This is a genomic window from Polaromonas sp. AET17H-212 (assembly GCF_002379085.1).
In the GTDB taxonomy this organism is placed as follows: Bacteria; Pseudomonadota; Gammaproteobacteria; order Burkholderiales; family Burkholderiaceae_C; genus Polaromonas.
Genome location: NZ_NBZW01000003.1, coordinates 113,849 through 227,496 on the forward strand (window position 1 = coordinate 113,849; position 113,648 = coordinate 227,496).

General features: G+C 64.3%; 104 protein-coding genes and 1 other RNA gene (2 of these 105 running past the window's edge). 69 read left to right on the forward strand and 36 right to left on the reverse strand.

The features are described 5' to 3' along the window. From B7G53_RS04565 to B7G53_RS04615, 11 genes are all read left to right on the forward strand, one after another. Nucleotides 1–1,380: the 3' portion of a hybrid sensor histidine kinase/response regulator gene (locus B7G53_RS04565; protein ID WP_096664188.1), read on the forward strand. Its footprint begins 996 nt before the window's first position; 1,380 of the gene's 2,376 nt are visible here — the last part of the coding sequence; the start codon falls outside the window, past its left edge; its stop codon occupies nt 1,378–1,380. A gap of 121 nt (nt 1,381–1,501) precedes the next feature. Then, nucleotides 1,502–2,257, forward strand: a complete 756-nt coding sequence (locus B7G53_RS04570; RefSeq protein ID WP_096664191.1) for a TetR/AcrR family transcriptional regulator — start codon at nt 1,502–1,504, stop codon at nt 2,255–2,257. 25 nt (nt 2,258–2,282) lie between these two features. Then, nucleotides 2,283–4,079 (forward strand): acyl-CoA dehydrogenase C-terminal domain-containing protein, encoded by a 1,797-nt coding sequence (locus B7G53_RS04575; RefSeq protein WP_096664194.1) that lies wholly within the window; start codon nt 2,283–2,285, stop codon nt 4,077–4,079. A 44-nt stretch (nt 4,080–4,123) separates the two neighbouring features. Beyond that, complete coding sequence (locus tag B7G53_RS04580; RefSeq protein ID WP_096664197.1) at nt 4,124–4,558, forward strand: DUF2147 domain-containing protein; 435 nt, start codon at nt 4,124–4,126, stop codon at nt 4,556–4,558. A gap of 167 nt (nt 4,559–4,725) precedes the next feature. Beyond that, nucleotides 4,726–7,134 (forward strand): 3-hydroxyacyl-CoA dehydrogenase/enoyl-CoA hydratase family protein, encoded by a 2,409-nt coding sequence (locus B7G53_RS04585; protein WP_096664200.1) that lies wholly within the window; start codon nt 4,726–4,728, stop codon nt 7,132–7,134. A 162-nt stretch (nt 7,135–7,296) separates the two neighbouring features. Continuing rightward, complete coding sequence (locus B7G53_RS04590) at nt 7,297–7,803, forward strand: DUF4442 domain-containing protein (protein ID WP_096664203.1); 507 nt, start codon at nt 7,297–7,299, stop codon at nt 7,801–7,803. 41 nt (nt 7,804–7,844) lie between these two features. Continuing rightward, entirely contained in the window at nt 7,845–9,044 is a 1,200-nt protein-coding gene (locus tag B7G53_RS04595) for an acetyl-CoA C-acyltransferase (protein ID WP_096664206.1), read from the forward strand. 154 nt (nt 9,045–9,198) lie between these two features. Continuing rightward, entirely contained in the window at nt 9,199–10,095 is an 897-nt protein-coding gene (locus tag B7G53_RS04600) for an alpha/beta hydrolase family protein (protein ID WP_096664209.1), read from the forward strand. 27 nt (nt 10,096–10,122) lie between these two features. Further along, nucleotides 10,123–10,932 carry an acyl-CoA thioesterase gene (locus B7G53_RS04605; RefSeq protein WP_096664212.1) on the forward strand — a complete coding sequence of 270 codons (810 nt, stop codon included), beginning with the start codon at nt 10,123–10,125 and terminating at the stop codon, nt 10,930–10,932. 171 nt (nt 10,933–11,103) lie between these two features. Then, the gene (locus tag B7G53_RS04610) at nt 11,104–11,871 is read left to right on the forward strand and encodes an enoyl-CoA hydratase (protein ID WP_096664215.1); all 768 of its coding nucleotides are present in this window, start codon (nt 11,104–11,106) and stop codon (nt 11,869–11,871) included. 72 nt (nt 11,872–11,943) lie between these two features. Continuing rightward, entirely contained in the window at nt 11,944–12,783 is an 840-nt protein-coding gene (locus tag B7G53_RS04615; RefSeq protein ID WP_096664218.1) for an SDR family oxidoreductase, read from the forward strand. 23 nt (nt 12,784–12,806) lie between these two features. Here B7G53_RS04615 and B7G53_RS04620 read toward each other — a convergent pair whose 3' ends face one another. Continuing rightward, nucleotides 12,807–13,160, reverse strand: coding sequence for a carboxymuconolactone decarboxylase family protein (locus tag B7G53_RS04620; RefSeq protein ID WP_096664221.1), 354 nt, complete (start codon nt 13,158–13,160; stop codon nt 12,807–12,809). A gap of 170 nt (nt 13,161–13,330) precedes the next feature. On the opposite strand from B7G53_RS04620, the gene B7G53_RS04625 reads away from it, so the two are divergent. Beyond that, nucleotides 13,331–13,591, forward strand: coding sequence for a YciI family protein (locus B7G53_RS04625; RefSeq protein ID WP_255249910.1), 261 nt, complete (start codon nt 13,331–13,333; stop codon nt 13,589–13,591). A gap of 61 nt (nt 13,592–13,652) precedes the next feature. On the opposite strand, the gene B7G53_RS04630 is transcribed toward B7G53_RS04625, so the two are convergent. Beyond that, entirely contained in the window at nt 13,653–14,258 is a 606-nt protein-coding gene (locus tag B7G53_RS04630; protein ID WP_096664224.1) for a hypothetical protein, read from the reverse strand. Nucleotides 14,259–14,390: 132 nt separating this feature from the next. Between B7G53_RS04630 and B7G53_RS04635 the strand changes: the two genes are divergently transcribed. From B7G53_RS04635 to B7G53_RS04670, 8 genes are read left to right on the forward strand one after another with little or no spacing between them, the layout of a single operon-like run. Beyond that, a complete protein-coding gene (locus tag B7G53_RS04635) occupies nt 14,391–15,116 on the forward strand; it encodes a TetR/AcrR family transcriptional regulator (protein ID WP_096664227.1) in 726 nt (241 codons plus the stop codon). Beyond that, nucleotides 15,113–15,997, forward strand: coding sequence for an SDR family oxidoreductase (locus B7G53_RS04640; RefSeq protein WP_096664230.1), 885 nt, complete (start codon nt 15,113–15,115; stop codon nt 15,995–15,997). Before B7G53_RS04635 ends, B7G53_RS04640 begins: the two co-directional genes overlap by 4 nt. Next, nucleotides 15,994–17,637, forward strand: a complete 1,644-nt coding sequence (locus B7G53_RS04645; protein WP_096664233.1) for an acyl-CoA carboxylase subunit beta — start codon at nt 15,994–15,996, stop codon at nt 17,635–17,637. The genes B7G53_RS04640 and B7G53_RS04645 overlap by 4 nt, the downstream gene beginning before the upstream one ends. A gap of 22 nt (nt 17,638–17,659) precedes the next feature. After that, nucleotides 17,660–18,841: an acyl-CoA dehydrogenase family protein gene (locus tag B7G53_RS04650; protein ID WP_096664236.1), complete on the forward strand. Its 1,182-nt coding sequence runs from the start codon at nt 17,660–17,662 to the stop codon at nt 18,839–18,841. A 14-nt stretch (nt 18,842–18,855) separates the two neighbouring features. Next, nucleotides 18,856–19,644 carry an enoyl-CoA hydratase/isomerase family protein gene (locus tag B7G53_RS04655; RefSeq protein ID WP_096664616.1) on the forward strand — a complete coding sequence of 263 codons (789 nt, stop codon included), beginning with the start codon at nt 18,856–18,858 and terminating at the stop codon, nt 19,642–19,644. Beyond that, nucleotides 19,641–21,596: an ATP-binding protein gene (locus B7G53_RS04660; RefSeq protein WP_217992588.1), complete on the forward strand. Its 1,956-nt coding sequence runs from the start codon at nt 19,641–19,643 to the stop codon at nt 21,594–21,596. The genes B7G53_RS04655 and B7G53_RS04660 overlap by 4 nt, the downstream gene beginning before the upstream one ends. Next, on the forward strand, nt 21,593–22,753 hold the full coding sequence (locus tag B7G53_RS04665; RefSeq protein ID WP_096664239.1) for an acyl-CoA dehydrogenase family protein: 1,161 nt from the start codon (nt 21,593–21,595) through the stop codon (nt 22,751–22,753). Before B7G53_RS04660 ends, B7G53_RS04665 begins: the two co-directional genes overlap by 4 nt. Then, nucleotides 22,750–23,241 (forward strand): thioesterase family protein, encoded by a 492-nt coding sequence (locus B7G53_RS04670; protein ID WP_096664242.1) that lies wholly within the window; start codon nt 22,750–22,752, stop codon nt 23,239–23,241. Before B7G53_RS04665 ends, B7G53_RS04670 begins: the two co-directional genes overlap by 4 nt. 44 nt (nt 23,242–23,285) lie before the next feature. On the opposite strand, the gene B7G53_RS04675 is transcribed toward B7G53_RS04670, so the two are convergent. From B7G53_RS04675 to B7G53_RS04705, 7 genes are all read right to left on the reverse strand, one after another. Further along, entirely contained in the window at nt 23,286–24,443 is a 1,158-nt protein-coding gene (locus tag B7G53_RS04675; protein WP_096664245.1) for an ABC transporter substrate-binding protein, read from the reverse strand. Nucleotides 24,444–24,535: 92 nt separating this feature from the next. Beyond that, nucleotides 24,536–25,696, reverse strand: coding sequence for an ABC transporter substrate-binding protein (locus B7G53_RS04680; protein WP_096664248.1), 1,161 nt, complete (start codon nt 25,694–25,696; stop codon nt 24,536–24,538). Nucleotides 25,697–25,860: 164 nt separating this feature from the next. Beyond that, nucleotides 25,861–27,717: an AMP-dependent synthetase/ligase gene (locus B7G53_RS04685; protein ID WP_096664251.1), complete on the reverse strand. Its 1,857-nt coding sequence runs from the start codon at nt 27,715–27,717 to the stop codon at nt 25,861–25,863. Nucleotides 27,718–27,856: 139 nt separating this feature from the next. Beyond that, a complete protein-coding gene (locus B7G53_RS04690) occupies nt 27,857–28,654 on the reverse strand; it encodes an ABC transporter ATP-binding protein (RefSeq protein WP_096664254.1) in 798 nt (265 codons plus the stop codon). After that, nucleotides 28,651–29,484 carry an ABC transporter ATP-binding protein gene (locus B7G53_RS04695; RefSeq protein ID WP_096664257.1) on the reverse strand — a complete coding sequence of 278 codons (834 nt, stop codon included), beginning with the start codon at nt 29,482–29,484 and terminating at the stop codon, nt 28,651–28,653. The genes B7G53_RS04690 and B7G53_RS04695 overlap by 4 nt, the downstream gene beginning before the upstream one ends. After that, on the reverse strand, nt 29,481–30,557 hold the full coding sequence (locus tag B7G53_RS04700) for a branched-chain amino acid ABC transporter permease (RefSeq protein WP_096664260.1): 1,077 nt from the start codon (nt 30,555–30,557) through the stop codon (nt 29,481–29,483). Before B7G53_RS04700 ends, B7G53_RS04695 begins: the two co-directional genes overlap by 4 nt. A 69-nt stretch (nt 30,558–30,626) precedes the next feature. Then, the gene (locus tag B7G53_RS04705) at nt 30,627–31,502 is read right to left on the reverse strand and encodes a branched-chain amino acid ABC transporter permease (RefSeq protein ID WP_096664264.1); all 876 of its coding nucleotides are present in this window, start codon (nt 31,500–31,502) and stop codon (nt 30,627–30,629) included. A gap of 126 nt (nt 31,503–31,628) precedes the next feature. Here B7G53_RS04705 and B7G53_RS04710 point away from each other — a divergent pair, with 126 nt between their 5' ends. From B7G53_RS04710 to B7G53_RS04720, 3 genes are read left to right on the forward strand one after another with little or no spacing between them, the layout of a single operon-like run. Next, complete coding sequence (locus tag B7G53_RS04710) at nt 31,629–33,023, forward strand: acyclic terpene utilization AtuA family protein (RefSeq protein WP_096664267.1); 1,395 nt, start codon at nt 31,629–31,631, stop codon at nt 33,021–33,023. Next, entirely contained in the window at nt 33,020–33,406 is a 387-nt protein-coding gene (locus B7G53_RS04715) for an AtuA-related protein (RefSeq protein WP_096664269.1), read from the forward strand. Before B7G53_RS04710 ends, B7G53_RS04715 begins: the two co-directional genes overlap by 4 nt. Continuing rightward, the gene (locus B7G53_RS04720) at nt 33,403–34,203 is read left to right on the forward strand and encodes a crotonase/enoyl-CoA hydratase family protein (protein ID WP_096664272.1); all 801 of its coding nucleotides are present in this window, start codon (nt 33,403–33,405) and stop codon (nt 34,201–34,203) included. The genes B7G53_RS04715 and B7G53_RS04720 overlap by 4 nt, the downstream gene beginning before the upstream one ends. 52 nt (nt 34,204–34,255) lie before the next feature. On the opposite strand, the gene B7G53_RS04725 is transcribed toward B7G53_RS04720, so the two are convergent. Continuing rightward, nucleotides 34,256–34,696 carry an acyl-CoA thioesterase gene (locus B7G53_RS04725; RefSeq protein ID WP_096664276.1) on the reverse strand — a complete coding sequence of 147 codons (441 nt, stop codon included), beginning with the start codon at nt 34,694–34,696 and terminating at the stop codon, nt 34,256–34,258. A 48-nt stretch (nt 34,697–34,744) separates the two neighbouring features. On the opposite strand from B7G53_RS04725, the gene B7G53_RS04730 reads away from it, so the two are divergent. The 6 genes from B7G53_RS04730 to B7G53_RS04760 all read left to right on the forward strand — a co-directional run bounded on the left by B7G53_RS04730 (nt 34,745) and on the right by B7G53_RS04760 (nt 41,573). Beyond that, complete coding sequence (locus B7G53_RS04730; RefSeq protein WP_096664280.1) at nt 34,745–36,568, forward strand: ABCB family ABC transporter ATP-binding protein/permease; 1,824 nt, start codon at nt 34,745–34,747, stop codon at nt 36,566–36,568. Nucleotides 36,569–36,989: 421 nt separating this feature from the next. Next, nucleotides 36,990–37,943 (forward strand): LysR substrate-binding domain-containing protein, encoded by a 954-nt coding sequence (locus tag B7G53_RS04740; protein WP_096664286.1) that lies wholly within the window; start codon nt 36,990–36,992, stop codon nt 37,941–37,943. Between the two features lie 414 nt (nt 37,944–38,357). Beyond that, on the forward strand, nt 38,358–39,257 hold the full coding sequence (locus B7G53_RS04745; RefSeq protein WP_096664289.1) for an amino acid ABC transporter substrate-binding protein: 900 nt from the start codon (nt 38,358–38,360) through the stop codon (nt 39,255–39,257). Nucleotides 39,258–39,391: 134 nt separating this feature from the next. Next, the gene (locus tag B7G53_RS04750) at nt 39,392–40,114 is read left to right on the forward strand and encodes an amino acid ABC transporter permease (RefSeq protein WP_096664292.1); all 723 of its coding nucleotides are present in this window, start codon (nt 39,392–39,394) and stop codon (nt 40,112–40,114) included. Nucleotide 40,115: 1 nt separating this feature from the next. After that, the gene (locus tag B7G53_RS04755) at nt 40,116–40,802 is read left to right on the forward strand and encodes an amino acid ABC transporter permease (RefSeq protein ID WP_096664294.1); all 687 of its coding nucleotides are present in this window, start codon (nt 40,116–40,118) and stop codon (nt 40,800–40,802) included. Nucleotides 40,803–40,835: 33 nt separating this feature from the next. After that, nucleotides 40,836–41,573 (forward strand): amino acid ABC transporter ATP-binding protein, encoded by a 738-nt coding sequence (locus B7G53_RS04760; RefSeq protein WP_096664296.1) that lies wholly within the window; start codon nt 40,836–40,838, stop codon nt 41,571–41,573. A gap of 88 nt (nt 41,574–41,661) precedes the next feature. Here B7G53_RS04760 and B7G53_RS04765 read toward each other — a convergent pair whose 3' ends face one another. The 4 genes from B7G53_RS04765 to B7G53_RS04780 all read right to left on the reverse strand — a co-directional run bounded on the left by B7G53_RS04765 (nt 41,662) and on the right by B7G53_RS04780 (nt 44,103). Further along, the gene (locus B7G53_RS04765; protein ID WP_096664299.1) at nt 41,662–42,489 is read right to left on the reverse strand and encodes a class I SAM-dependent methyltransferase; all 828 of its coding nucleotides are present in this window, start codon (nt 42,487–42,489) and stop codon (nt 41,662–41,664) included. 25 nt (nt 42,490–42,514) lie between these two features. Beyond that, nucleotides 42,515–42,988 (reverse strand): cupin domain-containing protein, encoded by a 474-nt coding sequence (locus tag B7G53_RS04770; protein WP_176491281.1) that lies wholly within the window; start codon nt 42,986–42,988, stop codon nt 42,515–42,517. A 196-nt stretch (nt 42,989–43,184) separates the two neighbouring features. Beyond that, nucleotides 43,185–43,517, reverse strand: a complete 333-nt coding sequence (locus tag B7G53_RS04775; protein ID WP_096664302.1) for a group I truncated hemoglobin — start codon at nt 43,515–43,517, stop codon at nt 43,185–43,187. 223 nt (nt 43,518–43,740) lie between these two features. Further along, on the reverse strand, nt 43,741–44,103 hold the full coding sequence (locus tag B7G53_RS04780) for a group I truncated hemoglobin (RefSeq protein ID WP_096664305.1): 363 nt from the start codon (nt 44,101–44,103) through the stop codon (nt 43,741–43,743). Nucleotides 44,104–44,310: 207 nt separating this feature from the next. Here B7G53_RS04780 and B7G53_RS04785 point away from each other — a divergent pair, with 207 nt between their 5' ends. The 5 genes from B7G53_RS04785 to htpX all read left to right on the forward strand — a co-directional run bounded on the left by B7G53_RS04785 (nt 44,311) and on the right by htpX (nt 50,966). Next, nucleotides 44,311–47,337: an AAA family ATPase gene (locus B7G53_RS04785; RefSeq protein WP_176491282.1), complete on the forward strand. Its 3,027-nt coding sequence runs from the start codon at nt 44,311–44,313 to the stop codon at nt 47,335–47,337. A 42-nt stretch (nt 47,338–47,379) separates the two neighbouring features. Continuing rightward, nucleotides 47,380–48,426, forward strand: coding sequence for a dihydroorotase (gene pyrC / locus B7G53_RS04790; protein ID WP_096664625.1), 1,047 nt, complete (start codon nt 47,380–47,382; stop codon nt 48,424–48,426). Next, complete coding sequence (locus tag B7G53_RS04795; protein WP_096664311.1) at nt 48,426–49,205, forward strand: NYN domain-containing protein; 780 nt, start codon at nt 48,426–48,428, stop codon at nt 49,203–49,205. The genes pyrC and B7G53_RS04795 overlap by 1 nt, the downstream gene beginning before the upstream one ends. Then, nucleotides 49,202–49,951, forward strand: a complete 750-nt coding sequence (locus B7G53_RS04800; protein ID WP_096664314.1) for a DUF3025 domain-containing protein — start codon at nt 49,202–49,204, stop codon at nt 49,949–49,951. Before B7G53_RS04795 ends, B7G53_RS04800 begins: the two co-directional genes overlap by 4 nt. 130 nt (nt 49,952–50,081) lie before the next feature. Next, nucleotides 50,082–50,966, forward strand: a complete 885-nt coding sequence (gene htpX / locus B7G53_RS04805) for a protease HtpX (protein WP_096664317.1) — start codon at nt 50,082–50,084, stop codon at nt 50,964–50,966. A 46-nt stretch (nt 50,967–51,012) separates the two neighbouring features. Here htpX and B7G53_RS04810 read toward each other — a convergent pair whose 3' ends face one another. Next, nucleotides 51,013–52,743 carry an NAD(P)/FAD-dependent oxidoreductase gene (locus B7G53_RS04810; RefSeq protein WP_096664320.1) on the reverse strand — a complete coding sequence of 577 codons (1,731 nt, stop codon included), beginning with the start codon at nt 52,741–52,743 and terminating at the stop codon, nt 51,013–51,015. A gap of 124 nt (nt 52,744–52,867) precedes the next feature. Here B7G53_RS04810 and rnpB point away from each other — a divergent pair. Further along, nucleotides 52,868–53,195: RNase P RNA component class A (gene rnpB, locus B7G53_RS04815), an RNA gene on the forward strand. A gap of 34 nt (nt 53,196–53,229) precedes the next feature. On the opposite strand, the gene B7G53_RS04820 is transcribed toward rnpB, so the two are convergent. After that, on the reverse strand, nt 53,230–53,982 hold the full coding sequence (locus tag B7G53_RS04820; protein WP_096664323.1) for a maleate cis-trans isomerase family protein: 753 nt from the start codon (nt 53,980–53,982) through the stop codon (nt 53,230–53,232). A 23-nt stretch (nt 53,983–54,005) separates the two neighbouring features. After that, nucleotides 54,006–54,968, reverse strand: a complete 963-nt coding sequence (locus B7G53_RS04825; protein WP_096664326.1) for a Bug family tripartite tricarboxylate transporter substrate binding protein — start codon at nt 54,966–54,968, stop codon at nt 54,006–54,008. Between the two features lie 116 nt (nt 54,969–55,084). Here B7G53_RS04825 and B7G53_RS04830 point away from each other — a divergent pair, with 116 nt between their 5' ends. Further along, on the forward strand, nt 55,085–55,957 hold the full coding sequence (locus tag B7G53_RS04830) for a LysR substrate-binding domain-containing protein (protein ID WP_096664329.1): 873 nt from the start codon (nt 55,085–55,087) through the stop codon (nt 55,955–55,957). Between the two features lie 32 nt (nt 55,958–55,989). Here the strand turns inward: B7G53_RS04830 and B7G53_RS04835 are convergent, their stop codons facing one another. Continuing rightward, nucleotides 55,990–57,642: an MBL fold metallo-hydrolase gene (locus B7G53_RS04835; RefSeq protein WP_096664333.1), complete on the reverse strand. Its 1,653-nt coding sequence runs from the start codon at nt 57,640–57,642 to the stop codon at nt 55,990–55,992. A gap of 153 nt (nt 57,643–57,795) precedes the next feature. On the opposite strand from B7G53_RS04835, the gene B7G53_RS04840 reads away from it, so the two are divergent. After that, entirely contained in the window at nt 57,796–58,773 is a 978-nt protein-coding gene (locus tag B7G53_RS04840; RefSeq protein ID WP_096664336.1) for a tripartite tricarboxylate transporter substrate binding protein, read from the forward strand. A gap of 81 nt (nt 58,774–58,854) precedes the next feature. On the opposite strand, the gene B7G53_RS04845 is transcribed toward B7G53_RS04840, so the two are convergent. Then, a complete protein-coding gene (locus B7G53_RS04845; protein ID WP_441338961.1) occupies nt 58,855–60,147 on the reverse strand; it encodes a lytic murein transglycosylase in 1,293 nt (430 codons plus the stop codon). Nucleotides 60,148–60,517: 370 nt separating this feature from the next. On the opposite strand from B7G53_RS04845, the gene B7G53_RS04850 reads away from it, so the two are divergent. Continuing rightward, complete coding sequence (locus B7G53_RS04850) at nt 60,518–61,345, forward strand: hypothetical protein (protein WP_141396293.1); 828 nt, start codon at nt 60,518–60,520, stop codon at nt 61,343–61,345. A 151-nt stretch (nt 61,346–61,496) separates the two neighbouring features. Here the strand turns inward: B7G53_RS04850 and B7G53_RS04855 are convergent, their stop codons facing one another. Further along, nucleotides 61,497–62,042 carry a carboxymuconolactone decarboxylase family protein gene (locus tag B7G53_RS04855; protein WP_096664345.1) on the reverse strand — a complete coding sequence of 182 codons (546 nt, stop codon included), beginning with the start codon at nt 62,040–62,042 and terminating at the stop codon, nt 61,497–61,499. A gap of 67 nt (nt 62,043–62,109) precedes the next feature. Here B7G53_RS04855 and dapF point away from each other — a divergent pair, with 67 nt between their 5' ends. Genes dapF through B7G53_RS04870 form a run of 3 tightly spaced genes read left to right on the forward strand, consistent with a single transcriptional unit; the run spans nt 62,110 to nt 64,759 of the window. Then, nucleotides 62,110–62,997, forward strand: coding sequence for a diaminopimelate epimerase (gene dapF / locus B7G53_RS04860; protein WP_096664348.1), 888 nt, complete (start codon nt 62,110–62,112; stop codon nt 62,995–62,997). A 35-nt stretch (nt 62,998–63,032) separates the two neighbouring features. Next, on the forward strand, nt 63,033–63,737 hold the full coding sequence (locus B7G53_RS04865; protein WP_096664351.1) for a DUF484 family protein: 705 nt from the start codon (nt 63,033–63,035) through the stop codon (nt 63,735–63,737). A 14-nt stretch (nt 63,738–63,751) separates the two neighbouring features. After that, nucleotides 63,752–64,759, forward strand: a complete 1,008-nt coding sequence (locus B7G53_RS04870; protein ID WP_096664354.1) for a tyrosine recombinase XerC — start codon at nt 63,752–63,754, stop codon at nt 64,757–64,759. 133 nt (nt 64,760–64,892) lie between these two features. Here B7G53_RS04870 and B7G53_RS04875 read toward each other — a convergent pair whose 3' ends face one another. After that, nucleotides 64,893–66,533, reverse strand: coding sequence for a sensor domain-containing diguanylate cyclase (locus B7G53_RS04875; RefSeq protein ID WP_255249911.1), 1,641 nt, complete (start codon nt 66,531–66,533; stop codon nt 64,893–64,895). 220 nt (nt 66,534–66,753) lie between these two features. On the opposite strand from B7G53_RS04875, the gene B7G53_RS04880 reads away from it, so the two are divergent. From B7G53_RS04880 to B7G53_RS22795, 21 genes are all read left to right on the forward strand, one after another. Beyond that, nucleotides 66,754–67,935: a class I SAM-dependent rRNA methyltransferase gene (locus tag B7G53_RS04880; protein ID WP_096664359.1), complete on the forward strand. Its 1,182-nt coding sequence runs from the start codon at nt 66,754–66,756 to the stop codon at nt 67,933–67,935. Nucleotides 67,936–68,181: 246 nt separating this feature from the next. Next, on the forward strand, nt 68,182–69,237 hold the full coding sequence (locus tag B7G53_RS04885; RefSeq protein WP_096664362.1) for a CobW family GTP-binding protein: 1,056 nt from the start codon (nt 68,182–68,184) through the stop codon (nt 69,235–69,237). A 42-nt stretch (nt 69,238–69,279) separates the two neighbouring features. Further along, nucleotides 69,280–70,647, forward strand: coding sequence for an RNA polymerase-binding protein DksA (dksA, locus tag B7G53_RS23410; protein ID WP_441338962.1), 1,368 nt, complete (start codon nt 69,280–69,282; stop codon nt 70,645–70,647). 36 nt (nt 70,648–70,683) lie between these two features. Continuing rightward, complete coding sequence (locus B7G53_RS04895) at nt 70,684–72,504, forward strand: STAS domain-containing protein (RefSeq protein ID WP_096664365.1); 1,821 nt, start codon at nt 70,684–70,686, stop codon at nt 72,502–72,504. Between the two features lie 397 nt (nt 72,505–72,901). Further along, nucleotides 72,902–73,330 carry a division/cell wall cluster transcriptional repressor MraZ gene (gene mraZ, locus B7G53_RS04900; RefSeq protein WP_096664631.1) on the forward strand — a complete coding sequence of 143 codons (429 nt, stop codon included), beginning with the start codon at nt 72,902–72,904 and terminating at the stop codon, nt 73,328–73,330. Nucleotides 73,331–73,339: 9 nt separating this feature from the next. Beyond that, nucleotides 73,340–74,293 carry a 16S rRNA (cytosine(1402)-N(4))-methyltransferase RsmH gene (gene rsmH, locus B7G53_RS04905; RefSeq protein WP_096664368.1) on the forward strand — a complete coding sequence of 318 codons (954 nt, stop codon included), beginning with the start codon at nt 73,340–73,342 and terminating at the stop codon, nt 74,291–74,293. Then, nucleotides 74,290–74,583, forward strand: coding sequence for a cell division protein FtsL (gene ftsL, locus B7G53_RS04910; protein ID WP_096664371.1), 294 nt, complete (start codon nt 74,290–74,292; stop codon nt 74,581–74,583). Before rsmH ends, ftsL begins: the two co-directional genes overlap by 4 nt. Next, a complete protein-coding gene (locus tag B7G53_RS04915) occupies nt 74,576–76,309 on the forward strand; it encodes a peptidoglycan D,D-transpeptidase FtsI family protein (protein WP_096664374.1) in 1,734 nt (577 codons plus the stop codon). Before ftsL ends, B7G53_RS04915 begins: the two co-directional genes overlap by 8 nt. Beyond that, nucleotides 76,309–77,805 (forward strand): UDP-N-acetylmuramoyl-L-alanyl-D-glutamate--2,6-diaminopimelate ligase, encoded by a 1,497-nt coding sequence (locus tag B7G53_RS04920; protein WP_096664377.1) that lies wholly within the window; start codon nt 76,309–76,311, stop codon nt 77,803–77,805. The genes B7G53_RS04915 and B7G53_RS04920 overlap by 1 nt, the downstream gene beginning before the upstream one ends. Continuing rightward, nucleotides 77,802–79,193: a UDP-N-acetylmuramoyl-tripeptide--D-alanyl-D-alanine ligase gene (locus B7G53_RS04925; protein ID WP_096664380.1), complete on the forward strand. Its 1,392-nt coding sequence runs from the start codon at nt 77,802–77,804 to the stop codon at nt 79,191–79,193. The genes B7G53_RS04920 and B7G53_RS04925 overlap by 4 nt, the downstream gene beginning before the upstream one ends. Beyond that, complete coding sequence (gene mraY, locus B7G53_RS04930; protein WP_096664382.1) at nt 79,183–80,361, forward strand: phospho-N-acetylmuramoyl-pentapeptide-transferase; 1,179 nt, start codon at nt 79,183–79,185, stop codon at nt 80,359–80,361. The genes B7G53_RS04925 and mraY overlap by 11 nt, the downstream gene beginning before the upstream one ends. Continuing rightward, nucleotides 80,358–82,280: a UDP-N-acetylmuramoyl-L-alanine--D-glutamate ligase gene (gene murD, locus B7G53_RS04935; protein ID WP_096664385.1), complete on the forward strand. Its 1,923-nt coding sequence runs from the start codon at nt 80,358–80,360 to the stop codon at nt 82,278–82,280. The genes mraY and murD overlap by 4 nt, the downstream gene beginning before the upstream one ends. Then, complete coding sequence (gene ftsW / locus B7G53_RS04940; RefSeq protein ID WP_096664388.1) at nt 82,277–83,530, forward strand: putative lipid II flippase FtsW; 1,254 nt, start codon at nt 82,277–82,279, stop codon at nt 83,528–83,530. The genes murD and ftsW overlap by 4 nt, the downstream gene beginning before the upstream one ends. A gap of 109 nt (nt 83,531–83,639) precedes the next feature. Next, nucleotides 83,640–84,725 carry an undecaprenyldiphospho-muramoylpentapeptide beta-N-acetylglucosaminyltransferase gene (gene murG, locus B7G53_RS04945; RefSeq protein WP_096664391.1) on the forward strand — a complete coding sequence of 362 codons (1,086 nt, stop codon included), beginning with the start codon at nt 83,640–83,642 and terminating at the stop codon, nt 84,723–84,725. Next, nucleotides 84,722–86,155, forward strand: coding sequence for a UDP-N-acetylmuramate--L-alanine ligase (gene murC, locus B7G53_RS04950; protein ID WP_096664395.1), 1,434 nt, complete (start codon nt 84,722–84,724; stop codon nt 86,153–86,155). The genes murG and murC overlap by 4 nt, the downstream gene beginning before the upstream one ends. Beyond that, complete coding sequence (locus B7G53_RS04955; protein ID WP_096664398.1) at nt 86,152–87,129, forward strand: D-alanine--D-alanine ligase; 978 nt, start codon at nt 86,152–86,154, stop codon at nt 87,127–87,129. The genes murC and B7G53_RS04955 overlap by 4 nt, the downstream gene beginning before the upstream one ends. After that, complete coding sequence (locus tag B7G53_RS04960) at nt 87,126–87,917, forward strand: cell division protein FtsQ/DivIB (protein WP_096664401.1); 792 nt, start codon at nt 87,126–87,128, stop codon at nt 87,915–87,917. The genes B7G53_RS04955 and B7G53_RS04960 overlap by 4 nt, the downstream gene beginning before the upstream one ends. A gap of 4 nt (nt 87,918–87,921) precedes the next feature. Further along, nucleotides 87,922–89,151, forward strand: coding sequence for a cell division protein FtsA (ftsA, locus tag B7G53_RS04965; protein ID WP_096664404.1), 1,230 nt, complete (start codon nt 87,922–87,924; stop codon nt 89,149–89,151). A 142-nt stretch (nt 89,152–89,293) separates the two neighbouring features. Further along, the gene (ftsZ, locus tag B7G53_RS04970; protein ID WP_096664407.1) at nt 89,294–90,526 is read left to right on the forward strand and encodes a cell division protein FtsZ; all 1,233 of its coding nucleotides are present in this window, start codon (nt 89,294–89,296) and stop codon (nt 90,524–90,526) included. Nucleotides 90,527–90,740: 214 nt separating this feature from the next. Beyond that, the gene (lpxC, locus tag B7G53_RS04975) at nt 90,741–91,664 is read left to right on the forward strand and encodes a UDP-3-O-acyl-N-acetylglucosamine deacetylase (RefSeq protein WP_096664410.1); all 924 of its coding nucleotides are present in this window, start codon (nt 90,741–90,743) and stop codon (nt 91,662–91,664) included. A gap of 26 nt (nt 91,665–91,690) precedes the next feature. Further along, nucleotides 91,691–91,867 carry a hypothetical protein gene (locus tag B7G53_RS22795; RefSeq protein WP_176491283.1) on the forward strand — a complete coding sequence of 59 codons (177 nt, stop codon included), beginning with the start codon at nt 91,691–91,693 and terminating at the stop codon, nt 91,865–91,867. 93 nt (nt 91,868–91,960) lie between these two features. Here B7G53_RS22795 and ruvC read toward each other — a convergent pair whose 3' ends face one another. The 8 genes from ruvC to B7G53_RS05015 all read right to left on the reverse strand — a co-directional run bounded on the left by ruvC (nt 91,961) and on the right by B7G53_RS05015 (nt 99,485). Further along, complete coding sequence (gene ruvC / locus B7G53_RS04980) at nt 91,961–92,509, reverse strand: crossover junction endodeoxyribonuclease RuvC (RefSeq protein WP_096664413.1); 549 nt, start codon at nt 92,507–92,509, stop codon at nt 91,961–91,963. Nucleotides 92,510–92,550: 41 nt separating this feature from the next. Beyond that, nucleotides 92,551–93,531, reverse strand: a complete 981-nt coding sequence (locus B7G53_RS04985; RefSeq protein ID WP_096664415.1) for a phosphatidate cytidylyltransferase — start codon at nt 93,529–93,531, stop codon at nt 92,551–92,553. Further along, nucleotides 93,531–94,142, reverse strand: a complete 612-nt coding sequence (locus B7G53_RS04990; RefSeq protein ID WP_096664418.1) for a lysophospholipid acyltransferase family protein — start codon at nt 94,140–94,142, stop codon at nt 93,531–93,533. The genes B7G53_RS04985 and B7G53_RS04990 overlap by 1 nt, the downstream gene beginning before the upstream one ends. A 161-nt stretch (nt 94,143–94,303) precedes the next feature. Further along, nucleotides 94,304–95,062, reverse strand: a complete 759-nt coding sequence (locus B7G53_RS04995; protein ID WP_096664421.1) for a transglycosylase domain-containing protein — start codon at nt 95,060–95,062, stop codon at nt 94,304–94,306. Continuing rightward, on the reverse strand, nt 95,059–95,919 hold the full coding sequence (gene aroE / locus B7G53_RS05000) for a shikimate dehydrogenase (protein ID WP_096664424.1): 861 nt from the start codon (nt 95,917–95,919) through the stop codon (nt 95,059–95,061). Before aroE ends, B7G53_RS04995 begins: the two co-directional genes overlap by 4 nt. Continuing rightward, the gene (locus B7G53_RS05005; RefSeq protein ID WP_096664427.1) at nt 95,916–96,764 is read right to left on the reverse strand and encodes an energy transducer TonB; all 849 of its coding nucleotides are present in this window, start codon (nt 96,762–96,764) and stop codon (nt 95,916–95,918) included. Before B7G53_RS05005 ends, aroE begins: the two co-directional genes overlap by 4 nt. Nucleotides 96,765–96,782: 18 nt before the next feature. Further along, complete coding sequence (locus B7G53_RS05010) at nt 96,783–98,846, reverse strand: ribonuclease catalytic domain-containing protein (protein ID WP_096664429.1); 2,064 nt, start codon at nt 98,844–98,846, stop codon at nt 96,783–96,785. A gap of 54 nt (nt 98,847–98,900) precedes the next feature. Then, entirely contained in the window at nt 98,901–99,485 is a 585-nt protein-coding gene (locus tag B7G53_RS05015; RefSeq protein WP_096664432.1) for a YqiA/YcfP family alpha/beta fold hydrolase, read from the reverse strand. Between the two features lie 625 nt (nt 99,486–100,110). Here B7G53_RS05015 and rodA point away from each other — a divergent pair. The 4 genes from rodA (at nt 100,111) to tldD (ending at nt 104,422) form a co-directional block, all read left to right on the forward strand. Next, complete coding sequence (rodA, locus tag B7G53_RS05020) at nt 100,111–101,265, forward strand: rod shape-determining protein RodA (RefSeq protein ID WP_096664435.1); 1,155 nt, start codon at nt 100,111–100,113, stop codon at nt 101,263–101,265. Between the two features lie 109 nt (nt 101,266–101,374). After that, nucleotides 101,375–102,253 carry an NAD(P)-dependent oxidoreductase gene (locus B7G53_RS05025; protein WP_096664438.1) on the forward strand — a complete coding sequence of 293 codons (879 nt, stop codon included), beginning with the start codon at nt 101,375–101,377 and terminating at the stop codon, nt 102,251–102,253. Between the two features lie 196 nt (nt 102,254–102,449). Beyond that, nucleotides 102,450–102,785, forward strand: a complete 336-nt coding sequence (locus tag B7G53_RS05030; protein ID WP_096664441.1) for a YegP family protein — start codon at nt 102,450–102,452, stop codon at nt 102,783–102,785. A 98-nt stretch (nt 102,786–102,883) separates the two neighbouring features. Beyond that, complete coding sequence (gene tldD, locus B7G53_RS05035) at nt 102,884–104,422, forward strand: metalloprotease TldD (protein ID WP_255249912.1); 1,539 nt, start codon at nt 102,884–102,886, stop codon at nt 104,420–104,422. A gap of 14 nt (nt 104,423–104,436) precedes the next feature. On the opposite strand, the gene B7G53_RS05040 is transcribed toward tldD, so the two are convergent. Genes B7G53_RS05040 through B7G53_RS05070 form a run of 7 tightly spaced genes read right to left on the reverse strand, consistent with a single transcriptional unit; the run spans nt 104,437 to nt 111,665 of the window. Beyond that, complete coding sequence (locus tag B7G53_RS05040) at nt 104,437–106,101, reverse strand: class I adenylate-forming enzyme family protein (protein WP_096664637.1); 1,665 nt, start codon at nt 106,099–106,101, stop codon at nt 104,437–104,439. 16 nt (nt 106,102–106,117) lie between these two features. After that, nucleotides 106,118–106,759, reverse strand: coding sequence for an ABC transporter ATP-binding protein (locus B7G53_RS05045; RefSeq protein ID WP_096664445.1), 642 nt, complete (start codon nt 106,757–106,759; stop codon nt 106,118–106,120). Next, entirely contained in the window at nt 106,756–107,547 is a 792-nt protein-coding gene (locus B7G53_RS05050; protein ID WP_176491284.1) for an ABC transporter ATP-binding protein, read from the reverse strand. The genes B7G53_RS05045 and B7G53_RS05050 overlap by 4 nt, the downstream gene beginning before the upstream one ends. Nucleotides 107,548–107,553: 6 nt before the next feature. Then, nucleotides 107,554–108,513, reverse strand: a complete 960-nt coding sequence (locus B7G53_RS05055; RefSeq protein WP_255249913.1) for a branched-chain amino acid ABC transporter permease — start codon at nt 108,511–108,513, stop codon at nt 107,554–107,556. 40 nt (nt 108,514–108,553) lie between these two features. Beyond that, nucleotides 108,554–109,450, reverse strand: a complete 897-nt coding sequence (locus B7G53_RS05060) for a branched-chain amino acid ABC transporter permease (RefSeq protein ID WP_096664448.1) — start codon at nt 109,448–109,450, stop codon at nt 108,554–108,556. A gap of 41 nt (nt 109,451–109,491) precedes the next feature. Further along, a complete protein-coding gene (locus B7G53_RS05065; RefSeq protein WP_096664451.1) occupies nt 109,492–110,814 on the reverse strand; it encodes an ABC transporter substrate-binding protein in 1,323 nt (440 codons plus the stop codon). A gap of 56 nt (nt 110,815–110,870) precedes the next feature. Beyond that, entirely contained in the window at nt 110,871–111,665 is a 795-nt protein-coding gene (locus tag B7G53_RS05070; protein WP_176491285.1) for a FadR/GntR family transcriptional regulator, read from the reverse strand. A 165-nt stretch (nt 111,666–111,830) separates the two neighbouring features. Here B7G53_RS05070 and B7G53_RS22800 point away from each other — a divergent pair, with 165 nt between their 5' ends. The 3 genes from B7G53_RS22800 to B7G53_RS05080 all read left to right on the forward strand — a co-directional run. Beyond that, nucleotides 111,831–111,968, forward strand: coding sequence for a hypothetical protein (locus B7G53_RS22800; RefSeq protein WP_176491286.1), 138 nt, complete (start codon nt 111,831–111,833; stop codon nt 111,966–111,968). Between the two features lie 196 nt (nt 111,969–112,164). Further along, nucleotides 112,165–112,740 (forward strand): hypothetical protein, encoded by a 576-nt coding sequence (locus tag B7G53_RS05075; protein WP_096664457.1) that lies wholly within the window; start codon nt 112,165–112,167, stop codon nt 112,738–112,740. 271 nt (nt 112,741–113,011) lie between these two features. Continuing rightward, nucleotides 113,012–113,648: the 5' portion of a 3-deoxy-7-phosphoheptulonate synthase gene (locus B7G53_RS05080; RefSeq protein ID WP_096664460.1), read on the forward strand. The gene runs 488 nt beyond the window's last position; the window shows 637 of its 1,125 coding nt (coding positions 1–637); its start codon is at nt 113,012–113,014; the stop codon falls past the right edge of the window.

Consider the following 113,648-nt stretch of genomic DNA (forward strand, 5'->3'; position numbering starts at 1 on the left):
GCGCTCGGCCAGGGCTGGACGGGCGCGCTCCACCCCGAGGACCGCGACGCGCCGGGACAGGCCTTTGCGGCGGCGCGTGATCAGGGCACCGAATGGCAGGTCGAGTACCGGTTGCGCCGCCATGACGGGGTCTACCGCTGGTTTCTGACCCGGGCGGTACCGCAGCTCGATGCCTCTGGCCGCGTGCTGCGCTGGTTCGGCACCACCACCGACATCGAGGACGCGAGAAAAAACCACCAGGCGCTGCGCGATGCGGACCGGCAGAAGGACGAGTTTCTGGCGACGCTGGCGCACGAACTGCGCAACCCGCTGGCGCCGATTCGCGCCGCTGTGCAGCTGCTCGGCTCGCCGGCTTCCCGGCCAGCGGCGCGGGAGCATGCCGTGGACGTGATTGGGCGCCAGGTGGGCCACATGGCCCGTTTGCTGGACGATCTGATCGATGTCGCCCGCATCACCCAGCGCCGGGTGGTCCTGAAAAAAGTGCCCCTGGCTGTTGATGAGTTGGTGGAGTCCGTCCTGGAAACGGTGCGTCCCCTGGCCGAGGCCAAGTGGCACACGCTGGTGGCCACGATCGGCGGCGACGGCCTGCAGCTGGTGGCCGATCCGCTCAGGCTGGCGCAGGTGTTGTCCAACCTGCTGAACAACGCTGTCAAATACACCGATGCGGGCGGGCGGATCGGTTTCGACGTGCAGGTCGAGGGCGACTGGCTGAGTTTCACGGTCTCGGACAGCGGGATTGGCCTGAGTCAGGCGGCCATTGAAAACATCTTCACCATGTTTGCGCAGGAACAGTCAGCGCTGGACCGCTCGGAAGGCGGTCTGGGCATCGGGCTGGCGCTGGCCAAGGGGCTGGTGGAGCTGCACGGCGGCACGGTGTCGGCCTTCAGCGAAGGCCCGGGCCGCGGCAGCCGCTTTGTCGTGAAGCTGCCGTATTCCGCTGACCGGCAAGCGGTTCTCGTCAGCCCGGCGGCGGCCCTGCCGGCCCTGCGCCAGCCGCAGGCCCGGACCGTGCTGCTCGCTGACGACAACCGCGACGCGGTCCATGTGCTGGCCGAATTGCTGCGCATGGACGGCTACCTCGTGCACACGGCCCACGACGGGCTGGAGGCGGCCGACCTGGCGAAGCGTTTGCGGCCCGATGTGCTGGTGCTCGATATCGGCATGCCCGGCCTCAATGGTTATGAAGTCGCGCGGCTGGTGCGCGCCCAGCCCTGGGGCGACCGACCGCTGCTGATTGCCGCGACCGGATGGGGCCAGGCGGATGACCAGCAGAAGGCCCTGACGGCAGGTTTCAACCGGCACCTGACCAAGCCCTTCGATCCGCAGCAGCTTTCTGACTGGATTGCGGAATCCCCGGTTTCGGAATCTGAGGCTGTCTAGGGTTTACCCTGAGTTGACCTAGGTCGTCGCCTCTATAAATCGGAGTTTCCGGGTCATCGCGCTTGACGGCATGGGTTTTGCGGCAAAATAGAACGGTCGTTCTTTTTTTTGTCTGGCTTTCATGTCTGTTACCGAACTTCCTGTCAAGACAGCCCGCCCGGGTCCCCGGGAAAGTGGTCGCGCGGCGCATGCCGGTATGCAAAAGGGTCAGCAGACCAAGGCGGCCATCGTCGATGCGGCGCTCGGACTGGCCACGCAGATCGGCCTGGAAGGCCTGAGCATTGGCGCCCTGGCCGAAGTCATGCACATGAGCAAGTCGGGCGTGTTTGCGCACTTTGGCTCCCGGGAAGAATTGCAGATCTCGGTCATCCGCGAATATTTCGCGCGGTTTGAAGAAGAGGTTTTTTACCCCGCGCTGAAAGAACCCAAAGGCCTGCCGCGGGTGCAGGCCCTGTTCGGCAACTGGATGAAACGGGTGGCGGTCGAGCTGCAGTCGGGCTGCATCTTCATCAGCGGCGCCGTCGAATTTGACGACCGGCCCGGCCCGGTGCGCGACGCGCTGGCCACCTCGGTGCAGACCTGGCTGGCGGCCATGTACCGCGCGGTGGTGCTGGCCAAGGAGGCCGGCCATCTGCGTGCGGACGCCGACGAGCGCCAGATCGCCTTCGAGATCCACGGCCTGATCCTGGCCCTGCATTACGAAGCCCGCTTCCTCAAGACACCCGGTTCCATTGACCGGACATTGCGTGCCTTCCAGAGCATCCTGGCGCGTTACGGCAGCGACGCCGCCGGCGCGCTGGCGTCCCCCATCACTTCCGCATCACTGACGGGTGGCGGCGACCGCCCGCTGCCTGATTCTTCCGCTTCTTCCGTTTAATCCCTTCCCACCAAAGGACCTTTCCATGCCTCAATACAACCCGCCACTGCGCGACATGCAGTTCGTCATGCACGAAGTGCTCAAGGTCACCGACGAGTTCAGGGCCCTGCCGAAACATGCCGATGTGGACGCGGACACCATCAATGCCGTGCTCGAGGAAGCCGGCAAGTTTGCCGTCGAGGTGACCTTCCCGCTGAACATCAGCGGCGACACGGAAGGCTGCAAGCTGGACCAGGCCACACACGAGGTGACGCCGCCCAAGGGCTTCAAGGAAGCCTATGCCAAGTACGTCGAAGGCGGCTGGGCGGCGCTGTCCTGCGACCCCGAATACGGCGGCCAGGGCCTGCCCTTTGTCGTGAACCAGTGCGTCTACGAAATGCTGAACTCCGCCAACCAGGCCTGGACCATGTACCCCGGCCTGTCGCACGGCGCCTACGAGGCGCTGCATGCGCACGGCACGGACGCGCAGAAAAAGCTCTACCTGCCAAAATTGGTCAGCGGCGAGTGGACCGGCACCATGTGCCTGACCGAGCCGCATTGCGGCACCGACCTGGGCCTGCTGCGCACGAAGGCCGAGCCACAGGCAGACGGCACCTACAAACTCACCGGCAACAAGATTTTCATCAGCGCCGGTGAACACGACATGACCGAAAACATCCTGCACCTGGTGCTGGCCCGCCTGCCCGATGCACCGCAGGGCAGCAAGGGCATCAGCCTGTTCCTTGTGCCGAAATTCAATGTCGCGGAAGACGGCGCCATCGGCTCGCGCAACGGCATTTACTGCGGCAGCCTGGAGCACAAGATGGGCATCCACGGCAACGCCACCGCGCAAATCGTGCTCGAGGGCGCCGTCGGCACCATGGTGGGCGCGCCCAACAAGGGCCTGGCCGCCATGTTCGTCATGATGAACGCCGCCCGCCTGGGCGTCGGCAACCAGTCGCTGGGCCTGACCGAAGTGGCCTACCAGAATGCGCTGGCCTACGCCAAGGACCGCATCCAGATGCGTTCGCTGTCGGGTGTGAAAGCCAAGGACAAACCGGCTGATCCGATCATCGTGCACCCGGATGTGCGCAAGATGCTGCTGACCGCCAAGGCCTATGCCGAGGGCGGCCGTGCGCTGGCGATCTACTGCACCATGCTGCTCGACAAGGAACTGCACCACCCCGACGAGAAGGTGCGCAAGGACTCCGGCGAAATCGTCGCGTTGCTCACGCCCATCGTGAAAGCCTTTCTGACCGACAACGGCCACATCTCCACCAACGCCTGCATGCAGGTTTTCGGCGGCCACGGCTTCATCAAGGAATGGGGCATGGAGCAGTTCGTGCGCGACAACCGCATCAACATGATTTACGAAGGCACCAACACCATCCAGTCGCTGGACCTGCTGGGCCGCAAGGTGCTCGGCAACAACGGCGCCACGCTGAAGAAATTCGGCAAGATCATCGGCGCGCTGATTGCCGAGGAAGGCGTCAACGAGAAGATGGCCGAGTTCATCAACCCGCTGGCCTACCTGGCCGACCAGATGACCAAGTTCACGACCGAGCTGGGTTTCAAGGGGTTCCAGAACCCCGACGAAGTGGGCGCTGCGGCGGTGGACTACCTGCGCGTCGCCGGCCACCTGGTGTTTGGCTACTTCTGGGCGCGCATGGCGCAAACCGCGCTGCGCGAAATCGCCGCCGGCAATGCCGACCCCTTCTATCTGGCCAAGGTGCAGACGGCGCGTTTTTACTTCGCGAAGCTGTTCCCCGAGACCGCGACGCTGATGCGCACCGCACGCAGCGGCAGCAAGGCGCTGATGGACACGGATGCCGCGCTGGCCTGACCGGTGGCCGCCTGTTTGACATGCTTTTTAGCCCTGGAGCCCTGATGTACCGTGCGCTGACAGCTATTGTTTTGGGAGCGATGGCCGTTCCGGCCCTGGCCCAAATGACGCCTGTCGGCCTGTGGCGCAATGTGGACGACAAGACCGGGGAGGCCAAGGCCGAGATCCGGATTGTCGAAAGCGCCGGTGTGCTCAGCGGCAAGATCGCCACGCGCCTGGGCAAGGACGTCCAGCCCGACGACGTCTGCGACCGCTGCAGCGATGACCGCAAGGACAAACCGATCCTCGGCCTGGAGATCATCCGCGGCGCCAAAAAGGCCGAAGGCAAAGAGGTGTGGGAGGGCGGCAGGATCCTGGACCCCGAAAACGGCCGCAACTACACGCTGCGCCTGACGCCCGTCGAAGGCGGCAAAAAACTTGAAGTCCGGGGCTCGTTTGGCCCCTTCGGCCGCACCCAGACCTGGGTGCGCATCAATTGATGGCACACCCCGCCTGCAGCTCACTGCGTGTAGCCGCATCCCCCCTTGCAGGGGCGACAGCTGTGGCCCGGCATAGCCGGTTCCACGCTGTCACTGGCCTGGGAGCTCAGCTGAATGGCCAGCATGCGCAACGAAACAAGATAAGCAATCCATAAGGAACAAAACAGATGTCCCGCTTCCAAGTCAAAAAAGTCGCCGTGCTCGGCGCCGGCGTGATGGGTGCGCAGATCGCCGCCCATCTGGTCAACCTCAAGGTGCCGGTGGTGCTGTTTGACCTGCCCGCCAAAGAGGGGCCGAAAAACGGCATCGTCAGCCGCGCGATCGAAGGCCTGAAAAAGCTCAAGCCCGCACCGCTGGGTGTGCCCGAAGACGCGGCCCTGATCCAGCAGGCCAACTACGAGGAACACATGGATGTTCTCAAGGAGTGCGACCTGATCATCGAGGCGATTGCCGAACGCATGGACTGGAAGACCGACCTGTACCACAAGATCGCGCCCTTCATCGCTGAAGGCGCCATCGTTGCGAGCAACACCTCGGGCCTGTCGATCACCAAACTCAGCGAGGCATTGCCGGAATCGATCAAGCCGCGTTTTTGCGGCATCCACTTCTTCAATCCGCCGCGTTACATGACGCTGGTCGAGCTGATCAACACCCCGACCACCGATCCGAAGGTGCTCGACGACCTCGAAGCCTTTGTGACCAGCGGCTTGGGCAAGGGGGTGATCCGCGCCCACGACACGCCCAACTTCGTGGCCAACCGCGTCGGCATTGCCGGCATGCTGGCAACGATGAAGGAGGTCGAGAACTTCGGTCTGACCTATGACGTGGTTGATGACCTCACCGGCAAGAAGCTGGGCCGCGCCAGCAGTGGCACCTTCCGCACCGCCGACGTGGTGGGCCTGGACACCATGGCCCATGTCATCAAGACCCTGCAGGACAACCTCGACGAAAAAAGCGACCCGTTCTACCCCAGCTTCGGCACGCCCGAGGTGCTGAAAAAACTGCTGGAACTGGGCAACCTGGGCCAGAAGTCCCAGGCCGGTTTCTACAAGAAGGTGGGGCGCGACGTGCTGCGCTTCGAGCTGGAGAGCGAAGAGTATGTGCCCGGCGGCCAGAAGGCCGACGAGGTGTACACCCGCATGCTCAAGCGGCCGGCCGCCGAACGCCTGCGCCTGCTGCGCAATGCCGAAGGGCCGCAGGGCCAGTTCCTCTGGGCCATCCTGCGCAACAGCTTTCACTACGCCGCCGTGCACCTTGCGACCATTGCCGACAACGCGCGCGATGTGGACCAGGCCATGCGCTGGGGCTTCGGCATGAAGCAGGGCCCGTTCGAGCTGTGGCAGGAAGCCGGCTGGCTGGCCGTGGCGACGATGATCCAGGAAGACATAGCCGCGGGCAAGGCGCTGTGCAAGGCGCCGCTGCCCGAGTGGGTATTCAAGGGCCCGGTGGCCGAAGCCGGCGGTGTGCATACACCTGAAGGTTCCTGGAGCGCTTCGGCGAAAAAGTTCATTGCGCGCCGCAAGTTGCCGGTTTACGAACGCCAGTTTTTCCCCGAGGATGTGCTGGGCGCCAAAGCGCCATCGTTCACCACGGCCGGTACCACCTTGCACGAAGACGATTCCATCCGTCTCTGGACGCTGGACGGTGAGCAGGGCGACGTGGTGATTGCCAGCATCAAGACCAAGATGCACGCCATCAGCCCCGACGTGGTCGAAGGCCTGGCGATGGGAGTGGACCTCGCCGAGAAAAGTTACAAGGGCCTGGTGATCTGGTCGAACGACGAGATGTTCTCGGCCGGTGCCGACCTGCAGGCCATGCTGCCCGCCTTCATGATGGCCGGTGTTTCGGCCGTGGAAGGCGCCGAGGCCGAGATGCAGCAGGTGATGCTCAAGCTGCGTTATGCGGCGGTTCCCGTGGTGTCGGCCGTGCGCGGCCTGGCACTGGGCGGCGGCTGTGAGCTGGCGGTGTATTCCAGCAAACGGGTGGCGGCGATGGAAAGCTACATCGGTCTGGTCGAAGTCGGTGTTGGCCTGGTGCCTGGTGCCGGCGGCCTGACCTATATTGCGCGCCGTGCTGCGGAGAATGCGGCAAGCTCCACCAGCAAGGACATGCTGCCTTTCCTGACCGAGGGCTTCACCGCCGCGGCCATGGCCAAGGTCGGCACCAGCGCCATTGAGAGCCGCAAGATCGGCTATCTGCTCGACAGCGATGTGATCGTTCCCCACAAGGACGAGCTGCTGTATGTGGCCTTGAACGAGGCCCGCGCGCTGTTCAACTCCGGCTACCGCGCACCGCACAAGCGGCCTTTCCCGGTGGTGGGCCGCAGCGGCCTGGCGACCATCAAGGGGCAACTGGTCAACATGCGCGACGGCGGCTTCATCAGCGCGCACGACTTCCACATTGCCAGCCTGATCGCCAACGTGGTCTGCGGCGGCGATGTCGATGCCGGCTCGCTGGTGACCGAAGAGTATCTGATGACGCTGGAGCGCAAGGCCTTCTGTTCGCTGCTGGAACACCCGAAAACGCAGGAGCGGATTATGGGCATGATGAGCACGGGCAAACCTGTGCGTAATTGATAAAGCTACTGCGGAGCCATCATGCGTCGTTGCAGCCCAAAGAAAATCCTCACGACCCCCAAGGTCGCTCCGGTTTTCTTCGGGCGCCCGCGCCTAGCCTGATGGCTTCCTCGCTACGCTTTCTCAATCACGCACGCTACTTCGCATAACCGATCAAAGCCCATGACCACTCATTCCCCCAACCGCCTTGAACGCCAGCTGGAGCGGCTGTCCGACGTGCCGGCTTTTGCGCGCACCTGGTTTCGCAGCGTGGTGATGCGCCGCGCCGTGCCGTTCACCGGTACGGCGGGGCTGGACTTTCTGGAGATGACCACCAGCAGGGTCGAGATCGGCATCAAGAATGAGAAGAAGGTGCAGAACCACATTGGCGGCATCCATGCGTCGGCGATGAACCTGCTGGCGGAAACCGCCACCGGCATGGTGGTCGGCATGAATGTGCGGGATGACTGCACGCCGCTGGCCAAGGAACTGAAGATGGCGTTCAAAAAGCGCGCCACTGGTGCACTGCGCGCCGTGGCCACCTTGAGCGACGAGCAGCGCGCCGCCATGCAGGCCAGCGACAAGGGTGAAGTGACGGTGTCCGTCACCGTGACCGACGAGGCCGGTGTGAACCCGGTCGAATGCGAATTTGTCTGGGCCTGGATTCCCTCCGGTCCGCGTAAAAGTTAAACAGCGCAATCTGCAGCTGAAGAATCAAAAAGGAAAACATCATGGCCAAACAAGTCCAGGAAGCCTACATCGTTGCCGCCACGCGCACGCCCATCGGGCGCTCGCACCGGGGTTTTTTTCGCAACACCCGCCCCGATGAGCTGCTGGTGCGGGCGCTGCACGCTGCGCTCGCGCAGGTGCCAACGCTGGACCCGAAAGCCATCGAAGACCTCATTTGCGGCTGTGCGATTCCCGAAGGCCCGCAGGGCCTGAACATTGCGCGTATTGGTGCGGTGCTGGCCGGCCTGCCGACCAGCGTGGGCGGCATCACCGTCAACCGTTTTTGCGCGTCCGGCCTCTCCGCCATCCAGATGGCGGCGGACCGCATCCGGGTCGGCGAGGCCGATGTGATGATTGCCGCCGGCACCGAAAGCATGAGCATGGTGCCGATGTCCGGCAACTCGCCCTCGCTGTCGCCGGCCATGTTTGCCAACGACGAGAACATCGGCATTGCCTACGGCATGGGCCTGACCGCTGAAAAAGTCGCGCAGCAGTGGAAGGTGTCGCGCGAGGCGCAGGACCAGTTTGCCGTCGAGTCGCACCAGAAGGCGATCAAGGCGCAGCAGGCCGGCGAGTTCACCGCCGAGATCACGCCGGTCGAGGTCACCGACCGTTCGCCGGACCTGGAGAGCGGCGAAGTCATCAGCAAAACCCGCACCGTGAGCCTGGACGAAGGCCCGCGCCCCGACACCTCGCTCGAAGGCCTGGCCAAACTCAAGACCGTGTTTGCCGCGCGCGGCTCGGTCACGGCCGGCAACAGCTCGCAAACCTCGGACGGCGCCGGTGCGCTGATCCTGGCCAGCGAAAAAGCGGTCAAGGAACATGGCCTCAAGCCGCTCGCGCGTTTTGTCAGCTACGCCGCCAAGGGCGTGCCACCGCACATCATGGGCATAGGCCCGATCGAGGCGATTCCGGCTGCCTTGCGTTATGCCGGCCTGCAGCAGGACGACATCGACTGGTACGAACTGAACGAAGCCTTTGCCGCGCAGTCGCTGGCAGTCATCAACACGCTGGGGCTGAACGCCGCGAAAGTGAACCCGATGGGCGGCGCGATTGCGCTGGGCCATCCGCTGGGCGCCACCGGCGCGATCCGTGCCGCCACGGTGATCCATGCGCTGCACCGGCACCAGCTGAAGTACGGCATGGTGACCATGTGCGTAGGCATGGGCCAAGGCGCCGCCGGCATCTTCGAACGGGTGTAACGGCGGGCTACTGCGCGGGCGATCTGCGGCGTTGGTCCGGTGCTCCCCATCCTCACGTACCTGAAGTACGTTCCGGTGGGTCCGCTCCGGCCGCCTTGCAGCTCATCCCGCTCGCTACGCCCTGGCGGCTACGTGGTTCTTTAAGGGGAACGTCATGCAACAGCAGCTTCTGGAATCGGGCACATCCCAACTCGCCTTGCGGATCTACGAGGCCGCCACGCCGGCGCGCGCCAGCGTGGTCATCGGCGGCGCGATGGGCGTGCGGCAGGACTACTACGCGCCGTTTGCCGAATGGTTGTCCGGCCAGGGCTTTCGCGTCACGACGTTTGACTACCGCGGTTCCGGCGAGTCGCTGCCCGGTACGCCGGATGGCTCGCTGCGTGGCTTCCAGGCCGATCTTTTCGACTGGGCCAGCGACTACGGCGCGGTGGTGGCCTCGGCCAAGGCTGCACTGCCGCAGGCGCCGCTTTACCTGCTGGGCCACAGCCTGGGCGCGCAACTGCCGGGTTTCCTGAAAAACCAGCACCAGGTCGACGGCCTGGTCAGCATTGCCGCCGGCAGCGGTTACTGGCGCGACAACGCGCCGCAGCTCAAGCGCGTGGTGCTGTATTTCTGGTACGTGCTGGTGCCGCTGGCCACCCGCCTGTGCGGCTATTTCCCGGGGCGCAGGCTCAGGAAGGTCGGCGACCTGCCGGCCGGCGTGGTGCTGCAGTGGCGCAAGTGGTGCCTGAACCCGCGCTACAGCGTGGGCGCCGAAGGTGAGGGCGCGCGCCTGGCCTATGCGCAGGCCCGGTTTCCGGTGCTGGCGCTGTCCATCACCGACGATGAACTGATGACCTGGCGCGGCACGCAGAACCTGATCAACCTGTACAGCGGTGCGCCGCGCAGTTTTGAGCGCATCACGCCGGGCGAGCTGGGTGTGCGGCGCGTTGGCCATTTCGGCTTCTTCCGCGACCAGTTCCGTCAGAACCTGTGGCCGCACACGGTGCAGATTCTCGAGCAGATGCGCCAGGCCCGACCGGCGGCTGGCGTCCCCGGCACGACTGCCTGAGACCGACGGCGGCGGCATACTCCGACCATGAGTTTTCATCCTTTTGATACCGCGGTGGCCTTGCAGGCGCAGGCCGACGGCACATGTCTCGGTCACACCAGCGCGGCCTATGCCAACATGGTCGGGCCCTTCGGCGGCGTCACGGCGGCGCAGGCCTTGAATGCCGTGCTGCAGCATCCGCAGCGCCTGGGCGATCCGATTTCGCTGACCGTCAACTTCGCCGCCGCGCTGGCGGACGGGCCGTTCAGCGTGAGCGCGCGCCCCGCACGCACCAACCGCTCGACCCAGCACTGGGTGATCGAGATGCAACAAAACGGCGAGACGGTGCTGACCGGCACCGCGTTTTTCGGCTTGCGACGCGAGACCTGGGGCGCCGACGAACACGCCATGCCGGACGTAGCGCCCCCGGCCGATGTCGCGCGGGCCGGCGGCCCGACCCGGGTCGAGTGGGTCAAACGTTATGAAATGCGTTTTGTGGAAGGCGCGATTCCTGTCGAATGGCACGGGGCCGACCAGGGCGCGAGCCGCACCCGGCTGTGGCTGCGCGACGATCCGCCGCGGCCGCTGGATTTCGCCTCGCTGACGGCGCTGTCGGACGTGTTTTATCCGCGCGTCTGGCGCCGCCGGCCGCTGCTGGTACCGATAGGCACGGTGTCGATGACGGTGTATTACCATGCCGATGCCGCCTTGCTGCAGGCCACCGGCAGCGCTTACCTGCTGGGGCAGACGCAGGCCCAGGCCTTTCGCAACGGCTATTTCGACCAGACTGCGCAGTTGTGGAACGAAGCCGGCCAATTGCTGGTGACCACACACCAGGTCGTTTATTACAAGGAGTAACGTGGCCCCCACGCTTTTTACTGCGTGTACCTTCGGCGGTGCGCTGCCCCTTGTACGAGAGACAGGGGCCGCTGCGCCTGCGGCCCGGCAAAGCTGGTTCCGCGGCCCGGGTTGGCCTGGAAGCGTCAGCGTCTGTATCTATTTCGTCAAACAAACACTGGAAAGCACTACATGAGCACAGACATCCTGGTCCACACCGACAACGCGGTGATGACCATCACCCTGAACCGGGTCGAGAAGAAAAACTCCATCACCTCGGCCATGTACGCCGCCATGGCCGACGCGCTGGACGCGGCCCATGCCGATGCGGCCGTGCGTGTGGTGGTGATCCAGGGCCACGAAAGCATTTTTTCAGCCGGCAACGACATCGGTGATTTCCTCAACGGCCCGCCTGCCACCCACGAGTCGCCGGTGTTCCGCTTTCTGCGCGGCATCAGCACCTTTCCCAAGCCGTTGGTGGCTGCCGTGTGTGGCCCCGCGGTCGGCATAGGCACCACCCTGCTGCTGCATTGCGACCTGGTCTATGCCGGCGACAACGCCGCCTTTTCCATGCCGTTTGTGAACCTGGGCCTGTGTCCGGAAGCGGCGTCTAGCCTTCTGGCGCCGCAGCTCATGGGTTACGCACGCGCGGCCGAGGCGCTGCTGCTCGGTGAACCCTTCATGGCCGAGTCGGCGCTCGAGATGGGCCTGATCAACCGCATCGTGCCACCCGCCGAAGCCAACGCCCTGGCGCAGCGCCAGGCGCAAAAACTCGCTGCCAAGCCGCTGAGCTCGCTGGTGGAAACCAAGCGGTTGATGAAAAAAGGCCAGGCCGGCATGGTGGCCGAGCGCATGGCCGAGGAAGGCGTGAGTTTTGGCCGCATGCTCAAGGAGCCCGCCGCCCGCGAAGCGTTCGGCGCCTTTATGGAGAAGCGGAAACCGGATTTTTCCAAGGTTTGAGGCCTAATTGGCCAGTCGCCCTTATTCGGTGGTCGCAAGTAGCTATCAATTGTGTAGCATTCAGGAGGCATCATGAGTACAGTTCCCGGTCTCAAAGGCAAAACCCTGTTCATCACTGGCGCCTCGCGCGGCATTGGCCTGGCGATCGCCACCCGTGCCGCGGCCGACGGCGCCAACATCGTGATCCTGGCGAAAACCACCGACCCCAACCCCAAGCTGCCAGGCACGATTTACAGCGCTGCCGAGGCGGTGAAAGCCGCCGGCGGGCAGGCGCTGCCGCTGGCGGTGGATATCCGTGATGAAGACGCGGTGACGGCGGCGGTGGCCAAAGCGGTGGAAGTTTTCGGCGGCATCGACATCCTCGTCAACAACGCCAGTGCCATCAGCCTGACCGACACCGAACACACGCCGATGAAGCGTTACGACCTGATGAACGGCATCAATGCGCGCGGCACCTACCTGTGCACCCAGGCTTGTCTGGCGGAGTTGAAGAAATCCGCGCAGGCCGGGCGCAAGCCGCAGGTGCTCACCATGTCGCCGCCGCTGAGCATGAAGCAGCACTGGTTCGAGAACCACACGGCCTACACCATGGCCAAGTACGGCATGAGCATGTGCACCCTGGGCCATTCGGGCGAATTCAGGAAATACGGCATTGCCGTCAACAGCCTGTGGCCGCGCACCGCGATTGCCACGGCGGCGCTGCAGATGATCCCCGGCGTGGACGTCAACATGTGCCGCAAGCCGGAAATTTTGTCGGACGCGGCGTATTTGATACTGACCAGCCTGAGTTCGAACACCGGCAATTTTTACCTTGACGATGAATTGCTGGCCGCGCACGGCGTGACCGATCTTGAGTCATATTCGGTGAAGCCGGGAACGAAGAACTTCATTCCGGATTTCTTTGTGGATTGAAGATAGGCGGACGGGTCAGGCTTTCAGCTGTGATCCGGCGCGATGGCATCCCAGGCCTTGGGGGCCTCGGCCGTGTACATCAGGGCCGGACCTCCGCCCATGTAGACGCACACCGCGAGCATTTCCTCCAGCTCGGCGCGGGTGCATCCAAGTTTGTGCAGGGCTTTCACATGAAAAGCGAGGCAGCCCGAACAGTGCTGAGTCACCCCGATCGCCAGGGCCATCAGTTCCTTGTGTTTGGCACTGATGGCGCCCTCCGACATCGCGGCCCGCGAGAGCTGCCCAAACCCCTGCATCGCCTCAGGTTGTGCCTTGCGAAACTGCGCCAGGCTTTCGTTGATGTCCTGCATCAGGCCCACATGGTCGAACGTGCTCATGATTCTCTTTCTGTCGGTATTTTCAGTCGTGTTTCAAGTATCGGTCGACAGGGCTGCGGGCCTGTTGACGCGGACCATGTCCTGGACAGGGGGCTGCCTCCGGGCCATGCCGGCGCTATGATTGTGGCGACTTGCGCCCAGCCCTGCCACCCACCCATGGAAGGATCACGATGCCCTACATGCTGCTGATGATCGAGCCCCCCGGCCAGCGGCTATCGCGCAGCCAGGCCGAAGGCCATGCGGTGTACGGGCGCATGCTGAAGTTCGCGGAGGAGCTGAAGTCAGAAGGCGTGTTGCTTGGCGTGGCGTCGCTGGGCTCGCAGGACAATGCCGCCCGCGTGCGCGTGAGCGCCGGCAAATCGCAGGTGCTGGACGGTCCGTTTGCTGAGGCCAAGGAAATGGTGGGCGGCTTCTTGGCTTCTTTCTGGTGAACTGCGCAGCTCGCGAGCAGGCCCTAGCCATCGCCGCCGTCCGCTCAACAACGCGGATGATTCAGGAGCCGACCAGCGCGAGGTAGGCCCGGCGCGTTTCTGGTGCGACCGATGCCAGCACCTGCTCATACGACGTCTTGTGGCGAACCAGCAGCCGGGCAGAGGCGACGGCCTTGGACTTGCAGAACCAGTGGCAGCTGTGCTGCATCAGGAACATCTCGGCAGACAGGGTGAAGGCCTTGGTTTTGGGCGATTGTTCGGGCTTGCTTTTCGCGGCGCGCGTGATGCCCTCGGCATGCACCAGCAGGACCTGGCGCAAGTCGAAGGTCGCCGCCGGAAAGAGCTTGTCGGCGTAAGGCAGGGGCAGGGGCAGCCTGCTCACGCGTGCCGCGGCACCTTCCACCCGGGAGAACCCGGCCACGAAGTTGTTGAACTGCTCGCACAGCTTGGCCTCGGTGCTCGTCAACAGGGCCCAGATGCTTGCACGGCGCTCCGGATCGTCCTCGCGAAGTGCGCGCATGTAGCCCTCTGTCAGGCTTTCCATGAGTTTTTCGATCTGGTACTGGCCGAGATGGCTGCCCAGCAGGGCGATGCGCTTGCGTTCGTAGCCGGATTTGAGCGTATAAGCGCCGGCGGCGACCATGAGCGCCAGAAAGAAGAGGTCCATCAATGCTTCGGTTTTGTTTTGGGAAGCCCCCAGTGTAGTCAGCTGGAGTTCCGGGTCCGTGCCGCAGTCCGGGCTTATTTTTACAAAGCAAGCGCTTGCTAAAAATAACGGCTTTTGTTATGGTCTGTTTCCATGGACAAAACACCTGCGCGCACCCGCCCTGCCGGCCGCGCCCTGGCCCCGCCTGTTGCTGTTGCCGCCGCCGCCGAAAAGCGGCCGCGCGGCCGGCCGCGCAAGACGCCCGGCGAACGCGACGACGGCAACCGGCGGGTGGAGCTGGTCAACACCGCCGCGCGGCTGTTTCGCCGCAAGGGTTTTGACGGCACCAGCACGCGCGATATCGCGGCAGCCGTTGGCATGCACAGCGGCTCGCCTTTCTACCATTTCAAAAGCAAGGGTGCGTTGCTGTATGCCGTGATGGAGGAGGGCATGCGTTCGGCCATGGCCCGGCAGGCGGCGGCGCTGGAGGCGGCGGCGCCGTCCGCACCCGACGCGGCGGCTTTGCTGCGCGTGTTGATCCGCAATCATTTCGACGTGCTGCTGGGCCCGGGCAGCGATTTCATTCCCGTGATGTTGTACGAGTCGCGTTCCATCACGGCCAGGCAGCGCGCGTCGCTGGCCAGGCTGCAGGGCGACTACGAATCGGTCTGGGAGCCGGTGCTCCAGGCCCTGAGCGACCAGGGCCGGCTGCAGGCCCCGGTGAAACTGGCGCGGCTGCTGATTTTTGGGGCGCTGAACTGGTCGGCGCAGTGGTTTGACGCCAAAAAAGGCGCCTCGCTCGATGAGCTGGCCGACGCGGCCATGGCGCTGTTCATCGGTGAAGACAGGACGCCCTCCACAAGGAAAACCCGACCATGACTTACCGATCCGTATTCAGCGCCGGCCTGTTTGCCGGCAAGGTGGTGGTCGTCACCGGCGGCGGCTCCGGCATCGGCCGCTGCACGGCACATGAGCTGGCAGCCCTGGGCGCGCATGTCGTGCTGATCGGCCGCAAGATCGACAAGCTGCACGAGGTGGCCGGCGAGATTGTGGCCGCCGGCGGCCGTGCCAGTTTCCACCCCTGCGACATCCGCCAGGAAGAGGCGGTGAAGGTCACGGTCGCGGCGATTGTGATCGCGCAGGGCCGCATCGACGCCCTGGTCAACAACGCGGGCGGGCAGTACATCGCGCCGCTGGAAAGCATCAGCGCGAAGGGCTGGGAAGCGGTCATCAACACCAACCTGACGGGCGGCTTCCTGATGGCACGCGAGTGTTACCTGCAGTCCATGGCGGAGCGCGGCGGCAGCATCGTCAATATCGTGGCCGACATCTGGGGCTCCATGCCCTCCATGGGCCACAGCGGTGCGGCGCGCGCCGGCATGGTCAGCTTCACCGAAACCGCGGCCGCCGAGTGGGCGCACAGCGGCGTGCGTATCAACGCGGTGGCACCGGGCTACATCGCCTCGAGCGGCATGGACCACTACCCGCCCGAGGCCGGGGACATGTTGCGCGAGATGCGCAACACCGTGCCGCTGGGCCGCTTCGGCACCGAGGCGGAAACGTCGGCCGCCATCGTGTTTTTGCTGAGCCCCGCGGCCAGTTTCATCAGCGGTACCGTGCTGCGTGTGGATGGCGCGCGGCCACAGGTGCGCATGGGCTGGCCCATGCGCCTGCCCGATGCCGAGGCGCAGCAGCGCGAGGCCGTCAAGCCCTTTGACGGTTTTCATCTGGCGACGACGCCCAAGGTGTTCCAGCCATGACGGTTTTCCAGTCGGCCTGGAACGCGCAGGGCGGGGTGGCCGTTCAGCGGCGCCAGGCCATGCTCGCGCGCCTGGCGGCTTTGCGCGCGCTGGAAGCCCGTGCCGCGCAGGCGTCAGCCAAATCCAGACCGGTGTTCGACAAGCGCGGCCAGTTGTTGCCGCGTGAACGGGTGGCCCTGCTGCTGGACCCGGGCGCGCCCTGGCTGCCTTTGTGTTCGCTGGCCGGGTTCATGCAGGACCACAAGGACCCGGTGTTGTCGGTGCCCGGTGGCGGCATCGTGGCCGGCATCGGGTTCATCGAGGGCGCGCGCTGCATGGTCGTGGCCAGCGACTCGGGCATCGAGGCCGGCGCCATTCAGGCCATGGGTCTGGAGAAAATCCTGCGGGTGCAGGAGATCGCGCTGCAGAACAAGCTGCCGTTCATTCACCTGGTGGAAAGCGCCGGCGCCAACCTGATGCGTTACCGCGTCGAGGGGTTTGTCCAGGGCGGCGCCCTGTTCCGCAACCTCGCGCGCCTGTCGGCGGCGGGCATTCCGGTCATCACGGTGCAGCACGGCTCCGGCACGGCGGGCGGCGCCTACATGCCGGGCCTCTCGGACGTGGTGATCATGGTGCGCAACCGCTCGCGCGCCTTTCTGGCCGGCCCGCCGCTGCTGATGGCGGCCACCGGCGAGGTGGCCACCGAGGAGGAGCTGGGCGGCGCCGAGATGCACACCAGCGTGTCGGGCCTCGGTGAACAGCTGGCCGAGGATGACCGCCAGGCGCTGGGCCTGGTGCGCCAGGCCGTCGCCCGGACTGCGTGGTCAAGTCGGCCTCCAGCGCATATGGTACGGGCGCAAGAAGCTATGGATTCAGGAGCAATCGAACCGCTGTACCCGGCCGATGAGCTGCTCGGCCTGATGGCCGGCGATCTGCGCCAGCCGGTGGACATGCACGAAGTGATTGCGCGGCTGGTCGACGGCTCGGACTTCCTGCCCTTCAAGGCCCTCTACGGCGCCGCCACGGTCTGTGTGCAGGCGGCGATCGACGGCCGCGCGGTCGGCATCATCAGCAACAACGGCCCCATCGACGTGGCAGGCGCCAACAAGGCCACCCATTTCATCCAGCTGATGTGCCAGCTCGGCCACCCCATCGTCTACCTGCAGAACACCACCGGCTACATGGTCGGCAAGGACGCCGAGCAGGGCGGCATGATCAAACACGGCTCCAAGATGATCCAGGCGGTGACCAACGCCACGGTGCCGCAAATCACCATCCAGTGCGGCGCCTCGTTTGGTGCCGGCAACTACGGCATGTGCGGCCGCGGGTATGCGCCGCGTTTCCTGTTCAGCTGGCCCAGTGCCAAAACGGCGGTCATGGGTGGCGAGCAGGCGGCGCGCACCATGCAGATCGTGACGGAGGCCGCGATGCTGCGCAAAGGCATCGCTGTGGATGCGGCGCAGTCGCAGGCCCAGTTCGACAAGATCGTTGCCGTGTTCGAGGCGCAGGCCGACGCTTTTTACACCTCCGGCCTGCTGCTCGATGACGGTGTGATCGATCCGCGCGATACCCGCGCCGTGCTGGCGCAGTGCCTGGCCATGTGTGCCGAGGCCGAAACCCGGCAATTGCGGCCCATGCAGTTTGGCGTGGCGCGCATGTGAACGCAATTTCAAGGAGACAACCATGCAATACACCCACGAACACCTCGAAATCCAGAAGACCCTCAAGCGTTTTATCGACGCCGAGATCAACCCGCATGTGGAGGAATGGGAAGCGGCTGAAATTTTTCCCGCCCATGAGGTCTTCAAAAAACTCGGCAATCTGGGCATGCTTGGTCTGACCAAGCCCGAGGAATACGGTGGCGCAGGGCTTGACTACTCCTACGGCGTCGCCATGGCCGAGGCGCTGGGCCACATCGACTGTGGCGGCATCCCGATGGCGATTGGTGTGCAGACCGACATGTGCACCCCGGCGCTGGCGCGTTTCGGCAGCGACGAGCTCAAGCGCGAGTTCCTCGCCCCGGCGATTGCCGGCGACACGGTCGGCTGCATAGGTGTCAGCGAGCCGGGCGCCGGCAGCGACGTGGCGTCCATCAAGAGCCATGCGCGCAAGGACGGCGGCGACTATGTGATCAGCGGCCAGAAGATGTGGATCACCAACAGCCTGCAGGCCGACTGGATGTGCATGCTGGTCAACACCGGCGACGGCCCGCAGCACAAGAACAAAAGCCTGGTGATGGTGCCCATGCGCGAGAAAGGCAAGCTGCGCCCCGGCATCGAGGTCGGCAAGAAGATCAAGAAGATAGGCATGAATGCCAGCGACACCGGCCTGATTTATTTCGACGAGGTGCGGGTGCCGCAACGCTACCTGATAGGCGCGGAAGGCTCGGGCTTCATGTACCAGATGATGCAGTTCCAGGAAGAGCGGCTCTGGTGTGCGGCCAGCTGCATCCAGTCGCTTTCCAACTGCATCGCCTGGACGGTCGAGTGGGCGCATGAGCGGAAATTGTTCGGCGCCACGCTGGCCGACCAGCAGTGGGTGCAGTTCAAGCTGGCCGAGATGAAGACCGAGGTGGAGAGCCTGCGCGCCATGACCTACCGCGCCTGCGAGCTTTACGTGCAGGGCCAGGACGTGACCGAACTGGCCTCCATGGCCAAGCTCAAGGCCGGGCGGCTGAATCGCCTGGTGCCCGACACCTGTCTGCAGTTCTGGGGTGGCATGGGCTTCACCTGGGAAAACAAGGTGGCGCGCATGTTCCGCGACGGCCGGCTGGCTTCGATAGGCGGCGGAGCCGACGAAGTCATGATGGGCATCATCGCCAAGTACATGGGCCTGTCCAAAAGCAGCAAGAAACCCGCGGCCTGAGGATGACCACGGCCATGAGCGACAAGCTGCAGATCACCCGGTCCGATGAGGTCGAACACTGGACCCTGCACGATCCGGCCACGCGCAACGCGCTGACCGACGAGGTGGTGGCGGCGTTGGCACAAGCCTGCGCACGCGCCGCGCAGGACAGGGCCTTGCGCTTTGTCGTGTTGCAGGGCAGCGCCGGCGCGTTTTGCGCCGGTGGCAGTCTGGGCGGTTTTGCCCAGGCGATCGGGCAGGCCTTGCCCCCCGGGCAGACCGACCCGCTGCTGGCCATGAACGCCGGCTTTGGCCATGTGTTGCAGGCCCTGTGCGCGCTGCCGCAGATGCTGCTGGTGGCGGTGGATGGACCGGCCATGGGCGGCGGCCTGGGGCTGGTGTGCTGCGGTGACTTCGTGCTGGCCAGTCCGCGCGCCGTGTTTGCCACGCCCGAAGTCACGCTGGGTGTGGTGCCGTCGCAGATTGCGCCTTTTGTACACCGGCGTCTGGGTGACCGGCTGGCGCGGCAGCTGATGCTGTCCGGAGAAAAGCTTGCTGCACAGCAAGCCCTGGCACAAGGTCTGGTGGACGAGGTCGCTGACGATCTGCCGGCCGCTCTAGCCAGTCGCATCAGCGCGCTGCGCCGGGCGGCCCCGGGGGCCGTGGCCCATACCAAGGCTTTGCTTTGCATGCTGAATCAGGCCCCGGCCCCCGATTTTCCTGCGCAAGCAGCTATCAAATTTGCAGCAAACCTGCGCAGCCCCGAGGCCGCCGAAGGCCTGGCGGCCTTTGCCGGAAAGCGCAAGCCCGGGTGGGCCGCATGACTGCCACGACCAGCACCACCATAAGCCGCCTGCTGATTGCCAACCGCGGCGAGATCGCGCGCCGCATCATCCGCACCGCGCACCGCATGGGCCTGGCCACCGTGGCCGTGTATTCCGACGCCGATGCGCAGGCCCCGCATGTGCAGGAAGCGGGCAGTGCGGTGGCGCTGGGCGGCACGCTCTCGGCCGACTCCTATTTGCGTATCGACAAGCTGCTGGCCGCCGCGAAGACGGCCGGCGCGGACGCGGTGCATCCCGGCTACGGTTTCCTGAGCGAGAACGCGGAGTTCGCGCAGGCGGTGCTCGACGCCGGCCTGACCTGGGTCGGTCCGCCACCGGCCGCGATTCGCGCGCTGGGCAACAAGGCCAGCGCCAAGAACCTGGCGCTGCAGCACAACGTGCCCTGCCTGAGCGGCTACCAGGGCCAGGACCAGTCTGACCAGCGTTTGATGGCCGAGGCGGGCAAACTGGGTTACCCGCTGATGGTCAAGGCCGCGGCAGGCGGCGGCGGCCGCGGCATGCGTCTGGTGCTGGCGCCGTCCCTGTTGCAGGCGGCGCTGCACAGCGCGCGCTCCGAAGCGTTGTCGTCGTTTGGCAGTGACGAGTTGCTGCTCGAACGCGCGCTCCTGCGCCCGCGCCATGTCGAGGTGCAGGTGTTTGCCGATGCGCATGGCCGGTGCATTCACCTGGGCGAGCGCGACTGCTCGGTGCAGCGGCGTCACCAGAAACTGATTGAAGAATCGCCGAGCCCGGCGGTGGACCCTGTGTTGCGCGAACGCATGGGCGGCTGTGCGGTGGCGCTGGCGCAGGCGGCCGGCTATGTGGGCGCCGGCACGGTGGAGTTTCTGCTTGACGAGAACGGTGATTTTTTCCTCATGGAGATGAATACCCGGCTGCAGGTCGAGCACCCGGTCACCGAAGCGGTGACCGGCCTGGACCTGGTCGAGTGGCAGTTGCGCATGGCGCAGGGCGAAGCCTTGCCGCTGGGCCAGGACGACGTGGTTTTCCGCGGCCATGCCATCGAGGTGCGCCTGTGTGCCGAAGACGATGATTTTTCGCCGCATGCCGGGCGGGTGCAGCACTTTGTTGAGCCTGCGCACGCGCGCTTTGACCATGCGCTGCAGGCCGGTGGCGAGGTCACGCCGTTTTACGACTCCATGCTCGGCAAGCTGATCGTGCATGGGGCCACGCGGGCGCAGGCCATGGACCGCCTGGTGGCCGCGCTGGCCGGCACGCAGGTGCTGGGCCTGCCGACCAACCGCGCCTTTCTGGCGGCGTGCCTGGTGCACCCGGTGTTCCGCGCCGGCCAGGCGCTGATTCCCTTTTTGGCCGACTATGGTGGCGAGATCCGGAAGACTTTGCAGGAGCAGCAAACGCAGGTGTTGTTGCCCGCCGTCCTGGGGTTGCACTTTCAGGGCGGCGCCGGCGCTGCGCAGGCCTTGCCCTGTCCCTTCGGCAAGGCCTTGCGGGTGCTGCATGGCGAACAGGTGCTGGCCATCACCGTGACGGAAACTGGCGCGGGCGGGCTGGACGTGTCATCGGGCACGCAGCAGCACGCGGCCACCTGTGTGCCTGCCGGGGCCGGCCAGATGCGGGTCACACTCGACGGCCTGAGCCGTACGGCGCGGGCTTGCCGGGTGGCCGACGGGCGCTGGCATGTGCAGGTTGGTGCGGTCGATGTCTGGCTCAAGGACGCGAGTCTGGAACCGGCGGCCGGGGTCGCCTCGGGCAACCAGGCGATGGAACTCCGGGCGCCCTTCAATGGCAAGGTGATCGCGGTCAAGGTGAGCGCCGGCGCATCGGTCAAACGTGGCGACACCTTGCTGGTGATCGAGTCGATGAAACTCGAACATGCGGTGTGCGCGACACGCGATGCAGTGGTGGCAGCCATGGCCGTGGAGCCCGGCCAGCAGACCGCGCCAGGCCAGGTCTTGTTGAGGTTTGAAGCATGAACACTTCCTCCGGCGATCTCGACGCGCTGGCCGACCTGGCTGAGTCGGTCAAGCGTTTTGCCCAGCGCGAAATTGCGCCGCAGGTCAGCCAGTGGGATGACGCCGGCGAGTTTCCGCGCGCCTTGTACCACCAGGCGGCCGAACTGGGCCTGCTGGCGCTGGGTTACCCCGAGGCACTGGGCGGCAGCCCGGCGTCCTGGCGGCTGCGCAACGCGATGACGCTGGCGCTGTGCCGCTACGGCGGCAGCGGCGGTGTGCTGGCCAGCCTGTTTTCGCACAACATCGGTCTGCCACCGGTGCTCGCTTATGGATCGGCGGCGCTGCAGCAGGCGGTGATTCCGCCGGTGCTGCGTGGGGAGAAGATTGCGGCACTGGCGATCACCGAGCCCGGCGGCGGCTCTGATGTGGCGGCCTTGCGCACGACGGCGCGGCGCGACGGCGCCGACTATGTGATCGACGGCGAAAAGGTGTTCATCACCTCGGGCATGCGCGCCGACTTCATCACGGTGGCGGTGCGCACCGGCGACGCCGGCAGCAAGGGTTCCAGCGGAATTTCCATGATCCTCGTGCCCGGCGACAGCCCGGGCCTGTCACGCAGCCGGCTTGAAAAAATGGGCTGGTGGTGCTCCGACACCGCGCACCTGCGTTTTGACGGCGTGCGTGTGCCGGCCGACCATTTGCTGGGCGAGGAGGGCGGTGGTTTCAGAATCATCATGGGCAACTTCAACGGCGAACGTTTGGCCATGTCGGTTGCGGCCCTGGGTTTTGCCCAGGCCTGTTACGACGAGGCGCTGGACTGGGCGCGCCAGCGCAAGACCTTCGGCAGCACACTGGTCGACAAGCAGGTGATTCGCCACAAGCTGGTGGACATGCAGATGCGCATCGCCTCCACCCAGGCCTGGGTCGATGCGGTGGCCGACCGTGCCGACGCCGGCGACCAGGGCCCCGACTGGGTCGCCCATGTCTGCATGCTGAAAAACCATGCAACGCAGACCATGCAGTTCTGCGCCGACCAGGCGGTGCAGATCCTGGGCGGCATGGGCTTCATGCGCGGCACCAAAAGCGAACGCATCTACCGCGAGGTCAAGGTCATGATGATTGGCGGCGGCGCGGAGGAAATCATGAAAGACCTGGCTGCACGACAATTGGGCCTATGACCAGAACCACCCCACCACCCACCGGCACCGTTGACTTCGAGCCCGAGTTCATCGCTGCCCTGAAAACACTTTTTGAAGAAAAAATTGTCTTCAACCAGGCCCTGGGCCTGAAGGTGGTGTCGGTCCGCCCCGATGGCGTGGTTGGCCGCATCGACATGCGGCCTTCGCTGGTGGGCCACTATGCCTACAACCGCATTCACGGCGGGGTGGTCAGCGCGGGACTCGACGCGATGGCGGGCCTGGCCATCATGGCGGCGATCGGTGCACGCCACATGGACGAGCCACCCGCACAGCGCATGCAGCGCTTTTCCAAACTCGGCACAATCGATTTGCGGGTGGACTATTTGCGGCCCGCCATCGGCGAGTTTTTTGAACTGCGCGCCGAGGTCCTGCGCCTGGGTTCGCGCGTGGCCAGCACCCGCATGGAGTTTCTCGGCGCCGATGGCCAGCTGTTGTCCACCGGGGCGGGCGCTTACATCGTGTCATGAAAAAAGCCGCCCGCAGGCGGCTTTTGAGGACAGACGCAGTCCGCTTACTTGATGTAGTCGGAGACCACTTTCCATTTGCCGTCGGTGATTTGCGACAGGCGCGAGGCATCGCTGCCCAGGCGTTTGGTCGGGGAGAAGCTGGCCGGTGCGCTGCCGAACATGTCGGGCGGGATGCTCATGGTGTCCATGACCTTGATGAAGCTCTCCGTCGTCAGGTTGGGACCGGCTTTCTGGGCGGCTTTGGCAAAGATGTCGATGATGTTGTAGCCATAGACCGAGAAAACGGTGGGGTCTTCATTGAACTTGGTCTTGTACTTGTTGGCCCAGAAACGGATGGGCTGCGAAGCTTCGTCGAGGTAGGGGTTCTGCACCGTCATGGTGGCGTAGAGGCCGTTCATGGCCGGGCCGCCCAGCTTGTGGATCAGGTCGGTGTAAGCGGCGCTGGAGCCCAGGAAGATCGGACTGAAGCCGGTCTTGCGTGATTCACCAATGGCGCCTATGGTTTCACGGATGATGGTGCCGAGCACGACCATTTCGCAGCCGGCCGCTTTCATCTTGGCTACCTGCGACGAAAAATCGGTCGCCCCGCGCTTGTAGGACGTCTTCTCGGCGAACTCCAGGCCTATGGTCTTGAGGCCGGCTTCCGCGCCTCGCATCACCTCCAGACCAAATTCATCGTCCTGGTACATCGTGCAGACCTTCTTGGCGCCCTTTTCCTTGGCCAGTTTGGGCGCAGCATTGCGCATCTGGTCGTAGTAGGTGGCTGCAAACGAATACTTGAGCTTGTGGAAGGGCTCGTACATTTCGCGTGCTGCGGTGATCGGGAAGAAGTTGATCACGTTCTTGTCAAACTGGACCGGCATGGCGGCCAGATTCTGCGCGGTGCCGATGTGGCCCACCATCATGAAGATCTTGTCCTGGTTGACCAGCTTCTGCGCGGCCAGCACGGCTTTTTTGGGGTCGTAGGCCGAGTCTTCCACAATGAGTTTGAGCTTGCGGCCATTGATGCCGCCTTGCTCGTTGATCTCGTCAACACGCAGCAGCATGCCCAGGCGCGCCTGCTTGCCAAAACCCGCGATGGGGCCTGACAGATCCTGGATGGAACCCAGGGTGATCTCGGTTTTGCTCACGCCCTGCTGGGCGCCGGCAAGCGTACTTGCCAGGGCCAGGGCGGAAAGTACCACAGTTGTTTTGAATTTCATCATTGATCTCCATTTGTGATGGGGGGAAACAGCTGACACTGGAACCGGGTGCAGGCCGGACAGGCTTCCAGGCCTGGCCGGTTGCCGCAAAGCTAGGGTTTGACGTAGTCCGAAACCACCTTCCACTTGCCATCCTGAATTTGCGACAGACGCGACAGGTCGCTGCCCAGGCGCTGCCTGGCGGTATACGTCAGTTGGGGGGCTCCGAAAATATCGGGTGGAATGGTCATGGCGTCCATGGCCTTGATGAAACTGTCCGTCGTGAGTGTGGGGCCGGCCTTTTGCGCCGCCTGGATCAGGATGTCAATCATGGTGTAGCCATAGGCCGAGAAGACGGTGGGATCTTCGTTGAACCTGGTCTTGTACTTGTTGGCCCAGAAGCGGATTGGTTGCGACGCTTCGTCGGTGTAGGGGTTCTGCACCGACATGGTGGCGTACATGCCGTCCATGGCCTTGCCGCCGAGTTTGTGGATCAGGTCGGTGTAGGCCGCGACCGATCCGAAAAACACGGGGTTGAAACCGTTCTTGCGGGATTCGGCGATGGTGCCAATGGTTTCGCGGATGATGGTGCCGAGCACCACCAGGTCGCAGCCCGAGGCCTTCATCTTGGCCACCTGGGACGAGAAGTCCGTGGCACCTCGCTTGAATGAGGTTTTTTCGGTCATTTCCATCGAGATGGACTTGAGGCCGGCTTCCGCACCGCGCAGGACCTCCAGGCCGAACTCGTCGTCCTGGTAAATCGCGCAGACCTTTTTGGCACTCTTGTCCTTGACCATCCGGGGCAGGGTGGTGCGCATCTGGTCGTAGTAGGAGCTCAGCAAGGCGTACTTCAGCCGGTGGGTCGGCTCATACATCTCGCGCGCCGCGGTGAGCGGCATGAAATTGATGACGTTTTTCTCGAACTGGACCGGCATGGCCGCGTTGTTCTGAGCCGTCCCGAGGTGACCGGCCATGATGAAAATCTTGTCCTGGTTCACCAGCTTCTGGGCCGCCAGAACCGCCTTCTTGGGGTCGTAGCCGGAGTCCTCGGTCAGCAGTTTGAGCTTGCGCCCGTGCACGCCCCCCTGCTCGTTGATTTCGTTCACGCGCAGCTGCATGCCGTTGCGTGCCTGTTTGCCATAACCTGCCAGCGGACCCGACAAATCCTGGATGGTGCCGATCACGATTTCAGTCTTGCTCACGCCCTGCTGGGCCATGGAAGAGCCGGCACTGAGGGCCAATACGGCCAAGGCCAGGGTGAATCCAAATTTCATCGAGAGGCTCCTGTGATGAGGGGGTTCATGGGGGACGCAGCTTGCCGGCAATCGGCGTGTGCACATCGCTTCATTCTTGACGCCAACCCGTGAAAGTCAAGCTGGCGTAAGTACGCAAGGGAAACTACTTAAACAGAAAAAACAGGTCGACAACCCGGGGGGCCTCACCGGTACATCGCCTCGATCTGTTCGGCATATTTCTTCTCGACCAGCTTGCGCTTGAGTTTCATCGTCGGGGTCAGCTCCTCGTCTTCTGCCGTCAGCTGCGTTTCAAGCAGGAAGAACTTCTTGATCTGTTCAACCCGCGCAAACTTCTTGTTGACGCGGTCGATTTCGGACTGGATCAGTTCCTGGACCTCGGCCGAACGCGTCAGGCTCAGGTAGTTGCTGAAGGGAACGTCGTGGTCCTGCGCATATTTCTCGACGTTTTCCTGGTCGATCATGACGATGGCCGTGAGGTAAGGCCGCTTGTCGCCAATGACCACCGCGTCGGTGATGTAGGGTGAAAATTTCAGCTCGTTTTCAAGCTCGCTGGGCGTCACGTTTTTGCCGCCGGCCGTGATGATGATGTCTTTCATGCGGTCGGTGATGCGGAAAAAGCCGTCCTCGTCCATGACACCGACGTCGCCGGTGTGCAGCCAGCCGTCAGCGTCGATGGTTTCGGCGGTTTTCTCCGGCAGGTTCAGGTAGCCCATGAACACGTTGGTGCCGCGCACCAGGATTTCGCCGGTGGCGGGGTCGAGTCTGACCTCGTTGAAGCCCGCGGCCGGGCCGATCGAGCCCGGCTTGATGCGGCTGGCCGGAACCCCGGTCGAGGCACCGCAGGTCTCGGTCATGCCCCAGACCTCCAGCATGGGCACACCGAGCGCCATGTACCACTTGACCAGTTCCGGCGAGATCGGCGCCGCGCCCGTCACGCAAAAGCGCGCGCGGTGAATGCCGATCAGCTTGCGTGCGTTGTCCAGCGCCACCCAGCGGGCAATCGTGAATTTGAGCTTGAGCCAGTTGCTGACCGGCTGGCCCGCCATCACCCTGTCGGCGATCTCGGTGCCCACGCCTATGCCCCAGGCATAAGCCGCCTGCTGCAGGCGGCTGGCTTCCTTGAGCGCAATCATCACGCCCGAATAGAACTTCTCCCAGACGCGGGGCACGGCGGTGAACACGGTGGGTGCGATTTCGCGCACGTTCTCGGGAATGGTCTCGGGATTCTCGACAAAGTTGAGCTTGGCGCCGGTGTACATCGCGAAGTATTCACCGCCCATGCGTTCGGCGATGTGACACAGCGGCAGAAAACACATGCGTTCGTCGTTTTCGTCCTGCGCCACCAGGGTGTTGTAACCGCGTGCCGTGAACACCAGGCCCCGGTGGTTGTGCATGGCACCTTTGGGTTTGCCTGTGGTGCCCGAGGTGTAGACGAGGATGGCCAGGTCTTCGGGCCGGCAGGCCTTGACACGCGCCTCGACCGCACCGGGGTGCGCGGCGAGGTAGCTGCGCCCCTGCTCGCGCAGGGCCGCCAGGCTGATCACATCGGGCTCGTCGAGGTCGCGCAGCCCCTCCATGTCAAACACCACGATCTTGCGCAGGCCGGGCAGGGCGCTGCGCACTTCCAGGGCCTTGTCCAGTTGTTCATCGTCTTCGACAAACAGCAGCGTGGTGCGCGAGTCTTCACACAGGTAGTGCACCTGCGAGGCGGCGTCGGTCGGGTAGATGCCGTTGGCCACACCGCCGCAGCTGAGCACGGCAAGGTCGGCCAGCACCCATTCGATGACCGTGTTCGAGAGGATGGAGGCGCATTCGCCCTTGGCAAAACCCAGGCTGATCAGGCCGCCGGCAATCTCGCGCACGGCCTCGCCGGTCTGGTTCCAGGTCCAGCTGCGCCAGATGCCGAGTTTTTTCTGCCGCATCCAGACCTTGTCCTGGCGTTGGGCGACGCCGTTCCAGAACATTGCCGGAATGGTGTCACCCTCAAGCACCACGCGGGTTTCAGGCTGGATGTGGGAGAGATCCCAAAGGTTGCTCATACGTTTCTCCACACGGCTGTCATCCCGGACCTGATCCGGGATCCATGCCGCGCGCGCAAATGGGGTTCATGGGACATGGATTGCGGAGCCGGTCCGCAATGACACACGCAGGTGAAATTGGCTCTGGGATGCATGGTCTTCACCGCCATGTCTTCTTCTTTTTCCAGCGGCGCTCGCTGCGCACACCGTCTTCCTTCATGCCCAGATAGAACTCCTTGATGTCTTCCTTTTCCCGTAGCCGGGCACAGGTGTCTTCCATCACGATACGGCCGTTTTCCAGCACGTAGCCGTAGTCGGAGGCATTCAGGGCCATGTTGGCGTTTTGCTCTACCAGCAAGATGGTGGTACCGCGTTCGCGGTTGATGCGCACCACAATCTCGAAGATTTCTTTCGTCAGCTTGGGGGAGAGGCCGAGGCTGGGCTCGTCGAGCAGGATCAGGTCAGGCGAGGCCATCAGGGCGCGCGAGATCGACAACATCTGCTGCTGGCCGCCGGAGAGCAGGCCGGCGTCCTGCAGCGCACGCTCACGCAGGATGGGGAAATAGCCGAACACAAGCTCGATGTCCCTGGCCACCCCGTCGCGGTCCTTGCGGGTGTAGGCGCCCATCAGCAGGTTGTCGCGCACGCTGAGCAGCGGGAACACTTCCCGCCCCTCCGGCACATGGCTCAGTCCCTGCTGGACGATGTAGGCCGGGTCCTGCGCCGTGATGTTGCCGCCCTTGAACTCGATCGAACCCTTGCGCGGGTCGATGATGCCGGAGATGGTTTTCAGGATGGTGGTCTTGCCGGCGCCGTTCGAGCCCAGCACGGTGGCGATTTCGCCGCGGCGCACCTGCAGGCTGACGCCGCGTATGGCCTTGATCGGTCCGTAGGAGCTCTCGACGTTGAGCAGCTTGAGCACGGGCTGATCGCTCACAGGGGGGGGCACGGCGCTCATGAGCGTACCTCCGTGTGCAGGTCGACAGCCTTGTGTTGCCGGCGTAGCGAGGACACGTCGTCGATGGAACCGAGGTAGGCCTCGATCACGCCAGGATCGGTCTGGACTTCACGCGGGGTGCCCATGGCCAGCACTTCGCCCTGGTTCATCGCCAGCACGCGGTCGGATACCTTGGAGACCAGGGTCATGTCGTGTTCCACCATCAGCACGGTCACGCCCAGCTCGTTCTTGATGTCCTGGATCCAGAAGGCCATGTCGTCGGTTTCTTCCACGTTGAGCCCCGAGGACGGTTCGTCCAGCAGCAGCAGTTTGGGTTCGGTGCACAGTGCCCGGGCCAGCTCCACCACCTTGCGCACGCCGTAGGGCAGGCCGGCCACAAAGGAATCGCGGTGGTGCTGCAGGTCCAGCAGGTCGATGATCTGCTCGGCCTTTTCCCGCGCCTGGATTTCGGCCTCGCGCGTTTTCTTCGTGAAGAAAATTTCACTCCACAGGCCGGTCTGCCGGTGGGTGTGCCGGCCGATCAGCAGGTTGTGCAGCACCGTCGCGTGTTCGAACAACTCGATGTTCTGGAAGGTGCGGGCGATGCCCAGCGCGGCGATCCTGTGCGGCGGCTGGCTGGTCAGCTTGGTGCCCATGTAGTCAATGTCGCCCGAGGTCGGCGTGTAGATGCGGCTGATCAGGTTGAACACGGTGGTCTTGCCGGCTCCGTTGGGGCCGATCAGCGTGAACACCTCGCCCTGCCGGACATCGAAGCTGACATTGTTCACGGCCAGTACCCCGCCGAAGCGGACGCTGAGGTTTTTGGCTGACAGAAGGATTTCACTCATCATTTCAACCTGTCGGATTTCTGGAAGGACTTCTGCCGTTTGAACATGCCCTTGCGGTAGAACGGAAAGGTCTGCAGGTAGGTGCGTATCTTGAGCCAGCGGCCGTACAGCCCCAGCGGTTCAAACAGCACAAAACCAATCAGCACCAGGCCGTAGACCAGGCCCTGCAGGCCGGGGGCCTGGCCGATGAAGGCCGGCAGGTAGTCCTTGACCATCGCAATGGCCTGCGGCATGGAGATCAGGAAGATGGCGCCCAGGAAAGCCCCGTGCACCGAGCCCAGGCCGCCGACCACGATCATCAAAAGCAGGTCGATCGACTGCAGGATGTTGAACTGGTCGGGCGAGATGAACTGCAGCTTGTGCGCGTACAGGGCGCCGGCGATGCCGGCGAGCCCGGCGGACAGCGCAAACGACAGCGTCTTGTAGCGAGCCAGGTGAATGCCCATGCTTTGTGCGGAGATCTCCGAGTCGCGGATGGCCACAAAGGCGCGGCCGGTCGGCGAACGCAGCAGGTTGAGGATGCCCAGCGTGGCGCCAATGGCGATCAGCAGGCAGAGAAAATAAAAGGCCTCGCCGCTGCCCAGTTTCCAGCCGAACATGTCCGGCGCCTTGATGTGGATGCCGGCATTGCCGCCGGTGACGGATTCCCAGCGCGCAAACACTTCCTCGACGATGAAACCGAAGGACAGGGTGGCGATGCCCAGGTAAATGCCCTTGACGCGCAGCGCCGGCAAGCCGACGACCAGCCCCACCGCGGCCGACAGGCCAGCCGCGCAGGCCAGCGCGATGGGAAAGGGCACGCCGGCGTTGGTCATGACCGCCTGGGTATAGGCGCCGACCCCGAGAAAGGCCGCATGGCCCAGCGAAAACAGGCCCGTGAACCCGGCCAGCAGCATCAGGCCCAGGCCGGCGATGGCGTAGATCAGGATGAAGGTCAGCTGGGCCAGCCAGTACTCGGCAAACAGCCAGGGCGCGGCCAGCAGCAGCAACAGCAGCAGGCTGTACCAGAAGATATGGCCGCCGTGCTTGGCAAGCTTGATGTCCTGCCCGTAGTCGGTCTTGAAGATGAATCGCATGTTGGTATGTTTGTATTTCTATTCGGGAGACGATGGCGGCAGGGGAAGCGTCCGGCGAAGGCGCCGTGGCTAGACTTTTTTCCTGAGTTTTTCGCCAAACAAACCATTGGGCTTGACCATCAGCATGATCAGCACCACGACATAGGCCGCGATGTCCTTGATGCCGTCCGGCGCATAAAAGCCGGCCAGCGATTCGACGATGCCGATGATCAGGCCGCCGACGATGGCGCCGGGCAGGCTGCCGAAGCCGCCAACCACCGCCGCGGGAAAAGCCTTGAGGCCGATGAAGCCCATGTTGGCGTGCACAAAGGTGATGGGGGCCAGCAACAGCCCGGCGATGGCCGCCACGGCTGCGGCCAGGCCCCACACCAGGCCATTGAGCCGCTTGACCGGGATGCCCATGTAATACGCTGCCAGCTGGTTTTGCGAGGAGGCCTGCATGGCGATGCCCAGCTTGCTGTACTTGAAGAGCGCAAACAGCGCCAGGCAGAGCACCGCGGTGCTGCCGATCACGGCCATCTGCTCGACATTGAGGACCAGGGCACCGACGTTCCAGATCTGGTCCTTGTAGGGCACGGGCAGGGTGTGGGTCTCCGTGCCTATGCCGGGAATCATGGTGATCAGGCCGCGCGCCACGTAGCCGACACCGATGGTCAGCATCACGATCGAGAAAGCCGGCTGGCCCAGGATGGGCCGTATCACCAGCCGCTCCAGCAGCACGCCGAACAGGGCCATGCCGGCAATGGCGCTGAGGATGGCCAGCCAGAACGGGAAGCCGAGCATGGTCATGCAGGCCAGTCCGCCAAAGGCGCCCAGCATCATGAGCTCGCCCTGGGCGAAACTCACGGTTTCGGTGGCCTTGTAAATCAGGACAAAACCCAGGGCGATGAGCCCGTAAATGCAGCCTTGCGCGATGCCGCTGATGATTAATTGCAATAACTGCACTTTTGCTCCACAATAATTTTTACAAAGCACTTGCTTTGTAAAAATAATTTAACACCGGGAAGGCAAGGGAGCGGCGGATTTTTGATCCGGTTAAACCCTGACTGCATTGATCATGAGCTGCATTCAATGAAAAAATCAATCCGGATTGGTGCCGGGTTGGGTTTCTACGGAGATGCGTGGGAACCGGTGCTCGCAAGCATTGAACGCGGGGGGGTGCACTACATCGCCAGCGATCATCTGGCGGAGCTGACGCTGGCCATTTTGCAGAAGGACCTGCAGCGCGATCCGGCCCTGGGCTACGCGAGGGACGTGGTGCCCATGCTCATGCGTTTGTGGCCGGCCATGAAGCAGCGCAAGGTCCGCTTCGTGTGCAATGCCGGCGGGCTCAATCCGGCCGGTGCCGCGGCCGCCGTCCAGGCTGCTTTTGCGGCCAAGGGCTGGCAGGCTCGCGTCGCCGTGGTGACAGGTGACGAGGTGTTGCAGCAGGTCAGCGGGCTGGCGCCGGCACACATGTTCAGCGGCGCCCCGTTCGATACCGTGCGTGAGCGCATGGTGTTTGCCAACGCCTACCTGGGTGCACGGCCGATTGTTTCTGCGCTGCAGCAGGGCGCGGACATCGTGATCACCGGCCGTGTCGCCGATGCCGCCCTGTTTCTGGGGCCGCTGGTGCACGAGTTCAACTGGAATCTCGGCGATGCAGGCGACACGGCGACACCGGCCGACCTGAACCGGCTGGCGCAAGGCCTCGCGGTCGGCCACCTGCTCGAATGTTCGGGCCAGGGCAGCGGCGGCAATTTCGGCAGCGCCCAGGCCTGGAAAGCCATTCCCGACCTGGCCCACATCGGCTACCCGATGGCCGAGGTCGGTGAAGACGGCGACGCGGTGATCATGAAAGCGCCGGGCACGGGCGGGCGCATCAACTTCGACACCGTGCGCCAGCAACTGCTGTATGAAGTGCACAACCCGCATGCCTATGTGTCGCCGGACGTGGTGCTGGACCTGTCGACGGTCCGGCTGGAGGACCTGGGCCAGGACCGGGTGCGCATGACCGGTGCCACCGGCCAGCCACGCACCGGTCAGCTCAAGGTGGTCGGTGGTTACCGCGACGGCTTCAAGGCCGAGGTGACCTGGGGCTTCAGCTGGCCCGATGCCTATGACAAGGCGCTGGCGGCGGTGGAGATGGTCAAGACCCAGCTGGCCGACAAGGGCGTGCCACACGAGGCCCTGTTTGTCGAGTTCCCGGGTTTGAATTCGGCGCACGGTGCACTGGCGCCCTTGCCCGATGCGCAGGCACTGGCCGAACTCAACGAAGTCTGGGTGCGCATGGTGCTGCGCACGCGCGACAAAAAGGCCGCCGACGGTTTCGGCCGGCTGTTCCCGTGGATGGGACTCAGCGGGCCGGCCTACACCTGCGGCTTTCACGGCCTGCACAACACCAGTGAGTTGCTGGGCATCTGGCCGGCCCTGATCGATCGCAACCTGGTGGAGCCCAACACGCGCGTGGAGCTGCTGCAGACATGACTACCTTCACTCAAAAAATCCAGCTCGTCCGGCTGGCCCATGCACGCAGCGGCGACAAGGCCGACTGGGTGGACTTCGGCCTGTTTGCCTGGAACGAGGCGGGTTACGCCGTGCTGGCGCGCGAGGTCACGGCGCAGCGTGTGGCGGAACACTTCGCACCCTGGCTGCCCGGCCGCGTCGAGTGCTGGACCTTGCCCAACATCCTGGCGATCAAGCTGGTGCTGCACGACGCCTTGCAGGGCGGCGGTGCGCGCAACCTGCGGCTGGACAACCTGGGCAAGTCCATGGCGGCGGCGCTGCTGCGCATGGATATCAATGTCAGCGCCGACGAACTCGCCGCCTGTCTGGCGGCGCCGCGGGTCGGCTGGTGGGGAGACACATGACAGTCCATATAGAGAAGGATGGCGAGGTGACCATCGTCACCCTGGATCGCCCCGAGGTGCGCAACGCGGTGGACAGCGATCATGCGCGGGCCCTGTACAAGGCTTTCCTGGCCTTCGACGGCGACGACAGCGCGAAAGTCGCGGTGTTCCACGGCGCGCACGGGCACTTCTGTGCGGGTTGGGATTTGCAGTCGGGCGCGAAGATGCTGCGCGAGGCCGGGGACGGCAACGCCGGCGTGTTTGCCGGGCTGGACTTTCAGCCGGAAGACGGCCAGCCGGCGGGCCCCATGGGTCCGTCGCGCCTGCTGCTGTCCAAACCCGTGATCGCCGCGGTCAGCGGCGCGGCCGTCGCCGGCGGCATGGAACTGGCGCTCTGGTGCGACATGCGTGTCATGGACGAGGACGCCTATTTCGGCGTGTATTGCCGCCGTTTCGGCGTGCCGCTGATCGACGGCGGCACGGTGCGCCTGCCGCGCCTGGTCGGCATGGGCCATGCCATGGACCTGATCCTGACCGGGCGCAAGGTCGAGGCGGCGGAGGCGCTGCAGATGGGTTTGTGCAACCGGGTGGTGGCCACCGGCACGGCGCGCGAGGCGGCGCTGGTGCTGGCTCGGCAACTCGCGGCTTTTCCGCAGAAGACGATGCTGGCCGACCGCCAGAGTGCCTATGCGCAGTGGGACCTGCCCTTGCCGCAGGCGCTCAAGCAGGAGTGGGACCGCGGCCGGCAGTGTCTCGGCGAAGGCCTGCAGGGCGCGGCCCGTTTTGCCGGCGGCGAGGGGCGGCACGGCAAGTTTTAAGGATGAAATTGGCCTCCGGCCCTTATCTGGCGGTCGAAGGCGGCTATCAGAACTATAGCGGACGCGGCAGGGAGGAAGGTGGCACCGGCCGCGGCTGGCCGGCATCGTCGATCGCCACATAGGTCACGCTGGCCTCGGTCACCTTGATGTAGCGCCCCTGCGAGCCAAAACGCTCGGCATAGACCTCGACCTTGACCGTCATCGAGGTGCGGCCTATGCGCGTGAGCTCGGAATAGAAGGACAGGATGTCGCCCACCCGAACCGGCTGCTTGAAGATGAACTCGTTGACCGCAACGGTGGCCATGCGGCCGCCGGCGTAACGCGCCGGGATCACCGAGCCGGCCAGGTCAACCTGGGCCATGACCCAGCCGCCGAAAATGTCGCCGTTGGCGTTGCAGTCCGCCGGCATCGGAATCACCTTGAGCACCAGTTCCTTGTCGAGAGGCAGCTTGACGTTCGGGGCGTGGGAGGGAAGGCCAGTTTCGTTGGACATAGGCACAATCGGTATTGGAAAATTGAAACAACAGGACAATTGTCTCCGATGCGCTCCTATGCCCCCGCCGCCGAAACACCGCCCGTCCCGGGCGCCCCCGCCAAACCCGCGCTGAACCGCTCCGACTGGGCGACCCTGCAGCGCCTGTTTCCCTACCTCTGGGACTACAAATGGCGCGTGATGGCCGCGCTGGCCTTCATGGTGGGCGCCAAAGTGGCCAACGTCGGTGTGCCGCTGCTGCTGAAAAACCTGGTCGACGCCATGAGCTTCAAGCCCGGCGACGTGCAGGCCGTGCTGATCGTGCCGGTCGCCCTGCTGGTGGGCTACGGACTGCTCCGGCTGTCGACCTCGCTGTTCACCGAGCTGCGCGAACTGGTGTTTGCCAAGGCCACCGAGGGCGCAGCGCGGCGCATTTCACTGGAAGTGTTCCGCCACCTGCATGCGCTGAGCCTGCGTTTCCACCTCGAGCGCCAGACCGGCGGCATGACGCGCGACATCGAACGCGGCACCCGCGGCGTGCATTCGCTGATTTCCTATTCGCTGTACAGCATCATCCCGACCCTGATCGAGGTGGCGCTGGTGCTCACGTTGCTGGCGGTCAAGTTCGACGTCTGGTTTGCCGGCATCACCATCATCGCGCTGGTGTTCTACATCACCTTCACCGTGACGGTGACCGAATGGCGCACCAAGTTCCGCAAGGAAATGAACGAACTCGACTCCTCGGCGCACAGCCGCGCGATCGATTCGCTGCTCAATTACGAAACCGTCAAGTACTTCAACAACGAAGAGTTCGAGGCGCAGCGCTACGACGAAAACCTCAAGCGCTACCGCCGCGCCGCTGTCAAGAGCCAGACCTCGCTGAGCTTGCTCAACACCGGCCAGCAGCTGATCATTGCCACCGGCCTGGTGGCCATGCTCTGGCGCGCAACCCAGGGCGTGGTCGACGGCCGCATGACGCTGGGCGACCTGGTCATGGTCAACGCCTTCATGATCCAGCTTTACATTCCGCTCGGCTTCCTGGGCGTGCTCTACCGCGAGATCAAGCAAAGCCTGACCGACCTGTCCAAGATGTTCAACCTGATGGAGCGCGAGCGCGAGATCGCCGACCAGCCCGGCGCGCCGGCGCTCGTCCTGCAGACCTCGCCGGAAGTGCGTTTTGAAAAAGTCAGTTTTGCCTACGAACCGTCCCGGCCCATCCTGCACAACATCAGCTTCGTGATACCGCCGGGCAAGACGGTGGCCGTGGTCGGTTCGTCGGGGGCCGGCAAGTCCACGCTGGCACGCCTGCTGTTTCGCTTCTACGACGTGCAGCAGGGCCGCATCACCATCGCCGGCCAGGACATCAAGCACCTGACCCAGGCCAGCGTGCGCCAGGCCATCGGCATCGTGCCGCAGGACACCGTGCTGTTCAACGACACGGTCGAGTACAACATCGCCTACGGCAAGCCCGGCGCCAGCCGCGCCGAGGTGGAAGAGGCCGCGCGTGCCGCGCGCATCCACGACTTCATCAGCTCGACGCCGGCGGGCTACGCCACCATGGTCGGCGAGCGCGGCCTGAAACTCTCGGGCGGCGAGAAGCAGCGCGTGGCGATTGCCCGGACCTTGCTGAAAAATCCGCCCATCATGATTTTTGACGAGGCCACCTCGGCGCTGGACTCGGCCAACGAGCGTGCCATCCAGGCCGAGCTGCGCAGCATCGCCGAAAACAAGACCACGCTGGTGGTGGCCCACCGGCTGTCCACGGTGGTGGACGCGCACGAGATCCTGGTCATGGAGGCCGGGCAGATCATCGAGCGCGGCACCCATGCCGCCTTGCTGGCCCTGGGCGGCCGTTATGCGTCCATGTGGGCCCTGCAGCAGAGTTCCGAGTAAACCTTGAATGTTTTCGGGCTGTAGCCCAATAGCTGCGCTCGCAAGTAGCTACTTATTTGATAGCAATCCGCCAGTCCCCGGGCGATCAGCCATAAAAACCATCTTTTCCTGCCTGGCCGCCATCTGGTCGCACCGTGGGATTCCCCGTAGGCCCCGGTCTGCCGTCAACTCGCATAATCCTTAAACCTAGAAACCGCAGTTGACCGCTCATATTCCGCTGGAAGAGCCGCATGACCACACACTTATTGACTCACGCACGTGTTCTCCTTTCAGGTGACAGCGCTACGCACCCGATTGAGCCGCCCTGGCGCGCGCTGGCGGCGTGGCTCCTCCTTGCGGGCATCAGCCCGCAGCGTCGTCTCGCCTTGCCAGCCCACCCCATGACGGCCCACTTGGGCGCGTCCAACTACGGTTTCTAGGTATGGAAACCAAATGGCTGGAAGATTTCGTCAGTCTCGCTGAAACCCGCAGCTTCAGCCGCTCGGCCACGCTGCGCCACGTGACACAACCGGCGTTTTCACGCCGCATCCAGGCGCTCGAAGCCTGGGCCGGCACCGACCTGGTGGACCGCAGCTCCTACCCGACCCGGCTGACGCCGGCCGGTGAAACCCTGTACAGCCAGTCGCTGGAGATGCTGCAGGGCCTGCAGTCGACGCGCGCCATGCTGCGCGGCCACAACTCGGCCGCGCATGACGTCATCGAATTCGCCGTGCCGCATTCGCTGGCCTTCACCTTCTTCCCGGCCTGGGTCAGCAGCCTGCGCGAAAAGTTCGGCCCCATCAAGAGCCGGCTGATTGCGCTCAACGTGCATGACGCGGTGTTGCGCCTGGTCGAGGGCAGCTGCGACCTGCTGATTGCCTACCACCACGACTCGCAGCCCTTCCAGCTGGATGCCGACCGTTACGAGATGATCAGCCTGGGGCAGGAAGTGCTGGCGCCTTTCGTGAAGGCCGAGGCCGACGGCACGCCCCTGTTCCGCTTGCCGGGCCGGGCCGGCCAGCCCCTGCCTTACCTGGGTTATGCCCCCGGGGCTTACCTGGGGCGCATGGTCGACCTGATTCTCAAGCAGTCAAGCACCGCCATCCACCTGGACCGGGTCTACGAGACCGACATGGCGGAGGGGCTCAAGGCCATGGCGCTGGAAGGCCACGGCATTGCCTTTTTGCCCTTCAGCGCCGTCAAGAAGGAGCTGCGCGCCAAAAAGCTGGTCAGTGCCGGCGAGGATCTGGAAATGACCATGGACCTGCGCGTCTACCGCGAGCGGCCGGCCGGCAAGGCCACGGCCAAAAGCCCGGCGCAAGCGCTGTGGCATTACCTGGAAAGCCAGGCCCAGCCGCGGCCTCTCGGCAAAGCGCGACTTGGTAGCAACCCTTAGCGGTTATAAATAATATGCATAATGCTGCACGCAAACAGCATTGGCTTTTCACCGAACGTAAATTTACAGTCCGTCACGTTCTGCCAGGGCGTTGGCGTGACTCCAGAGAGCCCTGCGCAGGCAGGTGACGGGTTGGCACAAAGACTGCTTGTCAGGTCATCCTGGTTCCATCCAATCAACGTGCACTATCTTGGGGACTTTCTCTTGTTTGATCCGCTGACGGCTTTCAACCTTTCTGACGCTTCCCCGGTGTTGCCAGCTTTTCCCGCTTCGTGTGCGTTGACCCCTTTCCGGAACTGTCCCGTCCTCTCGATGCTGTTTTCAGGGCTGGGGTAAACCTTGGGGGTCGCCCCGGGACCCACTCCTTAGAATGGCATTTACCAACCTTTTCATTTAACCCGAAGGAAACTCTCCATGAAACTCAAACTAGCCGCTCTAACCGTCGCATTGCTTGCATCCAGCGGCGCATTTGCCCAGGCCAGCGACACCGTCGCCAAAGTCAAGGCTTCCGGCGTGGTGACCATGGGTGTTCGCGATTCCTCGGGCGCCCTGTCCTATACCCTGGGTGACGGCAAGTACGCCGGTTACCACGTTGAAATCTGCCAGCGCGTGATCGCCAACCTTGAAAAGGCCGTGGGCCGCAAGCTCGAGATCAAATACCTGCCAGTGACCTCGCAGAACCGCATTCCGCTCGTGCAAAACGGCACGGTGGACATCGAGTGCGGCTCGACCACCAACAACGCCACCCGCCAGAAGGACGTGTCGTTCCTGCCAACGACCTTTGTGGAAGAAGTCCGCATCGCCGTGAAAGCCAACTCCGGCATCACCTCGATTGCCCAGCTCAACGGCAAAAACGTGGCCACCACCACCGGTACAACGTCCGTGCAGACGCTGCGCAAGAACGAGCGGGCCCAGGGCATTGACTTCAAGGAGGTGTTCGGCAAGGACCACTCGGACAGCTTCCTGCTGCTCGAGTCCGGCCGTGCCGACGCCTTCGTGATGGACGGCTCCATCCTGGCCGGCAACATTGCCACGGCCAAGAACCCGGCTGATTTCAAGATCGTCGGCGAGGTCCTGAGTGTCGAGCCGATTGCCATCATGGTTCGCAAGGACGATGCCGCCCTGAAGAAAATCGGCGAAGACACCATCAAGGGCCTGATCAAGACCGGCGAAATCAACAAGCTCTGGGACAAATGGTTCATGCAGCCTATCCCACCGAAGAACAGCCGCGTCGGCCTGGCTGTCAGCGACAGCACCAAGGCGGCCTGGGCCAACCCCAACGACAAGCCGATGGAAGACTACGCCAAGAAATAATCCTGGCTTGAGCTGAACCTCAAACCCCGTCTGTGATCTTGCCGGCGGGGTTTGTTGTTTACTGGGAGCTTTGCGGACGCAATGCGGCGCGGGCTGCCGGTTGAGAGAGTAAAAAATTCCTGGCGGGAGAGAACATGAATTGGGATTGGCAGGTTTTTCTGAATGACGACGGTAGCGGCCGGACGTATCTGGCATGGATGTTCGATGCCTGGGGCTGGACCCTGGCGGTGGCGGGCTGTTCCTGGGTCGTGGCCATGCTGGCCGGTGGCCTGATGGGCACGCTGCGCACGCTCCCCAACAGCCCCTGGCTGGTGCGGCTGGCCAATGTCTGGGTCGAGGTCTTTCGCAACGTGCCTTTGCTGGTGCAGATCTTCATCTGGTATTTCGTCGTTCCCAAGATGTTTCCTTTCATGCAGCAGGTACCGAGCTTTTTGCTGGTCGTGTTTGCGCTGGGCTTTTTTACCTCGGCACGGATTGCCGAGCAGGTCCGCGCCGGCGTCCAGGCCCTGCCGCGTGGCCAGCGTTATGCCGGCATGGCCATGGGTTTCACGACCGCCCAGACCTACCGCTACGTGATCCTGCCGATGGCGCTGCGCATCATCATCCCGCCGCTGACCAGCGAGTCGATGAACCTGCTCAAGAACTCTTCCGTCGCCTTTGCGGTCTCGATTGCCGAGCTGACCATGTTTGCGATGCAGGCCCAGGAAGAAACCTCGCGCGGCGTGGAGGTCTACCTGGCCGTCACCGTGCTCTATGCCATCTCAGCCTTCGCGGTCAATCGCGTCATGGCTTTTGTTGAGAAAAAGGTCCAGATTCCGGGCTACATCGTGGCCGGCAGCACCGGTGGGGGGCACTGACATGCTGGGTCTCGACATGAGCTTCCTGAACTGGGACATCATTTCCAAGTTCGTCATCAAGGGTTTCATTTTCAGCGTGGAGCTGACGGTGATTGCGACCATAGGCGGCATCCTGCTGGGCACCGTGCTGGCGCTGATGCGCCTGTCCGGCATCAAGGCCCTGACCTTGCCCGCCACTTTCTACGTCAACGGCATGCGTTCGGTGCCGCTGGTCATGGTGATCCTGTGGTTTTACCTACTGATGCCTGCCGCTTTTTTCGACATGATTCCCGGCGGTGCCAACAACCGCTCCGAGATTTCAGCGATCATCACCTTCATTGCCTTCGAGGCCGCCTATTTCAGCGAGATCATGCGCGCCGGCATCCAGTCGATTTCACGCGGCCAAGTCAACGCCGGTCGCGCGCTGGGCATGACCTATGCGCAGAACATGCGCCTGATCGTGCTGCCGCAGGCCTTCCGCAACATGGTGCCCATCCTGCTGACGCAGACCATCATCCTGTTCCAGGACACCTCGCTGGTCTACGCCATTGGCGCCTACGACCTGCTCAAGGGCCTGACGACCGCCGGCAAGATCTATGGCCGTCCTGAAGAGGCCTACCTGCTGGCCGCCGTGGTTTATTTCGTGATCTGTTTTGGCTTGTCGTATGTCGTCAAGAAGCTGCAAAACAAGATCGCCATCATTCGCTAACAACCCATCGCACCCGCTTCCCGGAGAACCAAGATGATCGAACTCAAAGAAGTTTCCAAATGGTATGGCGCCGTGCAGGTGCTCAACAACTGCAGCACCAGCATCAAGAAGGGCGAGGTGGTCGTGGTCTGCGGCCCGTCCGGCTCGGGCAAATCGACGCTGATCAAGACCATCAACGCGCTCGAGCCTTTCCAGAAGGGCGAGATCTACGTGGACGGCCAGGCCGTGCACGATCCCAAGACCGATCTGCCCAAGCTGCGCTCGCGCGTCGGCATGGTGTTCCAGAATTTCGAGCTGTTTCCGCACCTGAGCGTGACCGAAAACCTGACCCTGGCCCAGATCAAGGTGCTGGGCCGCAAGCCTGACGAGGCCAAAACGCACGGCCTGAAATACCTGGACCGCGTGGGCCTGATGGCGCACAAGGACAAGTTTCCCGGCCAGCTCTCGGGCGGCCAGCAGCAGCGCGTGGCGATTGCCCGTGCGCTGAGCATGGACCCGATCGCCATGCTGTTCGACGAGCCGACCTCGGCGCTCGACCCCGAAATGGTCGGCGAGGTGCTCGATTGCATGATGGGCCTGGCCGTCGAGGGCATGACCATGATGGTGGTCACGCACGAGATGGGTTTTGCCCGCAAGGTCGGCAGCCGCGTGATTTTCATGGACGTGGGCGGCAAGATCCTCGAGGACTGCTCGAAAGACGAATTCTTCAGCCACCCCGAAAACCGCCAGGAGCGCACGCGCGACTTCCTCAACAAGATCCTGCAGCACTGAAGAGCTGTCCTGCTGACTCAGGCAGCGATTTTCTGACTGGGGCGGTCTGGTTTTTTTATCCGTTTCCGCCCCGTCAGCGAGCCCGGCGTCATCGCCTCCTGATCACCACTTCAAGGTACTCGCTCGGTACGAGCATCGCTCCATCGGTTGCGCGGTTGAACTGTTGCACAAGCTGGATCAGATCCGCGGCTAGCGACTCCTGCTGGGCGGCGTTCACCGCGCCGAACGCCTTGTTCATCGGCCCGTAGTAGGTGCGAAACGTCTCCAGCCAATGCTGCGGCGTGCGGTAGCGGAATACAAAATTCTGGCGCACCGCGTCGAGCTTGGCAATGCGCTCGCCAAACAGCTCGCGCAGGCGTTCTTCGGTGCCCCAGAGCGATGGAGGCTTGACGCCAGCGGCAGGCGGGATGTAACGGCCGATCACCTTGAACAGCTGGCCGATGAAGCCGGACGGCGTCCAGTTCGCCAGGCCGATCTTGCCGCCCGGCTTGCACACGCGGGCGAGTTCACTCGCTGCCCGTTCCTGGTTGGGCGTGAACATCACGCCGAACGTGGACAGCACGACATCAAACGATGCGTCCGCGTAAGGCAGGTTCTCGGCGTCGGCTTCTTCAAACCGTATGTCCAGGCCCTCGGCGCTTGCCCGCGCCTGACCCCGTTCGAGCAAGGCGGCCACATAGTCGGTGGATACAACGTCGCACCAGCGCCGTGCCGCCGCCAGCGTGACGTTGCCATTGCCGGCGGCGACATCGAGCACGCGCTCGCCGGCACGCAAATCAAGCGCTTCGCACAGGTTCTCTCCGACGATTTGCAGCGTTGTTCCAATCACGGCATAGTCGCCGGCAGACCAGGCCGCCTTTTGCTTGAGCTTGACCGCCGCCAGATCGGCGACCGGTGGGGGGGATATGGTTTCCATGTGTTTTCTCCTTGGACAAGGGGGTTTATTTCGCCCTGGGGTCGTCAGCGGGGTTGACGTAGGTGATGCCCCAGGGACCGGTACCGAGCAGCTGCACCACGGTTTCGCTGGCGGTCCACGCGAAGTGGCGGCTCTGGGCGGGCATGATCGCAATCGCACCGGCATTGAGCGCCTGCGTTTTGCTGCTGTCGAAGCTGTCGCCGGCACCCATGTTGAAGGTGCCCGAGAGCACCGTGACGCGTTCCACCGCCGGGTGCCAGTGCGGGGGGATCCGGTAATTGGCGGGGAACTTGAGCCGCACCGTGAACGGCACGGCTTCGTTCATGGGGCCCTCGATCACCGCAAGCTGCGCGCCCTTGGGCAGGGACGGCACCGCCGCCCAGTTCAGCTTGTCGGGATCGCCCATCATGGGATGGCTGGCCTGCGCCCAGCTCAACGGCGCCGCAAATGCCAATACCGCAGCGGCTGCGTAACGACGGGATTCGAATCTTTGTGTCATGTTTTTTCTCCTGTTCATGGAAGGGGGATTGAAGGTTGTCGCGGATGGATCCCACGGGGCACATCTCACCGCGACGGCATTGATGCGGGGTCGCCAGCAAGCGGCGGCAGGGTGCAGCTCGGAGTCGGGCCTGGAGGCCGTTTTCGACCCCTCATCCCGCCGCTTTTTACACGTGGATGACCTGGTCCTTGAGCGACTAGAGAATGGCGAGGATGTCCTGCTTCGACTCCTCGTCTATGCCATTCTTGTTCATCGCTCCAACGATGTCATCTATCGCCGCCAGGAACTCCTGCTCACTGACGTTCGCGCTCTTGTGGGCGCCGAGCATGCCCTTGCCGGTGTAGGTTGGGGGACTGCCCAGGCCGGCAGTCAGAAACTCGCGCACCGACTGCTTGGTAGGTGCCATGTCCTTGATTTGCTCGAATCGGTTCTTGACGAGGGGGTTGGCCAGGTGTGCGGCAATGACGTCGTCCACGAGCCGTGTGATGCCCTCGGCCCCGCCGAGTCGTTGGTGAAGTGCAGCTGTCATGGGGAATTCCTTTTGATGGTTACAAGTCTGCGGAATGACAGACATGGTGTTGTAGCGGCCATATCCAACTGCTCAAGGGCCACCGCTATTTTTCGGTTCCTTCATGGTGATTTTTCTTCTGGTTGAAAGTGATCAGCAGCGGCATTGCCGCCCAACCGAATGGCCAGCGGATCGGCATGCCGCTAGCGGCGCGTCCGCGCCCGGCGTGGGATTGGACGCATTTTTAGACGCGGATGATCTGGTCCTTGAGTGAGTAAAGGATCGCGATGACATCCTTCTTCGCATCCTCTTCGATGCCGTTTTTGTTCATGGCCCCAACGATGTCATCCGTCACGGCCAGGTACTCCTGTTCGCTGATGTTCATGCCTTTGTGTGTGGCGAGCATGTCCTTGCCCGTGTAGGCTTCGGGGCCGCCGGAGCCGGCGCTGAAAAACTCGCACGCCATCTGCTTGAGATGATCCAGGTCCTTGACGTTCTCGAACCGGGTCTTGACGATGGGGTTGCTCAAATGCGCGGCAACCACATCATCTACAAGCCGCGTCATGCCGGTCGCCCCGCCCAGTCGTTGGTAAAGAGTGGCAGTCATAAAAATCTCCTTTTGATGCTTGGGTTCTACGTTGATCTCACCGTGACCACGCGCATTCGGGATTCCGGAACACGCAATAGCATTGCACCCCATCGGTCCCGGCGCGGGGTCACCACGACATGGACAAACGGGGAGACAAAAAGGGGGACAGACGCAGATCGCAGGAATAAGATACGTCGATACGGGCAACGAGGACAGGCACCGGACATGGACGAACGAAGCAATTCTTTCGGATACTGGCTGCGGCGGCGACGCAAGGCGCTCGACCTGACCCAGGGCGCGCTGGCGCAAAAAGTCAGTTGTTCTCAGGCCGCCATCAAGAAGATCGAAGCCGAGGAACGCCGGCCGTCGAGGGGGCTGGCGCAACGCCTGGCCGAACATCTCGCCATTCCCGCGCAGGACCGAACGGCGTTTCTGGCAGCCGCGCGCGCCTTGCAACCGACCGACCGCATGCAGCTCGATGCGCTGCCTCTCGAAGCCATGGGTGCCCCCGCCGCGAGCGACAGGCTCGCGCATGGAGACGAGGACAAGTTCCCCTTCGTCGGACGCAGCAACGAGTACGGGCAGTTCGTCGGTTTGATCGCCCGCCTCACGATGGGCAGCGGTCACGTGGTGCTCCTCCAGGGAGAGGCCGGCATCGGCAAGACCCGGCTGATGCTGGAAGTGGCGGCTTATGCGCAGGCGCGCGATCTGCCAACGCTGGTAACAAATTGCTACGAAATCGAGCGTTCGATAGCCTATCAGCCGGTGATCGATCTCGCTGCGCAGGCTTGCCAGGCCGCGCCCGAGGCCAGGCTGCGCATGATCGCGCCCATCCTGCTGGCCGAGATCGCCGCGTTGGTGCCGGCCATGGCCGCGCGCCTGGCCGACCTGCCGCCGCTGTCGGCGGACTTTCCCGAGGCGCGGCAGGCGCGCCTGTTTCATGCGCTGGTCCAGCTCTTTGACGCGCTGGCGCAAAACCGGCAGTTGATGCTCATCATCGACAACATTCAATGGGCCGACGACGCCAGTCTGCAATTCCTGCATTTTTTCGCGCGCCAGATCGCGAGCCGGCCGGTGCTTCTGGCCTGTGCCTACCGGGACGAGGAGCTCGACAACAGCGAACGCCTCACCAGCCTGGTGGACAGCCTGCGCCGTGAACCGCATGCGCGGCACATGGCGCTGGCGCGGCTCGGGCCCGGCGATACGGAAGCCTTGCTCCGGAAGCTGAACGACCCGAAGCTGGGGGCGCCCGATCTTGCCGTCCGGCTGCACCGGGAAACGGACGGCAATCCGTTCTTCCTGTGGTCGATCCTGCACTCGCTGGGCGAAGGCGAATGTGCGGTCAGCGATGCGCTCAGCCTGCCGCTGCCGGACGCCCTGCGTGATTCGGTGCGCGCGCGTCTGGCCCGCGTGCCGCAGGAAGACCGGCCGCTGCTCGATGTTGCGGCGGTGCTCGGTCGTCGCTTCGACTTCGAGACCCTGCTCGCGCTGACCCGGGTGCCCGAGGCGCGCTTTTTGCACACCATGGAGTCGCTGGTCAAGCGCCGGCTGCTGCGCGAGGATCAGGACAGTGGCTTCTATGATTTCAGCCACGACAAGGTTCGCGAAGTGGTGTACCGGGATATCGGCATGGCCCGTCGCGTTTTGCTGCACCGGGTCGTGGCGGAGCTGCTGGAGCAGCCTGCTGACAGCGAGTCGCACGAGCGCGATGCCCACCTGGCCGAGCACTATGAGCGCGGCAAGGTCTGGCCCAAGGCGCTGCTTTACCTGGGCCTGGCCGCCGAGCATTCGCAGAAACTGTTTGCGATGCGCGAAGCGCTGCAGTGGTTTGACCGGGCCGTCGCCTTGTTCCAGGCGCATCCGGAGGCGGCCACGCGGGCGCAGCAACTGGCGCTGTACGAGCGGCGCGGGGTGGCGCGGGCGCAGGCCGGCCAGATCGAGGGGGCGGTGGCCGACTTTCAGCGGGTGATCGATGCGGCGCGCGCCCTTGGCGAGCACGAGCATGCGCGCGATGTGTTGATTCAGCTCGGCATGGCGTACCGGCGCGCCGACGCCTACGAGCAGGCCGTCGCCTGCCTCGACGAAGCGCTCACGGCCTCGCGCGCCACAGAGGACGAGCGGCATGTGGCCGATACCTTGTACCACCTGGGAACCGTCGCCTGGAGCAATGGCCGCAACGATCTGGCGATGACCCATCATCAGCAGGCGGTGGAGATCTGTGAGCGCCTGGCGCTGACGGACCTGGTCGCCGTGCAGGCGTTTCATGGCCGCGGGGAAGCGCATTTCGCCAACGCCGAACCGGCCGCGGCCATCGTCTCTTTCTCGCGCTCCCTCGACCTGGCGCGCGGCATCGGCGACAAGAGTTATGAGTCGGAAAACCTGATGATGATCGGCTGGGCCTGCACCGGTCACATGGGGCTGGCCGACTACCCGCGCGCCTTGTCGAGCTTCGATGCCGCGCTCGCCATCGCGCGAGCCGCCGACCTGCAATGGCATCTGGGCCCGACACTGATCGGGCGCGCCCATGTGCGGGTAGCGCTCGGCAGCTTTGCCGAAGCCTGGGCTGATCTGAATGAAGCGCTGCCCCGCCTGGAGACACTGGGACTGGTGCGCTACCAGATGATGGCGCATGACGCGCTGGGCTGCCTGTTGCTCGACCTGAATCTGCCTGAAGAGGCCGCGGAGCATTTTGACCGGGGCCTGCGGCTCGCGCGCGATGCCGGAATCAGGTACTGGCTGCCGAGGCTGCAAGCCAATCTGGTGATTGCTCAATTGCGGCTCGGTGTTCCGGGTGATCGAGCGACGCTGCAAGCGGCCCGGCAGTACGCGCAAGAGCACAACGAAGGCTGGCTCACACTGCGCTGCCTGGAGGCGCTCGCCGAGCTGGCCCTGGTCGAGGGCGACGCGCAAGCGGGCATCAAGCACGCCAGGGAGCTTCTGGCGCTGGCGTCCCGCGGCGGCATGCGGGAGTTGACCGGTCGGGCGCACTGTTTGCTCGGGCGGGCATGGCTCGCCGGCAAGGCATACGCAGCCGCGCGCAAGGATTTGGTCGAGGCCTTGGGGGAGGCCAAAGGCATCGGGCAAATCCCGCTTGCGTGGAAATGCCACAGGGCGCTCGCCCAGGTAGCTGCAGCACTTGGCGACGCGGGGGCTGAAGACCATCAGCGAGCCTGTGCGGATGAGATTGCCGCCCGAATTGCCCTGAATTTGCAGGGCTCGCGGCTGACTTTCAATTTGACGGCGCTTCAATGAGCCGTTTTTGACCCCGGGCCGACCTCTGGGACAATGTTGCCCATGACTTCCAAGATCACCCTCACCCGACCCGACGACTGGCATCTGCACGTGCGCGATGGCGACGCCCTGCGCACCGTGGTGCCGCACACGGCCGCGCAGTTTGGCCGCGCCATCATCATGCCCAACCTGCGTCCGCCGGTGACCACGGCCACGCAGGCCGTGGCCTACCGCGAGCGCATCCAGGCCGCCGTGCCGGCGGGCGTGGCCTTCGAGCCGCTGATGACGCTGTATTTGACCGACAACCTGCCGCCCGACGAAATCAAACGCGCCCGGGACGCCGGTGTGGTCGCGCTCAAGCTCTACCCGGCCGGCGCCACCACCAACAGCGACGCCGGTGTGACCGACCTGCGCAAGACCTACAAGACGCTGGAAGCCATGCAACGCGAGGGCCTGCTGCTGCTGGTGCACGGCGAGGTGACCTCGCCCGAGATCGACCTGTTTGACCGCGAGGCGGTGTTCATCGACACCCAGCTGATTCCGTTGCGCCGCGATTTCCCCGAGTTGAAGATCGTGTTCGAGCACATCACGACGAAGGAAGCCGCGCATTATGTGCGCGACGCCGGCCGCTTCACCGCGGCCACCGTGACGGCCCACCATTTGCTGTACAACCGCAACGCGATTTTCACCGGCGGCATCCGCCCGCATTATTACTGCCTGCCGGTGCTCAAGCGCGAGACCCACCGGTTGGCTCTGGTGGAAGCGGCCACCGGCGGCAACCCGCGCTTTTTCCTCGGCACCGACAGCGCGCCGCACCCGGCGCACCTGAAGGAACACGCCACCGGCTGCGCCGGCTGCTACACCGCCCACGCGGCCATGGAGCTGTACGCCGAAGCCTTTGATGCCGTGGGCGCCATGGACAAGCTGGAGGCCTTCGCCAGCTTCAACGGGGCCGACTTCTACGGCCTGCCGCGCAACCAGGGCACCATCACGCTCAAGAAGGAAGCCTGGACGCCGCCGGAGAGTTACGCCTTTGGCGAGGCCGAACTCAAGCCGCTGCGTTCCGGCGAGTCACTGGCCTGGAAACTGGTTGGCAACGGGAGCCCCTGATGGAAAGCAAACCGCGCGTTGCGCTGCTGATTGATGCCGACAATTCGCCGGCCTCCAAGATCGACCTGATCCTCAACGAACTGTCGACCTTCGGCGAGACCAATATCCGCCGCGCCTACGGCAACTGGAAAAAAAGCGAACTCAAGGGCTGGGAAGAAGCGCTGCACGAACACGCGATCCGTCCCATGCAGCAGTTCGATTACACCAAGGGAAAAAACGCCAGCGACATGGCGATGGTGATCGATGCCCTGGAGCTGCTCTACACCGACCGGCCCGACGCTTTCGGCATTGTCTCGTCCGACGCCGACTTCACCCCGCTGGTGATGCACCTGCGCGCCAAGGGGGCGGCCGTGTACGGCTTTGGCGCGCAGAAAACGCCGGAGCCCTTTGTCAACGCCTGCTCGCGGTTTCTCTACCTTGACAAGCTGCGCCCCATTGCCGCGGCCGACACCCCGGCCGACAGCCGCGAAGAGGCCGAGGCAGCGGCCACCGCCGCGCCGCTGCGTGCCACACCGGCGCAGCTCAAGCAGGACGCCAAACTGGTCATGCTGCTGCGCAATGCCGTGCAGGCCGCCGCCGACGACTCCGGCTGGGCGCGCGTTGGTGCGGTTGGCACGCAGATCGCCAACCAGGCCTCGTTCGACCACCGCAACTACGGCTACGCCACGCTGACCAAGCTGCTGGTGGCCACGCAGCTGTTTGACATCGTCGACGAAGGCAAGTCCACGGTCATGGTGCGCGACAAGAGGCTGTCCCGCCCGGCTGCCAGGAACGGATGAGCGCCGAGGCGCCAACCGCGCCCTGGCCGGTGGACTGGCATCGCCCCTGGCTGTCCCCCTGGCGCGAATCCGGGGAGCGCGTGGCGCAGGCCATCGCAGCCGGTGCGAGGTGTCATGAAGCCCTGAACCGCGAGCCGGCCGCGCCGCGGCGCTTTGTGCCGCAGTCCGACTTGCCCGACGGACAGGCCTACGAGCAGTTCATATTTGACACCGGCACCGTTCCGACGCGCGACAACCTGCACGACTTTTTCAACGGGCTGTGCTGGATGCGTTTTCCGCTGACCAAGAAAAAACTCAACCAGTTGCAGGCGGCAGAAATCGCCGCGGCCGGTGTGGCACCGCTGCGCGGGCCGGTGCGTGACGCGTTGACGGTGTTCGACGAAAACGCGGCTTTCCTGTCGGCACCGTCCCCGCTGTGGGATGCGCTGGCCGGGCGGGACTGGCAGCGCCTGTTTGTCGACTTGCGCCCGCTCTGGCAGCAGGCGCAGCTGGTGCTGTTTGGCCATGCCTTGCTGGAAAAGCTGGTTTATCCACGAAAACCGATCACAGCCCATATCTACCGGGCGCAACCAGCTATGAATTCAATAGCAGATCTGGACGCCTGGGTGGCGGCCGACCTGAGCGCGGACAAGCTCGCTGCCAAGCCCTTCCTGCCCTTGCCGGTGCTTGGCGTGCCGGGCTGGTGGCCGGAAAACGAGAACTTTTCCTTTTATGATGACTCTTTCGTATTCCGCCCGCGCAGGTAAACAACACCAAGTAAAAAATCCTGCGTCACGATCAACCTCCCTGGCTTGATTTGGGCTGAACCCTCCCCATTTGCCTGCAGCATCCTCCTGTGTTGCAGCACTTGTTTTTACCGACCTCTACGGAGCATCCATGAAGCGTATTTTTCTATTTGTCATGACCAACCTCGCCGTTGTGGTGGTGCTGGGCATTGTCGCCAGCCTGCTGGGCGTCAACCGCTACCTCACGCCCCAGGGCCTGAACCTGGGCATGCTGCTGGGCTTCGCTGCGGTCATCGGCTTCGGCGGCGCGATCATTTCGCTGCTGATCAGCAAGCCCGTGGCGAAATGGAGTTCGGGCGTGCGCGTGATCAACGAGCCGCAAAATGCCGACGAAGCCTGGATCGTGGAGACGGTGCGCAAGCTGGCCACCACCGCCGGCATCGGCATGCCGGAAGTCGGCATCTTCGAAGGTGCGCCCAACGCCTTTGCCACCGGTGCTTTCAAGAACTCGGCGCTGGTCGCCGTCTCCACCGGCCTGCTGCAGGGCATGACGCGTGAAGAGATCGAAGCCGTGCTCGGCCATGAGATTGCCCACGTGGCCAACGGCGACATGGTCACCATGACGCTGATCCAGGGCGTGATGAACACCTTTGTGGTGTTCCTGAGCCGCGTCATCGGTTATGCGGTGGACAGCTTTCTGCGCAAGGGCAGCGACAGCAACTCCGGCCCCGGCATTGGTTATTACGTCAGCACCATCGTGCTCGACATCGTGCTCGGTTTTGCCGCCGCCATCGTGGTCGCCTGGTTCTCGCGCCACCGCGAGTTCCGCGCCGACGCCGGTGCCGCGCAGCTGATGGGCAAGAAGCAACCCATGATCAACGCGCTGGCCCGCCTGGGTGGCATGGTGCCCGGCCAGCTGCCCAAGACGGTGGAAGCCATGGGCATCACCGGCAGCATCGGCAAGCTGTTTGCCACGCACCCGCCGATTGAAGAGCGCATTGCCGCGCTGCAATCGGCCCAGCCCGGCCAGGTTTAAGCCGACACTGGCGAATCAAAAGCCGCTGCGGATGCAGCGGCTTTTTTCATGCCCTGGCTGTTTTCGTGAGGTCGAGCGCCACCGCTTCGGCCACCTCGATGCCGTCCACGCCGGCCGACAAGATGCCGCCCGCGTAACTGGCGCCTTCGCCGGCCGGGTACAGGCCCCTGACGTTGAGGCTCTGGAAATCGTCGCCGCGCGTGATGCGCAGCGGCGACGAGGTGCGGGTTTCAACGCCGGTCAGCACCGCGTCGTGCATGTCGAAGCCCTTGATCTTCTTGCCGAAGGCCGGCAGCGCCTCGCGCATGGCCGTGATGGCGTAGTCGGGCAGGGCGCTGGCCAGATCGGTCATCAGCACGCCGGGCTTGTAGGAGGGCTCCACGCTGCCGAGCTGGGTCGAGGCCTGGCCGGCGACAAAGTCACCGACCAGCTGGCCCGGCGCCACGTAGCCGCCGCCACCCAGCGTGAAGGCGTGGGATTCGAGCTGGCGCTGGAAGGTGATGCCGGCCAGCGGCCCGCCCGGGTAGTCGGCCGGGGTGATGCCGACCACGATGCCGGCGTTGGCGTTGCGCTCGTTGCGCGAGTACTGGCTCATGCCGTTGGTCACGACCCGGCCCACCTCGGAGGTGGCCGCGACCACGGTGCCGCCCGGGCACATGCAGAAGCTGTAGACCGAGCGCCCGTTGGCCGCGTGGTGCACCAGCTTGTAGTCGGCCGCGCCCAGCAGCGGGTGGCCGGCGTGCTGGCCGAGCCTTGCGCGGTCGATCAGGCCCTGCGGGTGTTCGATGCGGAAACCCACCGAGAAGGGCTTGGCTTCCATGTAGACGCCGCGTTCATGCAGCATCGCAAAGGTGTCGCGTGCGCTGTGCCCCAGCGCCAGCACCACGTGGTCGGCGCGCAGTTCGTAGCTGCTGCCGTCCTGCAGGTTCTGCACGGTCAGGCCGCGGATGTGTCCTTCTTCAATCAGCACATCGCTGACGCGCTGCTGGAAGCGGATCTCGCCGCCCAGCGCCGTGATCTGCTCGCGCATGTGTTCCACCACCTTGACCAGCTTGAAGGTGCCGATGTGCGGTTTGCTCACCAGCAGGATTTCCTCGGGCGCGCCGGCCTTGACGAACTCCAGCATGACCTTGCGGCCGAGGAAACGCGGGTCCTTGATCTGGCTCCAGAGCTTGCCGTCAGAAAACGTTCCGGCGCCGCCCTCGCCGAACTGCACATTCGATTCCGGGTTCAGCACGCCCTTGCGCCACAGGCCCCAGGTGTCCTTGGTGCGCTCGCGCACCTTTTTGCCACGCTCCAGCACGATGGGTTTGAAACCCATCTGCGCCAGCAGCAGCGCCGCAAAAATGCCGCAGGGGCCGAAACCGACGACGACGGGGCGCACGGCCGGCGCGCTGTCCACCTGGGCCACCACGTGGTAGCTCTGGTCGGGCGCGGGGCGGATGTGGGGGTTGTCCTTGAACTTTGCCAGCAGTTCAGCTTCCAGTGAGGGGGCGTCTTCTCCACCAGCCGGGGCCGCGGAACCGGCTTCGCCGGGCCGCAGGCGCAGCGCCCCCTCGGGGGGCAGCGCAGTACGCGAAGCGACAAGCGTGGGGGCCACTTCCACGTCTGCGATGTAAACCAGCAGCAGCTTTTGCTTGCGCGCGTCGTAGCTGCGCTTGTAGATGCTGTGGCGCAGCAGCTCGGCGGGCTGGATGCCCAGTGTCTTGACAATCAGCGCGGGCAGCGCGTCTTCGGGGTGGTCAAGCGGCAGCTTGAGCTCGGTCAGGCGGATCATGGGGTGTTACCTCGTGGATCTGTATTTCGGATCTATGAAGTATTTTAAGCCCCTGGCCCAGAAGGGGTGGGCGCAAGCAGCTATCAAATCAGTAGCGAACGATTTGCCGGGATAATAGAGGGGTGAAGCACGCCAGACTGCCGCTGGTGCAAGGGTGGAAACACCGCACTGGAGGAAGGTCCGGACTGCAAAGGGCAGCGTAGCAGCTAACAGCTGTCCACCGTGAGGTGAGGATCAGAGCTACAGAGACGAGCCGGTTAAGTCCGGGTGAAACGAGCAATCTCTACGCGCAGCAATACCAAGTAGGCACACGTTGACGGGGCCCCCGGAGTGTGCGGGTAGGTAGCACCGAGCCGTCTGGCGACAGACGGCCCAGATTAATGGCAGTCACGGGGCGGCGACCGCAAGGAAGCCGTTCCGCACAAAATCCGGCCTATCGGCGGGCTTCACACTTTTTCATGCGCACTGCCGATCCGGGCAGGGCGCTCAGTACTTGCCCGACAGCAGCGTGCCGGCACCCGGCACGTGGGTGGACAGGCCCAGGCGCTTGAGCATGGTGTAGGCCGTGCAGACCGAAGCCGAGATCACCGGCAGACCCAGTTTGTCCTCGACGACCTGGATGGACGCCAGCGAAGGCATCTGCACGCAGGCCGACAGCACCACCACATCCACGCCCTTTGTATCCAGCCGGCTGACCAGACGGCTAGGCGCCAGCGGGTCCTGTGCGCCGACTTCGAGGTTGTCGGCGATTTCCAGCGACAGGCTGTCCATCACCTGAAAGCCCTCGTGCTCGATGTAGTCCACCACCATTTGCGTGAGCGGCTTCATGTAGGGCGTGAGCACCGAAATCTTTTTCGCACCCAGGGCCTGCAGGCCTTCGACCAGCGCGCCGGCGCTGGACACCACGGGCGCGGGCTTGCCGTTGGCCAGCGTGACCTCGTGCAGGCGCTTCTCGGAGGCGCGGTGGTAACCCAGGCCCTGGCTCATGATGGCCACCAGGCAGGCATAGCCGAGCACGTCCATGCGGCCGTCCGACAGCTCCAGCGCGCAGCGGTCGGAGGCCGCATCCATGGCCGTGAGCTCTTCCTTCGTCACCTTTTGCATGCGCATGCGGCTGGAGTGGAAGGTGAAGCGTTCCGGAAAATGCGGCTCGCGGGCGCGCAGCATGGCCGGAATCTCGGTCTCCATGGTGGTGTTGGAACTGGGGACGATCTGTCCGATGCGGTAGGTGCGGCTCATGGGTGCGGGTGTCCTGAAAAATGTCAGTCGGCCTTGATGCCAGCCGCCTTGATGGTTTTGCTCCAGTAGGCGAGGTCGGACTTCACCAGCTGGGCCAGCGCGTCGGGGCCCTGGTAGCGGATCTCGATGCCGGCGGCATCGGCACGGGTTTTCACTTCCGGCAGTTCCATGGCGCGCTTGACGTCGGCCGTCAGCTTGGCAATCACGGCGGGTGGGGTGCCGGCGGGCGCGAACAGGCCGACCCAGGCTTCCAGCTTGAAGCCGGGCAGGCCGGCTTCGGCCGTGGTCGGGATCTGCGGCATCTGCGGGCTGCGCTTGTCGCCGGTGACGGCAAAGGCCTTGAGCTTGCCGGCCTGCACGTGGCCCATGACCGACGGCGGCGTGGTGATGAACACTTGAACCTGGCCGCTGAGCACGTCCTGCACTGCCGGGCCGGAGCCGCGGTAGGGAATGTGCGTCATGAAGGTGCCGGTCTGCTGCTTGAACACTTCTGTGCCGATGTGCGACAGCGAGCCATTGCCCTGCGAGGCGTAGTTGAGTTTGGCCGGGTTCTGCTTGAGGAAGGCGATGAATTCCTTGAGGTTGTTGGCGGGCACCGACGGATGCACGGCAATCACGTTGGTCGCCACCGTCAGCAGCGCCACCGGCGCGAAGTCCTTGACGGGGTCCCAGGGCAGGTTGGGCGTCAGGGCCGGGTTGCCGGCGTGGTAGGCCGAGTAGGAAATCAGCAGCGTGTAGCCATCGGGCTTGGCGCGCGCCACCGCCTGGTAGGCCACGTTGCCGCTGCCGCCGCCGCGGTTGTCCACCACCACGGACTGGTTGGCCACGCGGGCCAGCGGCTCGCTCAGCAGGCGGGCCGACGCGTCCACAAAGCCGCCCGGCGGATTCGGCACGATCAGGGTGATGGGTTTGGAGGGGTAGGCGTCCTGGGCCATGGCCAGCGTGCCCAGGCACAGGGCGGCCGTGGTGAAAAGTTGTTTGAGCATGGGGTGTCTCCTGGATGATTTTTTCGGAACCGAAGGCGTATTTTTGAACGGCGTGAAATTCGTGTCCAATATATTGTTAGTCTTGATCAAGATCTTTAAGGTATCAATCAATCGCCATGGAACTGCGTCATCTGCGTTACTTTGTTGCGCTGGCCGAGGAGCTCAGCTTCACCCGGGCCGCGCGCCGCCTGCATGTGTCGCAGCCGCCGCTGAGCCTGCAGATCAGCCAGCTCGAGCGGGAAATCGGCGCGCGGCTGTTCCAGCGCACCAGCCGCCGGGTCGAGCTCACGCTCGCGGGCCAGGCCTTTCTGATCGACGCGCAGGCGGTGCTGGCCCGCGTGGACGAGGCCGGCAACCGGGCCCGCGCAATTGGGCAGGGCCTGGCCGGGCGCATCGACATCGGTTTGTCGGGCTCGCATTTTCTGGGGCCGCTGCCGCGCATCATGGCCGGTTATGCGCAAAGCCATCCCGAGGTCGAGGTCAATCTGCACGAGCTCAAGCCGGCCGTGCAGCTGCAGGCCCTGCGCGAGCGGCGTATTGACCTGAGCGTGTCACGCACGCCGGTGAACGACGCGGTGCTCAGCAGCACGCTGCTCTGGCGCGATCCGGTGGCGGTCGCGCTGCCTGTGGGCCATGCGCTGGCGCGGCGCCGCCAGCTGCGTCTGCCGGATTTGCGCGACCAGCCCTTTGTGATGCTGCGCACCGATTCGTCGGCCCATGCGCAGTACATCCATGACTGCTGCGTCCAGGCCGGGTTTTCGCCGCAGGTCAGCCAGCGTGTGCTGGAGTTGCCCGCGCTGCTGAGCCTGGTGGGGGCGGGCATGGGCGTGGCCCTGATTCCGTCGTCGCTGCGCGGCCTGTTTCCGGACCAGATCACGGTGATCCCGCTCGGCAAGGAGGCGCCCCATGCCGATGTCTACGCGGTGCAGCGCAGCGCCGAGACGGCGGAGGTGGTGCAGGCCTTTGTGCGGCTGGCGGCGGCCAGCTGAGAAGGTCTGGCCAGGCGCTGCTCCGGAAGCGCCTACAGGTTGAAGAGCCCCTGCGACTCGATGCGCTCCACATGCGCCAGCAGCGAACGTTTGGCCACCGGCCAGATGCGCGGGTCCACATCGTCATAAGCGGCGGCCACCCACTCGTCCATGCTGCCTTGCGGCTGCGCCTGCATCACGCCGATGATCTTGGCTTCGCGTTTGAGGCGGTGCGCCTTGAGCTGGGCGATGGCGGTTTTGGCTTCGCCGATGACATAACCGTGCGCCGGCGCGATGAAGGCGATGCCGTGTTCGTCGCAGGCCGCATCGAGCACATCCAGCGAATCGAGGTAGGCGTTCATGTTGCCGTCGGGCGGGTCCACCACCGTGGTGCTGCCGTTGAGGATGTGGTCGCCGCTGAACAGAATGCCGTCTTCGAGCAGCACCAGGCACAGGTGGTTGGCGGCATGGCCGGGGGTGTGGATCACCTTCAGGGTATGCATCATTTCGCCCTCCGGCCCTTGTCCCACTAGCGTAAGCAGCTCCTGATTTAATAGCGAACGGTCGGGCGTGAACTGGCTGGCGGCGCGCGCCGTCGGCGCCGAGGGCAGGCCGAGGATGGGCGGCGTGTTGCTGCACAGGGCCTGCAGCGGCTTGGCGCCGGGCGAGTGGTCGGCGTGCGAGTGGGTGCACACAATCATGCGGATGTTGCCACCTGCCGCGCGCCACAGGCGCTGCAGGTGGTCGGTGTCGGCCGGTCCCGGGTCGATCACGATGTAGCCGGTGGCCGGGTCGCCGACCAGGTAGCTGTTGGTGCCCGGCCCCGTCATCACGCCGGGGTTGGGCGCGGTCAGCCGCATCACGTTTTTCAGCAGGGCCACCGGCTGCGCGGTCTGCCAGTCGAGCGTGTGCACCATCTGGCCGTCGGGGCTGGTCAGCGCGAGTTCGCCATACGGTGCTTCGTGCTCCATGTAGCGCGCCTCCGCGCCGGCCAGAAAACCGGCGCGCGGACAGGAGGTCCACAGCGGCTGCTCGGACGCGGCGCAGGCCTGCAACACGGCGTCCACGGTGTCGAAATGCTGCAGGCGCTGCAGTGTGCGTATGGTCGGGAAGATGATGAAAAAGCCGCCGGCTTCGTGCCGCGCCAGCGCCTCGGCCGGCCGCACCCAGACCGGCTCGAACTGCTCACTTTCGTCGGCCACCGGCTCCTGGCCGTCCGGCATGCGTGCGACCAGAAAAGGCACGTCAAAACGGCGCGGCAGGTCGCGGTCGGTGATCCAGTGCGCGAGAACAAACACCTGGTCGCCAGCCAGCGTCAGGCCACGCTCGCGGCACTGCGCGGCGAACGGCGCGGTGCGGCTCAGGGCCGCAATATCGGCGGTGCTGGCGTGGCTGCCGTCGGCATGGCGGGCCAGCAGCACGCCGAGCTCTTCAAAACTTTCGCGGATGGCGGCAATCGCCTGCGTCAGGTGCAGGTCGGTCTGGGTGGCGCGGCGGGTGGATTGCGCGTGTGCTGCCGCGTCGGCCGTATCGATGCCGCCACCGGGAAACACGTAGGCGCCCGGCGCAAAACTGGCCGTCATGGAACGCCGTGTCATCAGGATTTCGATGCCCTCGGCACTGTCGCGCAGCAGCAGCACGGTGGCGGCAGGGCGGGTGGGCGCGGGCTCGCGCTGCGGGTAGAGGAGTTGGGTGGGTCGGACCATGGCGTGATTTTGCAGTGAAACGGCGGACGGCGGCTGGCGGCTGCCGCAGCCCGTGGCCGGCCGCGATGGATAGCATGCTACGTGTTTACCGCAATGGCGTTTTGGCGGCAGCGTGGGGATACTGGCCACCACCTTATTTGCTGGATGTGAATCATGAAACACTGGATTTCCAGAACCGCCCTGGCCATGACGGCCGCCGCCCTGTGCGCCACCAGCCTGAGTGCCATGGCCCAGGCCTGGCCCGCGAAACAACCGATCAAGTTTGTCGCCGTTTTCCCGCCCGGCGGCTCGGTCGACCAGGTCGCGCGCATTCTTGCCGTGCCGCTGTCGCAGCAGCTGAGCCAGAACATCATTGTCGAAAACAAGGGCGGCGCCTCGGGCTCCATCGGCACCGCGGCGGTCGCTGCGGCGCCGGCCGACGGCTACACCTTTGCGGTGGTGTTCGACACCCATGGCGTCAACCCCAGCCTGATTCCCGGCCTGCCGTTCGACACGCGCAAGGACCTGGCGCCGGTCACATTGATCGGCACCTCGCCCATGGTGCTGGCGACCTTTGCGGCCTCCGAGTACAAGAGTTTTTCCGATGTGGTGGCTGCGGCCAAAGCGAAGAAGAACGTGAACTACGGCAGCATCGGCTCGGGCAGCCTGGGCCATCTGGCCATGGCCTTGCTGGGCAAAAGCGGCAACATCGACTGGCAGCACGTGCCCTACAAGGGCGGCGGTCCGCTGATGACCGACGCGGTGGCCGGCCATGTGCCGCTGTCCATCGCCTCGGTGTTTGTGACCAAGCCGCATATCGACAGCGGCCGCCTGCGCCCGCTGGCCGTGACGACCAGCAAACGCTCGCCCGATCTGCCGAATGTGCCGACGGTGGCCGAAAGCGGATTTGCCGGCTTTGACGCGCCCGCCTGGTGGGCCATCCTGGCGCCCGCCAAAACGCCGCCCGAGGTCCTCAAACGCATGAACGAGGAAGTCAACAAGGCGCTGAAAAATCCCGAGATCGCCAAAAAACTCAGCGCCCAGGGCATCGACATTGTTGGCGGTTCTTCCGATTCGGCCCGTGTCTTCATCGACAAGCAGATCGACACCTGGGCCAAGGTCGTCAAGGACAACGGGATCAAGGCGGATTGAACGCCGGATTCAAATAAAAAAAAGGGCCTGCGGGCCCTTTTTTCATGGCATCACGAGATGCCACTCCAAATTACCGCGGCGCTACTGCAGGCGCTGCAGCAACTCCAAAGTCGGATACCCGTCCGCCGGCAGGCCCAGGCTGCGCTGGTAGAGACGTAGACCGCGCCGCGTGGCCGGCCCCATCGTGCCGTCGGGCGTGCCGCTGTCGAAGCCGCGTGAGTTCAGCGCCGTCTGCAGGGCCAGCAACTGGCTGCGCGACAGCGGGGGTAGATCACGTGGCCAGGCTGCCTGCACCGCGGTGCCGCCGGCCAGGGCCTGCGCCAGCAGGCTGACGGCGAGCGCATAACTGGTCGAGTTGTTGTAGCGCAGGATGGTGCGGAAGTTGGGGCCGACCAGGAAGGCCGGCCCGCGGGCGCCGGCCGGCAGCAGCAGGGCGCTGTCGGCCAGAGCGGGCAGCGGTGCGCTGTCCATGGACTGCACCCCTTGGGCCGCCCAGGCCGAGGCGGGCTGCCGCACCTCGGCATCGGCGAGCGCGAGGTCGAATCCCGACGGCAGGCGCACCTCCAGCCCCCAAGGCTGGCCGGCCTGCCAGCCGGCGCTGGCCAGGAAGTTGGCGGTCGAGGCCATCACGTCGGGCAGGCTGCCCCAGATGTCGCGCCGGCCGTCGCCATCGGCATCGACCGCATAGGCCAGAAAGTTGGTTGGCAGGAACTGCGTCTGGCCCATCGCGCCGGCCCACGAACCCAGCATCTGCGCGCGTTCAATGTCCCGGTTCTGCAGAATCTTCAGGGCGGCGAGCAACTGCGTGCGCGCCCAGGCCTCGCGCCGACCTTCGAAACCGAGTGTCGCCAGGGCATCGATGGTCGGGATGTCGCCGGTGTTGCTGCCGTAGTTGCTCTCCATGCCCCAGATCGCCACCAGAATTTCTGCCGGCACGCCGTAGCGCGCGGCGGCGGCATCGATCGCGGGCCGGGATTGCAGCAGCCTGTCCTGGCCGCGCACGACGCGCTGCGCCGATACCGCGCTATCAAGGTAGTCCCAGACGGCGCGGATGAACTCGGGTTGCGCGCTGTCCAGCTCGGTCACGCGCGGAATGAAGCGAACGCCATCGAAGGCGAGGCGCAGCGTCTCCCCGGTGATGCCGGCTGCGCGTGCGCTGGTGCTGAAATCGGCGATCCAGCGGGCAAAGCGCTGGTTTTGGTCCAGTTCGCCGGAGGCGGCTGGCGCCGGAGTGCGCATCCCCGGTGATGGCGCCACAGGGGCGGTGGCAGGCACCGTGGCGCAAGCCGTCAGTGCAACAAGCGCCAGCAGGACGGACGCCAGCCGGTGGTCAGCGGGCAAAGGGAGGTGGGAGAGTGTTGACATGTTTTTCATTGTGACCCTCTATGGGTACAGAGTGCAGGCATGCTCCCAAATACCCTGACTCTGCCGGTTTGCGTCGGGTTCTTAGGCTTGCTCTTCGGGCGAGACGCCCAGTGCTACCAAAAAAAGCGTGACTACCTTGTAGCCGCAATCTCACTCACGTTCTGGACGGCACGCTGAGCTCGCCCCGTATATTCATCAAGAAGCAGATCGATACCTGGGAAAAGGTTGCGAGAGAGAACGGAATGAAGCGCATTGAGTGTGGGGCTCAAACTAAAATTGAGCCGTAACTTCATCAAAATAAAAGATTTTCGATGGAGCGGTGCTGCGTCACCATCCAGTTTTGAAGAACATATCGGAGTTGATCTTTAGGAGGGACACTTTGACACAGCAATACGGCGATCCATATTCGATCTTCGAGCCCTATGTGCCGAACAAAATGGCTTGGCTCATGTTTAAAGTTGCTTCATATGAACGCCTGCTTGGAATGCAAAAGGGGGTGCTCTATATGAATAGTGTTTCCTACTTCTCCACGCTAGAAGAGGCCGGTCCGACCGCACTCCGTAAAGACCCGTTGGAAAAAACGTACGCGAAGTTTCACGCAGGTACGGCAAACGGATACACCGGAAAAATACTGATTCAGCTTGGAGATGGGGAAGATAAAAAGACGCTAGACGCTGGCCCGGCAGCTGTCATGTCCTTGGAGGTTCCTAACCCCAAAAGCACTATGCTTTTCTGCATGTCAGCGTTAGCGGATGACGAGACCGGAAGAATGCCCAGCGAAAGAGACGGAAAGCTCTATTTTGATGCGCGGTTTGAAGAATTTGGAAGTCACGTGCTTGTGATTAGAAATGCTTCTGTATTTGCAGAGAGAGTCAATAAAGCGATAGCGACCAACGAAATTATCTATGGAGGGGCGTACTTCCAAGGAGGCTGCGGGTTGGTGCAGTACTTAGATTTAGAGAATCGGTCTGGTCATGTTGGTCTATTTAGAAAAGACAAAAAATATTCATGGCAACAGGAGTACCGAATTTGCTTCGGTGTAAAAGAGCACGCTTTAAATTCAGGAGGAGCGTTTGAACTTCAAATTGACGGCATTTCCGACATTTCTCAGATTATTTCTTTAAGAAGTCTCATCGAGAATCCGGTATCCATAAGTAGGAAATATGCACGGCTTGTGAATGGACGCTATTCAGTGTCCGATACATAAAATCATGGCCATCACGCTACTCGGCTTTGCGCACATACGTTGCAGGGGGGCTGTGGACGGGGCGACCGCTCACAGCCTAGGTGGACGGGGCCAAGCAGCCGCCAAGCACGGCGATTGGGTATGAGAGTGCGGGTCTCCAGACTCTTCGTCTCTACACCTCCGGCGACACGCCCAGCGCCACGAGAAAACGCGCCACCATGTTGTAGGTCGCGATCGCGCTGGTCAGTTCAACCAGTTCAGTGGTGTCGAAATGTTTGCGCAGTGCCTCGAACACGTCGTCGCTGACTTTCACGTCCAGCGTCATCTGCGCGGCGTAACGAATCACCAGCTGCTCGACCGCGCCCAGCGCCGGGTGCGCTGCCGAGGCGCGTGCATCGGCTTTCACCAAGGCATTGAGCGCATCGAGTTCGGCCTGGCTGCCGCCGGCGGCCAGGAAGTCCGGTGCATGGTGTTTGTATTCATAGGCGGCGCCGGTCAGCAGCGCGACCGTGCAGATGCCCAGCTCGCGCAGCTTGCGGCTGGTCGGCAGGCCGGTGCGCACCGCGCCGAGGTAGACGTTCCAGCCGCGTGCCAGCGGCTCGCTCCAGAGCAGGGCCTTGTCGAGGTTGATCAGGGTGCCGCCGCGGCGTTTCAGGACGGCATCGACGAGGTCCTGGGGTTGGGGTTTGAGGGCGGGCGTCCAGTCGGGAATGCGCATGGGTTGTGTTTCCTGAAGTAGTGCAAGTGGGGAGGAGGGCGGCGCAGCCTCAGCGGATAATGCCCGGATGCTAATCCGATTTACCAAGATGCAGGGTGCGGGCAACGATTTTGTCATGCTTGACGAGACGCGTGAGCGCCTGAACCTGACGCCGGGCCAGTACCGCTTTCTGGCGGACCGCCACTTCGGCGTGGGCGCCGACCAGATCCTGTCGGTGCGGCCCGCGACCGGCGAAGGTGTTGATTTTGAATACGTGATCCACAACGCCGATGGCGGCGAGGTCGAGCAGTGCGGCAACGGCGCACGCTGCTTTTTGCGTTTTGTGCGCGAGCAGGGCCTGACGGACAAGGACGTGGTCAGGGTCCGGACCCTGGCCGGCGTCATCGAGCCGCGCATGCAGCCGGACGGCCGCGTCACGGTGGACATGGGCGCACCCATCTTCGACCTGGCGCGTGTGCCCTTCGATGCCAGCGGCTTGACGCCGCAAACCGTGCATTCATGGCAAACATGGCCGCTGGCCCTTGAGGGGCGGTCGCAGACAGCTCCTGTTTTTGTAGCGGTTCTGTCCATGGGCAACCCGCATGCGGTGCAGCTGGTGGACGATGTGGAGACTGCGGAGGTAGCGCAGACGGGCCCGCTGATCGAGAACCATGTGCGTTTCCCGCGCCGCGTCAATGCCGGCTTCATGCAGGTCATCTCGCGCAGCCGGATCGCCCTGCGTGTGTATGAGCGTGGTGCCGGCGAAACCCTGGCCTGTGGCAGCGGGGCTTGCGCGGCGGTGGTCGCTGGCATACGCTTGGGCCTGCTGGATGCGCGCGTGGACGTGCTGACCCACGGCGGCACCCTGACCATCGAGTGGCAGGGCGGGCTGGATGCCAGCCCGGCGCCGGTGCTGATGACCGGGCCGGCGACCACGGTGTTTGAAGCCACTATCGACGTTCCCGACCACCTGTAGACTGACCCCCACTGATTGACGGAAGCCACAAGCACATGAACCCAAGCGAACACTCCATCCAGAACCCGATCACCGAAGACGACATTGCCAACTTCCTGGCCAACACGCCCGACTTTTTCGAGCGCCATGCCGAGCTGCTGGCCACCGTGCAGCTGTCCAGCGGCCACGGCAGCCGGGCGGTGAGCCTGCAGGAGCGGCAGGCCGGCATGTTGCGCGACAAGATCAAGGTGCTGGAGTCCCGGGTGGTCGACATGATCCGCCACGGCCAGGAAAACGTCGGCATTGCCGACAAGCTGCAGCAGTGCACGCTGAACCTGCTGCTGACCGCCCATGCCCGCGACCTGCCCGACACCATCGTGCGCGAGATCCAGACGCAGTTTCTGGTGCCGCAGGCGGCCATCAAGGTCTGGCACGTCAATGGCATTTTTTCCATGGAAGATTTCTCGACCGGTGTCAGCGAAGACACGCAGACCTTTGCATCCTCGCTGACCACACCCTACTGCGGCGTCAATTCAGGTTTCGAGGCCGTCGGCTGGCTGCCTGATCCGGCCCAGGCCCTGTCGGTCGCGCTGATTCCGCTACGCCCGGGCAAGTCGCCGCAGGCCTTCGGCATGCTGGTGCTGGCCTCGCCCGATCCCGAGCGTTTCAGCAGCGGCATGGGCACGGATTTCCTCGAGCGCATCGGCGAGCTGGCCGGCGCGGCGCTGTCGCGCCTGCGGCCGGCAGCCTCCGAAGCCTGACCCTGCGCTGAACCATGGCCGCGCACGGGCAACCCGCAGGCAGCGACGGCACAGCGGTGCTGGCGGCGCCTGACGCGGACCCGCTGGTCGAGCGCTACCTCGAACATGTGCGGGTTGAAAAGCGGCTGGCCCAGCGCACCGTCGAGCTGTACGCGCTGGACCTGATCAAGCTGCAGGCCAACTGCCGCAGCGCCGGTGTGGCGCTGACGGCGGTGCAAAACATTCACATGCGACGCTGGGTCGCGCAGATGCACGGCGCTGGCCGCAGCGGGCGCGGCATCGCGCTCATCCTGTCGGGCTGGCGCGGCTTTTACACCTGGCTGGGCCGCGAAGGCCTGGTCAGCAGCAACCCGGTGCAGGACCTGCGCGCGCCCAAGGCCGCCAAACCGCTGCCCAAGGCGCTGAGTGTCGATGAGGCGGTGCAGCTGGCCGCCTGGCGCAGCGACGGCACGGCCGGCGACGCGGCCCTGCAGGCCCGGGACCGCTGCATCACCGAACTGCTGTACGGCTGCGGCCTGCGTATCGGCGAGCTGACCGGGCTGGACACGGTGGCCAGCAGCCAGGCGCGCGGCTGGTTGGACATTCAGGCCGCCGAGGCGCATGTGCTCGGCAAGGGGTCCAAGCGGCGCAGCGTGCCGGTCGGCAGCAAGGCCCTGGAGGCGCTGCAGGACTGGCTGGCGCTGCGCAGCGCCTGGGCCAAAGAGGACGCGGCGCTGTTCATCAACCAGCGCGGCACCCGTCTGACGCCGCAACACATCCGGGTGCGGCTCAAGCAGCGTTCGCTGCAGGCCGGCCTGGCCACACCGGTGCATCCGCACATGCTGCGGCATTCGTTTGCCAGCCATGTGCTGCAGTCCAGCGGCGACCTGCGGGCGGTGCAGGAGCTGCTGGGCCACGCCAACATCACCACCACGCAGGTCTACACGCGGCTCGATTTCCAGCACCTGGCCAAGGTTTACGACGCCGCACATCCGCGTGCGACGGTGGCGGGCCTCAAAATGGCTGGCAAGACCAAGCCCTGACCTTCGCGGGCGAGAGGCCTTTCGTCAAGCAGGGGCCGCGGATCTGGCTTTGCCAGTCCGCAGGCGCAGCGCCCCCTCGGGGGGCAGAGAGCTACACGCAGTGAGCGAACGTGGGGGCTCTATTTCGGGGGCTTTACTTGTAGTCAGGCAGCATGAACACGGCGCGCTTGGTTTCGGCCGGGATGCCGGTCAGCCGCTGGGCCAGGCGGCCCAGCACGATCTCGGCGGTCGGCCCCTGGCGCGGCACCAGCGCATAAGCCACGCGAATCTGGGCCACGCAGTCCTCCGGCAGGCCCTTGTAGCGCATCAGGCAACGTGCCACGATGCGTGGCCCCAGCGTGGCGGCTTCTTCCGCGGAAAACGGGCCCTCCACCAGCATGCCAAAACGCTGCTCGGACAGGCGTGCGGCGCTGTCGATTTCGCGGGCGGTCGACAGCAGCCGCTCGGCCACGCGCAGCGGCAGTTCCTCGGCGGCACGGCGTCCGAAGTCGCGCTGGATCTGCTCGCTGTTGACCAAGTCGATCAGCAGCACGGCGCCCTGGTGTCTGAGCCGCCCTGAACGCGCAATCATGCGTGTCATGCGTTCGATGAACACCTGCTCGTTGATCAGGCCCGTCGACGGATCCACCCGGTCCAGCCCCTGGATACGACGCATGTTTTCGCGCCGGTGCTGGCTGCGCAGCATCAGCACGACCATGACAATCGGCAATTCGATCGCCATGCCGATCTGCATGCCATACATCGTGAGAAAGCTGACGGGAATCAGGCCGCCGAGGCGGGCCAGGGGAAAGACCGAGGCCGCGATCAGCGGCAGGCTTCCTGCCAGCAGCCAGCCACCGTAGCGATCGCCATGGCGCCCTGCCCATAGCAGCGCGGCAATGACGATGAACATCGAGACGACGATGTATGGCACCATGAGCTGAAAGCGGCTGGAAGGCTCCACCATGACGATGCCTGCGCTGATGACGATGCCCACGCCGCCCATGCCCGTCAGGAGGCGGTGTAGCGCGCGCGACCGCGCTGGCATGGAAACCACGGCAGAAGAAAACCAGAGCAGCGAGGCGACCGCCAGCACCGGCAATACCAGCGAGGACAGGTCGTTCCAGGCGGGCCATTGCGGCCAGAGGTGCAGACCCGCGATTCCGGTGATGGCCGCCTGTGTCAGCGCCATCAGTGCAACGCTCACGGCGTATAGCCCATAGGCTGCATCGCGCAGCGACGCGGCGCTGAGGGCCGCCAGCATCACGGCCAGGCCCGCTAACCCGAAGTAGATCCCCAGAATCAGCGAAGTGCGCTGCTCGGTGCGGCTCAGGTAGCTTTCGCTGATAAAGCGCAGCGGGGCGCCGAAGCTGTGTGCATTTTCGATGCGCACAAGATATTGCCTGGGTTCTTCCGCAGACACGGCCATGGGCAGCAGCGGATGGCGGTGCGGAACCGGCCAGGCATTCACGGCGATCGTATCTCCGGCGCTCTGTTCATTCCACTGGCCAGCACTGTCCAGGGTAAACAGCGACACCCGGTCGACCGATGAATAAGGAATCTCCAGGTACCAGCGTTCGGCATCCGGCGCTGGTGGCAGGGTGAAGCGTATCCATAGCGCTTGCCCCGTGATCAGTGGGTAGATCGCCTCCGGATGGGTGGGCTGCCAGCCCGACCCGCTGGCAGCGATGCCGGCGGGCGAGACTGGCGCGCCGGTTTCTATCCGGTAGTCGCCCCAGTCCATCAGCCCGACAGGGAGCGCTGGCGTTGAAAGGTCCAAGACCGTGCGGGCCATGGCGGCCGCGCTTGCAAGCCCGAGTCCCGAGGCCAGCAAGCACCACGCGGCGGCGGCCAATGCGTGCCTGAAAGCGCGAATTTGCTTGTTGAAACTATCGATGTTGACTGTGTCGCTCAAGCAAGGCATCTGATGGCGTAACAAAATGTTGCAAGTCCGCAAGTACATCATGGTTCCCGGAACTTTTCAAGGCGGTAGGGTCAACCGCGACAATAGACACATGAAATCAATACGGTTGAGAGAAGGCAAGGAACGTTCGCTGCTGCGGCGCCATCCCTGGGTGTTTGACGGTGCGATTGCCCGTGGCGGGGCGGATGCCGGTGAAACGGTGCGGGTCGAGGGGCACGACGGGCAGTTTCTTGGCTGGGCGGCCTTCAGCCCGAGTTCGAAAATTCGCGCCCGGGTCTGGAGTTTTGTCGAGGCCGAGCGTATCGATGCTTCGTTTTTTGTAGCGCGTATCGCAAGGGCCATAAGGGCCAGAAGCCGTTTTGACATACAAAGTGACGGGATGCGCCTGGTGCATGGCGAGTCCGACGGCTTGCCCGGCCTGGTGGTTGACCGCTATGCCGACACGCTGGTGGCACAGTTTTCCAGCTGCGGCGTCGAGCGCTGGAAAAGCGTGATCGTCGACGCCCTGTTGGCCGAGACCGGGCTCACGCGGCTGTACGAGCGCTCGGATGCCAGCGTGCGTTCGCTCGAAGGTCTGCCGGAGGCGACCGGCTGGCTGGCCGGAAGTGGCGCCACCGACCTCGTCATCACCGAACACGGCTGGCAACTGGGCCTGGACATCGCCACCGGCCACAAGACCGGCTTTTACCTGGACCAGCGCGACAGCCGCCGCAAGTTCGCCGAGCATGCGCGCCGCCTGCAGTTCCAGAACGTGCTCAACTGTTACTGCTACACCGGGGGCTTCACGGTGGCGGCGCTGGCCGGCGGCGCGGCGCATGTCACGTCGATCGACTCGTCCGGTCCGGCGATTGAAAAAGCCGCGGCCAATGTGGCGCTCAACGGCTTTGACGCCGGCCGCACCACCATGCTGGACGCCGATGTCAATGCCTCAATGCGGCAGTTCCACAAGGAGGGGAAAACCTTTGATGCCATCGTGCTGGACCCGCCCAAGTTTGCGCCCACCGTGGCCCATGCCGAACGTGCGGCGCGCGCCTACAAGGACATCAACCGCATTGCGCTGTCCATCCTGGCGCCCGGCGGCGTGCTGTTCACATATTCCTGCTCGGGCGGCATCAGCGCCGACCTGTTCCACAAGATCGTGGCGTCCGCCGGCACCGATGCCGGGGTCGATGCCTTCATCACCGAACGCCTGGGCGGTGCGCCCGACCACCCGATGACCGTCAGTTTCCCCGAGGGCGAGTACCTCAAGGGCCTGGTGCTGCTCAAAAAATAAGAGTCTTCAATAAAAAATGGCTCTTCCCCCCCCCCCGCTGGATGGGCATAGATAGCTATCAATAAAGTAGCAAAAAAGGATCACCGACGCTGGAACGCTTGACAGGGCCTGTAAAGTGATCCGACGGGCTCCGTGCGGAGCCAATGTGCGCCTCAGGGCCTTGCGTTGACGACTAAACTCCTCACCTCCACGGGTCCACCGTTCCCGCTTTTCTCCTGTTTTTCCTGTATTTTTTAGGCAGACACCATGAGTTTGATTCCCGTGACCATCCTGACCGGCTTCCTCGGCGCCGGCAAAACCACACTGCTCAAGCGCATCCTGACCGAAGCCCACGGCCAGAAAATCGCTGTGATCGAGAACGAGTTCGGCGAGGAAAACATCGACAACGAGATCCTGGTCAACGACACCCAGGAAAACATCATCCAGATGAACAACGGCTGCATCTGCTGCTCGATCCGCGAGGACCTGCGCGAGACCCTGCAGCTGCTGGCCGCCAAGAAGCGCAAGGGCCTGCTGGACTTCGAGCGCGTGGTGATCGAGACCACCGGGCTGGCCGATCCCGGCCCGGTGGCGCAGACCTTTTTCATGGACGAGGAAATCGCCGAACAGTACCTGCTCGACTCCATCCTGACGCTGGTCGATGCCAAACATGCGCCCACCCAGCTCAACGACCGCCAGGAGGCGCGCCGCCAGGTCGGGTTTGCCGACCAGATCTTCATCAGCAAGGCCGATCTGGTGGCCGAGGATGAAGTCCAGGCGCTGATGCATCGCCTCAAACACATGAACCCGCGCGCGCCGCAAAAAGCCGTGCATTTCGGCGAGGTGGCCATTGCCGACGTGTTTGACCTGCGCGGCTTCAACCTCAATGCCAAGCTCGACATCGATCCGGACTTCCTCAAGGCCGACGAGCACGACCATGCCGGCCATGAGCACGCGCACGGCGAGCATTGCGATCACCCGTCCCACGCGCAGGATGACAAACACGGCCATCACCACCACCACGATGACGACGTCAAGAGTTTCGTGTTCCGTTCGGAGCGCGCTTTTGATCCGGCGAAACTCGAGGACTTCCTCGGTGCCGTCGTCAACATCTACGGCCCGCGCATGTTGCGCTACAAGGGTGTGCTGAACATGCAGGGGACCGAGCGCAAGGTGATTTTCCAGGGCGTGCACCAGTTGATGGGCAGCGACTTGGGGCCGGCCTGGGCGGCGGACGAAACAAAGGTCAGCAAGATGGTGTTCATCGGCATCGATCTGCCGAAAGATATTTTTCTCCAGGGCCTGGAGCAATGTCTGGTTTGAGGTAGGCTGTCCACACAATGCCTTGAAAGGCGGGAGGGCCTCATGATTGTCTCCATTCTCCAACGTTTAGGCTCACGGGCATCCCAGCGTCCCGGTGAGCCGCTACAATCGCGCGCCGACTCCCCTGGCCGGTCAGCCCCGGCAAAAAGGCAAGGGGGGGAAGTCAGGGTAAGTACCGGCCTTGAAACGGCAGGTGCGGCGTTGAACAAACCGGACAATCAGGTAAAAGACAGGGTTGGGTTGACGAAGGTCAGCCTGGCCCGGAGTCAGCATGGGGACCATCCCGAAGCTGCCTCCACGAGGAGACCCAGTGTGAAAGCTCAAGCTAAAAAGTCCAAGGTCGCGGCCAAGTCCGCTGGAAAAGCCACGTCAGCCGGCAAAGCCAAAGCCACGACCAAAGTGGCGGTCAAACCAGCGGCTTCGAAAACCGCTGTGAAAAAGCCGGCTCCGGCGGCTTCCAAAACCAAGCCCAAAGCGGTTGCCAAGCCGGTGGCCAAAACCAAAGCGGGGGCCAAGCCCAAGGCGGCGCCCGTTGCGAAAAAGCCTGCGCCCGTTGCCAAAAGCCGTCCGGCCGTCAAGGCCGTGAAATCTGCCAAACCCGCCCCTGTTGTTAAACCCGCGGTCAAAGCCGCCAAACCTGTCACCAAGCCGGCCCCGCCGTCCGTGAAGGGCAAAGCTCCCGCCAAACCTGAAGAAAAAGTCATCATCAAAACGATCACCAAAACGGCGGCAGCCCCCGCCGTGAAAACCCCGCCCAGCCCCGCCAGCATTGCTGCGGCGCCCGCTCCGTTGAAGACGCCGGCCCTGAAGCCAGGACGCCGCGCCTCCTTGCGGAATTCCTCTTTTGCACCGCCGCCCGCGCCCATGATTCCGACCCACTCCCCTGACGCTGCGAAAGCCAGCTACTCCACCATTGCCGAGCGCGTGATCGCACCGCCCCCGCATGTGGCGGCCAAAAAAGATCCCAAACTCGCCAACAACTGGAAGACCAAGCAGGGGGAAGAGTTGACGGACGAAGAAGTCAAGGCCATGCCGGACTCGGAGTACATGAACGACAAGCAACTGGCCTTTTTCCGGCACAAGTTGTCCCTGCTCAAGCAGGACATCCACAACAGTGCCGGTGAAACCACCGAACACCTGCGGGAAGACACCGTGGTGGTGCCGGACCCGGCCGATCGCGCAACCATCGAAGAGGAACACGCTCTCGAGCTGCGTACACGTGACCGTGAGCGCAAGCTGCTCAAGAAAATCGAGCAGTCGATCGCCCGCATTGACTCCGGTGACTACGGTTACTGCGACGAGACCGGCGAGGCCATCGGTGTGGGACGCCTGATTGCCCGTCCAACGGCCAATTTGTCGCTGGAGGCGCAGCAGCGTCGTGAACTCAAGCAGAAAATGTTCGGCGACTGACCTTCCTGTTGTCCACTTCCTCCTGAACCGTTGTTGATGGCCAAAGAAGACACCACACCCGGCTTGCTTTCAAAAGTCGTGAAGTTCGTCCGCAACCCGGCGACGAACTGGTCCGAACTTGAAGGCAAGGAGTCGGACCGGGAGGAAGCCCTGAGCAAGCAGATGCTCAAGGAGATGATTGAGCGCAAACGCCGCAACGATTTTGTGCGCAAGCGCGAATTTGACATGCTCCGGAAAATGCGCAAGCGCGAGGCCATGACGGGCCAGGACCCTGGCGCCCGGCCGTCGTTCTTCCAGAGCAGCATGCCGTCCAAGCCGGACGACCGTGCCGTCACGCTGAAGAAAATCGACGAGATCGAAGCCCAGATGTCCATGCAGTGGTGGAAAACCAAGCATGGAAGTGCGGCAGCGGGCGTCACCGAGCCTTCCTCGCTGGCCCCGGCGACGCTGGCCGGTCCGACCAACCTCAGCACGCATGCCCCGCTGCTGGACAACGCGCTGCCCGCCAGCTATTCGGTCACGGCGCCCAGCGCCCTGACCGCGGCACTGGCTAAAACCGGGGCTGCCGCCACGTCGCCGCAGCCGGCATCGGTCCCCAAGCTGGAGGACCGTCCTGTCGCCGTCGCGCCGCCTGCCACGCCCCCCAGGCCTGCTGCCTCCAGACCGGCCATTTCTGCGGTCTCCCGCGACGGGGAGTCTTCGGGCTTTTCGGCATCCAAATTTTCCGTGGTGGATGCCTCGGAGGTGGCGCACGACCCCGAACTGGAGGAGGCCTCCATCCGTTTTGCCAATGGCGACGATGCAGGCGCGGAAGCCGGGCTGCTCGAAACGCTGGGTCCCCAGGGAGGCCGCGCCAAGCATGCAGACACCTGGCTCGCGCTGTTTGATCTGTACCGCGCCACCGGGCAGCAGGACAAGTTCGAAAACCTGGCCGTCGAGTTTGTCGGCCGGTTTGACCGTTCAGCGCCGCAGTGGTTCTCCATGCCCGAGATGGTGCAGCAGTTGTCCCAGCCGGCCAGCTCGGCCGGCCCGGTGGCTGGCAACGGGCCGGCTGCGGACTGGATCTGCCCGTCAAAACTGGGCATCCAGACCGTGGCGGCACTGAGCGCCGCCCTGGCTCGTGCGCCCATGCCCTGGCGGCTGGACTGGAAAAATCTCAAAACCATCGATGAAAACGCCGTGGAACCCCTGTGCAAGGTGTTCAGCGGCTGGGCGGCACAACCGGTGCAACTGCGTTTCATGGGTGAGGCGCAGTTGCAGCACGTGCTGCAGGACGCGACCCCCTCAGGGGTGCGGGACACGCCCCAGGCATGGTGGCAGTTGCGCCTGGAGACCCTGCGGGTGACGCACCAGCCGGACGAGTTTGAGTTGACGGCCCTCGATTTTTGCGTGACGTACGAGGTGTCGCCACCCGCCTGGGACAGTGCGCGCTGCGACTACAAGCCGCTGGAGCCGCGCGGCAGCGCCTTGGCCGGGCAGGCCATCATTGGCGATGTTTACCGCGATTCGGTGCCGTCCAGCCTCAGCAGCGCGCTGGAGGGCGATACCGAGATGGGCGGCAACTCCCAGATGAGCCATCTGTATGCGGTCGAACTGTCTGGCCAGATCGAGGGCGATGCCATTGCCGTGCTCGACACGCTCGAGGCCAAGCTGATGGGCGCAGACATCATGGTGATTTCGTGCGCGAAGCTGATTCGTGTTGATTTTTCTGCAGCCGGGACCCTGCTCAACTGGGTTTCCGCCCGGGAAGCCGAAAATCGCGCCGTGCAGTTCACCGATGTCAATCGTCTGGTGGCCGCATTTTTCAACGTGATTGGCATCACCGAACATGCCCGTGTCCTGACGCGCATCGACTAGCGCGGGCTGCGCGCCCCGCCGCATCGCGGGCTGCAAAAAATGCCGCCGCTGCCTGCACAACACACAGGCCGTTGCGCCGGGTGACCGGCACGCGGCTGCTGCGCCGGCTGTCACCAGCAGGGCCTTCCAGCGCCTGTTTTTTTCCTTCCTTTTCCCGCCTGTCACCCGAGCCGACATCAGTCCGGTCCACCCCTGGCTTAACGCAACACTTTCACTGGATGTTCTAAGTGCTTAATTTAGAACGATTTTTAATTGAGACCTGCTTGCGAAAGTGTTTCTAAGTGCTTGATTTCATTGAAAAAATTTGTAGCAAACCACTTGCATGGCAAAACTTTCCTGATAAAGTGGGAGAAAGTGCAATTTAGTGGTGAAAAGTGTTCTCAAAAGGTTTTTAACGGTGTTTCAAGGCGCGTCTTCTCTAGCTCTCGATACCAAGGGTCGGCTCTCTGTGCCAACCCGGCATCGCGACGTGCTCAGCGCCACCGCATCGAGCCAGCTGACCATCACCAAACACCCGCACGGTTGCCTCATGATATTCCCGCGCAACGAGTGGGAGAAATTCCGCGAACGCATTGCTTCGCTGCCGATGCAGGCACAGTGGTGGAAACGGATTTTCCTGGGCAACGCCATGGACGTTGACATGGACGCCGCCGGGCGCGTTCTGGTCTCCCCGGAATTGCGTAGCGCGGCAGGCATCAGCCGGGACACGGTGCTGCTTGGCATGGGCAGCTACTTCGAGTTGTGGGATGCGGCGACCTATGCGGCCCAGGAGGCCGAGCAGATGAAGGGCGAAATGCCCGATGTCTTCAGAGACTTTTCATTCTGAAAGACGACGGTGCAAGACACATGGACACACCGCACCGTCTTGTTGAACGAAGCGGTCGCAGCGCTTCAGATCAATCCGGACGGGCATTACATCGACGCGACCTTCGGGCGTGGTGGCCACTCGCGCCTCATTCTTTCGCAGCTGTCCGACCGGGGGCGGCTGACCGCCTTCGACAAGGACCCGGAGGCCATTGCCGAAGCGCAGACCATCGCCGACCCGCGTTTTTCCATCCGCCATCAGGCGTTCAGCCATCTGGGCGAGATGCCGGCGGGCAGTGCGGCGGGCATCCTGCTGGACCTGGGCATCAGCTCGCCGCAGATCGACAACCCGGCGCGCGGTTTTTCCTTCCGCGGCGACGGTCCGCTGGACATGCGCATGGACAGCACGCGTGGCCAGAGTGTGGCCGAGTGGCTGGCCGATGCAGAGACAGACACCATTGCGGAGGTCATTCGTGAATATGGCGAAGAACGGTTTGCTGGGCAGATCGCAAAGGCGATTGATCGTCGCCGACAGGAGCGGGGCGTTATTGCAACCACCGCTGAACTGGCCGAGGTCGTGGCTGGCGCGGTCAAAACCCGCGAGCCGGGCAAGGACCCTGCAACGCGCACATTTCAGGCTTTTCGGATTTTCATCAACGCCGAGCTTGAAGAGCTGCAACAGGCGCTAGAGGCTTCGCTGAAAGTACTGCAACCGGGAGGACGTTTGGTGGTGATCAGTTTCCATTCGCTGGAAGACCGCATCGTCAAGCAATTCATCGCCGAACATTCGCGCGAGGTGTTCGACCGCCGCGCGCCGTTTGCCGCGCCCAAGGCCATGCGGCTCAAGGCGCTGGAGCGTGTCAAGCCCGGCGCCGAAGAAGTGGCGGCCAACCCGCGCTCACGCAGCGCCGTCATGCGCGTGGCCGAACGGACCGAGGTGCCCGTGCAGGCGGGCACCCAGCGTTACCCGGGGACTTCAGCATGACGCGCCTGAATCTGGTCCTGCTGGTGGCTGTGCTGGTCAGCGCGCTGTACCTGGTGCGCACGCAGTACGAGTCACGCCGGCTGTTTGTCGAGCTGGAAAAAACCGTGGCACTCAGCCGCCAGCTCGAGTCCGACAAGGAGCGCCTGCAGGTTGAAAAGCGCGCGCAGGCCACGCCGTTGCGGGTGGAGCAGCTGTCCAGGGACAGGCTGCAGATGCGTTCGGCGACGCCGGCCATCACGCAATACGTCACCTATAAAAATCCGCCCGCGGCAGGTCACGCCCATGAGTAGAAGCGTGCGTTACACCTCCAGTCCGCTGCTGGCCAGCAAGACCCCGGTCTGGCGCAGCAAGCTGATCGTCGCCGGCATTGCCCTGGCTTTTGCCGGGCTGGCCGGCCGGGCGGCGTATGTGCAGGTGGTTGGCAACGAGTTCTTTCAGCGTCAGGGCGAAGTTCGTTTTGCCCGGACGCTGGAGCTGCCTGCCAACCGGGGCCGGATTCTGGACCGCAATGGACTCATTCTGGCGTCCAGCGTGCCGGCGTCGAGTATCTGGGCGATTCCCGAGGATGTCGAGGCGAGCAAAGCCCAGCTTGCCGAGCTGGCCAAACTCCTGGAAATGCCAGTGGCCGACCTCAACAAGAAACTGGCCAACGAGGACAAGACCTTTGTATGGGTCAAGCGCCAGGTCGATGAGCCTGTCGCACAAAAGATTCACAGTCTGGGGATCAAGGGCATTTACCAGCGCAAGGAATACAAACGCAAGTATCCGGAGGGTGAGACCATTGCACATGTGGTCGGCTTCACGAATGTGGAGGACCGCGGACAGGAAGGCATCGAACTCACTTTCAACAAGGATCTGGCGGGCAAGCCAGGTTCCCGGCGCGTGATCAAGGACCGCCTGGGGCGCGTGGTCGAAAGTATCGGGGAGCAGGTGCCGCCCGTGGAAGGCAAGGACATTCAGCTCAGCGTTGACAGCAAGGTGCAGTTTTTTGCCTATCAGAAGCTGCGCGATGCCGTGATTGAACGCAAGGCCAAGGCCGGCAGCGTGGTGGTGCTCGACACGATCACGGGCGAAGTGCTGGCGCTGGCCAACTATCCAAGTTATGTGCCTGACAAACGCCAGAACCTCACCGGCGAGCAGTTGCGCAACCGTGCGGTGACGGATACTTTCGAGCCGGGCTCGACCATGAAGCCCATCACCGTGGCCATGGCGCTCGAGGCGGGCAGGATCAAGCCGGGCACGCTCATTGAAACCGGCCCGGGGCGGATCAGCATTGGCGGATTCACCATCAGCGACACCCACAATTACGGCACGCTCACGGTGGAAGGGGTGATCCAGAAGTCAAGCAATGTCGGCGCACTCAAGATTGCCCAGAAGATGAGCCCGCATGAGATGTGGGAGACCTATGTTGCGCTGGGTTACGGGCAGAAGCCGCAAATCGAATTCCCGGGCGCAGTCACTGGGCGCTTGCGTCCATGGAAGTCATGGCGGCCCGTCGAGCAGGCCACGATGGCCTATGGCTATGGCCTGTCCGCCTCGCTGTTCCAGATGGCGCATTCCTACACGTCCTTCGCGCATGACGGCCGGATCATTCCGGTGACCATGCTCAAGAGCGGCGAGCCTGCGACGGGCGTGCAGGTGTTTTCACCAGAGAACGCGCGTGCGGTCAGGAAAATGCTGCAGATGGCAGCGGCGCCGGGCGGCACCGGCCAGCTGGCGCAGACCGTCGGGTATTCGGTTGGCGGCAAGTCAGGCACGGCGCACAAGCAGGTCGGCAAGGGCTATGCGAGCAACAAATACCGCGCGTGGTTCACCGGCATGGCACCGATTGACGCGCCCCGCATCATTGTTGCCGTGATGATTGATGAACCCAGTGACGGCAAATACTATGGCGGGCTGGCGGCCGCGCCGGTATTCAGCGAGGTCGTGCAGCAGACATTGCGCATGATGGGCGTTCAGCCCGACATGGCCGTCAAACCACAGATCGTCACCAACGCGGTGGAGGAGTCGTTCTGATGGAGCGGCTGCACACCCCCGAGCAGGCCGCGCACTGGTTGCACCAGCGCGTGAGCGGCAATCTCTGGACCGACAGCCGCAAGGTCGGTGCCGGTGATGGTTTTATTGCCTGGCCGGGTGCTGCCACCGATGCGCGCAAGTACGTGGCGGACGTTCTGGCCGCGGGCGCGCAGGCCTGCCTGGTGGAGCAGGCCGGGGCGGAGGCCTATGCCTTCAGCGACAGCCGTGTCGCGGCCTACAGCGGCCTGAAAACGGCGACGGCGCCGATCGCCGCGGCCTATTTTGAGTATCCAAGCAAAAAGCTGGACGTGCTGGCCGTGACCGGCACCAACGGCAAGACCTCGACCGCCTGGTGGCTGGCCCAGGCCTTGGGCAAGCTGGGCCGGCGCTGCGGCGTGGTCGGCACGCTGGGCATTGGACAGCCCGAGGCCATGGTGTTCAACGGCCTGACAACGCCCGATCCGGTGCTGCTGCAGCAGCAGCTCAGGCGCTGGGTGGACGACGGCTTTTCAGCGTGTGCGCTGGAGGCCTCGTCGATTGGCATTGCCGAGCACCGGCTGGACGCCACTGACATCCATGTGGCGATTTTCACCAACTTCACGCAGGACCACCTCGACTACCACCAGACCATGCAGGCCTACTGGGACGCCAAGGTCCGCTTGTTTGGCTGGTCCGGCCTGAGGGCGGCGGTGATCAACATCGATGACCCGCACGGGGCCGCGCTGGCCGTGTCGCTGCGCGAGTCGGGTCTCGACGTCTGGACCGTGTCCTGCCTGGCGCCCGCGCGCTTGCAGGCCCAGGCCATTCACCACGGCCTGGATTTTCTGGGCTTTGATGTGGTGGAGGGGGCGCAGCGGCATCGGCTCTCGACCGCACTGGTCGGGCAGTACAACGTGTCCAACCTGCTGGGGGTGATGGCGGCCCTGCGTGCGCTCGGTCTGCCTTTGGCCGACGTGGTGGAGGCCTGCGCCCACCTGTCGCCGGTGCCCGGACGCATGGACTCGATTGCGGTGCCGGGCCGGCCGCTGGTGGTGGTCGACTATGCCCACACCCCCGATGCCCTCGAGAAGGTGCTGGGCGCGCTCCGGCCGCTGGCCGCCGGTCGCTCTGGACAACTCTGGTGCGTTTTTGGCTGTGGCGGGGAGCGCGATGCCAGCAAGCGGCCGCTGATGGCGGCAGCGGCGGAAAAAGGGGCGGACCGGGTGGTGGTGACCAGTGACAACCCGCGCAGCGAAAATCCCGATGCCATCATCGACCAGATACTGAAGGGCTTTAGCCGCCGTGATGCCGTGCACGTTCAGCCAGACCGTGCCCTGGCGATCGCCCATGCGGTGGGTCGGGCACAGGCCGGCGACGTGGTCCTGATTGCCGGCAAGGGCCACGAAAGTTACCAGGAAACCGCGGGCGTCAAACTGCCGTTTTCCGACAAGGCGCAGGCCGAAGCGGCGCTGGACCAGGGTGCGAGCCGCCATGCCGCGCCGGGAGGCCTCGCATGATGACCTTGCAACAGGCCCTGCAGTGGTTGCCCTCGGCCCGGCTGGTGGGCGACGGCACGCTGCGGTTCCAGCGCGTGCACACGGACACGCGCAGCCTGCAGCCCGGCGACCTGTTTGTGGCGCTCAGGGGTGAACGTTTTGATGCCCATGATTTCCTGGCGCAGGCAAAAAGCGCGGGCGCGGTGGCGGCCCTGGCCGAGCATGGCCTGGGTGCCGAGCTCCCCGGCCTGCTGGTGGCCGATTCGAAGCAGGCGCTGGGCCAGCTTGCCGCGGGCTGGCGCTCGCAGTTCACCCTGCCGCTGATCGCCGTGACCGGCAGCAATGGCAAGACCACGGTCACGCAAATGGTGGCATCCATCCTGCGCGCCTGGAAGCGTGACGGTGCTTTTGCGACCGAAGGCAACTTCAACAATGACATTGGCGTGCCCTTGACGCTGCTGCGCCTGCGTGCCACCCACCAGGCTGGCGTGGTCGAACTGGGCATGAACCACCCCGGTGAAATTGCCAGCCTTGCAGCCATGACGCGGCCCACCGTGGCGCTGGTCAACAACGCGCAGCGCGAACATCTGGAGTTCATGGCCACGGTGGAAGCCGTCGCCCGCGAAAACGGCGCGGTCATCGCGGCGCTGCCGGCCTCGGGCGTCGCGGTGTTTCCGGCCGACGAAATGTACACACCGCTGTGGCGGGAACTCGCCGGAGCCCGCGCGGTGCTGACCTTCGCCGAGTCGGGCGAGGCCGACGTCACCGGGACGGCGCATTGGCTGGGCGGCGCCTGGCAGGTGTCGGCTGGCACGCCGCAAGGTGCTTTCGATTTTTCCCTGCAAGTGGCCGGCCGGCACAATGTCAAAAATGCCCTGGCCGCCACCGCCTGCGCCCTGGCGGCCGGCGCGCCGCTGGCGGCCATTTCTGCCGGGCTGTCGGCCTTTGTCCCGGTCAAGGGCCGCTCGCGTGCCCTCCAGCGCCAAGTGGCGGGCCACGCCCTCACGCTGATCGACGACAGCTACAACGCCAACCCGGATTCCGTGCGTGCCGCCATCGACGTGCTGGCCGAGCTGCCGGGGCCGCGCCTGCTGGTGCTGGGCGACATGGGCGAGGTGGGCGATCAGGGGCCGGCCTTCCACGTCGAGGTGGGTGCCCATGCGCGTGCGCGCGGCATTGAGCAGGTGTTCACGCTGGGCACGCAGTCCGCCGACGCTGCCAGGGCCTTCGGCAACGGCCGGCATTTTGGCGGCGACATCGATGCCCTGCAGGCCGCCGTGCTGGCGGCCTTGCCGGATGTGGCCAGCGTGCTGGTCAAGGGCTCGCGCTTCATGAAGATGGAGCGCGTGGTCCAGGCTATCACGGGCGACACACAACAACAAAAAGAGGAGAAGACCCATGCTGCTTAGCCTGGCCCAGTGGCTGCAAACCATGTCGCCGGAATTCGGCTACTTCCGCGTGTTCCAGTACCTGACATTTCGCGCGGTGATGGCCGCCATGACTGCCTTGCTGATCGGGTTGGTCGCCGGCCCTTTTGTGATTCGCCGCCTGATCAGCCTTAAGATCGGCCAGCCCATCCGCGAATATGCCATGCAGACCCACCTGAGCAAGAGCGGCACACCGACCATGGGCGGCGTGCTGATCCTGCTGGCCATCGGCATTTCCACGCTGCTGTGGTTTGACCTGAGCAACCGTTTTGTCTGGATTGTGCTGATCGTCACGCTCGGCTTTGGCGCCATTGGCTGGGCCGACGACTGGCGCAAGGTGGTGCACAAGGACCCCGAAGGCATGCGTTCGCGGGAAAAATACTTCTGGCAATCGGTGATCGGCCTGCTGGCCGCCCTCTACCTGGTGTTCAGCATCTCGGAAAGCTCCAACCTGCGGGTGCTGGAGCTGTTCATGAGCTGGGTGCAGTCCGGCTTTGACGTGAACCTGCCGCCCAAGGCCGGCTTGCAGCTGCCTTTCTTCAAGGAAATCAGCTACCCGCTCGGCGTGTTCGGTTTTGTGCTGCTGACCTACCTCGTGATTGTCGGCGCCAGCAATGCCGTGAACCTGACCGACGGCCTGGACGGGCTGGCAATCATGCCGGTCGTGATGGTCGGCTCGGCGCTCGGTGTGTTTGCCTATGTGACGGGCAGTGCCGTTTATTCAAAATACCTGTTTTTCCCGCACATCCCGGGCGCGGGCGAACTGCTGATCTTCTGCTCGGCCATGGCCGGTGCCGGTCTCGCCTTCCTGTGGTTCAACACCCATCCCGCGCAGGTCTTCATGGGCGACGTGGGCGCGCTGGCGCTGGGCGCCGCGCTGGGAACGATTGCGGTCATCGTGCGCCAGGAAATCGTGCTGGCCATCATGGGCGGTATTTTCGTGGTTGAAGCCCTTTCGGTGATGCTGCAGGTGATCTATTTCAAATACACGCGCAAGCGTTTTGGTGAAGGCCGGCGGCTGTTCCGGATGGCGCCGCTGCACCACCATTTCGAGAAAAGCGGCTGGAAGGAAACGCAGGTGGTCGTGCGCTTCTGGATCATCACCATGCTGCTGTGCCTGATTGGCCTGTCGACGCTGAAACTGCGATGAACACCGACGCATCCTCCCCTCCCGGCGAGGCGCCAGAAGCGCCTGAAGTGCCCGAAGTCCCGCCCGTGGCGGTGACGCAGGCGCACGCGCCGGAGCCTGTGCCTGTGCCTGTGCCTGTGCCGGCGCTGGAGGCGGAGCCCGCGGTACCAGCGGAGGAGTCCGCGTCGGAACTGGCATCGCCAGCCCCGGTGGCAGAAGATGACCTGAGCACCGTGGCCGGCAAAGCCGGCCCACGGCCGCTGCCCGAAACACTGACGGCCGCGCGCGATGCGGCGGCCTTTGTCGCGCAATTGTTTGCCGAGGTGAGCAGCCCCGAACCGACCCTGCCGGCGGTTCCCGTGGCGGCGTTGCCGGCCGACGAGCCGGTGCAGGCGGCTGCCGACGATGAGGCCCCGGCCGCCGGCGAAACGCCGGTGTCGGCGCTGCACGGCCAGCATGTCCTCATCCTGGGTCTGGGCGCTTCAGGGTTGGCCATGACCCGCTGGTGCGTGCGTCAGGGTGCGCGTGTCACCGTGGCCGATACCCGCGAGACGCCGCCCCAGCTGGCCCGCTTGCAGGCGGACTTGCCGCAGGTCGAATTCCGCGCCGGTGCTTTCGGGCCGGACCTGGTGGCGGGCAAGGACATCCGTGCCGTTTTCAAGAGCCCGGGCCTGTCGCCTGCGGAGGTCGCCCCGGTCTGGCAGGCGGCGCAGGCCATCGGCCTGTGGACAGGCGGCGAACTGGACCTGTTCGCCCGGGCCCTGCTTGAGCTGCGGGCCGAACGTGCTTACACCCCCAGGGTGCTGGCGATCACCGGGACGAACGGCAAGACGACCACGACGGCGCTCACCGGCCAGCTGGTGGCCCATGGCGGCAACACCGTGGCGGTGGCGGGAAACATCGGCCCCAACCTGCTGGACACGCTGGCGCAGCACCTTGATGCGGACAGCCTGCCCGAGGTCTGGGTGCTGGAGCTCTCGAGTTTCCAGCTCGACGGCGTGCAGGGTTTTGAGCCCACCGTCGCCACGGTGTTGAACCTGACGCAGGACCATCTGGACTGGCACGGCAGCATGCAAGCCTACGGCGCGGCCAAGGCGCGCATCTTCGGCAGCAAGGGCCTGATGGTGCTCAATCGCGATGATCCGGCGGTGATGGCCATGCTGCCCGAGCCGGTGCGCCTCAAGCTGCAAAAGCCGAAGTGGCGCGAATACGTGACCTTCGGGCTGGGCATGCCGCAACGGCCGGGCGACTTCGGCATCGAAACCGTCAATGGCATGGCCTGGCTGGTGCGTGCTGCCGAGGCCGACGAAACCGTCAAGCGCCGCAAGGACGAAGAAGTGGTGCTCTACATCCAGCGCCTGATGCCGGTCGAGGCCCTGCGCATCCGTGGCCGCCACAATGCCACCAACGCGCTGGCCGCGCTGGCGCTGGCCGGCGCGGTGGGCGGCAACCTGGCGTCCATGCTGCACGGCCTGCGCGAGTACACGGGCGAGCCGCACCGCGTGACCCCGGTGGCGGTGGTCCACGACGTCGAGTATTTTGACGACAGCAAGGGCACCAATGTGGGTGCCACCGTGGCGGCGTTGACTGGCCTGGGTGCCGAACGCAAACTGGTGCTGATCGCCGGTGGCGAAGGCAAGGGACAGGACTTTTCTCCGCTGGCCGGGCCGGTCCGCCAGCATGCCCGGGCGGTCGTGCTGATCGGGCGCGATGCGCCCCTGATCCGTGCGGCGCTGGAAGGCACGGGCGTGCCCCTGTTCGATGCCGGCTCCATGCAGGCCGCCGTTGAACTGGCGGCCCGGCAGGCGCAAGCCGGTGATGCCGTGCTGATGTCGCCGGCCTGCGCGAGTTTTGACATGTTCGACAACTATGGGCACCGCGCCCAGGTGTTTTGCGACGCGGTCCAGGCGCTCGCACAGGACGCGGGGGTGGTGTCATGACGGTGGCTGCCCGTCTTTCCGGCTGGTTCTCCAACCTGGGCGGCGCTGCGCCCGAGGGCCTGCCGGTGCGGCTGGGCGGCCAGCGCCGCGCGCGTTCCCCGTCGGCGCCGGTCCGCCTGTCGGGGGTGGACCAGGCCCTGATCTGGGTCACGGTGGCCCTGCTGGTCTGGGGCCTGGTCATGGTGTACTCCGCGTCCATCGCCATGCCGGACAACCCGAAGTTCGCGCGTTATGCCCACACCCACTTCCTGCTGCGCCATGCGCTGTCGCTGGGGGTGGCTTTTGCCATCGCCCTGCTGACCTTCCAGGTGCCGGTGTCGACCTGGGAAAAAGTCGCGCCCTGGCTGTTTGTGGCCTCGCTGGTGCTGCTGATGCTGGTGCTGATCCCCTTCATCGGCAAGGGTGTCAACGGCGCACGCCGCTGGATCTCGCTGGGTTTCATGAACTTCCAGCCCTCGGAACTCGCGAAGTTTGCGGTGCTGCTGTACGCCGCCGACTACATGGTGCGCAAGATGGAAGTCAAGGAACGCTTCTTCCGCGCCGTCCTGCCGATGGCCGTGGCCATTGGCATTGTGGGCCTGCTGCTGCTGGCCGAGCCCGACATGGGCGCCTTCATGGTCATCTCGGTGATCGCCATGGGCATTCTTTTCCTGGGCGGTGTCAACGCCCGCATGTTTTTTGTCATCGCCACCGTGGTGGTGATCGCCTTTGCGCTGATGGTGATGCTCAGCGACTGGCGCCGCGAGCGGATTTTTGCCTACCTCGATCCCTGGAGCGACAAATACGCGCTGGGCAAGGGCTACCAGCTCTCGCATTCCCTGATCGCCTTCGGGCGCGGCGAAATTTTCGGCGTGGGCCTGGGCGGCAGCATCGAAAAACTGCACTGGCTGCCCGAAGCCCACACCGACTTCCTGCTGGCAGTGATCGGCGAGGAGTTCGGTCTGTTGGGCGTTCTCTGCGTGATCGGCGCCTTCATGTGGATGACGCGTCGCATCATGCACATCGGTCGCCAGTCGATTGCGCTGGACCGACTGTTTGCCGGACTGGTGGCCCAGGGTGTGGGCATCTGGATAGGCTTCCAGGCCTTCATCAACATGGGCGTGAACCTCGGCGCCTTGCCGACCAAGGGCCTGACCCTGCCGCTGATGAGTTACGGCGGCTCGGCGATCCTGATGAACCTGATTTCGCTGGCGGTTGTCCTGCGCATCGATTACGAAAACAGGTTACTCATGCGCGGAGGGCGACCATGAGCTACCTGGCGAGGGGCCCCATCTTGATGGGGATCGACAGTAAAGCGAATGGGATGCGTTGCCGACGCCTGACGGTTCGCACTGTGCTGCAGTGCCGGAGGCAACAAGCATGAGCGATATCGCTAAGTGCGCCCTCATCATGGCCGGCGGCACCGGCGGCCACATCTTCCCGGGCCTGGCCGTGGCCGAGGCGCTGCGTGAGCGCGGCTGGCGCGTGCACTGGCTGGGCGGCCGGGGCACGGCCGACCATCCGAGCATGGAGAGCCAGCTCGTACCGCCGCGCGGTTTTCCCTTCGAGAGCATTGAATTTTCGGGCGTGCGCGGCAAGGGGGTGAGCACGCTGGCCCTGTTGCCGCTGCGCCTGCTCAAGGCCTTCTGGCAAAGCATTGCGGTGGTGCGCCGCGTCAAGCCCGATGTGGTGGTGGGGCTGGGTGGCTACATTGCCTTTCCCGCCGGCATGATGAGTGTGCTGCTGGGCAAACCGCTGGTGCTGCATGAGCAGAACTCGGTCGCCGGGCTGGTCAACAAGGTGCTGGCGGGGGTGGCCGACCGGGTGTTCACGGCCTTCCCGGGGGTGCTGAAAAACGCGACCTGGGTGGGCAACCCGCTGCGCCCGGCCTTCACGCAGCAGCCCGACCCGGCGGTCCGGTTTGCCGGCCGCAGCGGGCCCCTGAAATTGCTGGTGGTCGGTGGCAGCCTGGGCGCGCAGGCGCTGAACCGCATCGTGCCGCAGGCGCTGGCCCTGATCCCCGAGGCGCAGCGTCCCCAGGTCATCCACCAGAGCGGTGCCCGGCAAATCGAGGCGCTGCGCGAGAACTACCGCGCCGCCGGTGTGCAGGCCGAACTCACGCCCTTCATCAACGACACGGCCCGGGCTTTCGCCGAGGCCGACCTGGTGGTCTGCCGCGCCGGCGCCAGCACCGTGACTGAAATTGCGGCCGTCGGTGCCGCGGCGCTGTTCGTGCCGTTCCCGGCCGCGGTGGACGATCACCAGACCACCAACGCCGCCTTTCTGGTGGACAACGGCGGCGGCTGGCTGGTGCCGCAGCGTGACCTGACCCCTGAATTTCTGGCAAACATGCTACAAAAAACAGAGCGACCTGCGCTTTTACAACGGGCGCTTCAGGCCAAAAAGATGCAAAAAACAGATGCCACCGCCAACGTGGTGGCCGCCTGCGAGGAGCTGGCGACATGAAACACGCGATCAAACACATTCACTTCATCGGCCTGGGCGGCGCCGGCATGTCCGGCATTGCCGAGGTCCTGCACAACCTGGGATACGTGATCTCCGGCTCCGACCTGTCCGACAGCGCCACCTTGCGCCGTCTGGCCGGGCTGGGCATCCGGACCTTTGTCGGGCACGCCGCGGAAAACCTGGCCAGTGTCGATGCGGTCGTCACCTCGACGGCGGTCAAACCCGACAACCCCGAGGTGCTGGCGGCGCGCGAAAAACGCATCCCCGTGGTGCCGCGCGCGCTGATGCTGGCCGAACTGATGCGCCTGAAGCAGGGCATTGCGATCGCCGGCACGCACGGCAAGACCACCACCACCAGCCTGGTCGCCAGCATCCTGGCCGAGGGCGGTCTGGATCCCACCTTTGTGATCGGCGGGCGGCTCAACAGTGCCGGCGCCAATGCGCGGCTGGGTTCGGGCGACTACATCGTGGTCGAGGCCGACGAGTCGGATGCCTCCTTCCTCAACCTGTTGCCGGTGATGGCGGTGGTGACCAACATCGATGCCGACCACATGGAGACCTACGGCCACGACTTCGGCAACCTGAAGAAGGCCTTCGTCGATTTCCTGCACCGCATGCCGTTTTATGGCACGGCGATTTTGTGCACCGACGATGCGGCCGTGCGCGAAATCGTGCCCCAGGTGTCCTGCCCCATCACCAGCTACGGCTTCAATGAAGACGCGCAGGTGCGCGCCATCAACGTGAAGGCGGCCGGCGGGCAGATGCACTTCACGGTGCAGCGGCGCAACGGCGTGATCCTCCCCGACCTGCCGGTGGTGCTGAACCTGCCCGGCGAGCACAACGTGCTCAATGCGCTGTCGGCCATCGCGGTCGCGGTGGAGCTCAACATCCCCGACGCCTCGGTGCAGAAGGCCCTGGCCGAATTCAAGGGCGTGGGCCGGCGCTTCCAGCATTACGGCGATGTGCCGGCACCGGCCGGCGGCAGTTTTACCGTGATTGATGACTACGGCCACCACCCGGTCGAGATGGCCGCCACGCTGGCGGCGGCGCGCGGTGCCTACCCGGGCCGGCGCCTGGTGCTGGCCTTCCAGCCGCACCGCTTCACCCGCACGCGTGACTGCTTCGAGGATTTTGTGAAAGTCATCGCCCAGGCCGACAGTGTGCTGCTGTCCGAGGTCTACGCCGCCGGCGAGCCGCCGATTGTGGCGGCCGACGGCCGTTCGCTGGCACGCGCGCTGCGGGTGGCCGGCAAGGTCGAGCCGGTGTTCGTCGACGACATCGAGGCCATGCCGCAGGCGATCGCCGACAACGCCAGGGACGGCGACGTGGTGCTGTGCATGGGGGCCGGCACGATTGGTGCGGTGCCCGGCAAGGTGGTCGAAATGCTACAAAAAACAGAGCGTTCTGCGCAGGAAGGAAAAGGGCTGTGAGCCTGAAAGACTCCCAATTTGGCAAGGTGGCGGTGCTGCTGGGTGGCCACTCGGCCGAGCGCGAGGTGTCGCTGATGTCGGGCCGCGGGGTGCTGGAGGCGCTGCGTTCGCGCGGCGTGGATGCCCACGCCTTCGATCCGGCAGAGCGCGACCTCGGCGAGCTCAAACGCGAGAACTTCGCGCGCTGCTTCATTGCGCTGCATGGCCGCTTTGGCGAAGACGGCACCGTGCAGGGCGCGCTCGAGCTCTTGGGCATTCCCTACACCGGCTCTGGCGTGATGGCCTCCAGCATCGCCATCGACAAGGTCATGACCAAACGCATCTGGCTGGCCGAGGGCCTGTCGACCCCGAAGTACACCTTGCTGCGGCGCGGCGCCTTTGAGCGCCAGCAGGTGATTGCGGTCCCCGACGACCTGGGGCTGCCGCTGATCGTCAAGCCGGCGCGCGAAGGTTCGTCCATCGGCGTGGTCAAGGTGGCCGGTTATTCCGGCATGGTCGACGCGGTCGAACAGGCGGCGCAGATGGATGCCGACGTGTTGTGCGAGCAGTTCATCAGCGGTGATGAAGTGACCTGCCCGGTGCTGGGCACGGGCGAGGATGCGCGGGCCCTGCCGGTGATCCGCATCGTTGCGCCCGAGGGCAACTATGACTACCAGAACAAATACTTCACCGACACCACGCAATACCTGGTGCCCTGCGGCCTGCCGGCCGGCGAGGAAGCGGTGATCCAGGCGCTGGTGCTGCAGGCCTACCGCTTGCTGGGTTGCCGCGGCTGGGGCCGCCTCGACGTGATGATCGACGGCAAAACCCGTCAGCCCTACCTGCTGGAAATCAACACCTCGCCCGGCATGACCAGTCATTCGCTGGTGCCGATGTCGGCACGTGCCGCGGGCATGAGTTATGAGGACCTCTGCCTGGACGTGCTGCGCACGGCCAGCCTGGACAACCCGCGTACTCCGGGAGGCGCTGCGTGAGCCAAACCCTGCCTGTCCCGCTGGACGTCAAGCTCATGAACACCACATCGCTGGTGCTGGGGCTGGCGTTTGCGGGCATGCTGGTGACCTTCGGGGTGTCGTGGCTGCTGCAGCAGAACCTGTTTCGCCTCACGGCCATCCGGGTCGGCGGCGACTTGGGCCACAACAACGCGGTCACGCTGCGCGCCAATGTCGTTCCCAAGCTGACGGGCAATTTTTTCACAGTCGATCTGGTCCGTACCCAGGCGGCATTCGAGAGCGTGCCCTGGGTGCGCAAGGCGGTGGTGCAGCGCGAGTTCCCCAACCGGCTGCGGGTGGTGCTGCAGGAGCACCAGGCCATTGCCTTCTGGGGGCAGGAGGGCGATGCCCGCCTGGTCAACAGCTACGGCGAGGTGTTCGAGGCCAACCAGGGCGACGTCGAGGCCGACGATCTGCCGCTGCTCAACGGGCCGCAGGGCCAGGCCGTGCTGGTTCTGGCGGGTTACCGCAGGCTGGCCCCGGTGTTCGAAAAAGTGGACACGCGGCTGGAACAGCTGGAGCTGACGGCCCGCGGCAGCTGGCGGGCCAGGCTCGAGGACGGTGTGGTCATCGAATTGGGACTGGGCTCCCTTGAGGAGATCCACAGCCGTGCCGAGCGATTCATCGCCACGCTGACGCAGGTGTCCAGCAGGTTCGGCCGCAATCTCGAGTCGGCCGACCTGCGTTACGGCAACGGGTATGCACTCAAGCTCAGAGGCGTCACCACCACGGTGTTGGGCGGCAAAGAGGACAGGAAAGCAAAAAGGTAAAGATATGGCGAAAGAATACAAAGATCTCGTGGTGGGGCTGGACATCGGGACCAGCAAGGTCATGGCGGTGGTGGCCGAGGTCCTGCCCGGTGGCGAGCTCAAGCTGGCCGGCTTGGGCATCGCCTACAGCAACGGGCTCAAGCGCGGCGTGGTGGTCAACATCGACGCCACGGTGCAGAGCATCCAGCAGGCGCTGAAGGAGGCCGAACTGATGGCCGACTGCAAGATCGCGCGGGTCTACACCGGCATCACCGGCAGCCACATCCGCGGCATCAACTCCAGCGGCATGGTGGCGGTCAAGGACAAGGAAGTCACGCAGGCCGACGTGGCCCGCGTCATCGAGACGGCCAAGGCCATCAACATCTCCACCGACCAGCGCCTGCTGCTGGTCGAGCCGCAGGAGTTCGTGATCGACGGCCAGGACGTGCGCGAACCGATCGGCATGAGCGGCATCCGGCTGGAAGCCAAGGTGCACATCGTGACCGGCGCGCAAAGTGCGGCGGAAAACATTATCAAGTGCGTGCGCCGCTGCGGCCTCGAAGTGGACCAGCTGATGCTCAACCCGCTGGCCTCCAGCCTGTCGGTGCTCAGCCGCGACGAGCAGGAGCTCGGCGTCGCGCTGGTCGACATCGGCGCGGGCACCACCGACGTGGCGATTTTCACCGGCGGCGCGATCCGGCACACGGCCGTGATCCCGATCGCCGGCGACCTGATCACCAGCGACATCGCCATGGCGCTGCGCACCCCGACCAAGGACGCCGAAGACATCAAGGTCGAAAGCGGTTTTGCCAAGCAGCTGCTGGCCGATCCGGACACCCAGGTCGAAGTACCGGGCCTGGGTGACCGCGGGCCGCGCATGCTCAGCAAGCAGGCGCTGGCCGGTGTGATCGAGCCGCGCATCGAGGAAATTTTCTCGCTGGTGCAGCAGGTCATCCGCGAGTCGGGTTACGAGGAAGTGCTGTCGTCCGGCATCGTGATCACCGGCGGCAGCGCGGTCATGCCGGGCATGGTCGAACTCGGCGAAGACATTTTTCTCAAGCCGGTGCGGCGCGGCATTCCGCGTTATTCCAGCGCACTGTCGGACATGGTGGCCCAGCCGCGCGCGGCCACCGTCATGGGGTTGCTCGAGGAAGCGCGGCTGGCGCGCATGCGCGGGCACCGCGTCGCGCAGAAGGCAGGCAGTGTTCACAACGCTTTTGGCCGGGTCAAGGACTGGCTGGTGGGGAACTTCTGATGAAAAAATTTCCGATTTTTATCTGGCGGAGTCCGCGCTGCAGCCACTCGGGGGGCGCCGATCCCCCTGCGTGATGGCTGACCGATGGAAAAGAAACTAATAAAAATTTTTGGCAACTGCAACATATGGATAGGAGGCTCACATGAGCATCGAAATGATTGAAATCGAAGAGTTCAACCAGGGCACGCAAATCAAGGTGATCGGCGTGGGTGGCGGCGGCGGCAATGCGGTCGAACACATGATCGGGCGCAACGTCCAGGGCGTGGAGTTCATCTGCGCCAACACCGACGCACAGGCGCTCGGCCGCGGCAGCGCGCACAAGCAGATCCAGCTCGGCGGCAGCGGCCTGGGCGCAGGCAGCAAGCCCGAGAAGGGCCGCGACGCGGCCGAGCTGGCGGTGGACGACATCCGCGCCGCCATCGCCGGCGCGCACATGCTGTTCATCACCGCCGGCATGGGCGGCGGCACCGGCACGGGCGCGGCGCCGGTGATTGCACGCATCGCAAAAGAAATGGGCATCCTCACCGTCGGTGTGGTGACCAAGCCGTTCGAGTTCGAGGGCGGGCGCCGCATGACCAATGCCGACCTCGGCCTGGCCGAACTCGAGGCCAATGTCGATTCGCTGATCGTGGTGCTCAACGAGAAGCTGCTCGAGGTGCTGGGCGACGACGTGACGCAGGATGAAGCCTTTGCGCACGCCAACGATGTGCTGAAAAACGCCGTCGGCGGCATCGCCGAGATCATCAACGTCCCCGGCCACGTCAATGTCGACTTCGAAGACGTTCGCACGGTGATGGGCGAACCCGGCAAGGCCATGATGGGCACGGCTCGCGCCAACGGCCCGGACCGCGCACGCATCGCGGCCGAGCAGGCCGTCGCCTGCCCGCTGCTCGAAGGCATTGACCTGTCAGGTGCCAAGGGCGTGCTGGTGCTGATCAGCGCGGCCAAGGGGTCGCTCAAGCTCAACGAGTCCAAGCTCGCGATGAACACCATCCGCGCCTACGCCTCGCCCGATGCGCATGTGATCTACGGCACGGCCTACGACGACGACCTGGGCGAAGACATCCGCGTCACCGTGGTCGCCACCGGCCTGAGCCGCCAGGGCGTACGCCGCCAGGCGCCTCCGCTGCAGGTGCTGCGTACCGGCACCGACAACATGCCGGTGCTCAACATGGCGATCGGCGGCGGCACCGTCAGCGGCTCCCATCCGGGCGGCAGCAGCATGGGTTCGGCACAGACCGACTACGGCAACATGACGGTCCCCAGCGTCTGGCGCACCAACCGCACGCAGGCCGCGGCCAAGGTCGATGCGCTGGCGTCGGGCGGCATGGACGACTTCGAGATTCCAGCCTTCTTGCGCAAGCAGGCGGATTGATCGATGTAAAGCTACTGCGCAACCCGATCTTGCGTCTGCGGTGCTCACCGTACCTGGGTACGGCTCCGCTCCTCAACGCAAGCTCGGGCTGCTCGCGACGCTTTCCATTCGATCAATCGGGGATTCGATAGCTGGAGCCGCTAATCACACAGGCTATATGCGTCATTGCGCATGACCCGGTGCGTCTTGAGTGGCCTCAAACTAAAATAATGCCATGCTGGCCCAAAGAACCCTCAAATCCCTGACCAAGGCGGTCGGTGTGGGCCTGCACAGCGGTCAGCGGGTCGAGCTGACTTTGCGGCCGGCGGCGCCGGACACGGGCATTGTGTTTCGGCGCGTGGACCTGCCGCAGCCGGTGGACATTCCCATTTCCGCGCAGGCGGTGACCGACACGCGCCTGGCCTCCACCATTTCCAGCGGCAGCGCCAAAGTGCACACGGTTGAACACCTGATGTCGGCCTGTGCCGGCCTGGGCATCGACAACCTGTATGTGGACATCACGGCCGAAGAGGTGCCGATTCTCGACGGCTCGGCCTCCTCGTTTGTGTTTTTGCTGCAGTCGGCCGGCATTGAACTGCAGGCGGCGCCCAAGCGTTTTATCCGCGTGCTCAAGCCGGTGGAGGTGCGCGAAGGGCAGGGCGCCAGCGAGAAATGGGCACGCCTGTCGCCCTACAACGGCTACAAGCTCGGGTTTGAAATCGACTTCGACCATCCGGCGGTGGATTCCACCGGCCAGCGGGTGGAGTTCGACATGGGCAGCGGCTCCTACAGCCGCGACATCGCGCGCGCCCGCACCTTCGGTTTTACCAAGGACGTCGAGATGATGCGCGCCAACGGGCTGGCCCTCGGCGGTGGCCTGGACAATGCCATCGTGATGGACGACTACAAGGTGCTCAACACCGACGGCCTGCGTTACAACGATGAGTTCGTCAAACACAAGATACTCGACGCAATGGGCGACCTGTACCTGCTCGGTAAACCGCTGCTGGCCGCCTACACGGCCTTCCGTTCCGGCCATGCGCTGAACAACAAGCTGCTGCGCGAGCTGCTGTCGCACGAAGATGCCTGGGAAGTCGTCACCTTCGACGACGAAAAAAAAGCGCCTGAGGGTTTTGCGACCCTGGCGCGGGCCTGGTAGCTGCAGGGCCGCACGCAGGAGGATGCATGCCAGTTTTTCGCGTCGCTATTTTCCTTCTGCTGTTCGCGGCCGGTGCATCCTTTGCGCTGTATGCGATCACCTCCCAGGTCCGTTACAAGCGTGCGGGGCTCGCCATCCTCAAATGGACCGTGGTGGCCGCTTTCGTCTTTTTTGCCGTGCTGATTGCGGACCACGTGATCTGACAGGGCGCCCCGGATGTTGATTCACATCCGGGATGACAGATAGAGACAGCGGGGCACGGCTTGGGCGAATCGTGCGCCTCTTCGCTGCCTCTCTCAGTAGTGCCTGCCGTCCTTGAACGACGCGGTGGATTTGCGCTGCAGCGTGGCGGCGCGCGCCAGGATAGCGGCGGAACCTCCCACATGGGCATGGGTGATGGCCAGGCCCAGCGCGTCGGCGGCGTCCTTGCCCGGCAGTGATGGCAGTTTCAAGAGGCGCATCACCATCTCCTGCACCTCGGGCTTGCCGGCCTTGCCGTAACCGGCCACCGCCTTTTTCATCTGCAGCGGGGTGTACTCGGCGACCTCGATGTTGCAGCTGACCAGGGCCGTGAGGCAGGCGCCGCGCGCCTGGCCCAGCATCAGCGTGGCCTGCGGGTTGACGTTGACAAACACGATCTCGCAGGCCGAGCTGTCGGGCGTGTAGCGGGCGGTGATTTCGCAGATGCCGTCGAACAGCACCTTGAGCCGCGCCGGCAGGTTGCCGCGGTCCAGGTGGGTGGTCTTGATGGTGCCGCTGGCGACATAACTGAGCGCGTGGCCTTCCACGTCGATCACGCCGAAGCCGGTGATCTGCAGGCCGGGGTCGATGCCGAGGATTCTCATTGCTCTGTTTTTTATAGCTGCTCGCGACCGTGGATTATGGGCTAGAGGCCAAAATACCATCGAACCGAATGGAAAAACACCGGCGCGGCAAAACACAGGGCGTCGACCCGGTCCAGCAGGCCGGTGGCGCCGGTGACCGACCGGCCTTCGCTGCCCCAGTTGGTGATGCCGCGGTCGCGCTTGAGGGCCTTCATCACCAGGTGGCCGAGTGAGCCGGCGACGCAGGCGATCAGCGCCATGGCCACCGCCTGGGCCGGCTTGAACGGTGTCAGGCCCGACATCAGCCCGCCGACAAAACCCCCGACCGCCAGCCCGATCAGCCAGCTGCTCCAGTGAAAACTCTGGCTGACCTGGGGCGCCGTGGGCGGGCGCGGCCACTTGCGCGCGGCCAGGTGCTGCACCAGCATGCCGGTCTGCACGACAAACACCAGAAAAAACACCAGGAAGGCGTTTTTGCCGCTGTAACCCGGAAAGTCCAGCAGCAGCAGGGCTGGCACATGGCTGATGCCATAAACACAGACCATGATGCCCCACTGCAGCTTGGCATTGCGCTCCAGAAAGCGCTGCGGGTCGTTGGCCAGGGCGCTGACCACCGGGATCGCCAGGAACACATACACCGGGATGAACACGGTCACCAGGTCAAAGCGCTCGGTCATGACCAGCCAGAACTGGACCGGCAGCACCACAAAAAAAGCCAGCACCAGGCTGCGGTGGTCGCCGCGCCGGGTCGGCGACAGCGTGATGAATTCGCGCAGGGCGAAAAAAGCCACCAGGGCAAACAGCAGGGTGGCCACTGTCTCGCCCAGGGCCCAGCCGATCCAGAACACGGTGCACATGATCCACGAGGTGTTGAGCAGGCTGCTGAACTCCTTGATGTCCTGGGTGCGGATCTCGTCCTCGCCGCTGTCGCGCAGCGACATGATGAGCGCCGCGATGCCGGCCACGATCAGCAGGCCGAACACCACGACAAACAGCAGGCCGACTTGGTTGGACGGGCTCAGGTTGCGCAGAAAGCTGCTCATCAGCTCTCCCTCAGCGCCAGCACGGCGTCACGCGCACGCGCCAGGAAGGCGGCGCGGTCCTCGCCTTCCTGCAGCGCCAGGGGCGCACCGAAGGTGACCGAACACAGAATGGGCACCGGCACGACTTCGCCCTTGGGCATGACGCGCTGCACGTTGTTGATCCAGGCCGGCACCAGCACCACCTGCGGAAATTTCTGCGCCAGGTTGTACAGGCCCGACTTGAAGGCCTGCGGCTCCTCCTGGTTGCCGCGTGTGCCCTCGGGAAACAGGATGATGGAGTCGCCGCTTTCGAGCGCATCGATCAGCGGCTCCAGCGGGTCCTGGTCGCCGGTCTTGGCGCGGTCCACGTAGATCGCGTTGAACACGGCCGTGGTGAGCCACTGCTTGAACGGCGTTTTGGTCCAGTAGTCCTTGGCGGCGATGGGCCGCGTGATGCTGCGCAGCTCGCTGGGCAGGGCGGCCCAGATCAGCACCAGGTCGGCGTGGCTCTGGTGGTTGGCGAAATAAATGCGCTGTTCGGCCTTGGGCGGGCAGCCCTGCCAGCGTGCCTGCGCGCCGGTCAGCGCACGGATCAGGCCCAGCAGAAACAGGCTCATGATTTTGGCAAGCATCTATAAGCCCCCACGCTTGTCGCTTCGCGTACTACGCTGCCCCCCGAGGGGGCCGCTGCGCATGCGGCCCGGCGAAGCCGGTTCCGCAGCCCCGGCTGGTCTGGGACCGCTATTGTCATTCCAATGGCTCATGATCTTCGAAGGACGGGCAATTTGCCTGCTCATGGAACTTCCACGCCGCCCATGCGCGCGGCGATGGTGGAGGCGCGCGACGCGAGGTAGCCCGAGCCCGGGCGGGTCTCGAAGTACTTGGGACGCGGCAGCATGACGGCCAGGCGCGCGGCCTCGTAGGCGCTGAGTTTCGAGGCGGGCTTGCGGAAATAGTGCTGGGCCGCGGCTTCGGCGCCGAACACGCCTTCGCCCCATTCGACATTGTTGAGGTAGATTTCCAGGATGCGCTGCTTGCTCAGCAGGGCTTCGAGCAGCAGGGTCAGCACCAGCTCCTGGCCCTTGCGCATCAGGGTGCGTTCGCCCGAGAGAAACAGGTTTTTGGCCAACTGCTGGGTGATGGTGGAGCCGCCCACAATCTTGGGTGGTTTGGCGGCCTTGGCCATGCCCGCCGGCGCGGCGCGGCTGGACAGCCTGCTGGCAGCCTTGTCGGCGCGCTGCTCGGCCTGGGTGTTTTTCTCCCAAGCCTTTTCGAGGGCTTCCAGGTCCACCCCTTCGTGCTCGATGAAGGTAGCGTCTTCGGACGCGATGACCGCACGCTTGAGGTTGGCCGGCAGCTCGGCATAAGGCACCCACTGCTGGCGCCATTTGAGCTCGCCCTTTTCCGTGACCAGGCGGTACGCTTCCGAGCGCTGGAAGGCCGTGGACTGCGGATCCACCACGACCATCAGCGCGATGCGGCCGGCAAAATAGAGCTGCAGCGCCACGGCGGCCAGCAGCACCAGCAGGATCCAGCGCAGCACGGCTTTCATGCCGGGGCCTTGGGCGGTTGCTGCATTTCCCGGAGCACCTGGGCAGAAGGCGGGCGCACGCCGCGCCAGAACAGGAAGGATTCGGCGGCCTGCTCCACCAGCATGCCGAGACCGTCGCGCGGCACCGCGCCGTGGGCGCGTGCCCAGTCGGTGAACCCCTGGGCAGCCGCGCCATACATCATGTCGTAGGCCAGCGCGCCGGGTTTGAGCAGGCGTGGGTCCAGCGTGATGGCTGCGCCGCTGAGGCTGCTCGCCGTGGCGTTGATAATCACATCAAAACCGGCCTCCAGCCCTTGCATCTCCTGCGCCACCAGCTCTGTTTTTTGTAGCAACTGCTGCAGCGAAGGATGGCTGGTGTGGCGCGCCACCAGCTCGACCGCACGCGCGTGCGTGCGGTTGGCGACCACCAGGCGGCGCGGCCCGGCCGCCAGCAGCGGCCCCAGCACGCCGGCCGCCGCCCCACCGGCGCCGAGCAGCAGCAGGTCACGCCCGGCCAGCCGGACGCCCGCATTGTTCTGGATGTCATTGACCAGGCCGATGCCGTCGGTGTTGTCGGCCTCGATGCGGCCGGCGTCGAATTTCAGCGTGTTGGCCGCCTGCGCCAGCTGGGCGCGTTCGGTGGCGCTGGTGGCCAACCGGAAAGCCTCGAACTTGAAGGGCACGGTGACGTTGCAGCCGCGTCCGCCGCTGTCTATCCATTGCTGCAGCGCCTGGGCGAAGTGGTCCAGCGGCGCCAGCAGCTTGCGGTAGTCCATGGCCTGGCCGGTCAGCTCGGCAAAACGCGCGTGGATGGCGGGCGACTTGCTGTGTTCCACCGGGTTGCCGAGGACGCAATAGTGATCCATGGGGCCGCTCATCGCTCAAGGAGCCTGGTTTCCAGCGTCTCGTTGCTCGCGAACCTGAAACGCGAAACCACCACGATCTGGTCGGCCTTGCGGCGCATGGCCTCGCTGAAACGGTCAAACGGGCCGGTGTTGCGTGCAATGCCCTGGGCTCGCCGGTCCAGCGTCAGGTTACCCGAGGTTTCGGCCACCTCGGTGGACAGAATGCGGCCGTCGAAGTTCACCGTGAGCACCATGGTGAGTTCGCCGTACAGTTTTTTGCCGGCCTGCTCGGGAAAGTTCACCGTGCCTTTTTCCTCGATCTTGCGGCGCAGCGTGTCGTAGTACACGGCATACACCTCCTCGCGGGTGGCGGGGCTGATGTAGCGCTTTTTGGGCCGCGCGTTTTCTTCGTTGATGCGCCGTTCGATTTCCGCCAGGATCTTGATCAGCTGCTTGCGCTTTTCCTCGCGCTCGGCCTGGGCCGGATCGGCGGACGGCACTTTCGGGTCCGGTGGCGGCATGGCCGCGAGCTGCTTTTTGATCTGTGCCAGCAGCATGGTCTGCTGCTCCTGCATGGTCTCGACCTTGCGCTGCGCATCTTCGCTGGCGTCGCCCAGTTCGGTCAGCGCCGAAGGCGGCAGCGGACTGGTGGCCCGGCCTTTTTCCGCCTCGCCGCCACCGGCCAGTGAGGCCTGGGCGATGGCCTTGGCCTGGTCCGGACGTTCGCTGGACTTCGCATTGACGAGGATCACCTCCAGCGGGGTGTCCTGGAAAATCCGGTTGAAACGTTCCGGATCGACAAAACGCACGGTCAGCAGGACCGCATGGAGGGCGAGCGATACGCCCAGGGCGATTTGCAGGGTGCTGGGGGACTTCACAGGAGGGGATTATCGGGGCTAAGCTGCCGCGGTGGCGGCGGCGGCATCGTCGGCCGGCTCGTTCAGATCAACGGCGATCGAGATCGGACCAGCGGCGATTTCCGATTCGTTGTCTTCCTCGGCCACCTGCTCGGCAGCGGCTTCGTCCACCACGGCGTCCAGGCGCTCGAGCACCGTGCTGTGGATGTCGAGCGTGATCTCGTCGATGTCGCCCAGGCGGATGCGCACCTTCGCGCCGCGCGGCAGCCCCTGGGCCCCGGCGGCGGGCAACACCAGCGGCAGGTCGTCGGCGCGCACCAGGTTGTCCTTGAAGGCCGTCGCCGTGAGCTCGGTGATCTGGTTCTGCTGCAGGTATTTGAGTGTCCAGTAACGCTCGATGCCGGCCTGGAAAGCGTTGTAGGCGCTGTAGGCGCCATCAAAGCCCGAGATGATGGAAAACAGCTCCGCGTCTTTCGGCTTGAACGGTGCGGCCAGCGCGGCCGTGCGGCCGTGTTTGACGCAGGCGATGATCTGCCACTGGTTGACCAGATCGGTGTAGCGGCGCAGCGGCGAGGTGGCCCAGGCGTAACTCTTGACGCCGATGCCGGCATGCGGCAGGGCCTTGGTGCCCATGCGCACCTTGACACCCGGCAGCAGGCTGGCCTGGCTGCGGTAAATGCCGGGCACGCCATGTGTGGCCATCCATTCGCCCCAGGTGCTGTTGGCCAGGATCATGGCCTCGGCGACGATCAGGTCCAGCGGCGCGCCGCGTTTGCGGATGCTGATGCTGACCGTCTCGTTGCCTTCCGGCTCCTTGCCCGGGGCAATGTCGAGCGAGAAGTTGTAGTCGGGCCGGTTGAAGTTTTCCGGCTTGCCGCGCACCACCTCGCGCTGGGCCTTCAGGTGCAGGGCCAGCCGGTGCAAAAAGGCCAGCTCCACGCCCCAGGTGACGCCGGCGGGCGGCGCGGCCTGCGCCGCTTCGAAGAAGGCTTCGTTGAAGGTGTCGTCCAACTGGTCGTGGCGCAGGTTGCTCACGATGGGCACCTGCTCCAGCCGCGTCACCGACTCACGGATCGCCAGCGTGGCTTCGTCGAACGTCACATACAGCGACAGGGCCGGGCAGTTGCGCCCTTCCTGCAGGGTGTAGCTCTGCACCACCTCATCGGGCAGCATGGTCAGCTTGTAACCCGGCATGTACACCGTGGACAGGCGTGCGCGCCCGACGGCGTCGACCGGGCTGCCCGGCAACACCGCCAGCCCCGGCGCGGCAATGTGGATGCCCAGCGTGACCGTGCCGCTGCCCAGGCCCTGCACCGACAGCGCATCGTCAATTTCGGTGGTGCTGGAATCGTCGATGGAAAACGCCCGGACGTCCGCAAGCGGCAACTCGTCGCTGATGGCGGGCGCCTGCACGGCCGGAAAACCCGTGCCTTTCGGGAAGTTTTCAAACAGGAAACGTTTCCAGTGGAACTGGTAGGGCGAGGCGATCGCGCCTGATTGCTGCAGCAGGTCCAGCGGCGCCTTGTGCGCCGAGCGCGAGGCCTCGACCACCGCCTTGTATTCGGGGCTGTTCTTGTCCGGCTTGAAGAGGATCTTGTAGAGCTGCTCGCGCACTGGCGCCGGGCACTGGCCCTGGACGAGCTCTTCGGCCCAGGCGCTGATTTGCGCAATCACCTGTTTTTTCTTCTCGATGGCCACCAGCGCCTGCTGGAGAATCTCGCCCGGCGCCTTGCGAAAGCGTCCCTTGCCGGCGCGGCGGAAGTAATGCGGCGCCTCGAACAGGCGGAACAGGGCGGCGGCCTGCTGCTCGATGGAAGCCGGTTTGGCCGGGTCGGCGCTGAAGTAGTCGCGCGCCAGGTCGGCAAAGCCGAATTCCTCGTCGCTCGCGAATTCCCAGGCCAGGTCCAGCTCGATTTCCGCGCTCAGGCGCTGGCCGGCGGCGACCAGCTCGGCCGGCGCGGGTTTTTCAAATTTCAGCAGCGCGTTGGCCGCCTTGACCTTGACCCGTTTGCCCGAGTCGAGCTCCACCTGCAGCGAGGTATCGGCTTCGGACAAGATGCGGCCGGCCAGAAACTTGCCGGCCTCTTCAAACAATACAAACAAAACGACATCCTTTGGTAACTTCTCTTAGTGTAATCAGCCGCCCGCGGGCCGGCCTCAGGCGAGTTCCAGGAAGTTCATCAGTTCCGGCAGGTGGCGCGCGAAGTCGCTGATGGCGTGGTCGCCGCCTTCGAGCAGCCGGATCTGCGCGCCGGGATAGCGGCCGGCCATTTCGCGCCAGTCCAGCACCTCGTCGCCCTTGGCGATGAGGGCGAAGTAGTTTTCCGGCCGGGCCACGGGACCGTGCGCCAGGGCGCGCAGCTCATCCACAAACCGCGGTTCGAAGAAAAAGCGTTCGTTCGGGTCGTGCCAGGCGGTCTGCTCGCCGATGTACTTCGCCAGGTCGCGCGCCGGATTCACCGCCGGGTTCAGCAGCACGGCCCTGCAGCCGCAGGTTTCGGCCACATGCGTCGCGTAAAAACCGCCCAGCGACGAACCCATCACCGCCATGCTGTCACGCGGCCAGCCGGCGATGCCCTGGCGCACCCTCTCCATCGCTTCCCGCGGTGAGGGCGGCAGTTGCGGACACCACCAGACCACCCCGGGGTGGTGGGCTTGCATCCACGCGGCGACCTGCCGGGCCTTGGCGGACTGGGGGGAGGAGCGGAAGCCGTGGAGGTAGAGGAGGTGGGTGGTGGGCATGGGGCTATGGTAAATCCCTCTGTATTCCTTTGCGTCCTTTTATGGCGGCCGGCTGCCGTAGATTATTTGGATGAAAAGTGGCTGCAGCCCTTGTTGTATGAGCGCAGACAGCTATTGAATTAATAGCGTTTCGATACACCGTTCGGACTGAGCCTGTCGACGCCGCCTTTGTGTCCGGTCTATACACGTCGCCAAAAAGAAAGTCACCAAAGAAAAGGCGACCCGATGGTCTGGGTCCCTCCGCTTCGCTGCGGGCAGCCTCCGGTGCTCGCCGAAAGTGGGGTCGAGCTCGAACTCGCTACGCTCAGACAATCGCTCGCCCTGATCCACTTTCGGCTGCGCTCCTCGGCCCAGCCCGACGGGTGGGGAACAAATTCGGGTGCGGGGAGTCCTGACGCGCGCAGCGCGTCAGGACGGAGTCAACAGACAGTCATGTTTGCACGCGAGTGCAGCACACGTTGCCAAATGAAGCTCCCCGCCATCGCCCAGCGGGGCGAGGGAGGGGCGGGGGGAGGGAGTGGGGAGTCACCCCTACTGCCCAGTGCGAACCTCAGCCGCAGCGTGATGCCGGGTTAACTTGAATTCGAGAACCCCGCCGGCACCAGCTGGCAGATAATCCTTCCTCATGTCCGCCGTTTTCGACAAACCTTCTCTTTTCCAGCGCGCCGCCCCGATGTTCCAGGGCTTTGACGGCCCGCTGGCGTTTGCCGTTTTCCTGCTGGCCAGCGCCGGCCTGATGATCATGTATTCGTCCGGCTTTGACCACGGCACCCGTTTCGTGGACCACGGCCGCAACATGCTGATTGCCGGGGGCATCATGTTTGTCGTGGCGCAGATCCCGCCACAGCGCCTGATGGCGTTTGCCGTGCCCCTGTATGTGCTGGGCGTGGCCCTGCTGGTGGCCGTGGCGATTTTTGGCATCACGAAAAAAGGCGCGAAACGCTGGATCAACCTGGGCATCGTGATCCAGCCCAGCGAAATCCTGAAAATTGCGATGCCGCTGATGCTGGCCTGGTGGTTCCAGAAACGCGAGGGCCAGTTGCGCCCGCTCGACTACCTGGTCGCCGGTTTGCTGCTGGTGGTGCCGGTCGGCCTGATCATGAAGCAGCCGGACCTGGGCACCTCGCTGCTGGTGCTGGCGGCCGGCCTGGCGGTGATCTTTTTTGCCGGGTTGAGCTGGAAGCTGATTGCACCGCCGGTGCTGCTGGGGCTGGCTGGGGTTTTCCTGGTGGTCTGGTTCGAGCCGCAGCTGTGCGCCGACGGCGTGCGCTGGCCGGTGCTGCACGACTACCAGCAGCAGCGCATCTGCACGCTGCTCGACCCGACGCGGGACCCGCTGGGCAAGGGCTTTCACATCATCCAGGGCATGATCGCCATCGGCTCGGGCGGGGTGTTTGGCAAGGGCTTCATGCAGGGCACGCAAACCCACCTGGAGTTCATCCCCGAACGCACCACCGACTTCATTTTTGCCGCCTACTCCGAGGAGTTCGGGCTGGTCGGCAACCTGCTGCTGATCGCCGGTTTCATTTTCCTGATCTTTCGCGGCCTGGTGATTGCGCTGGAGGCACCCACACTGTTCGCCCGCCTGCTCGCCGGTGCGGTCACCATGATCTTTTTCACCTACGCCTTCGTCAACATGGGCATGGTCAGCGGCATCCTGCCGGTGGTGGGCGTGCCGCTGCCCTTCATCAGTTACGGCGGCACGGCCATGGTGACCCTCGGGTTGGCGGTGGGCATCCTGATGTCGATTTCCAAGGCCAAACGGCTGGTGCAGTCATGAGCCCGGTGGCGAGGGGCCCCGCTCAGCGGGGATCGACAAGGCGAAGGACTGCGGGGACGCCGAAGCCCGGGAATGGGTTTCTCGATCAAGCCGATGAGGCGTCGAGTTGATGTCTTCCGTCAACCCGGTCACTATCATCGGCATCGGCAACATGGGCGGCGCCATGGCGGCCAACCTCCTTTCCCGGGGCTGGGCCGTGCAGGTCTGCGACATCGACCCTGTGAAAGTCGCCGATCTGGAAGAAAAAGGGGCTTCAGCCATTTCTGCACCTGCGCAGGCAGCTATCAATTCGGTAGCATTTATTGTCTGCGTGGTGGATGCCACACAGACCGACGCCGTGTTGTTCGGCGCGGACGGCCTGGCCCGCATGCTGCAGCCGGGGCACACCGTGGTGTTGTGCCCGACGATCTCACCGCAGGATGTCGAGGCTTTTGCGGACCGGCTGGCGGCGCTGGGGGTGCACACGGTGGACGCGCCCATGTCGGGCGGCCCGGCGCGTGCGCGGGATGGCTCCATGAGCCTGATGGTCGCCTGCGCACCGGCCGTGTATGAACATCAGGCGGACTTGCTGCAGGCGCTGTCGGCCAAGGTCTTTCGCATCAGCGACCAGGCTGGCGACGGGGCCCGCACCAAGCTGGTCAACAACCTGCTGGCCGGCATCAACCTGGTCGGGGCGGCCGAGGTGCTGGCCCTGGCCGGGCGCCTGGGCCTGGACCCGGGGCGGACCCTGGACGTCATCGAGCAGTCCAGCGGCCAGAGCTGGATAGGCTCCGACCGCATGCGCCGCGCCATTGCCGGCGACTATGCGCCACGCGCGCATGTGACGCTGCTCGAAAAAGACACCCGCCTGGCGGTGGAAGCGGCCCGGGCCGCCGGTTTCGAGGGGCCGCTGGGCGCGCGCGCCAGCGAAGTGTTTGCCCAGGCACATAGCGCGGGGCTGGCCGCGCTCGATGACGCGGCCATTTTCAAATACCTGGCGGACCGTTAGACCGGACCGCCAAGCCAAGCCAAGCCAAGCCAAGCCAAGCCAAGCCAAGCCAAGCCGCGCCGGGCAGACCATGGCCGGCGCAACAGCGGCGGGTAGCGGCCCGGGAGACGCAGGAATAAGTTCTTGCGCTCCAGCCTGGGGTCGGCTACAAAGAAGGGCAAGCGCTTGTAATCCCTTTTTCTCAAGGAGAATTCTGATGGCTGGCAAATTCGAACTCAAGAAATCCAAAAACGACAAGTATTTCTTTTCCTTGCTGGCGGGCAATGGGCAGACCATTCTGGTCAGCGAGATGTACGACACCAAGGCCAGCGCCCTGGCCGGCATTGAATCCGTCAAGAAAAATGCCGCGGATGAAGCAAAGTATGTGCGCCTGGACGGCAAGGACGGATCGCCCTATTTCACGCTGCGCGCCGGCAACAACCAGGTGATCGGCCAGAGCCAGATGTACGCCAGTGCCGCCGCGCGCGACAGCGGCATCGCATCGTGCAAAACCGACGGGCCGGGTGCGGCAACCAGCGACCTGAGCGCCTGATCACCGCCGGCGGTGGCAGGTGTTCCGGGCTTCTGCCCGTCCCGGCGGACAGAAGCCTTGCAGGGGCGGGGCCGGATCAGACTGCCTACAATGACCGCATGACCTCACTCAAATCCTCGCCGGTCTCGGCACGCAAGCCAGCCTTTACCGCCGCCCGCGCCGCCCGTCCCAACTCCGACGCCACATCGGAACGTCTGGCGATAGCGCAAAAGCTGCTGCTGGCGCCTTTCGGACTGACCGAGGCCCATTTGAGCCGGGCCCTGGGGGAAATCACCTCACACGGCGTCGATGACGCCGACCTGTATTTCCAGTACACGCGCAGCGAAGGCTGGAGCCTGGAAGAAGGCATCGTCAAGACCGGCTCCTTCAGCATCGACCAAGGCGTGGGCGTGCGTGCGGTCAGCGGTGAAAAAACCGCGTTTGCCTACTCCGATGACATCTCCGAGGCCTCGCTGCTCGACGCGGCGCGCACCGTCCGCACCATTTCGGCGGCCACCCGTGCCGGCCGTGTCAAGGTGCCGGCGCGCAAGGTCGCGCCCGGCCGCTCGTTGTATCGGGACATGGACCCGATCGCAACGCTGGGCAGCACGGCCAAGGTCAAGCTGCTCGAGCGCGTGGAAAAACTCGCCAAGGCCAAAGACCCGCGCATCGTGCAGGTCATGGCCGGCCTGGCCAGCGAATACGACGTGGTGATGGTCGCGCGTGCCGATGGCACGCTGGCCGCCGACGTGCGGCCGCTGGTGCGCCTGTCGGTGACGGTGATTGCCGAGAAAAAGGTCGCCGGCGTGAGCCGCCGCGAAATGGGCTCGGGCGGTGGCGGCGGGCGTTTCGGCCTGGCCTATTTCGACGAGGCGCAGATCAACGAATATGTCAATGACGCGGTGACCGCGGCCCTGTCCAACCTCGATGCGCGCCCGGCCCCGGCCGGCGAAATGACCGTGGTGCTGGGCCCCGGCTGGCCCGGCATCCTGCTGCACGAGGCGATTGGCCACGGGCTGGAAGGCGACTTCAACCGCAAGGGATCAAGCGCGTTTTCCGGCCGCATCGGTGAACGCGTGGCGGCCAAAGGCGTCACCGTGCTCGACGACGGCACGATTGCCGACCGGCGTGGCTCGCTCAACGTCGATGACGAGGGCAACGCCAGCCAGCGCAATGTGCTGATCGAGGACGGCATCCTCAAGGGTTACATCCAGGACTCGCTCAATGCGCGCCTGTCCGGCGTCAAGCCCACCGGCAACGGCCGCCGCGAGAGTTATGCCCATGTGCCGATGCCGCGCATGACCAACACCTACATGCTGGGCGGCGACAAGGCGCCGGAAGAAATCGTCGCCAGCATCAAGAAAGGCCTTTACGCCACCAATTTCGGCGGTGGCCAGGTCGACATCACCTCGGGCAAGTTCGTGTTTTCCGCGAGCGAAGCGTTCTGGGTCGAAAACGGCAAGATCCTCTACCCGGTCAAGGGCGCCACCATAGTCGGCAATGGCCCGGATGCGCTGACCCGCGTCACCATGATGGGCAACGACATGCAGCTCGACAGCGGCGTTGGCACCTGCGGCAAGGAAGGCCAGAGCGTGCCCGTGGGCGTCGGCCAGCCGACCCTGCGCATTGACGGCCTGACCGTGGGCGGCACCGCCTGATTTTCCTGGTGGGGTCAGTTCGCTGAAAGCAGGCGCTCGCGCAATTCTCGCTTGAGGAGTTTGCCGTTGGCGTTGCGGGGCAGCGGCGACGGCATGATGCTGATCGCATCGGGTACCTTGTAGTCCGCCAGGTCACGGCGGCACAGGTCCTTGAGCTCTTCCGCGAGCGCCTCGCCGGACACACCGCCGGCGCTGGCCTGCACAAACACAAACGCATGGACCCGTTCACCCAGAACCGGGCAGGGCACGCCGACGGTAGCGGCCTCCAGCACGCGGGGGTGTCCCATCAGGCAGTTTTCCACCTCGACCGAGAACACCTTGTAGCCGCCCCGGTTGATCATGTCTTTCTTGCGGTCGTGGATGCGCAGAAAGCCGTCCGCATCCAGGGTGCCGATATCGCCTGATTTCCAGTAACCGCCACAAAACGACAGCGCGGTGGCTTGCGGGTTGTTCCAGTAACGGGGAACCACCATCGGCCCGCCAATCCAGACTTCACCGCTCTCGCCAGGCGGCACTTCGCGCCCTTCGTCGTCCATGATGCGGATGTCTGCACAGGGCAGGGCGACGCCTACCGCGTCCAGCACCCGTGAACCTGGCGGCGTGATGGTGGCTGGAGAGGTGGTTTCCGTGGCGCCGTAGGCATTGAAAAGCTGCACGGTCGGGCAGTGCCGCTCCAACTGCTCGATGGTGCTCTCGGGCATGGGGGCGCCACCGAACCCGCCCAGGCGCCAGGCACTCAGATCGAGTGTGGCGAATCCGGGTTCGCGCAGGCACAGCGCATACATGGCCGGCACCATGAGGGTGTAACTCATGCGTTCGCGCACGGCCAATTGCAGAAATGCCCCCGCCTTGAACTCGCGCAGGATGATCACACATCCGGCGACCGCGCCCATGGCCGCAACGATGGCAATGATGCCGGTCACATGCGAGCCGGGCACCGCCAGCACCGCGCGTTCGCCGGCTTCCAGGCCCAGGCAGGTCTGGTAGTGCAGGGCCGAGTGCACCACATTGAAGCGCGTGATGACCGCGCCTTTGGGCTGCCCCGTGGTACCCGAGGTGTAGAGAATGATGGCGGGTGCCTCCTCGACCTCACCCTCATGCCGTAAGGTGGCCAGCGGTGGATCCAGAAGGCTGTTCCACGCGGTGGACAGCATGGTCTTCGGGACTTCAGACCCGTCGGCGCCGGTGCACAGCACCTGAATGATCGGCGTGCCGTCGTCGAGTTGCGTTGGCAGCAGGCGCGCCAGGTCGGCCTGCACAATCACGGCCCGCGCCCCGCACTGATGGAGGATGAAGCCGACGCCCTTGGCCGAGTCCCGCGTGCTCATGGGCACCGCCACCGCACCGAGCTGCGCAATGCCGTATAGCGCCAGCACGAACTCGGCCCGATTGCCCATCAGCAGCGCCACCCGGTCACCCGGGTTCACTCCCAGTCGCTGCAGGCCCTGGGCAATGCGCAGGCCGGCGTCTTCCAGCTGCCGCCAGGTCCAGCGCTGATCACCGTCCACCAGCGCCTCGGCTTGCGGATGGCGCGCCGCGGCCTCATGCATCATCGTGGCAAGCCCCGGAGGTCGGGAAGCGAAGCAGGCGACGACGCGCGAATCGAAATGGGCCTCGCGCCGCAGCACCTGCGGGGCGTGCAACTGCCAATGTGTCAGCGTGGTGCTGTGGGCGTCCATGGGTGCCGTCACGGGTTCAATGCCGGTTTGCGCCACGCTCGATCACAATTTCAGTGTCGAGCAGGTGGCGCGAGTGGTTCAGGTCCGATTGACTGATCAGTACCGAGAGACCGCTGCCGCGCATTTTCCCCACGACCTCCGAGAGCCTTTGCGACAGGGCGGGTGCCACGCCCTCGAAGGGTTCGTCCAGCAGCAACAGGCGCGTGCCCACCGCCAGTGCGCGGGCCAGCGCGACCAGCTTTTGCTGCCCGCCGGACAACAGCAGGGCTTTGCGCGTGCGCATTTCAACGAGTTCCGGCAAGACCGAGTAGACCAGTTCCAGGCGTTCGGCCACACGCAGGCTGGGTGACACCCAAAGCGGCAGGCAGATGTTTTCCTCAACCGTCAGTTCCGGCACCAGCCCGCGGTCTTCCGGCATGTAACCAATACCCAGGGCGGCGCGCTCGTGGCTGGCCAGGGTGCTGAGGTCCACGTCGCCAAAGTGCAGCGTTCCTTCGCGCAGCGCGAGATGGCCCATGATGGTCCGCATGACACTGGTCTTGCCGGCGCCGTTGCGTCCGACCAGGCCGACCAGACTGCCGGGCTCCACCGTGATGGAGAACTGCCGCAGCACATCAACGTTCTGGATGGCCACGACGGCCTGCGAAAGCCGGATCATGCTGCAGCCTCCTCGGAGGGGCGCACGGAGCCGGTCACGTAGCGCTGCACCTCGGTGTCCCCCAGCACCGCCGACGAAGAACCGTCAGCGATCACGCGTCCGCTGTAAAAAGCAATCACACGCGAGGCGTAACGCTCCACGATGTCCATGTCATGTTCAACAAACACCACGGTCACCGGCCGGCCCTGCGCGCCGCGGTCAATCGCGTTCATGACCGTGTCCATGGTCATGAATTTTTCCTCGGCGCTGACACCGCTGGTGGGCTCGTCAAGCATCAGGAGTTTGGGGTGTCCGGTCAGCGACATTGCGATGTCCAGAAGTTTGCGCACGCCGCCCGGCAGTTCCATCACGGGCCGCGACGCGTGTTTTGCCAGGTCAAAACGCTCCAGCAGGCTGAGGCACTCGGCCACGGCGGAGGGCTCCCGGCCCGAGCGCAGAAACGAGCGATCACCGCGACTGCAATGCAGCGATGCCAGCATGTTGTCCAGCACCGGCATGTGCATGCACAGCTGCGGAATCTGAAATGACCGGGCCACGCCCCGGCGCGTGATTTCCCGCGGGGCCAGTGCGGTGATGTCTTCGCCGTCCAGAACGATCCGCCCCGATGCCGGTTTCAGGTAACCGGTGATCATGTTGACGAAGGTGGTCTTGCCGGCGCCGTTGCTGCCGATCAGGCACAGGCGCTCGCCGGTGGCAATGTCGATGGTGATGTCGGATGCCGCGACCACGGCACCGAAGCTGCGGTTCAGGTGTTGGGCGGACAACAGGGCTTGTTTGGCGGGGTTCACGGCGACTCAGTCCTTGTTGTTGCGTTTGGGAAGCAGCCGGTACATCTGCGAGCCCAGTCCGTCGGGCAGAAAACGGATCACCAGCAACAGGAAGATGCCCAATGCCAGCTGCCAGGTGTTCGGGAAATAGGCGCTGGAGAACGAACGCACCAGCTCCAGCAACAAGGAGCTGACGAGCACGGCCGTCACGCTCTGGTAACCCGCCAGAATGGCCACGAAGACAAATTCGCCGGAGGTTGTCCAGTAGCTGAAGTTGGGGTCGATGTGGCCGAGTGCGAGCACGCCCAATGCGCCGCCCAGCCCCCCCAGAAACGCGGCCAGCAGGTAGTTCCACGCCACGATGTTGACGACCGACATGCCCAGGTATTCCACCCGCAGTTCGTTTTCCCGAACCGCCAGTGACAGCAGGCCGCGCGTGGAATCACAATAGAGGCGCGCCAGTCCGGCCATCAGGCAGGTGACGCCCGAGGTGACGCCCCACAGCAGCAGGGTGGACTGCGCCGCCTCGGGTTTGAAGCCGAACAGGGTCGGGCGCGTGACGTTGAAGCCGTCCGAGCCGCCCAGCGTGTCGGTTTTCATCAGAATTCCGTACAACACCATCGACAGCGCCAGCGTCAGCATGGCAAAGAAAATGCCGCGGTAGCGCGCCAGCAGGGGTGCAAAAGGCAGGGCGACAAAAAAGGCCGTTACCCCGCCCATCACGGACAGTGCCAGTGCGTCGGTGATGCCCAGCCGATTGAACAGCAGGGCGGCGGTGTAGCCGCCGGCTGCAAACACCAGTCCCTGGCCGAAGGGCACCGCGCCGCTACGCATCATCAGCATGATGCCGAGCGACACCAGGCCATTGGCCAGGGCAATGGTGCCCAAAAAAACCAGCCACTTGGGCAGCACCAGCCCGAGCCCGAGCAGCAGCAGAAAGACCAGGAAAGAAACCAGAAAAACGCGCTTGGCAGAAGAAACAATCAAGACAAAATCCTCCGGGCTTTATGGGGACGGCGGCTTGCCATCAAATCTTGCGGGCCTGGATGCGCTGGAACATTCCTTCGGGGCGGAACATCAGGATCACGGCCATCACGACGTAGATGCTGAACAGCTCGGCCGGCGGCCAGATGTGCACAGCCGTCGCTCGCGATAGCCCGACGATCAATGCGCCTATGGCTGCCCCCTCGATGCTGCCAAGCCCGCCGATGATGACCACTGCAAACGACACGATGATCACGCCGACGCTCAAGCCTGGCTGCACTGAAATCATCGGTGCCGTGAGTGCGCCCCCGAGCGCCGCAAAAAACACGCCGCCCATGAAAGCCAGGGTGTAGATCCGCGACACGTTCACACCCATGCTGGACGCCACCTCCGCGCTGTGAATGACTGCCGTCACGATCTTGCCCTGACGGGTGCGGTTGAGCACCCACCATGTGAGCAGTCCGCATCCGATCGCGAGCCCGATCAACAGCACGTCATACCCGACATAGGATTGACCGGCAATATTGAGGATGCCGAAGGCCTGGTAGGTGTCCGACACGTAATAGGGATTCACGCCCCATAGCAGTTTGGTGATGTCTTCCAGCATCAGAAACATCGCGTAGGTCACCAGCACCAGCAGCACTTCGTCCCGGCCATAAAACATTCTGAGAATGCCACGCTCCGTCAAGGGCGCCAGGAGGACGGAAACACCCACTGCCGCCGCAAACAATGCGACCACGGTGAAGGCTGGCGCCATTTGCATGGACAGCATCCAGCCCACCAGGCTGGCGCCAGCGTATGCGCCCACGGCATAAAAGCTGCCGTGGGCGATGTTCAGGATTTTCAGCACGCCGAACACAAGCGTCAGCCCCAGCGCCACGATGAAAAGCCATGATGCATAGGTGATGCCGTCAAACAATATGGTGAGAAGCAGGTTCATGTGCAGCGTGCAGAAAATTGAATGTCAGGGGGTCACGGGACTCACGGGCACTTGGCGCCCGGGAAGCCGGCCTTGATCCAGTCTTCGCTCTTCATGTTGGCCGGCGGGTTGACGCAAGCAGCGCCAAACCGCTGGATGTCATCGAGCATCACCATCTTGCGGGCGGCGTCGTAACGGGTCTTGCCGATGGCGGTGTCCTGGATCGCCTGCTGGCCGTCGCCGAGCGCCATCCGGATGGTGCCGGCTGGGGATTCCCACTGGCTGCCTTTCAGTGCCGCGGCGAGCTGTTCCTGCGTCGGCTTTTTGCCGCCATTGGCCGCCATCGCCTTTTCTGCGGCAGCCTTGAGTCCGAACAAGGCCTGGGCCATGCGGTAGGGTGCCTGCACCGGGTACACGTTGTTGGCTTTCTCATACAGGCTGAACCACCAGTCGTTCAGGGCTGACTTCGGCGACATCAGGCCATAGGCACCACGCGCGCCGAGGATGATGCCATTGGGCATCTTGTCCCCCAGGGCGGGCAGCACGTGGTCTGCGGCTGAAAACACGCCCTGCTGCTTCTGGAACACGCCGCGGGCGCTGGCTTGCAGGATGAAGGCTTGCAGGTCGCCGCCCCAGAGGCTGGAGTGCAGAATGTCCGCTGGCTTGGTGGAAAGTGCGGAAATCTCGGTGCCATACTGGCCTGCGCCAAATTTAGGCAGCAGATCGGCCTCAACCTTCGCGCCTTTGTAGAGCTGTTCCATCGACAGCACGAAGTCCTTGCGCGAATCCTGCCCCCAAGCGTAGTCCTGGTTGATCAGGTTGTAGCGCTCAACCTTGACATTGCGCATCTTCAGATAGCGGGCCAGCGCCACGTTGTCCATGGTCGCATGGGATGCCGTGCGGAACACGTACTGGTATTTGTTTTCCTCAAAGATGCGGGGTGTGCCGCAGTCGTAGAGGATGAGAAACCGCTTCATCTCCTCGGCGACGGGGGCGACGGCCAGGCAGTCGCCGGACCCGACGTATCCCACAACGGCATCGACTTTTTCACGCTCGTACAGGTTGCGCATTTCCTGAACCTGCTTGGTCGCGCCGCCGGCTTCGTCGACATACACGGCTTCGATTTTCATCCCGGCAAAGCCGGGCTTGTTGTAGGGCGCGGGCGCTTGCCCCTTGTTGAAGGCATCAATGAGCACCTTGGCACCATTGACCGCCGGCACACCGAAGCTTTCCGCCGCCTGGCCGGAAAGAAAGCTGACGATGCCGATCTTGAAGGTTTCCTGGGCCAGTGCCGGCGCCGCCGCGATCGCCACGGCAGTCGCCAGAAGTGCATGACGCCACTGGGGCCGGAAGCGGCGCTGCCAATTTTTTTCTGCGATTTCCATCGTTATCTCCTATTGGTTGAACAGGTAAAAAAACCGGCCGGGCCAAGGCCTTGCCGTTACTCCAGGTGATGCGTCTCAATGGGCGTGTTCATCGGAATCCTGGCCAGCGTGTAGCCACGCTGGAAATCAATCAAGTGCTTGCGCGTCCATTCCTGTGCCTGCCCGGCATCGCCCGCGGCAATGGCCTTGAAAATGCGCTTGTGGGCGTCAAGATTGCGTCGCTCCAGCTGCGGCAAGACGGCCTGCAGCCTGGTCAGGGACGGACGGTAAAGCAGGTTGATGGGCTCCCGCGCCAGCATCAACACCCGGTTGCCGGAGGCGCGCGCCACGGTGGCATGAAACTCGATGTCGATCTGCGCATGCTCCTGCATGGAGCCGCCATTTTTGTGGTGCGCCTTCAGGCGATCCACATTGGCCGCGAGCTGCTCGATGTCCGCGGCTGTTGCTGACTGGGCCGCCAGGCGCGCGGCCTCGGGCTCGAGCACCACTGCAACCTGCCACAGTTCGGCAAAGGTGACCTGTTGCAGCATCAGCGAGCGCGCGGCACGCGGGGCCGCGTCATAAATGCCGGGCATCGTGACTTGCAGGCGCTTGGAACTGCGGCGCTCGACCAGACCCTCCTGCTCCAGCTGGCGGATGGCCTCGCGCACGGTGGAGCGGTTGACGCCGAACTGCTCAGCCAACTCGACCTCGGTCGGCAGCAGGGTGCCGGGCGACAGCTTCCCGCTCAGAATCTGCTTTTCCACGACCCCGGTAATCATCTGGTAGGCAGGCGTGACCTTGACCCGATCAAACAGAGGTTCGCTGGATTCGGAGGCTACTTCGGCAAGCATGCAGGTGGCGGACATCATGGAGTTTGTCGGACAAACCAACTGTTGCATAAGCGGGCTGCGCCATTAATAAGTACTTTCCCTTGATCGCCAAAAGCGCCCGCGACAAGTCGCATGCGCGCTGCTGGATGCGGCGGGTTGACGCGACCAACATTCATCCCGTCACCTTTTCCTGCGGAGACAGCCATGCAGTCCACGGAGCATTCGCGACGTGCCGCGGCAGTTCAGATTGTCGGCGCGGCTTACGCCGGCGGCGATCCGCTGATGGCGCTGGGGCCGGTTGCGGCGGCCTTGTGCCGAGTGGGCGAAAATACAGGGAAATGAAACGACGTCTTTTCCCTTTTCCGCTGCCCGCCCGCTCTCGCTGCCTCGCCGGCTACGATCGCGGTTGTACCCATCCATACAGCCTCATGCCGGCGGGGCTGTCGGTGCATTTCCTGGCGGGACGGCTTGGGAGCGGGCCCTGCCGCCTGGCTGTTTCAGCGCGACAGACGAGCACCAACATGCGTTCAAGCAAGTCATGAGTGCTGCTTCCAACCCGCGCCTGCCGATTGACCCGTCCACGCTGCTGCCTAGCATCCAGAGTTTTGGTGAACTCAGCCACTTCCTGCGCTCGGCGATGGCCGACGAGGAGTCGCTGCAGCTGGCTGACGGCATGGGCGGTCTGGCGGTGGGCATTGAAGCCGTGCTGTCAGGCCTGAAGCGCGAACCCGACCTGCAGGCGCTGGCCGCGCCCCTGATGGACCTGATGACCATCCTGCGCGAGCATCGTGCGCTGGTGATTGCCCTTTCGCCGGCGTGGCGCGGCCTCTATGAATACGCGGCCTACCTGGCGGCGCTGAACAACTTTCGCGTGCTGATTGGCCAGTGGCTGCTGGCAGCCGGTCCCCAGGACAAGCCCGGCCCGCCGGAGCCGCAAGCCATCCATTTTGAGGACTTCGAGCTGGTCGGATGGCGGACACTGGGGGAGGGCATGCTGCTGATCGACATGTACGAACAGCTCAGCGGCCGGGAGGCGGGCGAGTCCGGCGATGCGGCGCTGGATGTGGCGCGGGTGGAGCGGGCCAGAACCTGGTGGGAACGTCTGCGCGGATAAGGACGTTTTGAGGTTCCCCGGGATTGGCCATCCAGGGCTTCACCGGTTAAAAAATCCATGGTCCGGCGGCTGTGCTACATTTCATTCATGTCAGCCGCGAAATCTTATTTTGCTTACTTTTGGTTCTCAAGCGCCTCCGGCGGTAGAGAGATCCTCGCGTAAGCAGAAAAAGACGCAACAGATTCTTGAAAACCGCCGGGCCCCCGGCGGTTTTTTTTTGCCCATGCCATTTGCCGAATCGATTCTCGAACGTTCTAAAAGGAAGCCAGCCATGAATGCCAAAGCCACCCAAGCCAGCGATGCCTGGTATGCGAGTCCTGTCGACAAAACCAGCCAGACCGACGACGAACGCATCAAGGACATCACTGTGTTGCCACCTCCCGAGCATTTGATCCGCTTCTTCCCGATCAGCGGCACCCCGGTGGAATCGCTGATCACCCAGACGCGCAAAAACATCCACAACATCATGGCCGGCAAGGACGACCGCCTGCTGGTGGTCATTGGCCCGTGCTCCATCCACGACCCGGCGGCGGCGCTGGACTACGCGCGCCGACTGGCCGAGCAGCGCAGGAAATACGCCGGCACGCTCGAGATCGTGATGCGTGTGTACTTCGAAAAACCACGCACCACGGTCGGCTGGAAAGGCCTGATCAACGACCCTTACCTGGACGAGACCTACCGCATCGACGAAGGCCTGCGCATCGCGCGCCAGTTGCTGATCGACATCAACCGCCTGGGCCTGCCGGCCGGCAGCGAGTTCCTCGACGTGATCTCGCCGCAGTACATCGGCGACCTGATCGCCTGGGGGGCCATCGGGGCGCGCACGACGGAAAGCCAGGTACACCGCGAACTGGCGTCCGGCCTGTCGGCACCCATCGGCTTCAAGAACGGCACGGATGGCAACATCC

Coding starts and splice junctions, on each gene's coding strand:
- B7G53_RS04920 (WP_096664377.1), top strand. CDS start 76,309: ATGGAGCGGCTGCACACCCCCGAGCAGGCCGCGCACTGGTTGCACCAG.
- ftsZ (WP_096664407.1), top strand. CDS start 89,294: ATGAGCATCGAAATGATTGAAATCGAAGAGTTCAACCAGGGCACGCAA.
- B7G53_RS04720 (WP_096664272.1), top strand. CDS start 33,403: ATGACAGTCCATATAGAGAAGGATGGCGAGGTGACCATCGTCACCCTG.
- B7G53_RS04595 (WP_096664206.1), top strand. CDS start 7,845: ATGGCCAAACAAGTCCAGGAAGCCTACATCGTTGCCGCCACGCGCACG.
- B7G53_RS05060 (WP_096664448.1), bottom strand. CDS start 109,450: ATGAACCTGCTTCTCACCATATTGTTTGACGGCATCACCTATGCATCA.
- B7G53_RS04895 (WP_096664365.1), top strand. CDS start 70,684: ATGGCCAAAGAAGACACCACACCCGGCTTGCTTTCAAAAGTCGTGAAG.
- B7G53_RS22800 (WP_176491286.1), top strand. CDS start 111,831: ATGCAGTCCACGGAGCATTCGCGACGTGCCGCGGCAGTTCAGATTGTC.
- B7G53_RS04915 (WP_096664374.1), top strand. CDS start 74,576: ATGAGTAGAAGCGTGCGTTACACCTCCAGTCCGCTGCTGGCCAGCAAG.
- B7G53_RS04610 (WP_096664215.1), top strand. CDS start 11,104: ATGAGCACAGACATCCTGGTCCACACCGACAACGCGGTGATGACCATC.
- ruvC (WP_096664413.1), bottom strand. CDS start 92,509: ATGAGAATCCTCGGCATCGACCCCGGCCTGCAGATCACCGGCTTCGGC.
- tldD (WP_255249912.1), top strand. CDS start 102,884: ATGACCTCACTCAAATCCTCGCCGGTCTCGGCACGCAAGCCAGCCTTT.
- B7G53_RS04730 (WP_096664280.1), top strand. CDS start 34,745: ATGCGCTCCTATGCCCCCGCCGCCGAAACACCGCCCGTCCCGGGCGCC.
- B7G53_RS04760 (WP_096664296.1), top strand. CDS start 40,836: ATGATCGAACTCAAAGAAGTTTCCAAATGGTATGGCGCCGTGCAGGTG.
- B7G53_RS04880 (WP_096664359.1), top strand. CDS start 66,754: ATGAAATCAATACGGTTGAGAGAAGGCAAGGAACGTTCGCTGCTGCGG.
- B7G53_RS04875 (WP_255249911.1), bottom strand. CDS start 66,533: ATGGCCCGCACGGTCTTGGACCTTTCAACGCCAGCGCTCCCTGTCGGG.
- murD (WP_096664385.1), top strand. CDS start 80,358: ATGAACACCGACGCATCCTCCCCTCCCGGCGAGGCGCCAGAAGCGCCT.
- B7G53_RS04615 (WP_096664218.1), top strand. CDS start 11,944: ATGAGTACAGTTCCCGGTCTCAAAGGCAAAACCCTGTTCATCACTGGC.
- B7G53_RS04750 (WP_096664292.1), top strand. CDS start 39,392: ATGAATTGGGATTGGCAGGTTTTTCTGAATGACGACGGTAGCGGCCGG.
- B7G53_RS04700 (WP_096664260.1), bottom strand. CDS start 30,557: ATGCGATTCATCTTCAAGACCGACTACGGGCAGGACATCAAGCTTGCC.
- B7G53_RS04770 (WP_176491281.1), bottom strand. CDS start 42,988: ATGACACAAAGATTCGAATCCCGTCGTTACGCAGCCGCTGCGGTATTG.
- B7G53_RS04755 (WP_096664294.1), top strand. CDS start 40,116: ATGCTGGGTCTCGACATGAGCTTCCTGAACTGGGACATCATTTCCAAG.
- B7G53_RS04575 (WP_096664194.1), top strand. CDS start 2,283: ATGCCTCAATACAACCCGCCACTGCGCGACATGCAGTTCGTCATGCAC.
- B7G53_RS05070 (WP_176491285.1), bottom strand. CDS start 111,665: ATGATGTCCGCCACCTGCATGCTTGCCGAAGTAGCCTCCGAATCCAGC.
- B7G53_RS04830 (WP_096664329.1), top strand. CDS start 55,085: ATGGAACTGCGTCATCTGCGTTACTTTGTTGCGCTGGCCGAGGAGCTC.
- B7G53_RS04835 (WP_096664333.1), bottom strand. CDS start 57,642: ATGGTCCGACCCACCCAACTCCTCTACCCGCAGCGCGAGCCCGCGCCC.
- B7G53_RS04600 (WP_096664209.1), top strand. CDS start 9,199: ATGCAACAGCAGCTTCTGGAATCGGGCACATCCCAACTCGCCTTGCGG.
- B7G53_RS04800 (WP_096664314.1), top strand. CDS start 49,202: ATGAGCGCCGAGGCGCCAACCGCGCCCTGGCCGGTGGACTGGCATCGC.
- B7G53_RS04625 (WP_255249910.1), top strand. CDS start 13,331: ATGCCCTACATGCTGCTGATGATCGAGCCCCCCGGCCAGCGGCTATCG.
- B7G53_RS05075 (WP_096664457.1), top strand. CDS start 112,165: ATGAGTGCTGCTTCCAACCCGCGCCTGCCGATTGACCCGTCCACGCTG.
- B7G53_RS04635 (WP_096664227.1), top strand. CDS start 14,391: ATGGACAAAACACCTGCGCGCACCCGCCCTGCCGGCCGCGCCCTGGCC.
- B7G53_RS04740 (WP_096664286.1), top strand. CDS start 36,990: ATGGAAACCAAATGGCTGGAAGATTTCGTCAGTCTCGCTGAAACCCGC.
- B7G53_RS04985 (WP_096664415.1), bottom strand. CDS start 93,531: ATGAGCAGCTTTCTGCGCAACCTGAGCCCGTCCAACCAAGTCGGCCTG.
- B7G53_RS04715 (WP_096664269.1), top strand. CDS start 33,020: ATGACTACCTTCACTCAAAAAATCCAGCTCGTCCGGCTGGCCCATGCA.
- rodA (WP_096664435.1), top strand. CDS start 100,111: ATGTCCGCCGTTTTCGACAAACCTTCTCTTTTCCAGCGCGCCGCCCCG.
- B7G53_RS04870 (WP_096664354.1), top strand. CDS start 63,752: ATGGCCGCGCACGGGCAACCCGCAGGCAGCGACGGCACAGCGGTGCTG.
- B7G53_RS04710 (WP_096664267.1), top strand. CDS start 31,629: ATGAAAAAATCAATCCGGATTGGTGCCGGGTTGGGTTTCTACGGAGAT.
- B7G53_RS04630 (WP_096664224.1), bottom strand. CDS start 14,258: ATGGACCTCTTCTTTCTGGCGCTCATGGTCGCCGCCGGCGCTTATACG.
- B7G53_RS04685 (WP_096664251.1), bottom strand. CDS start 27,717: ATGAGCAACCTTTGGGATCTCTCCCACATCCAGCCTGAAACCCGCGTG.
- ftsL (WP_096664371.1), top strand. CDS start 74,290: ATGACGCGCCTGAATCTGGTCCTGCTGGTGGCTGTGCTGGTCAGCGCG.
- B7G53_RS04585 (WP_096664200.1), top strand. CDS start 4,726: ATGTCCCGCTTCCAAGTCAAAAAAGTCGCCGTGCTCGGCGCCGGCGTG.
- B7G53_RS04995 (WP_096664421.1), bottom strand. CDS start 95,062: ATGAAAGCCGTGCTGCGCTGGATCCTGCTGGTGCTGCTGGCCGCCGTG.
- murC (WP_096664395.1), top strand. CDS start 84,722: ATGAAACACGCGATCAAACACATTCACTTCATCGGCCTGGGCGGCGCC.
- B7G53_RS04605 (WP_096664212.1), top strand. CDS start 10,123: ATGAGTTTTCATCCTTTTGATACCGCGGTGGCCTTGCAGGCGCAGGCC.
- B7G53_RS05045 (WP_096664445.1), bottom strand. CDS start 106,759: ATGATCCGGCTTTCGCAGGCCGTCGTGGCCATCCAGAACGTTGATGTG.
- B7G53_RS04820 (WP_096664323.1), bottom strand. CDS start 53,982: ATGAGCCGCACCTACCGCATCGGACAGATCGTCCCCAGTTCCAACACC.
- B7G53_RS04745 (WP_096664289.1), top strand. CDS start 38,358: ATGAAACTCAAACTAGCCGCTCTAACCGTCGCATTGCTTGCATCCAGC.
- B7G53_RS04665 (WP_096664239.1), top strand. CDS start 21,593: ATGAACACTTCCTCCGGCGATCTCGACGCGCTGGCCGACCTGGCTGAG.
- B7G53_RS04885 (WP_096664362.1), top strand. CDS start 68,182: ATGAGTTTGATTCCCGTGACCATCCTGACCGGCTTCCTCGGCGCCGGC.
- B7G53_RS04660 (WP_217992588.1), top strand. CDS start 19,641: ATGACTGCCACGACCAGCACCACCATAAGCCGCCTGCTGATTGCCAAC.
- B7G53_RS04680 (WP_096664248.1), bottom strand. CDS start 25,696: ATGAAATTTGGATTCACCCTGGCCTTGGCCGTATTGGCCCTCAGTGCC.
- aroE (WP_096664424.1), bottom strand. CDS start 95,919: ATGAGCGGCCCCATGGATCACTATTGCGTCCTCGGCAACCCGGTGGAA.
- B7G53_RS04925 (WP_096664380.1), top strand. CDS start 77,802: ATGATGACCTTGCAACAGGCCCTGCAGTGGTTGCCCTCGGCCCGGCTG.
- B7G53_RS04655 (WP_096664616.1), top strand. CDS start 18,856: ATGAGCGACAAGCTGCAGATCACCCGGTCCGATGAGGTCGAACACTGG.
- B7G53_RS04695 (WP_096664257.1), bottom strand. CDS start 29,484: ATGATGAGTGAAATCCTTCTGTCAGCCAAAAACCTCAGCGTCCGCTTC.
- B7G53_RS04725 (WP_096664276.1), bottom strand. CDS start 34,696: ATGTCCAACGAAACTGGCCTTCCCTCCCACGCCCCGAACGTCAAGCTG.
- B7G53_RS04865 (WP_096664351.1), top strand. CDS start 63,033: ATGAACCCAAGCGAACACTCCATCCAGAACCCGATCACCGAAGACGAC.
- murG (WP_096664391.1), top strand. CDS start 83,640: ATGAGCGATATCGCTAAGTGCGCCCTCATCATGGCCGGCGGCACCGGC.
- B7G53_RS04650 (WP_096664236.1), top strand. CDS start 17,660: ATGCAATACACCCACGAACACCTCGAAATCCAGAAGACCCTCAAGCGT.
- ftsA (WP_096664404.1), top strand. CDS start 87,922: ATGGCGAAAGAATACAAAGATCTCGTGGTGGGGCTGGACATCGGGACC.
- B7G53_RS04840 (WP_096664336.1), top strand. CDS start 57,796: ATGAAACACTGGATTTCCAGAACCGCCCTGGCCATGACGGCCGCCGCC.
- B7G53_RS04990 (WP_096664418.1), bottom strand. CDS start 94,142: ATGCTTGCCAAAATCATGAGCCTGTTTCTGCTGGGCCTGATCCGTGCG.
- ftsW (WP_096664388.1), top strand. CDS start 82,277: ATGACGGTGGCTGCCCGTCTTTCCGGCTGGTTCTCCAACCTGGGCGGC.
- pyrC (WP_096664625.1), top strand. CDS start 47,380: ATGACTTCCAAGATCACCCTCACCCGACCCGACGACTGGCATCTGCAC.
- B7G53_RS05030 (WP_096664441.1), top strand. CDS start 102,450: ATGGCTGGCAAATTCGAACTCAAGAAATCCAAAAACGACAAGTATTTC.
- B7G53_RS22795 (WP_176491283.1), top strand. CDS start 91,691: ATGCCAGTTTTTCGCGTCGCTATTTTCCTTCTGCTGTTCGCGGCCGGT.
- B7G53_RS04855 (WP_096664345.1), bottom strand. CDS start 62,042: ATGCGCATTCCCGACTGGACGCCCGCCCTCAAACCCCAACCCCAGGAC.
- B7G53_RS04590 (WP_096664203.1), top strand. CDS start 7,297: ATGACCACTCATTCCCCCAACCGCCTTGAACGCCAGCTGGAGCGGCTG.
- B7G53_RS04775 (WP_096664302.1), bottom strand. CDS start 43,517: ATGACAGCTGCACTTCACCAACGACTCGGCGGGGCCGAGGGCATCACA.
- B7G53_RS04795 (WP_096664311.1), top strand. CDS start 48,426: ATGGAAAGCAAACCGCGCGTTGCGCTGCTGATTGATGCCGACAATTCG.
- dksA (WP_441338962.1), top strand. CDS start 69,280: ATGATTGTCTCCATTCTCCAACGTTTAGGCTCACGGGCATCCCAGCGT.
- B7G53_RS04845 (WP_441338961.1), bottom strand. CDS start 60,147: ATGAAAAACATGTCAACACTCTCCCACCTCCCTTTGCCCGCTGACCAC.
- B7G53_RS04580 (WP_096664197.1), top strand. CDS start 4,124: ATGTACCGTGCGCTGACAGCTATTGTTTTGGGAGCGATGGCCGTTCCG.
- B7G53_RS04670 (WP_096664242.1), top strand. CDS start 22,750: ATGACCAGAACCACCCCACCACCCACCGGCACCGTTGACTTCGAGCCC.
- B7G53_RS04570 (WP_096664191.1), top strand. CDS start 1,502: ATGTCTGTTACCGAACTTCCTGTCAAGACAGCCCGCCCGGGTCCCCGG.
- B7G53_RS04675 (WP_096664245.1), bottom strand. CDS start 24,443: ATGAAATTCAAAACAACTGTGGTACTTTCCGCCCTGGCCCTGGCAAGT.
- B7G53_RS05065 (WP_096664451.1), bottom strand. CDS start 110,814: ATGGAAATCGCAGAAAAAAATTGGCAGCGCCGCTTCCGGCCCCAGTGG.
- htpX (WP_096664317.1), top strand. CDS start 50,082: ATGAAGCGTATTTTTCTATTTGTCATGACCAACCTCGCCGTTGTGGTG.
- B7G53_RS04640 (WP_096664230.1), top strand. CDS start 15,113: ATGACTTACCGATCCGTATTCAGCGCCGGCCTGTTTGCCGGCAAGGTG.
- lpxC (WP_096664410.1), top strand. CDS start 90,741: ATGCTGGCCCAAAGAACCCTCAAATCCCTGACCAAGGCGGTCGGTGTG.
- dapF (WP_096664348.1), top strand. CDS start 62,110: ATGCTAATCCGATTTACCAAGATGCAGGGTGCGGGCAACGATTTTGTC.
- B7G53_RS04765 (WP_096664299.1), bottom strand. CDS start 42,489: ATGGAAACCATATCCCCCCCACCGGTCGCCGATCTGGCGGCGGTCAAG.
- B7G53_RS05015 (WP_096664432.1), bottom strand. CDS start 99,485: ATGCCCACCACCCACCTCCTCTACCTCCACGGCTTCCGCTCCTCCCCC.
- B7G53_RS04785 (WP_176491282.1), top strand. CDS start 44,311: ATGGACGAACGAAGCAATTCTTTCGGATACTGGCTGCGGCGGCGACGC.
- mraY (WP_096664382.1), top strand. CDS start 79,183: ATGCTGCTTAGCCTGGCCCAGTGGCTGCAAACCATGTCGCCGGAATTC.
- B7G53_RS04825 (WP_096664326.1), bottom strand. CDS start 54,968: ATGCTCAAACAACTTTTCACCACGGCCGCCCTGTGCCTGGGCACGCTG.
- B7G53_RS05040 (WP_096664637.1), bottom strand. CDS start 106,101: ATGGACGCCCACAGCACCACGCTGACACATTGGCAGTTGCACGCCCCG.
- B7G53_RS04690 (WP_096664254.1), bottom strand. CDS start 28,654: ATGAGCGCCGTGCCCCCCCCTGTGAGCGATCAGCCCGTGCTCAAGCTG.
- B7G53_RS04780 (WP_096664305.1), bottom strand. CDS start 44,103: ATGACTGCCACTCTTTACCAACGACTGGGCGGGGCGACCGGCATGACG.
- B7G53_RS04620 (WP_096664221.1), bottom strand. CDS start 13,160: ATGAGCACGTTCGACCATGTGGGCCTGATGCAGGACATCAACGAAAGC.
- B7G53_RS04810 (WP_096664320.1), bottom strand. CDS start 52,743: ATGATCCGCCTGACCGAGCTCAAGCTGCCGCTTGACCACCCCGAAGAC.
- B7G53_RS04645 (WP_096664233.1), top strand. CDS start 15,994: ATGACGGTTTTCCAGTCGGCCTGGAACGCGCAGGGCGGGGTGGCCGTT.
- B7G53_RS05025 (WP_096664438.1), top strand. CDS start 101,375: ATGTCTTCCGTCAACCCGGTCACTATCATCGGCATCGGCAACATGGGC.